At 45.5% G+C, this 115,343-nt stretch carries 84 protein-coding genes, 2 tRNA genes, 1 other RNA gene and 2 pseudogenes (2 of these 89 cut by a window edge); 61 read left to right on the plus strand and 28 right to left on the minus strand.

What is annotated here, in order from left to right:
• The 4 genes from folP to ACLWMH_RS01380 form a co-directional block, all read left to right on the plus strand.
• Positions 1 to 639, plus strand: the 3' portion of a protein-coding gene (gene folP / locus ACLWMH_RS01365; protein ID WP_411914966.1) for a dihydropteroate synthase. Its footprint begins 222 nt before the window's first position; only the last 639 of its 861 coding nucleotides appear in the window; its start codon lies beyond the left edge, outside the window; the stop codon is at positions 637 to 639.
• Positions 640 to 645: 6 nt separating this feature from the next.
• Complete coding sequence (cdaA, locus tag ACLWMH_RS01370; RefSeq protein WP_411914967.1) at positions 646 to 1,440, plus strand: diadenylate cyclase CdaA; 795 nt, start codon at positions 646 to 648, stop codon at positions 1,438 to 1,440.
• Positions 1,441 to 1,522: 82 nt separating this feature from the next.
• Positions 1,523 to 3,175, plus strand: a complete 1,653-nt coding sequence (locus ACLWMH_RS01375) for an alpha-amylase family glycosyl hydrolase (protein WP_411914968.1) — start codon at positions 1,523 to 1,525, stop codon at positions 3,173 to 3,175.
• Between the two features lie 106 nt (positions 3,176 to 3,281).
• On the plus strand, positions 3,282 to 4,226 hold the full coding sequence (locus tag ACLWMH_RS01380) for a ribose-phosphate pyrophosphokinase (protein WP_411914969.1): 945 nt from the start codon (positions 3,282 to 3,284) through the stop codon (positions 4,224 to 4,226).
• Positions 4,227 to 4,369: 143 nt separating this feature from the next.
• Here ACLWMH_RS01380 and ACLWMH_RS01385 read toward each other — a convergent pair whose 3' ends face one another.
• Genes ACLWMH_RS01385 through rsmH form a run of 7 tightly spaced genes read right to left on the minus strand, consistent with a single transcriptional unit; the run spans position 4,370 to position 14,525 of the window.
• Positions 4,370 to 5,299, minus strand: a complete 930-nt coding sequence (locus ACLWMH_RS01385) for a hotdog fold thioesterase (RefSeq protein ID WP_411914970.1) — start codon at positions 5,297 to 5,299, stop codon at positions 4,370 to 4,372.
• 19 nt (positions 5,300 to 5,318) lie between these two features.
• Positions 5,319 to 8,075 carry a DNA polymerase I gene (gene polA / locus ACLWMH_RS01390; RefSeq protein ID WP_411914971.1) on the minus strand — a complete coding sequence of 919 codons (2,757 nt, stop codon included), beginning with the start codon at positions 8,073 to 8,075 and terminating at the stop codon, positions 5,319 to 5,321.
• Positions 8,076 to 8,081: 6 nt separating this feature from the next.
• Positions 8,082 to 9,341, minus strand: a complete 1,260-nt coding sequence (mraY, locus tag ACLWMH_RS01395; protein WP_411914972.1) for a phospho-N-acetylmuramoyl-pentapeptide-transferase — start codon at positions 9,339 to 9,341, stop codon at positions 8,082 to 8,084.
• 11 nt (positions 9,342 to 9,352) lie between these two features.
• A complete protein-coding gene (locus ACLWMH_RS01400) occupies positions 9,353 to 10,873 on the minus strand; it encodes a UDP-N-acetylmuramoyl-L-alanyl-D-glutamate--2,6-diaminopimelate ligase (protein ID WP_411914973.1) in 1,521 nt (506 codons plus the stop codon).
• Complete coding sequence (locus ACLWMH_RS01405; RefSeq protein ID WP_411914974.1) at positions 10,863 to 13,031, minus strand: penicillin-binding protein; 2,169 nt, start codon at positions 13,029 to 13,031, stop codon at positions 10,863 to 10,865. The genes ACLWMH_RS01400 and ACLWMH_RS01405 overlap by 11 nt, the downstream gene beginning before the upstream one ends.
• Positions 13,009 to 13,575, minus strand: a complete 567-nt coding sequence (locus ACLWMH_RS01410; RefSeq protein WP_411914975.1) for an FtsL-like putative cell division protein — start codon at positions 13,573 to 13,575, stop codon at positions 13,009 to 13,011. The genes ACLWMH_RS01405 and ACLWMH_RS01410 overlap by 23 nt, the downstream gene beginning before the upstream one ends.
• 5 nt (positions 13,576 to 13,580) lie before the next feature.
• Positions 13,581 to 14,525 carry a 16S rRNA (cytosine(1402)-N(4))-methyltransferase RsmH gene (rsmH, locus tag ACLWMH_RS01415; protein ID WP_411914976.1) on the minus strand — a complete coding sequence of 315 codons (945 nt, stop codon included), beginning with the start codon at positions 14,523 to 14,525 and terminating at the stop codon, positions 13,581 to 13,583.
• A 427-nt stretch (positions 14,526 to 14,952) separates the two neighbouring features.
• Here rsmH and der point away from each other — a divergent pair, with 427 nt between their 5' ends.
• The 3 genes from der (at position 14,953) to recG (ending at position 19,225) form a co-directional block, all read left to right on the plus strand.
• On the plus strand, positions 14,953 to 16,263 hold the full coding sequence (der, locus tag ACLWMH_RS01420; RefSeq protein ID WP_411914977.1) for a ribosome biogenesis GTPase Der: 1,311 nt from the start codon (positions 14,953 to 14,955) through the stop codon (positions 16,261 to 16,263).
• A gap of 181 nt (positions 16,264 to 16,444) precedes the next feature.
• Entirely contained in the window at positions 16,445 to 17,116 is a 672-nt protein-coding gene (locus tag ACLWMH_RS01425) for an IspD/TarI family cytidylyltransferase (protein WP_411914978.1), read from the plus strand.
• Positions 17,117 to 17,119: 3 nt separating this feature from the next.
• Positions 17,120 to 19,225, plus strand: a complete 2,106-nt coding sequence (gene recG, locus ACLWMH_RS01430; RefSeq protein ID WP_411914979.1) for an ATP-dependent DNA helicase RecG — start codon at positions 17,120 to 17,122, stop codon at positions 19,223 to 19,225.
• A 104-nt stretch (positions 19,226 to 19,329) separates the two neighbouring features.
• On the opposite strand, the gene ACLWMH_RS01435 is transcribed toward recG, so the two are convergent.
• Complete coding sequence (locus tag ACLWMH_RS01435; RefSeq protein WP_411914980.1) at positions 19,330 to 21,093, minus strand: hypothetical protein; 1,764 nt, start codon at positions 21,091 to 21,093, stop codon at positions 19,330 to 19,332.
• A 474-nt stretch (positions 21,094 to 21,567) separates the two neighbouring features.
• Between ACLWMH_RS01435 and ACLWMH_RS01440 the strand changes: the two genes are divergently transcribed.
• The 16 genes from ACLWMH_RS01440 (at position 21,568) to ACLWMH_RS01515 (ending at position 42,134) form a co-directional block, all read left to right on the plus strand.
• Positions 21,568 to 22,614, plus strand: a complete 1,047-nt coding sequence (locus ACLWMH_RS01440) for a hypothetical protein (protein WP_411914981.1) — start codon at positions 21,568 to 21,570, stop codon at positions 22,612 to 22,614.
• On the plus strand, positions 22,611 to 23,171 hold the full coding sequence (locus ACLWMH_RS01445) for an RNA polymerase sigma factor (RefSeq protein WP_411914982.1): 561 nt from the start codon (positions 22,611 to 22,613) through the stop codon (positions 23,169 to 23,171). The genes ACLWMH_RS01440 and ACLWMH_RS01445 overlap by 4 nt, the downstream gene beginning before the upstream one ends.
• Entirely contained in the window at positions 23,161 to 24,447 is a 1,287-nt protein-coding gene (locus tag ACLWMH_RS01450; RefSeq protein ID WP_411914983.1) for a hypothetical protein, read from the plus strand. The genes ACLWMH_RS01445 and ACLWMH_RS01450 overlap by 11 nt, the downstream gene beginning before the upstream one ends.
• Positions 24,448 to 24,462: 15 nt before the next feature.
• The gene (locus ACLWMH_RS01455; protein WP_411914984.1) at positions 24,463 to 25,698 is read left to right on the plus strand and encodes a glycosyltransferase; all 1,236 of its coding nucleotides are present in this window, start codon (positions 24,463 to 24,465) and stop codon (positions 25,696 to 25,698) included.
• Positions 25,699 to 25,785: 87 nt separating this feature from the next.
• A complete protein-coding gene (locus ACLWMH_RS01460) occupies positions 25,786 to 26,316 on the plus strand; it encodes an FHA domain-containing protein (RefSeq protein ID WP_411914985.1) in 531 nt (176 codons plus the stop codon).
• Positions 26,317 to 26,320: 4 nt separating this feature from the next.
• Positions 26,321 to 27,481 carry a GDP-mannose 4,6-dehydratase gene (gene gmd, locus ACLWMH_RS01465; protein ID WP_411914986.1) on the plus strand — a complete coding sequence of 387 codons (1,161 nt, stop codon included), beginning with the start codon at positions 26,321 to 26,323 and terminating at the stop codon, positions 27,479 to 27,481.
• 5 nt (positions 27,482 to 27,486) lie between these two features.
• A complete protein-coding gene (locus ACLWMH_RS01470; RefSeq protein WP_411915594.1) occupies positions 27,487 to 28,593 on the plus strand; it encodes a GDP-L-fucose synthase family protein in 1,107 nt (368 codons plus the stop codon).
• On the plus strand, positions 28,590 to 29,894 hold the full coding sequence (locus ACLWMH_RS01475; protein WP_411914987.1) for an L-cysteine desulfidase family protein: 1,305 nt from the start codon (positions 28,590 to 28,592) through the stop codon (positions 29,892 to 29,894). Before ACLWMH_RS01470 ends, ACLWMH_RS01475 begins: the two co-directional genes overlap by 4 nt.
• Positions 29,895 to 29,951: 57 nt before the next feature.
• Positions 29,952 to 31,619, plus strand: a complete 1,668-nt coding sequence (locus ACLWMH_RS01480) for a hypothetical protein (protein ID WP_411914988.1) — start codon at positions 29,952 to 29,954, stop codon at positions 31,617 to 31,619.
• Positions 31,620 to 31,623: 4 nt separating this feature from the next.
• Positions 31,624 to 32,805, plus strand: coding sequence for a nicotinate phosphoribosyltransferase (gene pncB / locus ACLWMH_RS01485; RefSeq protein WP_411914989.1), 1,182 nt, complete (start codon positions 31,624 to 31,626; stop codon positions 32,803 to 32,805).
• Complete coding sequence (nadD, locus tag ACLWMH_RS01490; RefSeq protein WP_411914990.1) at positions 32,802 to 33,404, plus strand: nicotinate (nicotinamide) nucleotide adenylyltransferase; 603 nt, start codon at positions 32,802 to 32,804, stop codon at positions 33,402 to 33,404. Before pncB ends, nadD begins: the two co-directional genes overlap by 4 nt.
• On the plus strand, positions 33,382 to 33,786 hold the full coding sequence (locus ACLWMH_RS01495) for a putative signal transducing protein (protein ID WP_411914991.1): 405 nt from the start codon (positions 33,382 to 33,384) through the stop codon (positions 33,784 to 33,786). Before nadD ends, ACLWMH_RS01495 begins: the two co-directional genes overlap by 23 nt.
• Positions 33,787 to 34,864: 1,078 nt before the next feature.
• Positions 34,865 to 35,578, plus strand: a complete 714-nt coding sequence (locus tag ACLWMH_RS01500; RefSeq protein ID WP_411914992.1) for a leucine-rich repeat protein — start codon at positions 34,865 to 34,867, stop codon at positions 35,576 to 35,578.
• Positions 35,579 to 35,591: 13 nt separating this feature from the next.
• Positions 35,592 to 36,290, plus strand: a complete 699-nt coding sequence (locus ACLWMH_RS01505; RefSeq protein WP_411914993.1) for a type III secretion system chaperone family protein — start codon at positions 35,592 to 35,594, stop codon at positions 36,288 to 36,290.
• A 47-nt stretch (positions 36,291 to 36,337) separates the two neighbouring features.
• Positions 36,338 to 37,189: an Ig-like domain-containing protein gene (locus ACLWMH_RS01510; RefSeq protein ID WP_411914994.1), complete on the plus strand. Its 852-nt coding sequence runs from the start codon at positions 36,338 to 36,340 to the stop codon at positions 37,187 to 37,189.
• Between the two features lie 973 nt (positions 37,190 to 38,162).
• Complete coding sequence (locus ACLWMH_RS01515) at positions 38,163 to 42,134, plus strand: choice-of-anchor J domain-containing protein (RefSeq protein ID WP_411914995.1); 3,972 nt, start codon at positions 38,163 to 38,165, stop codon at positions 42,132 to 42,134.
• A 774-nt stretch (positions 42,135 to 42,908) separates the two neighbouring features.
• On the opposite strand, the gene ACLWMH_RS01520 is transcribed toward ACLWMH_RS01515, so the two are convergent.
• The 3 genes from ACLWMH_RS01520 to acpP all read right to left on the minus strand — a co-directional run bounded on the left by ACLWMH_RS01520 (position 42,909) and on the right by acpP (position 45,241).
• Positions 42,909 to 43,631, minus strand: coding sequence for a ribonuclease III family protein (locus tag ACLWMH_RS01520; protein WP_411914996.1), 723 nt, complete (start codon positions 43,629 to 43,631; stop codon positions 42,909 to 42,911).
• Between the two features lie 104 nt (positions 43,632 to 43,735).
• Positions 43,736 to 44,992: a beta-ketoacyl-ACP synthase II gene (gene fabF / locus ACLWMH_RS01525; RefSeq protein WP_411914997.1), complete on the minus strand. Its 1,257-nt coding sequence runs from the start codon at positions 44,990 to 44,992 to the stop codon at positions 43,736 to 43,738.
• A gap of 6 nt (positions 44,993 to 44,998) precedes the next feature.
• Entirely contained in the window at positions 44,999 to 45,241 is a 243-nt protein-coding gene (gene acpP, locus ACLWMH_RS01530) for an acyl carrier protein (protein WP_411914998.1), read from the minus strand.
• Positions 45,242 to 45,423: 182 nt separating this feature from the next.
• Here acpP and purN point away from each other — a divergent pair, with 182 nt between their 5' ends.
• The 7 genes from purN (at position 45,424) to ACLWMH_RS01565 (ending at position 55,904) form a co-directional block, all read left to right on the plus strand.
• The gene (purN, locus tag ACLWMH_RS01535) at positions 45,424 to 46,008 is read left to right on the plus strand and encodes a phosphoribosylglycinamide formyltransferase (protein ID WP_411914999.1); all 585 of its coding nucleotides are present in this window, start codon (positions 45,424 to 45,426) and stop codon (positions 46,006 to 46,008) included.
• Positions 46,001 to 46,771, plus strand: coding sequence for a CPBP family intramembrane glutamic endopeptidase (locus tag ACLWMH_RS01540; RefSeq protein ID WP_411915000.1), 771 nt, complete (start codon positions 46,001 to 46,003; stop codon positions 46,769 to 46,771). Before purN ends, ACLWMH_RS01540 begins: the two co-directional genes overlap by 8 nt.
• Positions 46,768 to 49,803 carry a PD-(D/E)XK nuclease family protein gene (locus ACLWMH_RS01545; RefSeq protein ID WP_411915001.1) on the plus strand — a complete coding sequence of 1,012 codons (3,036 nt, stop codon included), beginning with the start codon at positions 46,768 to 46,770 and terminating at the stop codon, positions 49,801 to 49,803. The genes ACLWMH_RS01540 and ACLWMH_RS01545 overlap by 4 nt, the downstream gene beginning before the upstream one ends.
• An 87-nt stretch (positions 49,804 to 49,890) precedes the next feature.
• The gene (locus tag ACLWMH_RS01550) at positions 49,891 to 50,313 is read left to right on the plus strand and encodes a DUF6769 family protein (RefSeq protein WP_411915002.1); all 423 of its coding nucleotides are present in this window, start codon (positions 49,891 to 49,893) and stop codon (positions 50,311 to 50,313) included.
• 97 nt (positions 50,314 to 50,410) lie between these two features.
• Positions 50,411 to 51,595 carry an efflux RND transporter periplasmic adaptor subunit gene (locus ACLWMH_RS01555; RefSeq protein WP_411915003.1) on the plus strand — a complete coding sequence of 395 codons (1,185 nt, stop codon included), beginning with the start codon at positions 50,411 to 50,413 and terminating at the stop codon, positions 51,593 to 51,595.
• Positions 51,596 to 51,597: 2 nt separating this feature from the next.
• The gene (locus tag ACLWMH_RS01560) at positions 51,598 to 54,714 is read left to right on the plus strand and encodes an efflux RND transporter permease subunit (RefSeq protein ID WP_411915004.1); all 3,117 of its coding nucleotides are present in this window, start codon (positions 51,598 to 51,600) and stop codon (positions 54,712 to 54,714) included.
• A gap of 8 nt (positions 54,715 to 54,722) precedes the next feature.
• Entirely contained in the window at positions 54,723 to 55,904 is a 1,182-nt protein-coding gene (locus ACLWMH_RS01565) for a TolC family protein (protein ID WP_411915005.1), read from the plus strand.
• Between the two features lie 577 nt (positions 55,905 to 56,481).
• Here ACLWMH_RS01565 and ACLWMH_RS01570 read toward each other — a convergent pair.
• The 8 genes from ACLWMH_RS01570 to dgt all read right to left on the minus strand — a co-directional run bounded on the left by ACLWMH_RS01570 (position 56,482) and on the right by dgt (position 68,506).
• A complete protein-coding gene (locus ACLWMH_RS01570; protein ID WP_411915006.1) occupies positions 56,482 to 58,530 on the minus strand; it encodes a transketolase family protein in 2,049 nt (682 codons plus the stop codon).
• Between the two features lie 18 nt (positions 58,531 to 58,548).
• Entirely contained in the window at positions 58,549 to 59,949 is a 1,401-nt protein-coding gene (locus ACLWMH_RS01575) for an MFS transporter (protein WP_411915007.1), read from the minus strand.
• 9 nt (positions 59,950 to 59,958) lie between these two features.
• A complete protein-coding gene (locus ACLWMH_RS01580; protein WP_411915008.1) occupies positions 59,959 to 61,269 on the minus strand; it encodes a bifunctional folylpolyglutamate synthase/dihydrofolate synthase in 1,311 nt (436 codons plus the stop codon).
• 21 nt (positions 61,270 to 61,290) lie between these two features.
• Entirely contained in the window at positions 61,291 to 62,559 is a 1,269-nt protein-coding gene (locus ACLWMH_RS01585) for an adenylosuccinate synthase (protein ID WP_411915009.1), read from the minus strand.
• 8 nt (positions 62,560 to 62,567) lie between these two features.
• On the minus strand, positions 62,568 to 63,068 hold the full coding sequence (locus ACLWMH_RS01590) for a Fur family transcriptional regulator (RefSeq protein WP_411915010.1): 501 nt from the start codon (positions 63,066 to 63,068) through the stop codon (positions 62,568 to 62,570).
• A gap of 89 nt (positions 63,069 to 63,157) precedes the next feature.
• Positions 63,158 to 63,724, minus strand: a complete 567-nt coding sequence (gene efp, locus ACLWMH_RS01595) for an elongation factor P (protein ID WP_411915011.1) — start codon at positions 63,722 to 63,724, stop codon at positions 63,158 to 63,160.
• A gap of 24 nt (positions 63,725 to 63,748) precedes the next feature.
• The gene (locus ACLWMH_RS01600) at positions 63,749 to 67,096 is read right to left on the minus strand and encodes a glycosyltransferase family 117 protein (RefSeq protein WP_459349882.1); all 3,348 of its coding nucleotides are present in this window, start codon (positions 67,094 to 67,096) and stop codon (positions 63,749 to 63,751) included.
• Between the two features lie 63 nt (positions 67,097 to 67,159).
• Complete coding sequence (gene dgt / locus ACLWMH_RS01605) at positions 67,160 to 68,506, minus strand: dGTP triphosphohydrolase (protein WP_411915012.1); 1,347 nt, start codon at positions 68,504 to 68,506, stop codon at positions 67,160 to 67,162.
• Between the two features lie 83 nt (positions 68,507 to 68,589).
• On the opposite strand from dgt, the pseudogene ACLWMH_RS01610 reads away from it, so the two are divergent.
• Together ACLWMH_RS01610 and ACLWMH_RS01615 are read left to right on the plus strand one after the other, a co-directional pair.
• Positions 68,590 to 69,045 (plus strand): annotated as a pseudogene (locus tag ACLWMH_RS01610) (PcfJ domain-containing protein); the annotation flags it as partial.
• 107 nt (positions 69,046 to 69,152) lie between these two features.
• Complete coding sequence (locus ACLWMH_RS01615) at positions 69,153 to 71,381, plus strand: leucine-rich repeat domain-containing protein (protein WP_411915013.1); 2,229 nt, start codon at positions 69,153 to 69,155, stop codon at positions 71,379 to 71,381.
• 233 nt (positions 71,382 to 71,614) lie between these two features.
• Here ACLWMH_RS01615 and ACLWMH_RS01620 read toward each other — a convergent pair.
• Positions 71,615 to 71,860, minus strand: a pseudogene (locus tag ACLWMH_RS01620) (DUF4372 domain-containing protein); the annotation flags it as partial.
• 351 nt (positions 71,861 to 72,211) lie between these two features.
• Here ACLWMH_RS01620 and ACLWMH_RS01625 point away from each other — a divergent pair.
• Entirely contained in the window at positions 72,212 to 73,939 is a 1,728-nt protein-coding gene (locus tag ACLWMH_RS01625; protein ID WP_411915014.1) for a leucine-rich repeat domain-containing protein, read from the plus strand.
• A gap of 315 nt (positions 73,940 to 74,254) precedes the next feature.
• Here the strand turns inward: ACLWMH_RS01625 and ACLWMH_RS01630 are convergent, their stop codons facing one another.
• The 3 genes from ACLWMH_RS01630 to ACLWMH_RS01640 are packed head-to-tail and all read right to left on the minus strand — an operon-like array spanning position 74,255 to position 77,327.
• Positions 74,255 to 75,463, minus strand: a complete 1,209-nt coding sequence (locus ACLWMH_RS01630) for an FprA family A-type flavoprotein (RefSeq protein ID WP_411915015.1) — start codon at positions 75,461 to 75,463, stop codon at positions 74,255 to 74,257.
• 31 nt (positions 75,464 to 75,494) lie between these two features.
• Positions 75,495 to 76,373: a prolipoprotein diacylglyceryl transferase gene (gene lgt, locus ACLWMH_RS01635; protein ID WP_411915016.1), complete on the minus strand. Its 879-nt coding sequence runs from the start codon at positions 76,371 to 76,373 to the stop codon at positions 75,495 to 75,497.
• A 48-nt stretch (positions 76,374 to 76,421) separates the two neighbouring features.
• Positions 76,422 to 77,327 carry a diaminopimelate dehydrogenase gene (locus tag ACLWMH_RS01640; protein WP_411915017.1) on the minus strand — a complete coding sequence of 302 codons (906 nt, stop codon included), beginning with the start codon at positions 77,325 to 77,327 and terminating at the stop codon, positions 76,422 to 76,424.
• A 436-nt stretch (positions 77,328 to 77,763) separates the two neighbouring features.
• Here ACLWMH_RS01640 and ACLWMH_RS01645 point away from each other — a divergent pair, with 436 nt between their 5' ends.
• Positions 77,764 to 79,041, plus strand: a complete 1,278-nt coding sequence (locus ACLWMH_RS01645) for an Ig-like domain-containing protein (protein WP_411915018.1) — start codon at positions 77,764 to 77,766, stop codon at positions 79,039 to 79,041.
• Between the two features lie 455 nt (positions 79,042 to 79,496).
• On the opposite strand, the gene ACLWMH_RS01650 is transcribed toward ACLWMH_RS01645, so the two are convergent.
• A complete protein-coding gene (locus ACLWMH_RS01650) occupies positions 79,497 to 81,065 on the minus strand; it encodes a leucine-rich repeat domain-containing protein (protein ID WP_411915019.1) in 1,569 nt (522 codons plus the stop codon).
• Positions 81,066 to 81,595: 530 nt separating this feature from the next.
• Here ACLWMH_RS01650 and ACLWMH_RS01655 point away from each other — a divergent pair.
• The 6 genes from ACLWMH_RS01655 to nqrF are packed head-to-tail and all read left to right on the plus strand — an operon-like array spanning position 81,596 to position 87,570.
• Entirely contained in the window at positions 81,596 to 82,951 is a 1,356-nt protein-coding gene (locus ACLWMH_RS01655) for a Na(+)-translocating NADH-quinone reductase subunit A (RefSeq protein WP_411915020.1), read from the plus strand.
• A gap of 34 nt (positions 82,952 to 82,985) precedes the next feature.
• Positions 82,986 to 84,191, plus strand: coding sequence for an NADH:ubiquinone reductase (Na(+)-transporting) subunit B (locus ACLWMH_RS01660; protein ID WP_411915021.1), 1,206 nt, complete (start codon positions 82,986 to 82,988; stop codon positions 84,189 to 84,191).
• A 40-nt stretch (positions 84,192 to 84,231) separates the two neighbouring features.
• Positions 84,232 to 85,008 (plus strand): NADH:ubiquinone reductase (Na(+)-transporting) subunit C, encoded by a 777-nt coding sequence (gene nqrC / locus ACLWMH_RS01665; RefSeq protein WP_411915022.1) that lies wholly within the window; start codon positions 84,232 to 84,234, stop codon positions 85,006 to 85,008.
• Between the two features lies 1 nt (position 85,009).
• Positions 85,010 to 85,630 carry an NADH:ubiquinone reductase (Na(+)-transporting) subunit D gene (locus ACLWMH_RS01670; protein ID WP_411915023.1) on the plus strand — a complete coding sequence of 207 codons (621 nt, stop codon included), beginning with the start codon at positions 85,010 to 85,012 and terminating at the stop codon, positions 85,628 to 85,630.
• Positions 85,631 to 85,671: 41 nt separating this feature from the next.
• Positions 85,672 to 86,286, plus strand: coding sequence for an NADH:ubiquinone reductase (Na(+)-transporting) subunit E (gene nqrE / locus ACLWMH_RS01675; protein ID WP_411915024.1), 615 nt, complete (start codon positions 85,672 to 85,674; stop codon positions 86,284 to 86,286).
• A gap of 18 nt (positions 86,287 to 86,304) precedes the next feature.
• Entirely contained in the window at positions 86,305 to 87,570 is a 1,266-nt protein-coding gene (gene nqrF, locus ACLWMH_RS01680; protein ID WP_411915025.1) for an NADH:ubiquinone reductase (Na(+)-transporting) subunit F, read from the plus strand.
• Between the two features lie 434 nt (positions 87,571 to 88,004).
• Here the strand turns inward: nqrF and ACLWMH_RS01685 are convergent, their stop codons facing one another.
• The 4 genes from ACLWMH_RS01685 to ACLWMH_RS01700 all read right to left on the minus strand — a co-directional run bounded on the left by ACLWMH_RS01685 (position 88,005) and on the right by ACLWMH_RS01700 (position 94,733).
• Positions 88,005 to 90,065, minus strand: coding sequence for a M3 family metallopeptidase (locus ACLWMH_RS01685; RefSeq protein ID WP_411915026.1), 2,061 nt, complete (start codon positions 90,063 to 90,065; stop codon positions 88,005 to 88,007).
• A 136-nt stretch (positions 90,066 to 90,201) separates the two neighbouring features.
• The gene (locus ACLWMH_RS01690) at positions 90,202 to 91,482 is read right to left on the minus strand and encodes a glycoside hydrolase family 57 protein (RefSeq protein ID WP_411915027.1); all 1,281 of its coding nucleotides are present in this window, start codon (positions 91,480 to 91,482) and stop codon (positions 90,202 to 90,204) included.
• The gene (locus ACLWMH_RS01695) at positions 91,479 to 92,747 is read right to left on the minus strand and encodes a glycosyltransferase family 4 protein (RefSeq protein ID WP_411915028.1); all 1,269 of its coding nucleotides are present in this window, start codon (positions 92,745 to 92,747) and stop codon (positions 91,479 to 91,481) included. The genes ACLWMH_RS01690 and ACLWMH_RS01695 overlap by 4 nt, the downstream gene beginning before the upstream one ends.
• A 6-nt stretch (positions 92,748 to 92,753) precedes the next feature.
• The gene (locus tag ACLWMH_RS01700) at positions 92,754 to 94,733 is read right to left on the minus strand and encodes a glycogen debranching enzyme N-terminal domain-containing protein (protein WP_411915029.1); all 1,980 of its coding nucleotides are present in this window, start codon (positions 94,731 to 94,733) and stop codon (positions 92,754 to 92,756) included.
• Positions 94,734 to 95,632: 899 nt separating this feature from the next.
• Here ACLWMH_RS01700 and ACLWMH_RS01705 point away from each other — a divergent pair.
• The 21 genes from ACLWMH_RS01705 to rplP form a co-directional block, all read left to right on the plus strand.
• Positions 95,633 to 97,258, plus strand: coding sequence for a CTP synthase (locus tag ACLWMH_RS01705; RefSeq protein WP_411915030.1), 1,626 nt, complete (start codon positions 95,633 to 95,635; stop codon positions 97,256 to 97,258).
• Between the two features lie 74 nt (positions 97,259 to 97,332).
• On the plus strand, positions 97,333 to 99,198 hold the full coding sequence (yidC, locus tag ACLWMH_RS01710; RefSeq protein ID WP_411915031.1) for a membrane protein insertase YidC: 1,866 nt from the start codon (positions 97,333 to 97,335) through the stop codon (positions 99,196 to 99,198).
• Positions 99,195 to 101,093, plus strand: a complete 1,899-nt coding sequence (locus tag ACLWMH_RS01715; RefSeq protein WP_411915032.1) for an amidophosphoribosyltransferase — start codon at positions 99,195 to 99,197, stop codon at positions 101,091 to 101,093. The genes yidC and ACLWMH_RS01715 overlap by 4 nt, the downstream gene beginning before the upstream one ends.
• 11 nt (positions 101,094 to 101,104) lie before the next feature.
• The gene (gene carA, locus ACLWMH_RS01720) at positions 101,105 to 102,181 is read left to right on the plus strand and encodes a glutamine-hydrolyzing carbamoyl-phosphate synthase small subunit (protein ID WP_411915033.1); all 1,077 of its coding nucleotides are present in this window, start codon (positions 101,105 to 101,107) and stop codon (positions 102,179 to 102,181) included.
• A 4-nt stretch (positions 102,182 to 102,185) separates the two neighbouring features.
• The gene (carB, locus tag ACLWMH_RS01725; protein ID WP_411915034.1) at positions 102,186 to 105,407 is read left to right on the plus strand and encodes a carbamoyl-phosphate synthase (glutamine-hydrolyzing) large subunit; all 3,222 of its coding nucleotides are present in this window, start codon (positions 102,186 to 102,188) and stop codon (positions 105,405 to 105,407) included.
• Positions 105,394 to 106,149 (plus strand): tRNA1(Val) (adenine(37)-N6)-methyltransferase, encoded by a 756-nt coding sequence (locus ACLWMH_RS01730; RefSeq protein ID WP_411915035.1) that lies wholly within the window; start codon positions 105,394 to 105,396, stop codon positions 106,147 to 106,149. The genes carB and ACLWMH_RS01730 overlap by 14 nt, the downstream gene beginning before the upstream one ends.
• A 540-nt stretch (positions 106,150 to 106,689) precedes the next feature.
• Positions 106,690 to 107,103, plus strand: a transfer-messenger RNA (tmRNA) gene (ssrA, locus tag ACLWMH_RS01735).
• A gap of 12 nt (positions 107,104 to 107,115) precedes the next feature.
• Positions 107,116 to 107,186, plus strand: a tRNA-Gln gene (locus ACLWMH_RS01740).
• 69 nt (positions 107,187 to 107,255) lie between these two features.
• Positions 107,256 to 107,326: transfer RNA gene (locus ACLWMH_RS01745), tRNA-Gln, on the plus strand.
• A gap of 278 nt (positions 107,327 to 107,604) precedes the next feature.
• Complete coding sequence (gene rpsL, locus ACLWMH_RS01750; RefSeq protein ID WP_411915036.1) at positions 107,605 to 107,991, plus strand: 30S ribosomal protein S12; 387 nt, start codon at positions 107,605 to 107,607, stop codon at positions 107,989 to 107,991.
• A 390-nt stretch (positions 107,992 to 108,381) separates the two neighbouring features.
• On the plus strand, positions 108,382 to 108,858 hold the full coding sequence (gene rpsG / locus ACLWMH_RS01755) for a 30S ribosomal protein S7 (RefSeq protein WP_411915037.1): 477 nt from the start codon (positions 108,382 to 108,384) through the stop codon (positions 108,856 to 108,858).
• 19 nt (positions 108,859 to 108,877) lie between these two features.
• Positions 108,878 to 111,001, plus strand: coding sequence for an elongation factor G (fusA, locus tag ACLWMH_RS01760; protein ID WP_411915038.1), 2,124 nt, complete (start codon positions 108,878 to 108,880; stop codon positions 110,999 to 111,001).
• 24 nt (positions 111,002 to 111,025) lie between these two features.
• A complete protein-coding gene (gene rpsJ, locus ACLWMH_RS01765) occupies positions 111,026 to 111,331 on the plus strand; it encodes a 30S ribosomal protein S10 (RefSeq protein ID WP_411915039.1) in 306 nt (101 codons plus the stop codon).
• A gap of 55 nt (positions 111,332 to 111,386) precedes the next feature.
• Positions 111,387 to 112,004: a 50S ribosomal protein L3 gene (gene rplC, locus ACLWMH_RS01770; protein WP_411915040.1), complete on the plus strand. Its 618-nt coding sequence runs from the start codon at positions 111,387 to 111,389 to the stop codon at positions 112,002 to 112,004.
• Position 112,005: 1 nt separating this feature from the next.
• Entirely contained in the window at positions 112,006 to 112,635 is a 630-nt protein-coding gene (rplD, locus tag ACLWMH_RS01775) for a 50S ribosomal protein L4 (RefSeq protein ID WP_411915041.1), read from the plus strand.
• A 25-nt stretch (positions 112,636 to 112,660) separates the two neighbouring features.
• Positions 112,661 to 112,963, plus strand: coding sequence for a 50S ribosomal protein L23 (rplW, locus tag ACLWMH_RS01780; RefSeq protein WP_411915042.1), 303 nt, complete (start codon positions 112,661 to 112,663; stop codon positions 112,961 to 112,963).
• An 11-nt stretch (positions 112,964 to 112,974) separates the two neighbouring features.
• Complete coding sequence (gene rplB, locus ACLWMH_RS01785) at positions 112,975 to 113,802, plus strand: 50S ribosomal protein L2 (RefSeq protein ID WP_411915043.1); 828 nt, start codon at positions 112,975 to 112,977, stop codon at positions 113,800 to 113,802.
• Positions 113,803 to 113,822: 20 nt separating this feature from the next.
• Positions 113,823 to 114,089, plus strand: a complete 267-nt coding sequence (rpsS, locus tag ACLWMH_RS01790) for a 30S ribosomal protein S19 (protein WP_411915044.1) — start codon at positions 113,823 to 113,825, stop codon at positions 114,087 to 114,089.
• A 40-nt stretch (positions 114,090 to 114,129) separates the two neighbouring features.
• A complete protein-coding gene (rplV, locus tag ACLWMH_RS01795; RefSeq protein WP_411915045.1) occupies positions 114,130 to 114,558 on the plus strand; it encodes a 50S ribosomal protein L22 in 429 nt (142 codons plus the stop codon).
• Positions 114,542 to 115,303, plus strand: a complete 762-nt coding sequence (gene rpsC / locus ACLWMH_RS01800; protein WP_411915046.1) for a 30S ribosomal protein S3 — start codon at positions 114,542 to 114,544, stop codon at positions 115,301 to 115,303. Before rplV ends, rpsC begins: the two co-directional genes overlap by 17 nt.
• Positions 115,304 to 115,319: 16 nt before the next feature.
• Positions 115,320 to 115,343, plus strand: partial view of a 50S ribosomal protein L16 gene (gene rplP / locus ACLWMH_RS01805; RefSeq protein WP_411915047.1) — the 5' end (the start) only. Its footprint extends 411 nt past the window's final position; 24 of the gene's 435 nt are visible here — the first part of the coding sequence; the start codon lies at positions 115,320 to 115,322; the stop codon falls past the right edge of the window.

A 115,343-nucleotide genomic window follows, 5' to 3' on the forward strand; every position in this document is an offset into this window, starting at 1 on the left:
GAAGCAGAAGAAATGGAGCGCCTCCGGCCTGCTTTGGAACTACTGAGCAAACACTACCCGCAAGTACCTATTTCCGTGGACACGTTTAGAAGTCGGGTAGCCCGAATGGCTGTTGAGGAGTATGGAGCAGCTATTGTAAATGATATATCCGGGGGTTTAGCCGATGAGCAGATGTTTCGCACTGTAGGAGGCTTAGGGGTGGCTTATATACTGATGCATATATCGGGCACCGTGGAGACAATGCACGAAGAGCCTCACTATGAGCCTAACGTAGAGAGCGCCGTGGCTGACTTTTTTATTCGCCAAGTAGCGGCTCTTCGTAAAGAGGGCGTAAATGATATTATCTTGGATGCGGGTTTTGGTTTTTCTAAGAGTCCGGAGGATAATTATCGTCTGATGGCACATTGTGCCGATGCCTTTCGCGACTTGGGTTTGCCACTGCTGGTAGGGGTATCGCGTAAAAGAATGATTTGGCGACTTTTGGACTCCTCCCCTGATGAGGCGCTTAATGGAACTACCGTACTGAATACGATTGCACTGATGTTAGATGGTGCCGATATACTTCGTGTGCATGATGTGCGCGAGGCTGTGGAGGCTGTTAAATTAGTTGCTCAGGTCAAAACTTATTTATCACGTTAAGGTGCTATGATGCTACTTTGGTTACAATTCTCCTTCAAGGATGCTGTAGATATTTTTCTTGTTGCCGTTTCCCTCTACTACATATACCATGTACTGAAGTCGAGTGGATCTAAGACGCTTTTTATGGGGATCATTACCTTTTTCCTTATTTGGGTTTTGGTCTCCAAGATTCTTCAGATGCAGCTGATGGGGAGCATACTCGATATGTTTATCAGCGTAGGCGCTATCTCATTGGTCATTATTTTCCAGGAGGAGATTCGCCGCTTCCTCTTCACTTTAGGCTCCACAAAGCGTTGGAGCTTCCTTTGGTCACTTTTCCACAACGATGCTACGGAAGAAAGTGAAGAGCAGAGTCGTATAGTAGCCTCTATTGTGCTTGCTTGCCTCAATATGTCGCGTAAGAAAACGGGGGCACTCATCGTAATTCAAGAGTCTATGGATTTGGCGGGCTACATACATACCGGCGAAATGTTTAATAGCGAAGTCAATGCTCGTCTGATAGAGAATATTTTTTTCAAAAATAGCCCTTTACATGATGGCGCAATGATTATTTCCGATGGGATGATTCGTGCCGCAGGTTGTATTTTGCCGGTAGCAACCGGTAGAGATCTAAATAAGGACTTGGGGCTACGGCATCGCTCGGCATTGGGTTTGGCACAGGAGACTGATGCAAAGGTGATTATTGTGAGTGAGGAGCGCGGAAAGGTCTCTTTCGCTCAGAATGGGGTTTTGCATGTGGATATAAGTCTTGAAGAATTGCGACAAGCACTTGAGAAAACATCCTTGATAGGCATAGAATAGTCAGGTTCGACTGAGTAGAAATCTTTTTCGGCTTTTCGTGTACACAAGGAAATAAGCGAAATCTTACACTATGGGTAAAACAATGATCTACTCTTATATGCCGCGACTTTTTAGAGGCGTAGCTGCACCTCTTGTGGCAGGGGGTAGCTATGAGCAAAATGGTAGCGGTAAGTTTGCCGATATGGATGAGAAAGCTTTGCAGCAGCTTCGGTCAATGGGCTTTACCCATATTTGGCCCATTGGAGTGATTCGGCATGCCTCTCGCTGTGCCTTTCCTGAGCAGGGAATAGAAGCCGATCCACAAGCCACTGTGAAAGGACAGGCAGGCTCTCCTTATGCTATTGCCGACTATTTTGATGTGGCTCCTTACTTAGCGCACGACCCTGCAAAGCGTATGGAGGAATTTGAAGCCCTTCTGGAGCGCTCGCATCGTATGGGGTTGAAATGTATCATTGACTTTGTACCCAACCATGTGGCACGTACTTACCACTCCCTCTCGCATAAGGACTTCGGAGTAGCCGATGACCGGACGAAGCGCTATGAGAGAGATAATAACTTTTACTGGTTGCCGGATGAGAAACTTATTTTGGAGGGCACTCCCAACTATACAGAGTGTCCTGCACGAGTGACCGGAAATGATCGTTTCACTACGCAAGTGGGTGCAAATGATTGGTATGATACGGTCAAGCTTAACTACGGAATAGATTATACCACCACTCCGCCACGAGAAGATTTTGAGCCCATACCGGCTACTTGGCATGATATGCTGGAGATACTACTCTATTGGGCAGAAAAAGGGGTGGATGGCTTTCGCTGTGATATGGCAGAGATGGTTCCCGAGGCATTTTGGCGTTGGGTTATCGCGATCGTGAAAGCCCGATATGCGGTGTGCTTTATAGCGGAAATATATCGCACGGAGCTGTATGAGGCTTTTAGGTTGGCAGGCTTTGACTATCTCTACGATAAGGTGGGACTCTACGACACTCTGATAGATGTAACCAAAGGATTTCGCCCGGCAGAGGCCATTCGTGGGGCATTGGAGGCTGAGGCCGGCTATAGGGAGTACATGCTCACCTTCTTAGAAAATCATGACGAGTATCGCCTCGCTTCAAAAGGCTGTTTGGGTAGTGCAAAGGCCGCCATTCCGGCCCTAGCTGTAGCTCTTTTTGCCGGCAAGGGTCCCTATATGCATTACTTTGGTCAAGCTCTGTGTGAGGAGGCAAGTCGACCAGCAGGCTTTTCAAAAGGAGCCGGACGCACCTCTATATATGATTTCGTAGAGGTGCCTTCTGTCTCAAGTTGGATACGGGGTGATTATACGGATTTTTATCTGGGCCATAAGGAAAAACGCCTGTCGGAGCGATATAAAGAGATGCTGTATTGGGCTTCTGCACTCAAGGTGGTAGAGGAAGGTAGCTATTACTATTTGCCTTCAGAGAGCTATAAAGTAGAGGGCGCAGATCCTTCAAAGCTATATCTGTTCTTACGTTATAATGAGGATGAGGTACTGCTATCGGCATCTAATTTTAGTACACAAGAAGCACATATTACTCTTCGTTGGCCCTCTCATCTATTGGATTTGATGAAAATAGGCGATGGTGAACGGGTAGCAAGATTAGTTGATTTGAATGGTACAAAGGTGCTGCCTTACTGTAGTATAGCATCTTTTGCTCCGTTATCTTTTGAGGTGAATAAGCAAGAAGTTACCTTATTGCACTTCATATTACAAGAATAAAGCGTATTTTTGCAGTACCGAAGCGCACAAGCGCTTTGTATCTGCTTGTAAAAGCATAAAAGTGGGAATAGAAAAAGCAATCATTAAAGGAGGAAGATAGGGGATTATGATACAAGATAATGCACCATTCTTGGTCTTTTCAGGATCTCAATCACAACATTTGACAGAGCAAATCTGTAAACATTTGGGCTGCTCGATGGGTAGGATGAATATACAGCACTTCGCCGATGGCGAGTTTGCTGTTTGTTATGAAGAAAGTATTCGCGGGGCAGACGTATTTCTTGTTCAGTCCACAAATCCGTCAAGCGACAACCTGATGGAGTTACTTCTCATGATCGATGCTGCCAAGCGTGCCAGCGCACACTATATTACAGCAGTGATCCCTTACTTTGGCTGGGCCCGTCAGGATCGTAAAGACCGTCCGCGTGTATCTATTGGAGCTAAGTTAATCGCCGACCTATTGGGGGTGGCAGGTATCACACGTTTGATTACGATGGATTTACATGCCGACCAGATACAAGGTTTCTTCAATTGCCCTGTGGATCACCTTTACGGGAGTAGTATCTTTATGGATTACATCGAAAAAGAGATCCCCTTACAAAACTTAGTGGTCGCAACTCCTGACGTGGGAGGTACGAAGCGCGTTAATAGCTATGCAAAGCATTTAGGCGTGCCTATGGTGATCTGCCACAAGAGCCGTATTCGTGCTAATGAAGTAGCTGAGATGCGTATTATCGGTGATGTAAAGGGTAAGGATGTATTATTGGTTGATGATATCGTCGATACAGCCGGTACCATTACTAAAGCTGCTGACCTGATGATTGAGAACGGAGCAAGAACCGTGCGCGCCATAGCAAGTCATGCGGTAATGAGTGACCCTGCTACCGAGCGAATAGAGGCAAGTAAGCTGACCGAAATGATCTTTACCGATAGTATTCCCTATTATAAGGATTGTAGCAAGGTGAAGGTGCTTTCAGTAGCTAAGCTAATCGCTGAATCAATCCGTAGGGTTTGCTCACACGAGTCTATTAGCTCACTGTACACATTCTGATTGCACAGAGCATAGAGCAGACGATTATAGAAAAGGGAGTAGCACTAATTCTGTGCTGCTCCCTTTCTGTTATTTATTGCGCGTAAGAAAGAGGACTCTAATGAAGCCTTCGCTGAAGGATTCGCTATTTCATAAAATCTCTATTAGCGAGCATTGATAATGCTATTGAGTACGCGTGCAGTATGAATCAGTTTACCGCTCTTGCAGGAATATATTTCTACGCTCCACACATGTGTAGAGCGCCCTTTGTGCAATATGCGGGCCTCCCCTCGCATGGTGTCGCCTTCCATGGCACCGGCTACATGATAGCCGCTCACTTGCGTCCCCACTTGTATCTGCCTATCCTTGAGTAATACCACGGAGCCGAAGCCTGCGAGCGTTTCAGCAAAAGCTAAGTTGGCTCCACCATGTACGATTCCCATGGGTTGGCGAGTATGCTCATTCACCGGCATAGTGCCCTCCACATACCCTTTAGCTATGTGTGTGCAAGTGATCCCCAAGGTGGCGATCAATGAGTTGACGGTCAGTTGATTAATAGCTTCCGGAGTGATGGGAAGAGTTTCTGTGTCCTCACGTATGTATTTATTAATGAGGTGCGCTATACCACTCTGTGAAGTGGGGAGCGTGATGTAGTCGGCACAAGCTTTTACTGCCTCCGGGGCATCTCCCATAGCAACTCCAAGACCGGCAGACTGCATGAAGCCGGTATCCTCGGGGCGGTAGCCTACACAGATAATCTCCTCTCGGAGTAGATCTAATTTTTCAATAAAAAAATGGAGTAGGTCGCAGGGACTAATCTCTCGCTCTTGCTTCGTATGGCAGTTGTAAATAGAGCTTCCTCCTTGCGGTAATAAATAGCCACTATAAGTATCTAACTGAAGAGGCCCTACTAAGGGAAGTAGGGAGTCGAGAGAGCTACTGCCAATGATAGCGATGCGTAGCCCATACACAGCTTGTGCGGCTACAAGTGCCTCAATTTCTATGTCGGAAAGGGTATGGTCCTGCCTATACAGGGATCCCTCTGCATGGAGAAAAAGGAGCTTATATTTTGATGTGCGATTCTTTTGACTCATAGCGTGATGTAGATTGGTGTCAGTGTGCTTCAAGCCAGTTTGCCCCCGTATCTATAGATACCTCTATAGGTACGTTCAATGTGCCTAATGCGTTCTTCATCTCTTCCTCAACGATATTTTTGAGGAGCCCGGTTTCATCTATGTGGGCATCGAAATTCAACTCGTCGTGCACTTGCATGATCATACGGCTTTTGAGATGCTCTTTGCGGAGACGCCGGTCAATACGCACCATGGCTATCTTGATCATATCGGCAGCAGAGCCTTGAATGGGGGCATTGACTGCATTGCGTTCTGCAAAATTACGTACTGTGGCATTACGGCTTGTTATATCCGGCAGGTAGCGGCGGCGACCCATAATAGTCTCTGCATAGCCCTTCTCTTTAGCTTTAGCAATACATCGCTCTACGAAGTTGGTAACGGCGGGGTAGTGGCTGTTGTAGCCATCAATAAGTTCTTTTGCCTGTCCCATGGGAATACGTAGTCGCTTGCTTAGTCCGAAGGGGGAGATCCCATAAATAATGCCGAAATTAGCTGTCTTGGCATGAGAACGCTGTTGTGCTGTCACTTGATCAAAAGGCACGCCATAGATACGTGCCGCAGTAGAGCGATGAATGTCTAATCCATCCTTAAAGGCCTGTATGAGTGCATCATCCTCGCTAAAGTGTGCGAGTAGACGTAATTCAATTTGTGAATAATCGGCACTCAGAAAGGTGTACTCCTCGTTAGTCGGAATGAATGCAGCACGTATCTCTTGTCCGATATCAGTGCGGACGGGTATGTTTTGTAGGTTGGGATTGGAAGAAGAGAGGCGACCGGTAGCAGCGATAGCCTGATTAAAGGAAGTGTGTAATTTGCCATCAGCATGAAGAAAGCCCGGTAGAGCTTCAATATAGGTACTCACCAGCTTACGAATGCCACGCCACTCAAGCAATTTATCTACAATAGGGTGGTCCACACGATACTTATCCAGTACCTCCTCGCTTGTTGCATAGAAGCCAGTTTTAGTTTTTGCCGGACGAGCGTCTATCTGTAAATCGTCAAAGAGCACCTCGCCTACTTGTGCGGGGCTGTTAAGATTAAAGCGTTTGCCGGCTATATCAATTATCTCTTTTTCTAATCTTTCTAATTGGTTTTTAAGCCCTTTCCCTGCTTCATTGAGTCGATCCACATCCAGTCTCACACCATACTCCTCCATATCTTTCAGAACAGCAACCAAAGGCATTTCTACCTCGTCAAAGAGTGTTTGCAGAGAGTCGTTGCAAAGTTCTTTCTTTAGTATGGGTTGAAGACGAAGAGTGACATCGGCATCCTCAGCGGAATAGTCGCTGAGCAGAGCTGCAGGTACATCTTGTCGCAAAGAGAAGTTTTTCTTATCAGAGAGAGCCTTATAAGGCACCATCTTCCATGAGAGATACTGAAGCGCTTGTGCATCTAAGTTGTGAGGTTTTTCAGGTGCTACCAAGTAATGCGCTATCATCGTATCAAAGAGAGGCGTTGGATAAGCGACTCCATAGCGGGCAAGTACCTCGGTATCAAACTTAGCGTTTTGCGCCACTTTTAGAATGTGCGTATCGGTCATGAAAGAGGAGAGCGGAGAGAGAATGTGACAAACCGCCTCCCGGTCTGTGGGGAGTAGTACGAAATAGGACTCACCGGGCGCAACTGCTACGGAAAGGCCTACTATATGGCACAATAAGGGATCTGTACCATCTGTCTCCGTATCAAAAGCAAAAGAGTCAGCTTCTGAGAGCCGTTTCCAGAGAATGGCGAGCTCCTGCTCAGTTTGCAAAAGGCGATAGTTGGTATCTCTCGTCTGATAGCTGTAGCCCTCCGGTTCAGGCTTCTGTATGTTCACTTCGGAAGAAGAGTGATCCCTGTTTGCTGTATCAAAGAGAGTGCCGAGAGACTGCTTAGGATAAAGTCGGTTGAGTAAAGACTTGAACTCCAATTGCTCCAAAAGAGCCGTTAAGGAGTCTCTGTCTGCCTCTTTTCGGGCAAAAGACTTAATGGACTCCTCTATAGGTACATCCAGTCTAATCTCTACCAACTCTTTAGAGATAAGTGTAGTCTCACGATTCTCCTCTAACTTCTTTTTGTGTGCCGGCTTTAGATCATTCAGGTGCTCATAAAGGCTTTCGATTGAGGGGTATTGCCGTAGCAGTGTAGAGGCTGTCTTAGGACCTATACCGGGGCAGCCGGGGACATTGTCGGAGGTATCTCCCACTAAGCCTAACCAGTCGATTAACTGCTTGGGGTTACTTATATCGTGCTTTGCACAAACATCTGCTATCCCCATTTCTTTGAAGCCTCCTGTGATAGGAACCAGCATAGTAGACAACTCAGTAACGAGCTGACCATAGTCCTTATCTGGTGTTACCATAAAGGTGCGATACCCTTCCTTTTCGGCACGCTGCGATAAGGTGCCGATCACATCATCCGCTTCAAATCCTTTTACACCAATAGCAGGGATATGAAGCGCATCCAGCAATTGGTGAATGATCGGTACGGAGCTAAGGATGTCTTCCGGGGTAGCACTTCGTTGTGCCTTATAGTCCTTGTACAGCTCGTTGCGAAAGGATCCTCCCTCTTTATCGAAAGCTACAGCTATGTAGTCCGGATTATACTTGGTTAATATATCAAAGAGGGTAAGGGCAAAGCCGTAAGTAGCACTCACATTTTCTCCTTTTGAGTTAATCCTTGGGGAGCGTATGAGGGCATAATAACCGCGGAAGATTAGTGCATAGGCATCTAATAGGAAAAGTCTTGGTTGTGCCATATTTATTTATCGCATCTTAAGTGTAGCAATAGATAAAGCTGCTAAAATAAGAGCAATTAGCCAAAAGCGTATGCTAATCTTGCTCTCGGGGATTACATTCATAGGTCGTTGTATGAGTGCATCTATTCCGCTATTGCCGGGCTTTTGAAAGTGATGATGCAATGGCGACATCTTAAAGATGCGCTTACCTGTACCGGTGCGCCGCTTCGTTATTTTGAAGTAAGCCGTTTGTGCCAAGGACGAGAGTCCTTCGACAAAGAATAAACCACAGAGGATAGGAAGCAGAAACTCTTTGCGTATCATAATGGCGAAGGCTGCAATAATTCCTCCCAGCATTAAACTTCCTGTATCGCCCATAAATACTTGTGCCGGATAGCCGTTGTACCATAGAAAGCCCAGTGTGGCTCCAACAAAGGCAGCTGCAAAGATTACTAATTCCTCGCTTGAGGGTATGAACATGATATTTAGGTATGAGGAGAGTTCTATATGGCTCGATACGTATGCCATGATGAGTAGCACCATCCCAACCGGAGCTGAACATCCGGCTGCCAACCCATCTAACCCGTCGGTTAAGTTAACGGAATTACTGATAAAGGTGACTATAAGGATGCTTACAATGATAAAGAGGATCCAGCCCGCTACTTGCTTAGCCTCTCCTTTGAAGGGCAGTATATCAGCGTAGTCAAAATTGTTGTTTTTTACAAAGGGGATAGTCGTTTTGGTGCTCTTCGTTTCCTTATCAGCAAAATTCACTTCTGTGACATGCCCATCCATGTAGGTCTCGCTATTCTCTCTAATAGCTGCTTGTGGACTAAGGAATAGCACCGTTGCTACAATAGTTCCAACTGCAATTTGCCCGATTATCTTGTAACGTCCATGCAATCCCTCCTTACGCTTCTTGAATACTTTTATATAGTCATCCAAAAAGCCCAGTGATCCCATCAGCAAAGTCGTAATCAGCATGAGGATGATGTACACATTATCCAGTCTGGCTAAGAGAAGTGTAGGAACAATAATGGCGATAATAATGATAATACCCCCCATCGTGGGTGTGCCTTTTTTACTTAGTTGCCCCTCCAAATCCAAGTCGCGAATTGTCTCTCCAATCTGATGCTTACGTAAACTACGTATAATGGCCCCTCCGACCCATGTTGTAATGAGCAACGATAGTACAAAGGCTATCATGGCACGGAAAGATACATAATGTAGCAAGCGTGCACCTGCTATATCCCATTTGTCTAGTAAGGAACCTAAATAGTAGAGCATGGTATAAATGTTTAGTTGTTAAGCAATGTACGAAGAATCTCGGCATCATCAAAATGATGGCGGACGCCCTTCACCTCTTGATAAGTTTCGTGTCCTTTTCCGGCAACGAGTACAACGTCTTTTGGCTTTGCCAATGCAACAGCAGTGCGTATGGCTTCTGCTCTGTCTGTGATACAAAGAGTGCGAAGTTGCTCTTCTGCCGTTAACCCCTTCTTCATGTCTTCAATGATAGCCTCCGGCTCTTCAAAGCGTGGGTTGTCTGTGGTGAGAATGAGTTGCGAAGAGCGGTCAAAGGCACAGCGAGCCATCATAGGTCGTTTGCCCTGATCTCGATTGCCTCCTGCTCCCACAACGGAGATCACGCCTCCCTCTTCTGCTAACAGTTCGCCAATGGTGTCGAGTACTTTCTCCAAGGCGTCCGGTGTGTGGGCATAGTCCACGATAGCTGTACAACGGTTGGAGGAAATAACTTCAAAGCGACCTCTGGCATGGTCTAAGCGGCTGAGAGCAATTAAAATATTTTTATGTGATTCCTCATCCTCTGCCTTTAGTAATAGTGAAGCGGTAGCCCATGCAGAGAGCACATTGTACACATTAAAATCTCCAACTAAGCGGGTCCATACCTCCTGCCCATCAATTTGTAGCAAGGTGCCTGATAGAGTGTGTTCCAATACTCGCGCTTGGAAGTCGGCAGGAGCGTGCAGCGCATAACTATAGTGGGAAGCCCGGCAGTTCTGAAGCATTACACTTGCATGTCGGTCGTCTTGATTGACTAATGCAAAGCTTTCTTGTGGTAAGCTGTCAAATAGCTTTTTCTTAGCGGCTATGTAGGCATCCATAGTCTTGTGATAGTCGATGTGGTCACGTGTCAGATTGGTAAAGAGAGCACCTGCAATGTGCAGCCCTGCGATACGATCCTGATCAATGGCATGTGAGGAAGCTTCCATAAAAACGTACTGACAGCCTGCTTCAGCCATCTCGTACAGAAGTCTATTTAGCGCAATGGGGTCAGGGGTAGTTAGTTTAGCGGGGGTAGCCTCTTGATTGATGCAATTCTCAATAGTGCCAATTAATCCGGCTTTGAATCCCATATCAAGGAATAGACGGTGCAGAAGGGTAGTAGTGGTTGTTTTGCCATTTGTGCCGGTCACTGCTACCAAGGCAAGCCGTTGGGATGGATTTCCATAAAATGCCGATGCTAAATAGGCTAAAGCAAGGCGAGAGGAAGTGATGCGGATGTGCGTTGCTCCGGCTTCATTTATCCGCGCCTGCTCCGCCTCGGCAGGAAAGTGCTCACTTACCACTACCGATGCCCCTTTGTCCAATGCTGTATCAAGGAACTCCCATCCATCGCGGACGGCTCCGTTAACCGCTATAAAAAGGCTTTTTTCAACAACCTGACGCGAGTCGGCCGTAATATGAGAATACGTTGCATCGAATAAGGCATGCCCCGATACTTCAGGATGCAATGTACTGAGTATGCTAAGGATCTCTTTAAGGGAGTATGAGCAAGGTGTGGCACTATCTGTCATTGGATGAGGTATTAGAAAGATGATTTGCGTTAGATTGTGACTTGATGCTTTCCAGAGAGAGACTTACAACGGTAGAGGCATCGATAGGACTTCCGGCAGCCGGTTGTTGGGCTACCACAAATCCATTTCCTTCAAGTTTTACCTTGAGTCCGATACGCATCAGGCTATAGGTGGCATCAGCAGCGGATAAGCCTATTACACCGGGCATCTTACCGGTTGCCTTAAATTGTTGTTTGCCGGGTCGTGATACTTTAGAGAGAGAGGGCTCCAATGGTTGGATAACCTCCTTGAGATGATTGGGATTATACCGGTGATTGTGCAGTGTGACCCCCTCGGCTATCTCTTTTACTACCGGTGCGGATATAGGTCCTCCGTAAATGGATATGCGTCGTGGTGCAATAATATCTACGAAGCAAACATACTCCGGGGCTTCCGAGGGGAAAATGCCGCAGAAAGAGGCTGAATAGATATATCCACGCCCTGTGGAGCCTACTTGCGCCGTACCACTCTTTCCACTGATATTGACTATATCGGATTGCGCCAATTTTCCGGTTCCCTCTGTTACCACCATGCGGAGCATCTTTTGAAGTGCTTGGGCAGTGGCCGGGCTGCATATGGAGTCGCGTAGAACCCTTCTCTCACCTCTATAGAGGATGTGACCATCTACAGAGACTACACTATCTACCAGATAGGGACGGAGATAGTGTCCGCCGTTGGCTATCGCTGCATAAAAGGTAGCCAGAGTAATCGGGGTAACCTGCGTTTCGTAACCATGAGCTATCCAAGGAAGACTAATGGCACTCCAAGTAGGGTCTGTAACGTCCTTGATGCGAGTGGTTGCATAACCCGGGATCTCCAATTGGAGATCATCGCATAGTCCAAAGCTTTTCACTTTGTCGATGAAGCGTTGGGGGTTGTCGCTGTACCCTTTGAGTGCTATTTTAGCCATTGCCACGTTGCTGGAGAGTGCGATACATTTCTCTACAGTAATAGATCCCTTCAGTTGGCTTCCGTGATCGGTAATGGTGCGCCGTCCTATTCTGTAATAGCCGGGACCGACATCTATGAGGCTGGTAGGTGTAACGACCCCATCCTCCAAAGCAGCCATTATAGTAGCAGCCTTAAAGACGCTGCCGGGGTGGAAAAAGTCGCTAAAAGCAATGCAATAAGCCGGCTCATAATGCGCACTATCTCTTCGGCTGAGGTTGCTCATGGCTATAATTCGTCCGGTAGATACCTCCATCAGAATTGCGGTTCCTCGGTTGCCTTGTGTTTCGATAAGTCGCTTTTCAAGTGCCCGGTCAGTAATTTTTTGCAGATCTACATTGATGGTCGTGTAGAGCGAGCCACCACTATGAGGCTCTTCCAAAGTAATCTCAGTCCACGAGCCCCCGATGCGCTGCTTAAGCGTTCTGCCGGGGCGACCCACGAGTAAAGAGTCGTAGCCGGCTTCTAATCCGGAAGCGCCTTTGGTAAGCAAATTACCATCTCCATCCCCTAATACGTTGCCTATAACGGTTCCTGCCAAATCGTCGTAGGGATGCATACGGCGCTGTCGCTCCTCCTTGCGAATGCACCGCAAAAGGCTAACTGTAGACTTTCCTCCCTTGCTGTTTACATATTGGTAATACAATGCAGGGTGCGACTTGAGCTGCTCAAACTCCATGTAGGAGATCTCTTTGCCTATCAGATTAAAGGCCCGAGAGCCTTTCTTATCCCCTTTCTGCCAGCGTGCAAGAAGCTCCTTTTTATTTAGAGGAGTGCTTTGTACAATGTTTACAAGCGCATCTGCCAGCTCTTCCATCTTCTGGGTGTAGGCGCCTTTTTTCTTTAGAATTTGTACCGATTCACTCTTGAAATCAAAAAACAATTTGTAGTAGGGAGCTGAAATAGAGAGCAACTCTCCCTCTGCTGCATAGATACTGCCTCTTAGGGGAGGAATTGAGTCCTCTTTGGGCGGACTGAGCGTTTCTCCTACTTCGAGCCACTTTGCCCCCTCCACAAACATAATCTTATATACAGTGCACCAAATCGCTATGACAAAGCCTACGAAAGCCGTACCAATGATGGTGCGGTATCGGCGAAGCATGTGTTTACGTTCCTTGCGTACGCGCTCCTGTACCTCCTGATTGGACTCAGTTTTTGTTGTCTCTGCCATAGTAGATCACAAAGGGTTGATCTTCTTTCTCTGTCACGGTGGAGTTTAGCTCTTCAAGTCGAGTGCGCATAGTTTCCTCTCGAGTCAGACGCGATATATCGGCTTTGATGAATAGCTGCTTATTACGGACGGTCTCTAACTCGTTTTCCAGTTTACTGATCTGCTTGGTTTGGGATATGGTTACATAGCCCAGAGCTACGTTGCAGAAAAATAAAAAGAATATCCATACAACCAACGGTGCCCACCTACTATTGATAAAGCGCACTATCAATCCACCACTCAGCCAATAGAGAGGACTGCGGTATTTCTTTGCCTTCTTCTTGGGCGGTGGTGTTTGTGATATGCGTTCCTCGGAAAAGTGTTGAGAAGCCTCTTGCGGCAAAGGCGCTGTGGTTTCAGACAGCTCCTCCTCTTCTTGCTCAAGATGGTCTTCGGAAGGTCCTTTCTCTTCCTGAAAAGGTGAGGTGAAGGGTTGCTCTTCCGCTGAAGCGGGGGCAGAAGCCTCGTTGACTATATCGTTATATTCTTCCTCTGTTAGTCTCATGACCTCTACTGACGCTCTGCAACTCTTAGCTTGGCACTTCGGGAGCGGCTATTGCGTGCCAGTTCATCAGCTCCTGCTGTAATGGGTTTGTTGTTGACTGCCTTAAACAGGCGTGGCGCAGCACCATAAAGCATAGCTTGCTGCTTTGTGATAGTCACCTCCTGCTTAAGCCATTGCTTCACAATTCGATCCTCTAAAGAGTGGTAAGTGAGTATGGCGATGCGTCCACCTACGGGGAGCAACTCCTCGGAAGCAGTCAACAGCGCCTTCAAGGCGCCTAATTCATCGTTTATTTCTATTCGAAAAGCCTGGAAAATACGGCTTAGCTTATTGCGACGTTGCTCGGAAGCATGGGGCAAATAGGGTTGTAGACAAGCCACTAACTTTTCCATGGACCGGATCGGCATGTCGGTACGGGCTTTTACAAGTGCAGCTGCGATCTGTCGAGCATCGTGTAGCTCTCCGTATTGATAGAGAATATCAGCCAATTCGCTTTCTGCAGCACTATTGATCAATTCGGCTGCCGAGATCCCTGCACGCGGGTTCATACGCATGTCGGGAAGTGCCTCCTCAAAGCGAAAGCTAAAGCCTCGCTCAGGTGTATCAAAGTGGTGCGACGAAACCCCCAAGTCGGCAAGAATTCCTTGCACCTGCGACACCCCATAGTACTCCATCCAATGGGCTGCATAACGAAAGTTGGACGCAATAAAAGTAAAACGCTCATCCTCTGGCGCATTGGCGGCTGCATCAGGATCTTGATCAAAGCCGTATAAGTGCCCTTGTGCGGAGAGTTGCTCTAAAATACAGCGCGTATGCCCACCTCCGCCAAATGTGGCATCTATATAGATACCATCAGGGTCAGTCACCAAGAGCTCTACGGAGCGCTCTCGAAGCACCGGTACGTGATAGCACCCGGCTTCCGTCTGGGGGGTGTGGAGTTCCTCTTTCATGCTTGTCTAATTCTCTTGCAAAGGTAATCAACGGCAAGGCTTTTTCAAACTAATAGACACTTTTCTATATTGTCCGGAAAAATATGCTTCCCCAACAAGTGAAAATGCGGATTGTTTGTTGAGTAGGCGCATAAGATAAGGACTTTACAAAGGATGTAGATCTCTCGTCTAAAAGATCAGAAAGTTTCAAACGAAAGGTACTGATCTTTTAATTAAAAGTTATAGATGTTTCATTTGAAAGTTATAGATGTTTCGGGGAGGGTGTGGGGGGAATGAATTTCCTCGGATAAAATACTTGCAAAATATTTTAAGGCTAACTTTTTGCATAAAGAAAGGTTGCCTTTTCGGTTGAGCCTTTTTTAGCTACGCCGGTTAATAGTGAACAAAATGAGGTAAAACTTGTTCTAAAAGCGAGTTTAGAGCGATTATGGGACATTTGGTAGCTATTGTGGGGCGCCCCAATGTGGGGAAGAGTACCCTTTTTAATCGGTTGGTTGGCACTCGCCAAGCAATTGTCAACGATGAAGCCGGCACGACGCGTGATCGGCAGTATGGGCATGCGGAGTGGACGGGAAAGACCTTCTCGGTGGTGGATACCGGTGGCTGGGTGGCCGGTAGCGATGACGTATTTGAGAGCGAAATCAACAAGCAAGCTATTATAGCAGTAGAGGAGGCGGATGTAATCCTTTTTGTGGTAGATGTACAAGATGGTATCAATGAATTAGACAAAGAGGTATCGAATGTCCTGCGTCGAAGCGATCGTCCTATATTAGTGGTGGCGAATAAAGCCGACAATTTTGAGATAGGAATGCAGAGTGCTGAGTTTTACGCACTTGGATTAGGCGATCCCTATCCTGTAAGTGCCATCAACGGCAGCGGAACAGGCGATCTGTTGGATAAAGTGGTGAGCCTCTTTAAGCCGAAGGAGCGGGAGACAACAGAAAAGGATTTGCCTCACTTTGCCGTGATAGGGCGTCCAAATGCAGGTAAGTCCTCTTTAATTAATGCTTTTCTCGGTGAGGATCGCAACATTGTAACCAACATAGCCGGCACAACGAGGGATGCTATCTATACAGAGTATAATAAGTTTGGAATGAACTTTTATCTTGTGGATACAGCCGGTATCCGCAAGAAGGGTAAGGTGCAGGAAGATCCCGAGTACTACTCAGTGATTAGGGCAATTCGTGCGATTGAATATTGTGATGTGGCTATCGCACTAATTGATGCTACACGCGGCATAGAGGCACAAGATGTGAATATTATTTCACTTGCCTTGCGCAATAGTAAAGGCTTGGTAGTGTGTGTCAATAAGTGGGATTTGGTGGAGGATAAGTCTCCGGCTGCTATTAGGCATTTTGAGGCTGCAATTCGCGAGCGATTGGCGCCTTTTACCGATTTTCCTATACTATTTGTATCGGCACTCACTAAGCAACGAATCTTTAAAATACTTGAGACAGCGCAGGGAGTATATAATCGGAGAAAAAGCCGTATACCTACACATAAGCTGAATGAGGTTATGTTGCCTATTATAGAGCAGACGCCTCCCCCTTCGTGGAAGGGTAAGTACATCAAAATAAAGTATGTAATGCAAATCCCGACCGCTGTGCCCTCCTTTGCTTTCTATACCAACTTAAGTAAATGGGTAAAGGAGCCTTATAAGCGTTTTTTGGAGAATAAGATTCGCGAGAACTGGGACTTCAACGGCGTACCAATTAATGTGTTTATTCGCGATAAGTAGCCGATAAAGTGGGGAGGGGCTTGTATAGGCTACTCCCCTAATGATGGATATTGAGTTTACTGAACGTCCCTTTTACATTGCAGGGGAAACTTTTATTTCCGGCTGTGCCATAGCGGTCTATGAGGAAATTCTCAAACAAACGAGCCGGTAAATCTGTTGTAGGAGAGATATGTCTGAGACTATGCGTGCAACCTTTATTATCCCGGCAGGGGGTAGCGGTGTACGCTTTGGTGCAACCTTGCCTAAGCAGTTCGTCTTGTTTCAGGGCGAGCCGCTTATCGGTTATACCCTTCGGAGAATAGCGCCTTTTGCTTCTGAGATCATACTTTCGCTTCCGGAGGAGTATATTTTCTATACGCAAGAGTTAGTTAAGCCGCTCTCTCTCAAGGTACCAATCCACTATGTGAAGGGTGGAGCAACTCGTTATGAGTCTGTGCGTAATGCCCTCGCTATATCTCCCCAAGAGGGTCTGGTAGCTGTGCATGATGCAGTGCGTCCGTTTGTGGCAGCTCAAGTGATAGAACAACTCCTTTTGGAAGCAGATCTGAAGGGAGCGGCAGTGCCTTTTCTCCCCTTACGCGATAGCCTTAGGCAAAAGAATGAAAACGGCTCTTGCGCAGTCGATCGAAGCAACTTCTTGGTAGTGCAGACCCCTCAAGTATTCCGCGCGGCTCTTCTATGTAGGGCATACCAAGAGCCATACCGCAACTCCTTTACCGATGATTGCTCCGTATATGAAACCGCTTTCCCCAGGGCTGAGATAGCTCTGGTAAAAGGGAACGAGGAGAATATAAAGATCACGACCCCCTTGGATGCCTTTCTATTCGATGCACTCCGACAAAGAATAGAGTAGTCTATGCCTCAACAACGTAATTACTTAGATACTCCTCTTCGTTATCTTCCCACGCTTGGGGAGAAGCGAGCGACTCTGTTAGAGAATGAGTTGGGGCTACGCACTTATCGTGATCTGATTTATTACTTCCCGTTCCGTTATGTAGATCGTACAGTGATTACACCCATTCGGGAGTTGCGCAATATTCACCGTGAAGTACAACTTAAAGGATATCTGACTGACTACCGACAAGAAGGAGTAGGCCGTAAGCAACGCCTTAAAGCAACATTTAAGGATGCAACCGGGCAAGTAGAGCTTGTTTGGTTTAAAGGAAGTGATTGGCTCAAGAAGCGTTATCCGGAAGGGAAGTGTTATGTACTTTTAGGGCAACCTCGTCTCTATAATGGTATTTATTCGGTCTCTCATCCTGAGTTAACGCCTGCCGAGAGCCCCGACTTGGCAGTGGGCGCTCTCTATGGGGTGTATAATACGACCGAAAAGATGAAGCGTGCACGTCTCACCCCAAGTGTATTAGGCAAGATCATCGCCTCCTTGTTGCACCTTATTCCTACCTATGTAGAGGAGACTCTTCCAAGTGAGATATGTGCGCAACAGCACCTTATCCCATTACCCGACGCACTGCAACAGATTCATGTGCCTCGAAGTACAAAAGAGCTGCAAGCGGCGATTCATCGTCTTAAGTTTGATGAGCTATTCTATTTGCAGCTCATGCTTCGCCAAACCAAGTTGGAGCGGCATAAGCGTTTTGAGGGGTATCGCTTTGAGCATGTGGGATTTACGTTCAACAGCCTTTATGACTCCCTCCCTTTTTCGCTTACACAAGCCCAAAAGCGTGTGATACGTGAGATTCGGTTAGACTGCAATGCCGGACACCAGATGAATCGCCTCCTGCAAGGAGATGTAGGCTCCGGAAAAACCTTAGTAGCGGCTTTCTCTATGCTGCTGGCCATTGACAATGGTTACCAAAGCTGCCTTATGGCTCCTACGGAGATTTTGGCGGCACAGCACTACGCTACACTCAGTCGTTTGCTGTCACCTATTGGCGTTGAGGTCGCATTGCTTACCGGCAGCTCAACACCCAAAGAGCGTCGCCCTATATTAGAAGGAAGTGCTGATGGTACACTACCTATATTGGTCGGTACGCATGCACTTATTGAGGAGGGCGTGTGCTTTGCCCATCTGGGGCTTGCCGTGATTGATGAACAGCACCGCTTTGGCGTGGCACAGCGTGCTAAGCTTTGGGGTAAAGCCACTGATGTGCTACCGCATATCCTTATAATGAGTGCTACACCGATACCGCGCACACTGGCCATGACACTTTATGGAGACTTGGATATCTCTACCATAGATGAACTTCCCCCCGGACGCAAGCCAATTGTAACAAAGCATCTGTATGAAGACGGTATATCTCTTGCCTATGATTTTATACGTGATCGAATAGCCGAAGGAAGGCAGGTGTATGTGGTTTTCCCTATGATAGAGGGTTCGGAGGCAAGTGATTATGCCAACTTGGAGACCGGTTACAAGCGATTTGTCTATATGTTCGGTGAGCGTAACGTAACTTGGGTGCATGGCAAACTCCCGCCAAAGGATAAACAAGAGAGAATGGATGCTTTTGCTCGTAATGAGGTACCTATTCTTCTCTCTACGACCGTGATTGAGGTAGGAGTAGATGTCCCTAATGCAACGGTGATGATGATTGAAAATGCTGATCGCTTTGGCTTGAGTCAGTTACATCAATTGCGTGGTCGGGTTGGCCGTGGAGACAATCAAAGCTACTGCATCTTAGTTACCCCGCGAGCGCTCTCATATACTGCTAAGCGACGAATGGAGGTGATGACAAGCACTACGGATGGTTTTGTAATTGCCGAGGAGGATATGAAGCTCCGGGGGGCAGGGGATATAGAGGGTACTCGGCAGAGCGGAGACTTGAGTAAGCTCTCCCTTGCCAAACCCACAGAGGATGTGCTCCTTATGCGTCTTGCAGGGGCTGTTGCAAGCGATGTACTCGCTGCCGACCCGGAGGCAAAGAATCCTCTCTATGCACCGATGTGGCTGGAGCTTGAACGGCTCTATCCGAGGGAAGAGCGTTGGGGAAATATCAGTTGAACCACGCGCTAAAGGTCACTCTATTCACGTACTAAAAGAAATCAGGTAATGCACCGAGAGCGTACATCACCTGATTTGTGTATTAAGCCCCTTGCTACGAAGGTTTATTTGGTCCTTGTTTCAAAAAGCCTGATAGAACGTCCGTAGAACTTATAGTATCCGTCAAAGCTGGTATAGGCAAACTGCATATTGAAGCCCATGAAGTAGTAGCCCTTATAATCGGATGTACCGGCCCAATAGTAACCATACTCTCCCACGGTGAGCATATCCCCCTTTTGTCCCGTTCCGGATGTATTGCTTCCACAGGCAGGGAAAACACGCAGCACGTCCTTATCCTTATCTTTGTCCCAGAAAGAGTTGGTCATAATATCCTTTATCGTAACCTCGGATCCCTCCTCAATGGGGCGGGCCAGTATGATCAAGATCTTACCCCCTCCATATTGATTGTCTGCATAGGAGTAGACCCAAGCCGAGTGGTACTTGGTGCCCTTGAAGCGAATGGCATAGCATACTTTGCCACCCTCACTGTAGTAGTCGTTGGTGGAGGTGATGGTTTCCCCATTAACCACAACCGTTTCGGATTTATCTTTGTATTCCTCTACTCCATTGGTATCAAACACTATATAGGGTCGCTTACCTACCCAATTCGGAGCAATCGCATACCACTCTTCACGGCTCGGCATGTGGTAAGATTTGCCGGCAATAGTAATATTTGAGAACTTAGCCACGGCATCGTCCCAAGTAAAGTAGCCGGAGGCATTATTAGCTTGACTTGTGGCAAAGGATATGCCGTCCTGTGCCACATTATACTCTGCTACATAATTGAGTGGTAGCATAATTTCGGGATTTGGGTTGGGTGTTTCTCCGGCTTTGCGGTGTATAGTGAGCTGTGTAGCAGTGGCACCGTCCATATGCGGCTTTGCTTCAAGTGTAAAGGCGGCAGCTTTCGTCCCCTTTGCTATGGTAAAGTTCTTTTTGTCGGTGTCAATGGTGATCTCCGAGGCATTACCCTCCTTGAGCGTTAGAGAAAAGTCTTTTGCAGCGAGTACCTTTTCTTCTACCACCTTGCCACTTCCATCGGTAGCGGCTTGCTTACCGAGGACTATTCCTTCGCCACCCTGTGCGGAGAAAGAGGCCGGCTTAGCCTCAAAGGAGAAGGTGAGCGTTCCTTCGCGTCGGATGCGGAGCTTTTGTGGCGCACTTCCTTCGGCTGCCACTTCCAATTCAAATTCTGCGGCATTTCCTTCCTCTACGACAAAGGTTTTGGCCGCTGCATCAATGCGGATTCCCTTTGCACTACTCGTTAAGGAAAGCGAGAAGTCTTTTGCCTCCAGAGCCTTCTCTTCAATAGTTTTGCCGTCGGCATCGGTAATGATACGTTTGCCGGTCACAGTACCCCGTCCGCCATTAGCAGCGAAGCAATCGGGCGTAGCATCAAATGTGTAGGTGATAGTACCTGCACGCATGATAGTGATCTTTTGCTTCTGGCCCTTGGCAACTCCGGATGTGACAAAGGCTTCCAACTCAAAGGTAGCGGCATCGCCTTGTACAATGGAGAAGGTCTTACCTATTTCGTCCAGGGTGATCTGCTCTTTATTGCCTGAGATAAGCTTAAGCGTGTATTCATTTGGCTTGAGTGGCTTCTCGCTCTCTATTTTCCCATCTTGGGAGAGTTCTTGCAGCGTGCCGATAATACGCCCATCTCCGCCGGCCGCAGAGACAGAGGAAGGCTCTGCTTGGAAGAGAGCCTTGTAGTTGTGAGCTTGCGGTTTGGGCTCCGGATTAGGGTTATTATCGTCCGGTTCGTTGTTACAACCTCCTACAACAAATAGTGCTAGCAGTGTGATAAATGGAATAATCCTCTTCATTATAATTATATGATAAGTTAGTTGAATTATCGTGTTACGGCTTTTCGTTACTTGGATTGAAATGGGTGGAAGTAAGTACTCTTTCACAGTGAAATGCTTGAATAGAACTCGATCTATTGCATCTTTTCCACACGGGATACATACATTCTTGCGAGACAAAAGTAGCAATAAAGTATTGAATTTATGTTTCTTCCGAAACAGGCTCTGAGGGCTTCAAAAAAGTATAGTCCCTCAAATGAAAAATACAGATGTTTTGAGTAGTGAGAGGGTGAATACTTTTTATATATAGGCTAATCGCTTGAATCATAGGGAAAAAAGGGGGATTTATTAGAAGCTAAGAAAAAAATGAAAGTTTTTTCTCCTCTTGATGCAGTATTTCCTGTAGGTCTGCATTATATAGGTGAAGACAGGAAATAGAGCGAAGTAAACAATAGACGACTCAACACGCCAACACAACACAATACACACCAACACATGAAAAAAACGACACAGTATTTGTTCTTACTCCTGTTTGTGGTTGCAATTAGTGGGTGTCTCCCTTTCAATGATGGAGGTAATGGTTTGATCATGGATTACGCCAATATATCCTTGAAAATTGACCTTACCGACAGCGAGGGGCACCCGCTAATTATACCGAAGACTAAAGAGGGCGAGGCTTATCTGAGTGAGGTTTATATCAAATGGAATGACAGAAAATTCTATTGTGAAGGAGAGCCTGCTCGAGATAAGATGCGTGCCAATAGAGAGCGGTTTCATGCGCTGACCGTGTCGCAAATGGATGAGGCGTATTATGTACTTGAATTTGGAGAATTTCAACCCAACTACTTTGAACCCCAGTTGTTTATCCTCCACTTGCCCGGAGGAGTTGAGCGCCAAATTGAAATGCGTCATTACACGTCTGAAGATCGTAGCTTTGTAACAAAAATAAAGGTGGATGGAAAGGAGGTCGTAATCTCAAAGAATCGACTCTTACGTATTGAGCTTAGTGAGGAGGAGATCGCACGCAGTGGCTACGACTTGAAAGATACAACGCCTGCTCCGGTTACGCTCTATTTCCGATTTGCTAATCCACTTCCTGAGAAGCTATGGCAGGGAGGAGGAGAAAATAAAGACAAAGAGCCTACCATGAATGAGGCTACAGAGCATGCTTTCTCGGCTTTGTGGCGAGGGCGAACTTTACCATTAGAGCACCGTGCTTATGGTACTCCGATTGACAAGAGTGTGACTGAGCCGAAGCCGAAGTTTTACTACGGAACCAGCTATTTTGTGGGCCTCTATCCTTCTGCACAGTTGAATTTCTTCTTGGCCTTAGGTCCACTTCCTGAAGAAAAACTAAAAGAGGAACCTTTAACAATACAGTATTCTGATAGCCAGTCTTTTACGTTCCTCATTGATTACAAGCAAGATAGTAACGGAGCGCCTCTTCTGACTGCAAAGCGTGTGGGTGAGGGAGAGGCTGAAAAGGGAAATATTAATTACTTTCGCAATGGTATTATAATAACGATTCCCATAGAGTGGTGACAGAGCAGGAGCTTAGCAAACGAATAAAAGAGGGTAATAGAGAGGCCTTCGGTGCATTATATCGTCTGTATGCTCCATACCTTTACAATCTGATTCTGCGTTACGTGCCGGATAGAGAAACTGCCAAGGATGTGCTCCATGATGCGTTTATCCACTCGTACGAGCAGATCGGGAAATATGAGTATAGAGGCGAGGGAAGTCTTAAATCTTGGCTCTCAAGGTTGTTTGTCAATGAAGCTTTGATGCACCTTAGGCAAGCAAAACGCATCTCTTTCGTACCGCTCAATGAGGATGTATGCAGCGAGGGGCCTGCATGGGATGAGATAGACGAAGAAGAAGTAGCTCGTATTCCCATAGAAGATCTACAAACAATGGTAGCAGCTTTACCCGAGGGCTACCGAATGGTGTTCAATTTGTTTGTGGTAGAGGGAATGAGTCATAAGCAGATCGCCTCCCTATTGGGAATCAATGAAAAGAGTAGCTCGGGACAACTGGCACGTGCTAAACAGCGCTTAGCCGCCGAGATTAAAAAATGGTATAAAACCCATGAGATATAATAAGGATATAAAGCAAGAGCAAAGCAAGGAGGAGCTGCTACGCAAGCGGCTAAACGCTTCCGGCAATGCAGCACCTCAAGAGGATTTGGATGAGGTGTGGATGCGTATATCTGCCACATTAGCGTCTGCTACGCCCAAGCCTAAGCAGCACAAAGTATACGCTCTGCCGATACTTCGTGTGGCGGCAGCTGTACTGGCTGTATTGGGAGTAGGCTTATCCATCTGGGTAGGCATGGACAAGACGCTTCAGCGACAATATAATAGCACCTCTGAGGTCGCTGCTGTAATAGAGGAGCCAAGCCGGCACTCTACAGAGCCAAAGCATGTGTATTCCGAGGAAGAGAATCAGGTCAACTCTGCAAAGCATGAGCGTAATGCACAAGCCCTGCGTGGTGATACGCATCCTCAGTCTTTACGAGAAGAGAGCCAGCAGATGAAGGAACTATCTAATTCTTCCATGACTGCCCCCGATAAACATGACGAAGAATCCTTAAGTAACGTTGAGGAACAGACAACTAACCGGGCAAACAGTGAGGAGACGATAGTACTACAGGGATCTAAGGAGGAGATACAACCGCAGCCATTACAAGCTGTTGCTACCATTCGGAGCGTAAAAGAGGAAGAAGAGAACAAAGATCTCTCTATAAGAGCCTCATTCCTTGCTTATGCGAGTGGAAGTCGCTCATTTGGAACAGCAGACATGTCTCCCGGGGGTATGTTTCTTATGAAAGGAACTAACGGCACGGCTTTTAATTCCGAGCGTGACGTTTCTGCACTTCTCTACGAGCAAGCTGAGTTTAGACATGATATTCCGATTAAGTTTGGGGTAAATGCACTTTTGCAAGTAGGAAGATATCTCGGTTTTGAATTCGGTGTCAACTATAGTTATCTGCATAGTAAGGTTTCCCTTGATCAGCATGGGATGCATTGGGAACAAAGCCAGAATGTACACTATTTGGGATTGCCTATAGGCTTCCGAATTACGGCTTATCAAAACGAATCAATCAGTCTCTATGTGGGAGCTGCTGGAGAGTTGGATAAGGTGATTTCTGCTACGCTAAATGGTACTACACTGGGAACACTCCCGTGGAGCTGGTCCTTGCATGGGCGGGCCGGAGCAACAGTACGACTATCGTCTCTTCTCTCCCTTTATGTAGAGCCGTCCCTCTCCTACTACTTTAAAGACGGTACTCCATTAAAAACCTATTATAATCAAAATCCACTTGCGCTAACTATTTCAGTTGGACTGCTCTTTACGCCCCCCATGCACTTCTGATCGGCATACATTATAATGAAGGTAATCCACTTATCCACTTTTGATGTACGCGGAGGAGCAGCCATAGCAGCAGAACGACTGGTGCGGGCACTCATAGACGATGGTGTGGATGCATCCTTGCTCGTTTTGCAACGAGAAGGCAAGTCTACATGTGTGCATGCTTTGGAACAAGCAACTCCCTTGAGGGCACAAGTCCAATTCTATAGAGAAATATGGGCTTCTTTTAGGAGAAACGGGCTGAAAAGGGATAGCACGCTCTTCGCTCGTTCCTATCCGATTGCAGGGTTCAATGTGACAAATTCTCCTCTTGTACAGGAAGCAGATATCATTCACTTGCACTGGATAAATCAAGGGTTTCTATCCATTCGTTCTTTGGAGGATTTGGTTGCACTTAGAAAACCTATCGTTTGGACAATGCACGATATGTGGCCTGTTACTGCTGTTACGCATCATTGTAAGGACGTGAACGCTTGGACCCAAAAAAGTCCGCAAAGCTTAGAGTACCGTATTGGACAACGCAAACAACGTCTCTACAGAGAACTAAAGCCCTGCTTCGTGGGGTGCAGTGAGTGGATTGCACGAGAAGCTGCAAATTCGATACTTGCAAAGGAGTGTCGGGTAACCCATATTGTGAATGCTGCTGATACGGAGCATTTTCGACTTGTTGATCAGAAACAGGCCCGACAGAAGCTTGGACTACCAGAAACAGACCCTATCATACTCTTTGGGGCTGCTAATGCACAAGATCCCCGAAAGGGATATGCGCAGCTTATCGAAACATTCCATTTCCTCCGTCATAGCGAGGAGCAACTACCTTATGCAGTTGTTTTTGGAAAGGCAGATGAGAGGGTGCTGCGCAATGACCTTGAGGGCTTTGATCTCAGGGTGGCCGGTTATGTCAAAGATCCGGTAGAGATGAATCTTTATTATGCAGCGGCCGATCTTTTCTTAACCCCCTCCTTGGAAGAAAACCTCCCCAATACAATTATAGAAGCGCAACTTGCCGGAACGCCTACAGTGGCCTTTGCAGTAGGAGGTATCCCGGAGATTATTGATCTCCCGGAAGCAGGAAAGACGGTTCCTCTTCTTGATTGCCGTGCTTTAGCTGATGCAGTAGCCGAGGTGCTGTCACAGCGAAATAATTTATGCAGGACCCAACTGCACAAGCATGCCTTAGAACGATATTCTGCGGGTGGAGTAGCTGACTCATATAGGAGACTCTACGACTCACTTCTTCATGCTAAAGCGTGAGGATGTGAATATAATTGGTTACTTTTGAAGGATAATGGCATGCAGGGGCAGATGGGTGCCCTTTGTATTGTTGCGGTACGAAAAGCTATGAAGTATATCATTTGTCCCTATTGCAAGCGACGCATAACCGAGGAGGAGCTTCGACGCTACGAGCGTAGCGGAGGACGTGTGGTGTTGAATTGTCCCAATTGTAAGCGGCGTTTGGCTTTCAGAATATTAGAGGAAGAACCGGAAGTTTGTAATTCTGAACCAGCTCAACAGGGAGTTGGCATGCCTGCTTTTGCCTATCTAAAAGTGATTGAGAATGTATTCGGCTATGCACAGCGTTTCCCATTGGTTGAGGGGTTGAACCGCGTGGGGAGATACAACGATCGCTTTTCCGAGTTAGAAGTGCCTATTCGTACCAACGACCCTAGTGTAGATCGTAACCATTGCATGATCAATGTACAACCCACCGAGAGCGGTGAAGTACAGGTTGAAATATGGGATAATGATAGTATGACCGGCACCTTTATCAATACCCGAGAGTTAATGCCGGACGAGCACCATCTTCTGCAAGAGGGCGAGGTGATTACACTTGGCGCAACCTCAATTATATTTACATTTAGTAAAGAGTGATCCTATGAAACAAACGGGTAAAGTGGCTTTAATAACCGGTGTAACCGGTCAAGATGGGGCTTACTTGAGCGAATACCTTTTATCGAAAGGATATCAGGTACATGGAGTCAAGCGTCGCTCTTCAATGTTCAACACTGAGCGTATAGATCACCTCTATCAGGATCCTCATGAGGCTGACCGACGCTTTTTTTTGCATTATGGAGACCTTACAGATGGTCAGAACATAACTCGTCTTATCGCCGAGGTACAGCCGGATGAAATATATAATTTAGCTGCTCAGAGCCATGTGAAGGTAAGCTATGAGTTGCCTGAATATACAGCTGATGTAGTTGCTTTGGGGGCACTGCGTATATTGGAAGCTGTACGTCTTTTGGGCATGGAGCAGAAAGTTCGTTATTATCAGGCCTCAACAAGTGAGTTATTCGGTAAAGTGCAGGAAACGCCACAGAAAGAGACTACGCCTTTTTATCCGCGTAGCCCCTATGCGTCGGCAAAGCTTTTTGCCTATTGGATTACCATCAATTACCGAGAAGCTTACGGAATACATGCAAGCAATGGGATTCTTTTTAATCACGAGTCTCCTTTGCGGGGCGAAACCTTCGTGACGAGGAAAATAACCCGTTCGGTGGCCCGAATAGTATTTGGTTTGCAAAACTGCCTATGGCTGGGTAATCTTTCAGCTCAAAGAGACTGGGGGCATGCGAAGGACTATGTGCGCTCTATGCATCTTATCTTACAGCAACCGCAGCCTGACGATTATGTGGTGGCTACGGGTGTTACGACTTCCGTAAGAGATTTTGCACGGATGGCTTTTGAATGGGTAGGACTCCACATAACGTTTCAGGGAGAGGCGGAGGAGGAGCAGGCTCTACTTACCTCTATAGATGAAGAGCGGTTTACAACCTGTGTGGGAGAAGCCTACTTATCCACAATAAAAAAGCGAGTGGGAAGTCGCTTACTCGCTGTTGATCCGGCATACTTTCGTCCTACAGAAGTGGATTCGCTTTTGGGAGATGCAGCAAAGGCCCGTGAGAAATTGCAGTGGTATCCTGAGTATTCCCTAAGTGATATTGTGCAGGATATGATGCTGCACGATGTGGCGCTAATGAAAAAAGAGGCGTACCTTGAGGAAGGTGGTTACAAGACGTGTAATTATTTCGAGTAATCATGATAGCTAAAGATGCACGTATTTATGTGGCGGGGCACAGAGGTTTGGTAGGCAGTGCCATACTGCGCAAGCTTCAAGAGGAGGGGTTCAGCCATTTAATTACAGCGAGTCATGCGGAGCTTGACCTTTTGGATGCAACGGCTGTACATGCTTTTTTTGAGGAGGAGAAGCCGGAGTACGTTTTTATAGCAGCGGCTTTCGTAGGCGGAATTCTGGCAAATAGCCGTATGGGGGCAGACTTTATATTCCGTAATTTAGCTATTCAGCAGCACTTAATGGGCGAGAGCTTTAGGTGTGGTGTGAAGAAGCTTCTTTTTCTGGGGAGCAGCTGTATCTATCCCCGATGTGCGCCTCAGCCTATTTGCGAGGAAAGTCTGCTTACTTCTCCATTAGAGGAGACAAACGAGCCTTATGCCATAGCTAAAATAGCCGGACTGAAGATGTGTGAGAGCTTTAATAGACAGTACGCAACCGATTGGCTCGCGCTTATGCCCACCAACTTGTATGGTCCAAATGATAATTTTAATTTAGAGACCGGTCATCTCCTCCCTGCTATACTAAGGAAAATGCATTTAGCTAAACTCCTGCGACAAGGACGATATGATTTGATCCGACAGGACTTAAAAAGGTATCCGGTGGCATGTTTTAATCAAGCCGATTCTACTGAAGAGCAGATTAAAGATATGCTGGGAAACTATGGTATTTCCGCTGATTGCCTTACCCTATGGGGTAGCGGTGCGCCACTGCGTGAACTGATGTGGAGCGATGATGTCGCCTCGGCTGCTTTATTTGTGATGGAACATGTTTCTCTGAAGGAAGATATTGCCCGCGGAGGTACGGTTAGAAACAGACACTTCAATGTAGGTACAGGACGAGAGCATACCATTGCACAAATAGCCCATTTGGTAAAAAAAGTAGTACAATTTGAAGGCACCATAGCCTTCGATGGCGTACACCCGGATGGCACTCCCAGAAAGCTTTTGGATGTAAGTCGATTGGCTCATTTAGGTTGGAAAGCAGAAACGCAACTTGAAGACGGACTTCCTCGTTATTATAAATGGTATTGTAACAACACTAAGGATTCGGACGAAGATAAGGGTAAGAAATGACGAAAGAATTAGAAGATATATGTATTGATCTCTTACGCAAGGAGGTCGTTCCTGCAACCGGATGTACCGAGCCTGTTGCTGTAGCGTTGGCAGCTGCCAAAGCCTCTTCTATACTTGGCGAAGAGGTGAAGAAAGCTACTATTTTACTTAGTAGTAATATGCTCAAGAATGCTATGGGAGTAGGCATACCCGGTACCGGTATGATTGGCTTGCCGATAGCTGTCGCATTGGGTATTGTTATTGCTGAGCCTGAGAAAGAGCTTTCTGTCCTATCCGGATTTTCCAGTGATAAGCTTGAGAAAGCTAAAGCAATAGTGGCACAGAAAATCATCCAGATCAAACACAAAGAGGGAGATGTGGATAAACTCTATATTGAGGTTTTATTAGAGGGAGATTCTGCACATGCTGAGGTAATTATTGAGGGTACCCATACGAATATCAGTTATGTGGCTCGCAATGGAGAGGTAATACTCAATAAGCGTTGTGTAAAGAATGAGGAGACCGCTACGTTGGCTAACGAAGAGGAAAGACAATTGGACTTTGATACGGTATATCGTTTTGCCACGGAGACGGATATAGAGCGTCTTTCTTTTATTGAAGAAGCGGTTAACCTGAATCGAAATGCGGCGGATTTTTCCTTGCAAGGTAATTTCGGTCATCAAGTGGGACGTATGATACGGAGTGATATGGGACGTAAGTACTTGGGACAATCTACATTTACCGAGATACTCTCCTATACAACGGCAGCTTGTGATGCCCGCATGGATGGTGCTCCGGTCTCTGTGATGAGTAATTCGGGGAGCGGCAATCAAGGAATAACGGCTACACTGCCTGTAGCGGTCTTTGCTCGTCAGGAGGGTAAGAGTCGGGAAGAGACTATTAGAGCCCTTATCCTGAGCAACCTGATGGTTATTTATATTAAGCAAAAACTCGGTCGTCTGTCGGCTTTGTGTGGTTGTGTGGTGGCAGCTACAGGCTCCAGTTGTGGTCTTACGTATTTATTGGGCGGCACACGTGAGCAGGTGGCTTTTGCCGTTAAAAATATGGTAGGCAATATAACCGGTATGCTATGTGATGGGGCAAAGCCAAGTTGCAGTATGAAGGTATCAAGTGGAGTCTCCTCGGCTCTTTTTTCTGCTCTTCTTGCTGTGCAGAATAGGGTAGTAACGAGCGAAGAGGGAATTGTGGATGATGATGTCGACCGTACCATCGAAAATCTTACCTCAATTGGACGTAACGCCATGAGTGAAACGGATCGGCTCGTATTAGATATCATGACAAGCAAGAAAGACCGTTCTTAACTTTTCTTTTTTATAATGAGTACTCTATCTCCTAATACCAATAAGCGACAACATAGCATGAGCTTCAGCATCTTCTTACGAATGATGCTGAAAGGTTGGCCACTTTTCTTACTCTCCTTTATCGCTGTTGCTGTAATGATGAAAGTATTGTCTCAGCGTACTTATATAGGTCAACCCAGTTACCGTATGACCGTGATGAGTCGCTATGCAGACAAGGTTACTAATGAGTATCTACTCAATGGAGACAATCTTGCTCCCACTCACTTATGGGATAAAAATGCCCCCTATCAGATAACTCAGATCTATGCTTACATCACCTCTGTGGATGTGATTTATAGAGCGGGAATGGATTGCGGCTTTGATATGTCCTATGCTCAAAAGAATAAGCTGAGATATGTAGATGTATATAATGACCTGCCCTATCGCCTTCGTTTTCTTGATATGAACGATATGGATCAGGTTAAGCTAATAGCCGATTGGACGCAAAAGGGAGTTCGCCTAACCTCTCCTTCAGGTACTTTTCAGTCTAATCCAATAGACGAAAAGAAGTTTGGTGAAGTCTCTATAGCCTTGGGTGATACAGCCCAGACAAGTATAGGACGTGTGGTTTGTCTACCACAAGCTGCCAATACATGCTATCCGAGGACCAAGCTGGATCTTACGCAGCCGGTTTATGTGAGTAAGCAGAGCGCCGTAGACGTAAAGACATTATTTGATAAGGAAATGAGTCTTGAAACGGAGTCTTTGGGCGAGGATATCCCCGCTTATACTTTCCATGTGCGTATTGGCGGCCCGGTTCGTTTAGTTACAGAGCTATTGGAAGGAATGGCAGCGCAGGGCGAGAAATACGTGCATGAAATGTTGCAAAGCGATCTAATGGAAGAGAGACAATTAATTGAGCAGTCTTTGCGCGCTCTCTCTCAAAAGAGTGCGGAAGGCGTGATCTCTTCTGAGGCAGCAGCCAAAGAGCGTAACCTGCTCAATATGAAGTTGACACGTAATATATCCAATAGTGAGGCTCTTTCTGTGGAGCACTTCCTTACGGTTGTCGATGCCCCATCTTCCCGTCATGCTAAGGATGGATTTAATTATCTTCTTTTTGTACTGCTGACACTCGGGATCATTGTCCCCATGCTGATCATCTATTATTGTTGGTTGAAGCGTGGCTGTATATATGAGATGAGTCAGCTTTCGGCCCTTTGGCACAAAAAGTTTGTGGGTAGCTTTAAAATGGGAAAAAGCGAGAAGTCTCTTTCCCTCTTGGATGAACAGTTGGATTTGCTGCGTACTTCTTTATCCGATGTGGATAGATTGGTAATAGCATCCCCATCTTACACTCAGGAAGTGCAGCTATTTGTTCAGCGGTTAGTAAAAAACACCCGAGAAAGTGGCAGAAGTGTTGTATGGCATGACCTATTACCCCAAGGGAGCACTGTCCACGATGGCGCAACGCCTTTTTACTATCGCCCCGGCTATTTAGGAAGTCAGGCCTTTGATAAAGATGTGCAAAAACTAATTGGGTCTATTCCTCAGAATGGACTACTCATACTCACTGTGGCGCCTGAAAAGGTTCCGTTCTTTTTGCCTAAGTATGCCACCGATTTACTTGTTCCTGTTACTGCATTCAGAAGCCGAAGGAAGCAAATACACCATATGGAGCGTGAAATGAGCAGAGTGGCTGACCTTGATAGCGTGCAAATACGAACCCTTTGGCTGCATAGATAGTATCATGCCTATCATTAATAGCATATTGGATACAGATCTATACAAGTTTACTACAGGGTATGCCTATAGCAAGCTATTCCCCTATGCCGAGGGTATATTCAGATTTATAGATCGAAGCGACCGGGTTTATCCGACCGGGTTTGATGAGAAACTTCGTGAAGAGATTAACCATCTTTCCACGGTAGCTTTAACGGTGAGTGAAGCCGCCTTTATAAAGAAGGCTATGCCGTATCTTCCCCCTACGTATGTCGACTTCCTAAAAGGTTTTCGATTTGATCCTAATGAGTTGGATATTCATTTGGATGAGGGCGGCAAGCTTCATATTGATGCCGTTGGTCCTCTTTATCGTGTTACCCTTTGGGAAACCCCCATTTTAGCTTTAGTTAGCGAGCTATACTATAGAATGATGCAGGCAGAGCCGGACCATGCTTATTTGGTGGAGGCTGCTATTCGTAAAGCGGAGTTGCTTAAAAAGGAGCAAATAACGTTTTCTCTTTTTGGAATGCGACGCCGTTTCAGCTACGAGGTGGAGGATAAAGTAACCGGTATCATGAAGGAACATGCGGGAAGTGCCCTTTATGGAACCAGCAACATGCACTTCGCTCATAAATACGATTTGAAAGTTTCCGGTACCCATCCGCATGAGTGGATTCAATTTCATGGGGCAATTTATGGCTATAAGATGGCGAACTATATGGCTATGGAGGATTGGATCAGCGTCTACGATGGTGATTTGGGTACTGTTCTTACTGATACATATACCACGGATGTATTCTTGCGTAATTTTTCCAAGAAGCACGCTCTGCTCTTTACCAGCTTACGTCAGGATAGCGGTGATCCTATTGCCTTTATCGATAAGGCAATAGCCCGTTATAATGAGCTGAGAGTGAATCCTTCACTGAAGTATATTATCTTCTCCGATAGCCTTGATACAGAGCGTGCCATTCAAATACGCAATGCCTGTAGAGGACGAATCGGCTGCACATTTGGTATTGGCACCAACCTCACTAATGATACGGGAAGTGGCTATAAGCCTTCTAATATAGTGATGAAACTGTGGCGTTGCCGTATGACTGAAAAAGAGCAGTGGAGCGACTGTGTAAAGCTCTCGGATACTGCAGGTAAGCATACTGGAGAAGAAGAGGAAATACGCTTGGCACAAGCTACTTTGGGTATTGATAGATGAGGCGAGTAGCTATCTTAGGCGGTACGTTTGATCCTATTCATATAGGTCATTTGGCTCTTGCCAACTGGTTTCTATTGAATACAGAGTTGCACCTTGATCAAGTATTGCTTGTGCCTACTGTACAGAATCCCTTAAAAAAGAAACAAAGCTTATTCTCTTTTGAAGAGAGAGTCGCTTTTATACAAGCGGCTATCCAAGGCGATACTCGATTTGAATGTTCGACAATAGAGGCCTCCTTGCCTTCGCCTCATTATACCTTTGATACCCTTGAAGCACTTCATTCGGAATGGCACGATGCCTCTCTCTGTTTTATAATGGGGAGTGATAGCTGGTGCAATATTAAGGATTGGTACCGTTATCAAGAGCTTATCGCCGGTACGGACTTTCTTATTTACCCCCGTCGCGGATCTGTAGTAGCGCCTGAGTCATTAACCCCTCGGTGCTATTTGGCTGCGGAAGCGCCACTAATAGAAATTTCCTCTACCTATCTTCGTGATGCATTGCGCAAAGGCGAGGATGTGCGTTTCTTTCTACCACAACCCAACTTGATTCATGAGATGCAATCTATTGTAAGAAATGGGACGACGACAACACTATGAAGAGGAGCTTGTGCTTCTGCAAACTTATAGGAGTGTAGTGGAAGCAGAAGAGGTGGTACAACTCCTTGAAAAGGAGGGAATTATGGCTACACTGGAGTCGCTTTATAGTCATATGATCCTCGGTGCAGCTGTCGATGTAGGTGGCATACGTCTCATGGTTCCTCGTGAAGATGCGCAGAGAGCTCTTGAAGTGCTTAAGAGTAATGGAAAAGAGATTCCTCACCCGGAGCAATCCAATGTGGCGCGTTTCAATGAGTGGCTCTCTACAGCGCCTATTTTACGGAAAATGTCGCTAAAGAATGCCTTGTTATTCCTCTTTGTAGCCGTTATTCTTGTCCTATTCCTGATTTTACTTATCGTACAGACGCTTAGCCCCTCTTAATGCTTATGAATCCGGGTAATAAGCAACCTCGACATTTCAGCAACTTACAGATCGGCTTCTTGTTCGCTCTGTGGATCTTTCTTATCGTGACCATTCTCCTGTACGCAGAAATTACGCTTTATACAATCTTTCTGATCGTGGCAAGTGGAATTATAATTTTTGTACCGATCTATAAAGCGCGTCGGCGCGAACGAAAGAATCTTAAAAAATAACTTTTAGCTCTTTCCCTTAACTTTCTACTTTTGCATCAAAAGATCTATATCTTTTGAATAAAAGATTAGAACCTTCCCAACGAGATATCTATACCTTTTGCGTGAAAAGTATAGATGTTTTATGGGAATGTCTGTGCCCGATAGTTAGTCAAGGTATTATCCACTCTCGCTGCTCTCCACTCAGAGATGGTTGGGAATATGCCAAATATGGACGAATAAGCAGGCAATCATTGGAAGAGGAACTTAAGAAAGACGGAAGAACAAACTAATCGAATATGATTAGTCACTCTTTGAAAACGAATTAAACCACCGTATGCCCAACGGCACGTACGATGGTGTGAGAGGGAAGGAAACGAAAGTAGGTCAGAAAACTTCGTTTCCCGACCTACTTGATTTTTTTCTTATTTGACCATTCCTCACCAAGCTCTTTTCTTTAGGAGCTTGTCTTGCTTTCGTATTTAGGATTCCCTTCCTTTTATCTCGCCTCGTGTCGTACATAGAACAATTTGTTTGAAGGAAAATATTGCTTTAAGTATTTAAAATCTGTACTAAGATGAAAATTTGATGAGTCATTTTGAAAAAAATGACCGGATTTCTTTTGTGAAGTGAACAAAATCTGAGATATATTATTATCTTTGTGTATAAGGAAAGCATTTTTTTGTAATGAGTAATTTCGGAATTATAAAAAGAGACTTATTTTCTACCTCAGTAAGGAATGCTTACTTTCATCAGGGTAAAGAGTCAATGGTTAATACTTTTTTGGGGGGCATTCCAAATGAGATCTTTACTTTTTAAAGCAATAGTTCCTAATTTGATATGTTTTCATTGCTAACATAGTTAAAAGCAAACTTTAATAATAACCCATTATGAAAAAAACAACTACATTGTTTGTTCTTCTCCTCTTGTCGTGTGGAGCTCCACTATTGGGACAAAGCAGGCAAGAGATGACTCACGTAAACAATCTCGTATCTCCACAGGTAAAGTCTGCGGTGGCAACAAACCCTTCTATTTTGAAAAAGCAAGCGAGGTCTACCCGAGCTGCTGAAACTGTTGACCCTTCTAAGTTTAATACACTCTTTGAAGGTCTTTACGAAAATGCTTTTCTCAAGGCAGTGAATCTGGAAGAGATAATCCTCCCTAAAAATACCAAGCAAATAAGAGATTTTGCCTTTACGGGTTGTAGTGCTCTTAAATCTGTCACGTTGCCAGAAACTGTGGAAGAGAGTGCCCCAACTTCTTTTCCTGACCAGGAAGGACTTGTGATTTACGTTCCTACAGAGGCCCTCAAAAGCAAGCTTGATGCAATCTATTCTTTTGAAAAAACTAAAATTGTATACCGCAAGCCCAACGCTTCACAAGAGATTTCCTCTGCAGACCTTCAAATAGCCTGTTCGGGCAATCTATTAAAGCTAAAAACGGAGAATCCTTCGATAAGTGCATTTGCTCTTTACTCTATTGAGGGAAGAATCATAGCTCAAGGAGAGTTGTCTCCTACTCATGAAGCTATACTCTCTTTGCCTTCCCGAGGCACATTCATTCTCTACACCAACAACGCTGTAGCACAAACAATCATCCTTTAATACAATTACTTCTATGGTACGTACATATATATATAGCCTACTACTTATTTTTGTGGCATATACTTTTTCCTATGCACAAAGCGGGACAACCACAAAGGAGATCAATCTTGAAAAAGCGGGAACTCTTGAGTCTGTTCTTACAGAATCAGAGCGGGCATCTATAGAATCAATCAAGATCACGGGAGTCGTTAATGAAGCCGATATCGCTGTCTTGCAAAAGATGGCTACAGAAAATAAACTTAAGAAAATTGACCTTGGGAAGGCCTCTTTTGGTGAAACAATAAGTGAATTGCTTGCAGATGCATCTCAGTACTTTTTGCCAATGATTGAGGCTTTGGGTACCGACAATATAGCTGGTGTGGAAGCCTTTGAGGCCGCTCAAGGACATGAAAAAGATTCACGCTCACTACCTGGTTTTTGGATTTTCTCTACAGGAAAAGAGCTCTTTTTTATGACTGGCTATATGAATGGATGGGATGGAAAGATGAATGAAGTCGTACTAAAATCTAAAAGCGATAAACTACTAAGAAGTCCGCAGATACGTGCGTGGATCGACTCAATGGGGTATAAGTATGTAAGGTGTCGTACAGATGGAGATGTTATCTTCCACAACGAAAAGACAAATATTTGGTGTCTTCTTCACTTCACTCCGTATAGCAAGAGCGACTACCCAGGTGTACAATTCTCGTCTGAAGAGTATGCGCATTGGTGATGTCTCGTATCCACGTATAATGACTTTAGTACAAATAGGTTTTAGCTATGCTTAAACGACAATATATCCTCATGAGCACTATATTGCTGCTTTTTGTAGTGGGTATGGTGGCGTGTAAAAAAACTCCTAATGAGCCTCAGCAAAAAGCTGAGATTATGGTTACCCCCTCTTCAATATCGCTTGCTGTAGGAGAAGAGAGCAAGCCTTTGGAGGTAGTTGTTTCTCCTAAAGAGCGAACAAAAGAAATTCTATGGACCTCTAGTAACAAGGCTGTTGCGGAAATAAACCCCGCTACGCTAAAGATAACAGCACATCGTGTTGGCTCAACGACTATTGTGGCAAGACTACTGAATAAGTCTGGAAAAGAAGAGGCTACTTGCGGAATAGAAGTGACTGTTCATAAAGAAAAGGATGACCGCTATGTGGTTGATCTCTATTTCCCGGAGTTTTCTAGAATTAAGGAGTATGAAACGAAGATTAATGATGCAATGTCTCTCTTTTATGAGCCTTATAAGACAGGAAAACCTCATCTAGACGACTCTTCGTGGCTGTACAGAAAAAAGGAAGGAAGTAAGGCTTTCTTTGAAGATGTGCACTATCTTCATACACCCCCTATGGGTCCTCCGCTTGTTACCTGTGTAGCTAAAGTGGAGTCTGTATACACCACAGAAATGGCTAAAGAGAAGATTGCAGTTTATGGGTTTACAAAAGGAGTAAAAGAGGGCGTTCTCGGAGCAAAAGATGCGCACGATAGGGATATTCCTACAATAGAGGCCTATAATACGCAGCTCGGACTAAAAGGATTTGTATTCTTAGAAAAGATATATGAGAAGGAATCTGAAACTGTAGACCATGTAATGATGGTGCTAATGGTAGAAGATGGTGCTCCAAAGCAATAAATTCTAGGCAGACTTCCCTCCAACTTGCTTTCTGATGATCCAAGGAGCGAACCTATAGAACGGGAAGTTTTGATACTTAGGGAGTGAATTAAAAGCTGGGAAAGTTTTCAATTCACTCCTTTTGTATGACATGCCCGTCATAATGAAAAGGGCTGGTATATCCGTAAGGAAACACCAGCCCTATTTCATACTAACACAGAGTTTTATCGGACACCAAAGGAATAAAACGCCAAAGACCTGTGCACAACGAGTCTAAAGGTGGCACAACTAACTAGAATAAGATGCACCACCTACACTTTATACGTGCCATACTTTGACAAGTACGCATGCAAAGGACTTCGCACGTGAAAAGAAATCAACGCCCTGCAATCAGAGCAAATGTGGTGACCATATAAAAGACCCACATTATAAAGCAGAATTAGTACTGCCACTTTCCATATAATAGGTTCAGAAGCCCCCTAAGCAACCTAATCCATAATTTATCGTTATTCACCAGGAATAAATTGTCCGCGACAGTTCTTTTTCTTTTCCCTGTAATTAGGTCCTTGGTCCACTTACCATCAAATTTAGCGCTTGGCATAATTTATCGTTAGTTACACTTCAGAGATACTGAAACAAGTTAAACGCACATTCTAGTATCAAGTGCAACACGGTTACAAATGTGGAAAAAACTTCATAGGCAATAGCGTCCTAAACGTTTTTGGCGGGGAATGGGCTAATTCCTATTTTGAGGTGCTGGGGGAGAAGCCGCACTCAATGTCATCCCTACTAAAATCGAGTAGGTCAGAAAACCTCGTTTCTCGACCTACTTGATTTGAAGACAATTGGAAGAATCAACCTAATCAGCTGATAAGTCATCTATTGTCGAGGGTATTGATGAGTCGCCTTAGATAGTACTCGTGTGGCTTTGTTGACAAAAGTATTACCTTTGCGCTACAAATCTATATATGTAATTGACAACAAGCAAAAGCTTATGAAACATCACACTACGATGATTATGAAGCTCCTACTTGCTGTGACACTCTTGGTGTCGCTCTCGTGGTCGAGCTTAGCACAGAGCGGTACACCTCCGGAGGGTATCGACTTTTCCGTTCTTACGGAGGATAGTCCGCAGTCGGCTCTCTCCCTGAAGAATGGCTACAAGGCTGCACTAGAGACGACCTGGCATTCGCTGTATAGCAACAGTGCCGTCAAGTGGGCGGGGGTATATAGTGACCAGTGGTTTGCCTGCTCGGCATCAAGCATTTCGGTCAAGGCACCTTACTGCAGTTACCTTGTGACCTGTCCGCTAGCCCTAGACGCTATCGGGGGTAAGAGCTTGACCTTTGATCTAAAGGTGGCTTTAGTCAAGGGAAGCTCGCCTTTTCGCATTCTGCTCATCAACAAGAGTGGTAAGACCCTTCAGACGCTCTATGAGCATCAGTATGCTAAGCAGGACTTTACACCAACCTCTGTGTCAATTCCTACAGGGCTAACGGGCGTGGGCTTCATAGCCTTTGTCAATGAAGGCTCGCAGGGTAACTTCGCAGGTTACAACTTGAAAAATATTGAGCTAAAGGCTCCCTCGACAGAGGTGGCAATCAGCTACAACCCAGCTGAGGGACTGACCTTCTCCGAGGTGGCTGCTGGTGAGGTAGGTGCTACCAAGGAGCTAGAGATCTTTATTCAGAACTTCTCAGGAACACCCGAGGCGACCCTCACGGGGATCAACAAGGAGGACTTCCTCTTGAAGCCTCTCTCTGGTGGACTTACCGCTACGGGTGGTAGACTGAGCATTACGTTTGTTCCTAAGAATGGTAACCCCAATATTACCGCCTCTGTCACCGTGGTGGCTGGCAAAACAAAGGTTGACATACCGCTCAAGGCTTCTGCCTCAGGTGCTAGAGCTAAGATCAAAGTATCGGCCATGCCTGAGAGCATAGACTTCGGCTCTGTAGCTGTCGGGGAGACTTCGGTAGAAAAAGCGACCAGCATCACCGTACAGAATGCGATAGAGACTCCTACGGTCACCCTAACGGGTACGCACAAGGGGGACTTTGCTATCAAGACAGGAAACTCCTTTGACAATTATGGAGGTGGTATCTCCGTGACCTTCACTCCTACAGCTGAGGGTGTGCGTACAGCCTCTATCGAAGTGAATGCCTCGGGGACTATCCTACAGATACCGCTCCAAGGTACAGCAACGAATGGTGGCGGTGGCGTGACACCTCCTCCTAGTAAGCCAGAGCCCAAAGAGGATCAAGAGCTACTGGTAGATCAGTTCTTCTATGAGTTTGATGAGGCTGGTCGTCCTACCTCTTGGAGCTACAAGGGGAATGTGATGAAGGAGACTAAGGGGTACAACGGCAGTACTGGCTTTGCTGTCCGACTTGACCAAACATCCTCCACTGAGACCGCTCAGCTCTACCAGGAGATAGACATAGATGCTAAGGAGTTTTCTATGGCTCCAGGGAGTGTCCTCGAGGGTATGATACATTACTCGGTGCAGGAGCCTTTTGCAGATAATCATGGTATGCGTCTAGCCTGCCAATGGTTGGACGCAGAGCGCAAGCCTATTGCGACACCTGATGACGCTTTTATCGCAAGTGATAGATACGTCGAGTGGCGCAAGGCATGGGATGAGATCCGCTTTAGGACGGTTATTCCCGAGGGCGCTCGCTACTTCCGCTTTGGGGTAGAGGTTTCAGCTGGTAGTCTCGTCAAGGTGGATGACTGCTCTCTGCTACGTCTGACCAAGCTACACGCACAGGATCTCTTTCTCTCCGTATTGCCACACGCCATCTATCGCGAGGGTAAGACGACAGAGCCGATCGAGGGTACCATGCTGGTACAGTCTATGAGCAGTGGTAAGGTACAGCCTAACGTGACAACGCCTTCAGGCACCTTCACCCTTACGCCTACCGAACTTCCTGCGGGCAATAAGGTCACGGAGGTCGCCTACGCTATCCAAGCGAGCGAGCCTGGTGCTTACATCAGCGGTACTTATGGTACGAAGCCCTACTCGGTTCAGTACGATGGCATGAATGGGTGGGCTACAATCCGTATCAATAGCTATATCATCGACCCTGCTACGCCTCCTATGGTCAAGCTCTCAGACAAGACTCCTAACAAGCGCCTCGTCTGCACGGTAGGTGAGACGGATGAGATGGAGCTAGAGTTCGACGTGACCGGCGTAATCCAAGATGTCAAGGTACAGACCGCCTCTGAGAGTGGTTACTTCAAAAGTAGTACCAGTAGCTTCTACTATTCTCTATCTCAGAAGAAGGTCCTCACCCATAAGGTAAAAGTGACCTTCGCTCCACGAGAGGTTGGTACTTACAAGGCTACCCTAACCCTGACGACAGCTTGCATGGAGCCGGTCCTCGTAGAGATCGTTGGAGAGGCTAAGGCTGAGACGGCTGAGTGGATGGAGACTTTTGCTGAGGATAAGCCTTTAGACAACCGCTTCAAGGGAGACAACTGGAAGGGGTATCACCGCTTTGACAAGGGGTACTACTACCTCAGTGGCTCATGGGTAGAGGCTGGCAAGGTCTCTATCAGTAAGAATGGCCGACTGGAGAGTGATGAGCTACTAGTCAATGGTATCGATCAGATAAAGCTCCTCCCCGCTACGGACGCTCTAGAGCTATACTACACGATAGATGGTGGCGGTCACTGGACCAAGGCAACCCTGGAGGGTGGTGCCTACAAGGTCGGGACGCATCGTCCTACACGCTTTAAGGTGGTCAACGGCTCCTCTGCTGAGGCTACGCTAAACAAGATCCTGCTCACGCAGTCTGCTCCTGAGGATCGTAAGAGCATCAAGCAGATTGCTCAGGCAATGATGCTTGTGGATACTAAGGAGGCTCAGAGTAGCCTAGAGGAATACTTCGATGGTCAGCGTCACACACGTGGCATTAACCTCGAGGGGTGGCAGAGCTTTGCATCGCTGGCTGATCGTCCCTTCAAGGGCTGGGAGCAGAAGAATAAGAGTACTCAAGCTGTCGAGGAGACTTGCGCTCAGATTAGCTTCTTCAACTCTCTAGACAAGGATGATGCTCGTGAGCAGGAGGCGTGGCTAATCTCTCCGCTGCTCTCTAAGGCTAAGGCTCAGAGTACGTATCTGACCTTCCGTCTGCGCTATGAGTTGCCGACGCAAGATGGTCAGGAGCAGTTTGGCATTTACATCCTTACACCTGATGGTGCGGGTAGTGTAGAGCCCCAGTTCCTAGACATTACGAAGCTCCTGCTGGTGCCTCAGATGGAGCCTGAGCGGTGGTATGACTACTGTGTGGACCTCACTAAGGTGAAGGGGCTACAGATTGACGACTACTTCTACGTAGCCTTTACGATGTATAGTCCTAAGGGTGGTACGAGCACTTCGCTCTCCTTTATGGTAGATGATGTTACCTTTGGTCGTACAGATCTGCCGGTGGTCCAGGCTAATCCCGAGATGATTAACTTCATCTTTAAGCCCAATGTCCCCTGCCCACCACAGACGATACAGGTCTCTGTAGATAATCCTGACAAGGAGGTGACAGTGTCTCTAGAGCCGAGCAAGCTGATGGAGGAGTTCAAACTCTCTACTATGAAGCTCCCCGCTAAGGGTGGCGACCTCGCTGTCGGCTTTAGTACCAAGCAAGAGCGTGACCGTGCTGCTGCACTCCTCATCCAGACCAGAGGGGGGGTATCTAAGCTGGTTCGCCTGCTAGCACAAAAGACCACTGCAGTAGAGAGCCTAGAGCCCCTGCGCCCTGTCTATCTTTATCCGACAGTCGCTACGACCGAGCTACACCTCTCACTCCCATGTCAGAGCTATTGGATCTACACGACAGAGGGGCTCCTCGTCATGAGCGGTGAGGCTTGCAGTACGATTGATGTATCGGCACTGGCATCGTCTCGCTACTATGTCCGCCTACAGATGGCCGACGGAGGAGTGGCTACGCTACCCTTTGACAAGCAGTAAGACATACTAGCCTAGAGCGTCTGGCATATGAGCCTCACGCTATAAATAAAAACACGCCCCAGCTTTAAGATTAAAGCTGGGGCGTGTTTCTTTGGTATGACAGGCATGTCATACATCTGCGGTGAAAGTTTACCTGGGGCGTAGTTGCCAACGAACCCCATAGCGGCTTGCAAGTTTCAAGGGGTGACCCTTGGGAGAGAAGAAGCAATAGCGAATTCGCGACCTAACGCCTAGAAACCTTATACTAAGGCTTATCAAACGGACAAGCTGGCCAAAGGCAGTGAAGTTCCTAAAGGCTACCGTAACCTTGATGCGTAAATTAGTCAGGTAAATGATGAATGATGTATGGCTTATCCCGTGAGGCCTCGACAGTCCACGAGGATAGTAACAACGAATGCCGATGAGTCCGCAGAGGTCGAAGTAGCCCTTCTCGTGCAGGACAAGGCGAAGTATCAAATAATTCGCAACGACAATCAAGAATGTATGTTCCGATGTCTTTTTTGCTGACGAGTGGCAACGGTCAAAACGTCAATGCGATAGACTACATAGAGCTAAGCATGCGAGCAGCGGAAGCGGAAGTTCAGAAAGAGGAAAGATGAAACTAATCGAACATGATTATCCACTCTTTGAGCACGAATTAAACTGCCGTATGCCGAACGGCACGTACGGTGGTGTGAGAGGGAAGGAAACGAAAGTAGGTCAGAAAACTTCGTTTCCCGACCTACTCGATTATAGCCGATACAGTGGCAAGATGAGCCTTAAACTATTGTTTTTTTATTTAGTGAGGACTCCCTTTAGTTGCCCGGCAGCAAGCCGTGCGGCATCTTGCTCTGCGTCTTTCTTTGTGCGTCCGAAGCCTTTTGCAATGGCTTTAGACTCAATGTAAAGGACACTGGTAAAGCCCTTATGCGCTTTTTCTGTAGTGTAGTGAAGCGTTAAGTTGCGTCGATCTGCCCAGATCTGTACTTCTCCCTTGTAGTTTACCACAATGGCACTATTTTCATTTGCTATGCGGTTGTAGATAGGGAGAACCTTTTTCAGTATGAATCGCTCTACATAGCTACCGCCTCGATCTAAATAAATGGCACCGATAAGTGCCTCCAAGGCGTTACCGGCACTATCCTTATTGAGGGGCGAATTGGGTTTACAAAGCAACAGCGAGTCGATACCTAATTCCTTTGCTACAATATTGCTGACCGTACGCGACACGATAGAGGACTTTTCGGCGGCAAGTTTGCCTACGCTGAGGTTAGGGTATTGATGATAGAGCCAATTGGCTACAACCGTGCCGAGTAGGCTGTCGCCCAGAAACTCTAGGCGATCGTTGGTATGGATACGCTCCGGGTCATTGGCATCATGTAAAGCTGGGTCAATGAATGCCAAGCAATAGATCCCTACATTCCTTGGAGCAAAGCCTAAAATACGCGTGAGCTGCTTTCTGTCAGGAACAACCGTACGAGGAGGAGTATCCTTTTTCTTGAAGGTGAACAGTTTCATGGATAATTACCAAAAAAGAGCGATGAAAAGCGGACAAGTCGCACTAATCATCGCACTAAATTTGTTACTAATAAACACCCTTAGGTTGCTTATGCTACTTAGCTCTACTCAACGTATTTCTTGAATAGTACACTGGCATTATGTCCTCCGAAGCCAAACGTATTGGATATAGCCACGCGAACAGGTCGCTTTTGTGCAGTGCCAAACGTAAAGTTCAGACGAGGATCTATCTCGGGATCTTCATCTCCCTCCTCATGATTGATGGTAGGGGGTACAATATCCTCTTCCACAGCCTTCACGGCAACCAATGCCTCTAAAGCACCGGTAGCACCGAGTAGGTGTCCGGTCATAGACTTCGTAGAGCTTATATTTAGCTTATAGGCATGTTCACCAAATACAGCCTTAATAGCTTTAGCTTCACTAGCATCACCTACAGGCGTACTCGTACCATGTACATTGATATAATCCACATCCTCCGGCTTCATTTCAGCATCTTCTAGTACTCGTTTCATGACCAGATTAGCTCCTAAGCCTTCGGGGTGGCTGGCTGTGAGGTGATAGGCATCGGCAGAAAGTCCAAATCCACCAAACTCTGCATAGATACGAGCACCTCTTGCTTTGGCGTGCTCAAGATCTTCCAAGATGAGGATAGCCGATCCTTCTGCTAGTACAAAACCATCGCGGCTTTTACTGAAAGGACGACTGGCTTTCTCAGGCTCTTCATTGCGTGTGGAGAGAGCCCTCATAGCATTAAAGCCACCGATACCGGCAGCTGTGACGGCCGCTTCGCTCCCACCGGCTACCATCATAGAGGCTTTGCCCAAGCGAATCATCAGCGCAGCATCTATTATAGCATTGCTAGACGAAGCACACGCTGAAGCCGTTGAGTAGTTAGGACCGTGGAACCCATACGTAATGGATACGAGACCGGCTGCTATATCACTAATCATCTTGGGGATGAAGAAGGGATTGAAGCGAGGTCCACGCTCCGGATTGTATAGCATTACTTCCTCTTCGAATGTATTCAACCCGCCTATACCGGCAGAGATGATCACACCCACATTCTCTTTGTCCAACTTGTCAAGATCCACCTTGGCATCTTCTAAGGCCTCTTTTGCTGCAACCAATGCAAATTGGGTATAGCGGTCATAACGCCGTGCCTCTTTGCGGTCAAAGTGGTCACCCGGATTAAAGCCCTTTACCTCACATGCAAAACGAGTGGGAAACTTTGAGGCATCAAAGAGGGTAATGGGAGCAGCTCCACTCTTGCCTTGCAAAAGATTTTGCCACGTCTCGGGAGCTGTATTGCCTATAGGCGTAAGAGCTCCCAAGCCGGTTACTACTACTCGCTTGAGCTCCATAGTGTTTTATTTCTGGTTCTTCTGAATGTATGCGACAGCGTCTCCTACTGTCTTGATATTACGTGCTTCTTCATCAGGAATAGTCATATCGAACTGCTTTTCAAAAGCCATCATCAGCTCTACCGTGTCCAGTGAATCAGCACCTAAATCAGTGGTGAAGTTTGCTTCCATGGTTACTTCGCTCTCAGCTACATTAAGCTTATCAGCTACAAGTTCGACAACTTTGCTTTGAATTTCTTGCTCTGTCATGGTTTTATTCGTTTATGGTTTTTATTATTTCCCTTTAAAGAAGTGCCATAATAATGAACATCTTCATAGGGTATTTTCCTCTATCTTTGTACAAAGGTAATGAATAATTTCTTGGCAGAGTACTCTTTTCATCCACTTTATGCGGAAAAACTGCACAAGAATATTTGAGATGTGCGTATAAGATGAGTGTAAAAGTAAAAAGAATTGCAGTCTTTGTCTCCGGACATGGTACCAACATGGTTAATATAGTGCACTACTTTGACTCCACTGAGGTAGAAGTAGCTGTTGTGGTGTCTGATAACGCCCAATGTGGAGCTATAAGCAAAGCCAATGAACTGGGCATAGAGAGCCATGTGTTTACTAAGCGAGAGATAAAGGAGGAAACCAATGTAGTAACCTTTTTGCAGAATAAGCAGATAGACTTCATTGTACTGGCCGGCTTTTTGGGACAAATCGGATCACCTTTGATTGCCGCTTATCCCGAGCGCATTGTAAATATACACCCTGCTTTACTACCTAAGTACGGTGGAAAGGGTATGTATGGCGATTATGTTCACGAAGCGGTGCTTGCTGCAAAAGAGAGGCGAAGTGGAATTACCATTCATCTTGTGGATGAAGCGTATGACCATGGTACGATCATTTGCCAAACTCAGTGTGCTGTGCTACCTACCGATACGCCCGAGAGTTTGGCGCAGCGTATTCATCGACTGGAATATCTCTACTATCCTCTTGTGATAAAAGATCTACTGGGTCGAATAGATGAATAGTCAAGCGACTGATAAAGTAGATAAAACATTATTGCCACAGGGGGAGGCATTGCGGAGACTGGTTAGACTGCTGCTATGCGCCCTTACCGGCTATGCGATAGCACTTATACTCTCGCGCTTTTTCTTGCCATCACTACATGGTGAGGCAATCCATGCGCTACTATTTTCAACAATCTTTACGCTGCTGGTCTTCGGTTCGGCAATGGTGTACGGGTATTGGATAGCCCCTAATGAACCCATTCAATTCTTGGGCCTCTCCGCCCCCTCTTTTCCTAAAAAAATATGTGGCATACCCATTGGGTATGTGCTACTTATAGGTCTTGGCTTTTTGTGCCTTTTATTATGGGCTACCGCAGCGCTCAATACTTATCTTATAGAGCAGATGGGAGGTGCTTTGGAAGATAGACTCCGCAACATGAGTGAAGAGGCACGCAAAGAACAGCAACTTATTTTTTCTGATCAAAGCTTAGCTGCCGTACTGCTCCGTTTTTTTGCTTTGGTACTATTAGCAGCCCTGTGCGAGGAGCTCTTTATGCGGGGAGCACTACAGCCTATCCTGATTGGAATGGTTGGGAATAAGCATATCGGTATTCTGCTCACTGCCTTACTCTTTGCGATTCTTCACATGTTTCCGGAGCACTTACTGCCTATTTTTGTATGGGCAGTGGCATTTGGCTATTTAAGAGAATATTCCGGCAGTATATGGCCCGGCATTATACTGCACTTTTGTAATAATCTACTCACCGTAATGATGTACCAATGATTCAATCTATGCATGGTTCAGAACAAGGTTTTTTAGACTTGCTGGCAGATAAGGCCTGCACAAAGTCACAGGAAGAGTTTGTAAAGACTTGCTATGTATTTGCCTCTAAACGAGCCGGTACATTCTTTCGCTATGCACTGGCCAAGCGACTGAAGCAGACCTGTTTTTCGCCTACAGTTATTACGATAGAAGATTTTGCTCAGGTACAGAGCGGCCTCATTAAAGCGGATAACATGACGCTTCTCGGCATATTATACGCTCAGAAGCGCAAATATTCCTTAGAGCATAATTTGCCTTTTGATGAGCAAGAAGCTCCTCTTTACTTAGACCAGTGCGAGAAAATGCTCTCTGACTTTAATGATATTGATAGTGCCATGGCTCCGGAAGGGCAACTATTCCATAATATAAAAGGTATTGAGGAACTGACCGGCCTTGACTATCTTACAGAAGAGCAATGTCAGGCAATAGTGAACTTTTGGGGAGGATTTGTACGTGAAAACAACGGCCGCCCTACACGCGATTATTTAGCACTATTGGAACAGATGGAGGCGCTTTTCCCTCTCTTCAAGAAGACGCTTTTAGAAAAGAAAATAGGCTATGATGGCATGGTCTGTAGATGTGCTGCTGAGTCCTCACCGCATGACATCAGGAGTCGATTTGCCACTCGCTTTCCACACATAAATACTTACATTTTTGCCGGGTTATATGCAATGCCCCGTGCGCAACAAAAAATGCTTCTACGCTTTAGAGAAGCGCTACCTAAAGATCAAACAGTTAGCTTTTATTGGGAGCAGGCCCCTGATCCCTTTCCGGAGCAGCAAAAGTCTACACTTCTCTCTTTTGTGGGGAGTGAAATAAAGCAGGTGTTAGAAGAGAATAAGGCACTCTTTGGCGGAGAGGTATTGACGAGTAAATCATCTTCAATGCCACGTGTAGAGGTACGAGCCATTAGCTCATCTACTGCCCGATACGTGCACATTTCCTCCCTCTTGGAGCGAATTGCAGAAAGTGATGCTGATGCTTTTAACCAACTAAAAACGGCTGTCATCTGCACCGATGAGAATGAGCTACTACCCATGCTGAGTGCTCTTGCTAAGCCGGGACGTAGACTAAACGTAACGATGGGGATCCCCCTCTCTGAATCAAATATATCCTCTTGGATTTATTGCTATTTAGTCTTATTGGTGTATAGTCGAAAGAAGGACAAAAACACTATTTACTTGGCGGAGCAGCTTCGTAGCCTACTTCTTCATCCACTTTCCCGCATCCTTTTGGGGGAAACAGCATGCCAACATTTGCTGAAGCGCTATCAATATCCCTATGAGCTTATCACTCCATCCTCAATCTTAGAAAATATAGGAGGCAATGTCACTGTAGAAAAACCCCTTGAGTTGCTTACCTCCGTGCCGAGTAGTGCAGCGGCTCTTTTAGATGCCTTGACCGGTGTAGTTGAATGGTATAGCAAAACCTTGCGCGAAGAGCCTCATTCGGCAGCCGACGAAGCACCTCAAGAAGAAGCAAAAGAGGATGCCCAGAGTCATCAAATTGAGCAGGAGTTTGCCTATCAGTATAGGAAGGTACTTCAGCAACTTACAGGGGTACTTGATATGCTGGGAGAGGACCTTCCCCTCTCTACTGCTGCTAAACTAATTCTTAAACTGGTAGACTCGGTAAAACTTAGTTTTGAGGGCGAACCATTAGAGGGGTTGCAGGTGATGGGGCCACTGGAAGCAAGACTACTGCGTTTCCCCTATTTGATCATTGCCAATGCCAATGAGGGCGTTTTATCGTCGCGAGCCAAACGCAATAATAGCTACATCCCTTATACACTCCGGCAAGCATATGGACTGGCAACCTACCGAACACGAGAAATCATCGAAGCCCATCGATTTTATTCCTTACTAATGGGCGCACAACGTTGCTACTTATTAGTGAATGACAATCCCGATTCGGAGCCTTCACGATATATCAAGCAGTTAAAGTATCTAACCGATATACAGCTTGAAGAAAAGTTGGTTGCACTACCCATAATAGGTGTCCCCAATAAATCTATCGTGATAGAGCGAACCCCGGAAATAAAAGAGAAGCTGAGTGCTTACTTGAACCATGGAGAAAACCATAAAAAGCTTTCGGCAAGTGCCCTCAATACGTGGGTGAGCTGCCCGATGCGATTTTATTTGCGCTATTTAGAGGGTATTGCAGAGGATTATCGCAGTGACGACATTGTCAAGCCCACAGACTTCGGACAGGTTGTGCACGCGACCATGTGTGAGCTGTATGTCAAGTCTGAGATAGTAGATTTTGCTAATTTGAAGGAGGCAAATGACCCTAAAGCTCTTCGCAAAAAAGTAGATAAAACATATCGTCAGCTAGTCCTTCCTTTTAGTAATGAGAGCAAAGACTTAAAGGGCATACACCGCATTTATGCCGATGTGGCCTGTAAATATGTACAAGCTATCTTAGATCACGATCAAACATACCGTGGGGGTATATACATAGAGGTATTAGAAAAGGAATTTACCTGCAATTATACATTTGGCGAGAGCAAGACAAACGTTAGCTTTAAGTTAATTATTGACCGTGTAGATCGTCTGGGAGGAAAGGATGGGCTGCTTCGAATCGTTGATTATAAAACGGGCTCCGATAAAAGCTCCTTTACCGATTGGGCCCAGATTTTTTCAGATCCAAAGTTAAAAGGCGTGTCCCAGCTATTCCTTTATAGTCTTCTCATTTCCCAAAGCAAACAATACGGCAATAAGGAAAAAATCCAACCGGCACTCTATGTACTTCCTGAGATAATGAAAAATCGGGGAGAATATTCTCCTCTCATTACAATAGGTCGCAGAGGAAGTAAGAGTGAGAAGACTGTAGAAGACTTCACCATCGCTGAAAATATGAAGCCATATACTGAACGATTAGATGCAGTCTTAAAAGAAATATTCCTTTCCGAAGAACCTATTGTACAGACTGACGACCAAATGATGACGTGCAGTTACTGCTCATTTGCAGCTTACTGTGGTAGGAATATATAAAATCGGCTCTTCTGTAGTATCAATATTTCTTTGTAGGAAGTAGTTCTGCAACCTTGTTGCAAAAGAAAGGGTTAATTTCGCAACAAGATGAAAGATCCTATTTCTGCAATAACTCGGTATGTGGGTGCGTCTATCGTGCTCGTTGCTATACTCTGCAGTATAGGGCTACCTCATCATCATCACGAGAGCACAATATGTCTTCTTATTCAAGAGCAGCTTGCGAATGAGCCGGATGCTCGTAGTGCTTCGCATAGCCGTGAGCACGATAAAGAGAGTGATCAGGATAGCTGTATTAGCAAAAAAGCGTTCTTCCAAACGAGCTCCCGCTCGAAGCAAAGTCATGGACGAACCATTTCGCTTTTGCACGATGCCGAGCTCTGTGCTCCTCTTATTCTTTTATCTCCTTTCCAACAGGAAAAAATCCTATTGGAGCAAGTTCTTTGCGCCAAGGGCTTAACAGCACCCTCCTCCCTACGAGGACGACGTGCTCCTCCCTTTTCTTTTCTCTGATTTTTTATTTTGAGACGCATCAACTAATAAGGATGCGCTCCACTTACTCTGCTCAGATTGTGCAGGCTTTAAAGTAGACTTATTAAAGAAAAAACTTATGAAACATTGCTACGCAGCTATCATTTTATGCTGCCCACTAATATATTTCACCGCTTGTCATAATCATAACGACAATCATTCCCATCCAGATGAGGATTACCACGATTCCTACATATTGGACGATGAGATGCCATGCGACACAGCTGTCCATCGCAAAGCTGTTGAGCTACGCGAGTTGACTCAAAAACAATTTGCTCATAGTACAATCAAGACGGAGCGAGTCGCTTTACGTCCTTTCGCTTCAGTAATCAAGACCTCCGGGCAACTATCCATACCTGCCGGTGGCTCCTATATAGTGGCTGCTACGGCAAGTGGAGTTGTTCACTATGACACACAGCTGCCCCGTGAAGGCTCTTACTTTGCCGCCGGGGCACACGTAGCCTCCCTCTCTACACAAGGGTTACCCGAGGGGGATCCACAGAGCAAAGCAAAGCATGAGTACTCTGCAGCAAAGAGTAACTTTGAGCGTGCAGAAGCCCTTTTAGCCGATCAGCTTATCTCACATCAGGAGTATGAAGAGGCTCGACTACGCTATGAGAATAGCAAAACTGCCTATCTCTCACAAGCGAAAAGCGCAACCGGTAGCGGTATTGCGCTTAACGCATCTAAAGGCGGCTACGTTAAGCAATGCCTTGCAGCCGAAGGAAGCTATGTGAACATAGGAGACCCCATTATTGAACTTACCCAAAGTAACCGTTTAGAGCTGCGGGCTGAACTGAGCGAACGCCATTACCATGCCTTACCGCGTATTCAATCTGCACGCTTCCGCACTATAGCCGATGGGCAGTTGTTCGACTTAGAGGAGCTTTCGGGAAAACTTGTTTCCTATGGTAGAAGTGCCGGTGAAGGGGATTTTTTTATTCCCATCATCTTTGAGTTTGATAATCGGGGAAACTTTATGCCGGGCGCTTATGCAGAAGTCTACCTTATCAGTAGTGAGAAGCGCCAAACCATCAGTCTACCTATTTCTGCTCTTACGGAGAATCAGGGACATTACTTTGTATTCATTCGCTTGGATGATCGCCACTACGATCGTAGGGAAGTAAAAGTTGGAGATAGTGACGGATACCGCGTTGAGATTCTCTCCGGACTTCAGATTGGAGAAGAGGTGGTCACAGAGGGGACCTATCGCATTAAGTCAGCAAATGCCACACAATCCATACCGCACGGACACAGCCATTAATTATGTTAGATCGTATAATACACTTTTCATTGACAAACCGTCTTGCGGTGGTGCTTATCGCTGCTCTACTAATGGTATCGGGATGGCTCACCACCAAACACATGGAGGTAGATGTATTCCCGGATTTGAATGCCCCCACGGTTGCGGTAATGACCGAAGCGCAAGGCATGGCTGCGGAGGAAGTAGAGAAGTTGGTTACTTTTCCTATAGAGACCGCACTCAACGGAGCAGTCGGAGTTAGGCGTGTTCGCTCCTCTTCAACTACGGGCTTTTCTGTAGTATGGATAGAATTTGAGTGGGGTACAGACATCTACAAAGCGAGGCAGATAGTAAATGAACGCCTTGCCGTAGTAGCAACCGAACTACCCGAAGGCGTCTCTGCTCCTACACCCGGTCCCATCTCCTCTATTTTAGGTGAAATGCTTATTGTTGGACTCACGGCAGATAGTACCTCTTTAGAAGAATTACGCACCATAGCCGATTGGGTTATACGTCCGCGTCTTATCAGCGAAAAAGGTGTGGCACAAGTAGCCGTAATCGGGGGAGATGAAAAAGAGTATGTAGTTGCTCTTGATGCAGCCCGCATGAAGCATTATGGTATCTCTATTAGCGAGGTAGAGGCAGCTTGTAGTGGTATGACTGCAAATCAAGCAGCCGGCCAAATATACCAATATGGGAATGAATATATAGTACGTACGATGCTCTCTTCCAACGATCCGGAAGAGCTCGCTTCCATTACAGTGAAAGAGGTAAGTGGCAATCCGGTGCGACTTGCTGACATTGCAGACGTACATATAGGAGCTAAAGAGCCTAAGATTGGGGTAGCGAGTGTAAAAGCACACCCTGCCGTATTACTCACTATCAGCAAGCAGCCCGGAGCTGCTACGATTGATCTGACGAAAGAAATAGATAAGGTACTCGCAGATATTCAATCCGAGCTTCCGGAGGATCTTACAGTTCATACGGATATATTCCGTCAAGAGCAATTTATTAATAGTGCTATCAATAATGTAAAGAAGTCCATTCTTGAGGGCGGTATATTTGTGGTGATCATTCTATTCCTATTTCTCATGAATGGGCGTACCACCCTTATTTCGCTCGTTTCCATTCCCCTCTCATTTGTAGTTTCCTTACTGGTTCTCAATGCGCTGGGCTTGAACATCAATACTATGAGCTTAGGCGGCTTTGCTATTGCGATAGGCTCTTTGGTGGATGATGCTATTGTGGATGTAGAAAATGTACACAAGCGTCTACGAGAGAACCGCGCCCTACCGGAGGGAGAGCGCAAAAGTACACTACAAGTAACGTATGAGGCTTCTCGTGAAGTGCGAATGCCCATCATTAATTCAACGCTTATTATTATCGTTACATTTATTCCACTCTTCTTCCTCTCCGGAGTAGAGGGACGTATGCTCATTCCCTTAGGGATAGCATTTATTTCATCTTTGGTGGCTTCTACTATAGTAGCACTCACGGTCACTCCAGCTCTCTCCAGCTACCTCTTAGGCGGTAAACATCATGGTAAGCGTGCAGACAAAGAGACTGCCTTTGTACAAGGATTGAAGCGCTTTTACACGCGATCACTACGCTCTGTCATAAATCACAGAAAAGTACTAATTGGCATTACATTAGCTCTATTCGTCCTTTCCGTCTGCTTAATCTTCACGTTTAAAAGGAGCTTCTTACCCCCTTTCAACGAAGGGTCGTTTACCATCAATATAGCATCTATGCCGGGTATCTCATTGGAGGAATCGGACGCCATAGGCCGTGAAGCGGAATTGCAGCTGCTGCAAATCCCTGAGATCATTACTACCGGGCGAAAAACAGGTAGAGCCGAGCTGGACGAGCACGCATTAGGAATCAATATGAGCGAAATAGAGGCTCCCTACCAACTGAAAGGCCGCTCCAAAGAGGCAATTGAAGAAGATGTTCGAGAGCGACTCTCTGCTATAGCCGGAATCAACGTAGAGGTAGGACAACCCATCTCTCACCGAATTGATGCCATTCTATCCGGTACACGAGCCAATATAGCCATCAAACTCTTTGGTAATGACATAGAAAAACTCTATTCCTATGCCAATCAAATCAAAGAGGTCATCGAGACTGTACCCAACGTAGTGGACCTAAATGTGGAGCAGTTGGTTTCTCGTCCTGAAATACGAATAATACCCAATAATACTTTGCTCGCTGAGTTTGGTATTACTCCGGCTGAGTTTGCCAAACAAGTAAGGATACTTCTCTCCGGAGAGGTTGTCTCGCACATCTACGAGGGAAATAGGGTATTTAATCTTGTGGTGCGCGCTTCCGGAGCTGCCACACGCACTATGGATGAAATTAGGGAACTGCTCATTGATGCAGGTGCGGGAAAAATACCGCTTTACTATGTGGCAGACGTTCGATCCGAAGTAGGGCCCGGCACAATTCAGAGAGAGAATGCTGCGCGGCGTATCGTGATTAGTACCAATGTAAAGGGGGGAGACCTTACCGGTACAGTTGAACAGATTAGAAAAAGAATTAACGAGAATATTCACCTACCCGAGGGATACTACATCACTTATGGAGGACAATTTGAAAGTGCTACTCGTGCTTCTCAAGTGCTATTGGTAGCCTCCTTGGTGGCTCTACTCATTGTTTTTCTGCTTCTTTTCGGGCAATTCAAAAGTTTTACCCAAGCAGCTATTATACTGCTCAATCTACCTTTAGCCCTCATTGGAGGTATCCTTATCATATTCTTCACGGATAGAACCATAAGCATACCTTCGGTAATTGGCTTCATCTCGCTCTTTGGCATTGCTACGCGTAACGGCATGCTACTGGTGTCACATTACAATACGCTTCGTAGCAAAGGGCATACAGCATTAGAGTGTGTGATGATAGGTTCTGCCGAACGTATCAATCCTATTCTCATGACTGCGCTAACCTCTGCACTGGCCCTTATCCCCTTAGTTATCGCAGGAGCTATGCCCGGGAATGAGATACAGAGTCCCATGGCGCGTGTTATTCTCGGTGGGCTTATTACCAGCACACTACTCAATGCCTACTTAGTACCCATCGTCTATTTACTCTCAGAACGACGTGTATATAAAGAACAAACAAGAAAACACTCCCTAACTGAATAGTATTATCCATGAAAATAAAATATATTTTTCCCCTCTTTCTATGCCTCTCGTGCAGTGTACTCAATGCGCAAGTGTCCATAAGCGAGGCCCTCTCCTTAGTAGAAGCACATAATCCTCAGCTTCTTTTGCTACAAAGCGAGATGCATGCCACGCATCTGGAAGAGGCCAATGCCTATGCCCTCCCCGATATGGATTTCGAAATGGAGCAATCTTGGGGAACGCAGAAGGAGAGTGGCCAGCGTACGGAGCTACGCATTGCTCAGGAATTTGATGCTACTACGCTATTAGGTGGTGCACGCAGGGCAATCCGAAGCAATCAAAAAGCCTTGGAAGCTGAATACCGCCAAATACGTATGGAAGTACTCTGCAATACCAAAGCCCTCTGCATGGATATCATATATTACCGACAGCTTCTTCAGCTACGAAGTGAAAGGGCAGAAAATGCCCGTCAGCTTGTCTCCGCATTAGAAAAGAAATTGACACTGGGCAGTGCCGATCTACTGCAAGTAAACCGAGCGAAACTACGCTATGCGCAAGCAATTGCAGACTCCTCATCCGCAGTGGTCGATTTACAGAGAGCAAAGGGTACTTTGTTGCAACTCAGCAGTGGTAAGGTCAACGATATTATCGAAAGAGATTTTGCACCTATCCTCCTCCCCAAAGACTTTGAGTCGTGGTTTGCAAGCGAAGAAGGTGCTTTTCCTACACTTCAAGCCCTCGATGCTCAGGTAGAAGAAAAGAAGCAATTACTGAGTGCGGAGCGCCTTGCTCTTCTTCCCTCCTTTAGTGTAGGCTATCTTTTTGAGAAGTCCCCGGGAGAAAAAATGAACGGATTCACCATAGGACTCTCCATCCCCTTTTGGAGAAGCGGAGGAAAGGTTAGAGCCGCCAAAGCAAAACTACAGAATGCCGAACTAAGTCATGCCAAAGGAAAAGAATCGCTTCGAATCACTTTGCGCAACCTTTTCTACGAGGCATCATCGGAAGCGCTACATGCAGCTACGCTCCAAAGAGCACTCAGTGAAGCGGGGGATAAGAGACTGCCGGATAAAGCCTTTGCCTTGGGAAAACTTTCTTTGGAGAATTACTTGAATGAGATAGCCGAACGCTACGAACTCGAAGACAAAGCGCTTGAAGCTACCTACAAAGCGGCTCGCCTTTATGTAGCACTTACAGGGCATCGTCTCTAATTCTTCCCAAAAAATACACTTAAAAAGTACCCCATAGGCGTAGCATACTGAAGCCGCGTCTATGGGGCATAACGACATATTGGAGCCGTATGGAGCAACGAAAGTGCTGCTCGGAAGCCTATTCCCAATACATCTCTAAAAAGCTCCGATACGGTTGGAGCACTTATGCGTGTAGCCGGATTTATCATGCCGTTCAACCAAATTAATCATGCCGTACAACCGGATTAATTATGCCGTACAATTCGGGAAAAGGCTATAGGGTATTTACAAAAATCCTATAGGGTATTTGTAAAAAGGCTATAGGGTTTCTTAGAATACGCTATAGGGTATTTTCTAAATGTATGCAACGAAATATTTGTTACCTCACGATCTTTCTTCCAATTGCACGCTTGTGTCGTCCCAATAGCTTACGTCCTCTCATTCGTTAGCACTCATGCTCCACTCTGCCCTTGCCTATGTAGGGTTGTGCGAGTCGCGGGCGGGAGAAGGAATGGAGAGAGGATATGAAAAAAGGCACCTCCCGTGCGGGGAGATGCCTTTAGATTAGGATGCTTCCGAAATGGAAGATCGGTTACTGCTAAGCGAGGAGCGCGCGGATTTTATCGGCAACTGCCTGCGCGGTGAATCCGAGCTTTTCGTCCAATACCGTATAGGGCGCTGAGTAGCCGAAGCTTTCCAAGCCGGCAATGCGCTGTTCGCAACCCACTAATCCGAGCAGGTTTACGGGCAATCCGGCAGTAAGTCCAAAGCGCGGCATAGCTGCGGGGAGCACCGATTCGCGATATTTGTCGTCCTGATCGGCAAACCGTCCTTCGGAAGGAACGGAAACCACGCGTATGCGGAAGCCTTCTTTGCGGAGCAAGGTAGCGGCTTCTTCCAAAGTGGATACCTCACTACCGGATGCTACCAGAGCGATTTGTGCGTCCTTATCGCTGCTCACTACATAGCCGCCCTTGAGCGCGCCTAATGCACGGTGGTAAGGGGTAACGTCACCGGAGGGAAGATCGTTGATGTTCTGACGGGACAAAATGAGCCCCGTAGGCGTATCGCGATTCTCCAAAGCCATCTGCCAAGCCACGGTAGTTTCGTGCACATCGGCGGGGCGGAGTACCAACATACTTCTAGCACCGGAGTGGTTGTGCAGCTTTTCCATCAGTCGGATTTGCGCTTCGTGCTCTACCGGCTGGTGCGTAGGTCCGTCCTCACCCACCCGGAAGGCGTCGTGCGTCCAGATGAAAATGAGCGGAATTTGCATCAAAGCAGCCAAACGGATCACCGGTTTTTGATAATCGGAGAAAACGAAGAAGGTACCGCAAGCGGCGTGAATTCCTCCGTGGAGCATCATTCCGAGGCATACTGCTGCCATGGTGAGTTCGGAAACGCCGGCATTGAGGAAGCGACCGCTAAAGTCGCCCTTTGCGAGCGGATGCGTGCCCTTGAGGAATGCGTCCGTTTTATCGGAGTTGGATAGGTCCGCACTTGCTACCACCATATTGGGGATTTGCTTTACTAAAGCGGAAAGCACGGTGGCACCGGCGGCGCGTGTAGCACTATTGGGCTTCTGCTCGATGGCGCTCATATCTATTTGTGGGAGTTTGCCTTCGAACCAGTCCCGTAGCGTATCGGCTTCGTGTTGATTGCTCTTTTCCCAAGCGGCAAAGCTACGATCGTAGTCTGCCCAGTAATCTTTCAGCTCTTCGGCACGAGCTTGGTACAATTGGCTTACTTCGGGCAATATTTGGAATGGCTCATCGGAAGGCATATTCATTCCACTCAAAGTTTGGGCTATGGAGGCACCCGCTTTGCTCATCGGTTGCCCGTGCGTAGCAATGCGGTTGGTAATCTCGCTTCCCTCTTCGTTCAGCGCTTTGTATGCCATTGTGGTTTTGCCGATGATCAGCGTCGGCTTGCCTTTGGTGGCGAGCGCCGTGTCCAATGCTTTGCGCAGTTCGGTTACACAGTTGCCGTTTACGGTGAGCACTTCCCATCCCCAAGCACGATATTTGGCAGCAACATCTTCGCTGGTCACATCGCTAACGAGCGTGGAGAGCTGCACATCGTTGGCATCGTAGAACATGGTCAGATTGTCCAATCCGAGGTGCCCGGCTATTCGTCCTGCACCTTGAGCGATTTCTTCTTGAATACCACCGTCGGATATGTAGGCATAAATGTGCTGCGGCATACGTTCCGCCCCGAAGCGTTGTGCCATTATCTTAGCGGCAATGGCGGCACCTACCGCAAAAGTGTGTCCCTGACCAAGTGGGCCACTGGTGTTTTCGATGCCGCGCGCTACGTCACGCTCGGGATGACCGGGCGTAGGGCTTCCCCACTGGCGGAATTGCTTCAATTCGTCGAGGGTAAAGCGCCCCTGTAGTGCAAGCGCTGAGTAGAGCATGGGGGACATATGCCCCGGATCGAGGAAGAATCGGTCACGCGCATAGCGGCAAGGCTGCTCGGGGTCGTAGCGCAGATATTCGGTAAAGAGCAGATTGATGAAATCGGCTCCGCCCATAGCACCGCCCGGGTGACCGCTCTTGGCGCGTTCTACCATAGCTACGGAGAGGGCGCGGATATTATCAGCAGCACGCTCCAATAGTTGTGTATCGAATGGTTTGTTCTGTAACATTATGAATTCCTCCGTACCTTAATCTTTCTTGATGTTAGGAAGTTCGAGTCCGTATCCACGCTTCTTATCAATAGATTTGAGATAGAGACTGAGCAAGAGAGCCGCCACACCAAACGAAGCGAAGATTAGCATCGGTACGGTGTAAACGGATTCTTCGGCAGCCGTTGCAGGCAAATTCTTGCGAATGACATCGAGTACCGTTCCAATGAGGATAGGTACGGACATAAGTCCCACGTTCTGTACCCAGAAAGTAGCGGAATAGGCGCTACCGAGTACCTTATTATCAATTAGCTTAGGCATAGAGGGCCAAAGTGCGGCTGGTACTAATGAGAACGAAATACCTAACAGAACGATAGCCGCAAAAGCAATGATTGCTGCAAATGTGTGCCCAACGGCACCAAAGGGGAAGAGCGCAAATACCGTATGGCATACAATCATAAGGATAGATCCCCAAATAAGCATCGTGGCTCCCTTTCCTTTATGGTCCAAAAAGGCGCCAAGGAACGGCGTGATAGCCATAGCACCAATGGGGAAGAAGCTAAAGATCCGGCTAGCGAAGTCGGGTTCCCATCCGAGTTTGCTCTGAAGCATTTCGGTAGCAAAACGCTGGAACGGGAAAATTGCAGAGTAGTAAAGCACGCATAACAAGGCTACCACCCAAAAGATTCCGCTGCCAAATACTTTACCGAGGTCTCTGAAATGGAAGGGTTCTTCATCCTCTACAACTAAATCCTTCTGCTGATGTTCCAATTTATTGTCAAACACTCCGTAGATGAGATAGAAGAGCAATCCTACGCAGAGGAGGAAGAATACAAAAATTACAGGGGCTTGCACCGAGTTATAGCGGTCTGCCAAATAGGGAGAAATCCAAAAAACGGCAAATACGCCCAAACGAGCTATCCCCATCTCAATCCCCATAGCGAGCGCCATTTCCTTTCCTTGGAACCATTTTACGATAGCGCGTGAAACGGTTACACCACCCATTTCGGTACCACAGCCAAAGATCATAAAGCCGATTGAGGCAAGTTTGGCAGTAGCGGGGAAAGCGGTCCACCAGCTATTGAGCCAGGTATAAAGAGAAGTAGTCAAAAAGGATTCGCTAAGAGCATATACTTTGATGCCGGCCCCTATTACCATAAGGCTACCGGAGAGGATTGCCGTGAAGCGAACGCCCATCTTGTCTAAGATAATACCTGCAAAGATGAGGAAAAATACAAAGACGTTGAGGAAGAATTCGCTACCGGCGTAAAGTCCAAAGGTTTTACTGCTCCATTGAACCTGCTCTTCGAGCATAGTTTTAAGCGGTGAGAGTACGTCTACAAACATGTAGGCGAAGAACATCGTTGAGGCGATGAGCGCAAGCACAAGCCATCTTGCCCAGGCTTTGTCGCGCAATGTTTTCTGTAACTGTTCAGTCATTGTGATACGTTATTTTGTTGTTTTATTTTCTTCTATGAGCTCCGGAAAGAATCCGGAGAGTATTTCTGCCACTACGTAGTTGCTCCCACCGGCATAGATCAGATCCGTAGGCTTAGCCGCTGTGCGAGCGGCACGGAAAGCTTCCGTAAGCGTTGGATAGGTTTCGCCCCGTAGACCGGCCTTGAGTGCTTCTTGGCGAAGCATTTCGCCGGAAAGAGCACGAGGCGTTTTGGGGGTAGAAAAGTAGTAGGTCGCATTTTGGGGAAGCAACCGGAGCACTTTGGCAAAATCCTTGTCGTGCATCATTCCAAAAACGATGTGGAGTGCCTCGTATGGCTCCTGTTTGAGCTGTTGTGCCACCTCAGTGATGGCACCTTCGTTATGTCCGGTATCGAGGATAACGGTAGGACGAGAGGCCACCCGCTGCCAGCGACCCAGAAGATGCGTAAGCGATACCACCTGAGCAAAGCCTTTTGCTACTGCATCCCGAGGAATTTGGAGTAAATGCTTATCGGTAAGCAGATCAACAGCGGCAAGCGTTGTACGCGCATTTAGATGCTGTACGGCACCGGTCAGTACACCTTTTAATGTTCCCCAGCGCTTTGTTTCTATAAGTAATCCATCCGGAGCATCCGTAATGGATTCAATTTCATCGGACTGCTCGGCGTAATGCTTCTCGATCTGTGTATAGGATTCGTATAAAGGACGAAGCCTTTCGGGCGCCTCGCCGATCAGTGCGGGCACACCCTGTTTAAAGATACCGGCTTTTTCGCGTGCAATTGCCTCAAGTGTATTGCCGAGGAACTGCATGTGATCCATGCTCACATTGGTGATTATGGAGAGCAACGGCGTAATAATATTGGTGCAATCCAAGCGTCCGCCCATACCCACTTCCATAACCACTACATCGCACTTCATGCGCGCGAAGTAGTCTAACGCCATTAGCGTGGTAAGTTCGAAGAAGCTCGGTTGGTAACGCTCAATGAGCGGTTTGATGCGTTCCACAAAACGAACTACCTCCTCTTCACTGATGGGTACTCCGTTGATGCGGATTCGCTCGCGGAAATCGATTAGGTGCGGAGAGGTGAATAAGCCGGTCCGATAGCCCGAGGCGGTCAGTATGGCTGCCAAAGTGGACGAAACGGACCCCTTGCCATTAGTGCCGGCTATATGGAGGTAGCGCTGTCCGACGTGAGGGTTGCCAATCTCCTCCGCCATCGACTGCATTCGCTCTAATCCAGGCTTGTAGGCTCCTGCGTCTCCCTTTTCGAATACGGGTGTTACGTTGAAAAGGAAGTCAATTGTTTCGCGGTAGGTCATACCAAGGGTATGCGGTACTTGCTAACGCACAATGGTTTGCTTTCGATCGGGTCCCACGGAAACAATCTTGATGGGACAGCCTAAAGCATTTTCCAAATACGCTATGTAGTTGCGGAACGCAGCGGGGAAATCAGCCTCGCGAGTAACAGCAGTAAGATCACATTGCCACCCGGGGATGGTATCGTAAATAGGCTCTATTGAATCATCGTCCGTAAAGTGGAAGGGAACGCGCTGCGTTTCCTTGCCATTAACGCGATAAGCGCGGCACGCCTTTATTTCCTTAAAGGTGTCCAGCACATCGCTTTTCATCATGATGAGATCGGTAACACCACTCAGCATGATGGTATATTTCAGAGCGACCAGATCAATCCACCCGCAGCGACGCGGTCTGCCGGTAACGGCACCGAACTCCGCGCCCCGTACTGCCATTTCGTGTCCCACTTCGTCCTGCAATTCGGTTGGGAAAGGTCCTGCCCCTACTCGGGTGCAATAAGCTTTGAAAATACCGAATACGTGACCGATCTGTTGAGGGGCTATGCCTAATCCTGTGCAGCAGCCGGAAGCAATGGTATTACTGGAGGTAACGAACGGATAGGTTCCGTAATCCACGTCCAGCATAGAGCCTTGGGCACCCTCCGCCAGTACTTTCTTACCATCGTGCAAGGCAGCATTGATCTCATATTCGCAATCGATCAGCTTGAATGTTTTCAGCTGCTCAATGGCATCGAAATATTCCTTTTCTAAATCGGTTAGATCAGGCATTTCGCCCATAGCGGCGAGGCGTGCCAAATGACGCTCCTTAGCGGTATTGTATGCCTTATCAAAGTCTCCCTCAATTTCACCCACACGCACTCCGTAACGAGCCGTTTTATCCGTATAGGTAGGACCGATACCTCTTCCGGTGGTACCGATCTTGCTTCCTTTCAGAGCCTTTTCGTTGGCGGCATCCAAGAGGCGATGCGTAGGTAGAATGAGATGCGCCTTGCGTGCGATGCGTAGTTTATCCTTTACAGAGCAGCCGCTTTTTTGCAATTCTTTGGCTTCCTCAATGAAGCGTACCGGATCGAGTACAACGCCATTGCCCACTACGTTGATGGTATCTTTCTGGAAGATGCCGCTCGGAATGGAACGCAGTACGTACTTTTTCCCGTCAAAATGAAGCGTATGACCGGCATTCGGGCCGCCTTGGAAGCGCGCCACCATATCATAATTGGGGGTCAGTACGTCTACTATTTTACCCTTTCCTTCGTCTCCCCATTGAAGACCCAACAATACATCTACCTTAGCCATAATAGTGCCTATTCCAAAGTTTTATTGTTTCGTTTTTTCGCTGCCTGCCTAAGGGCAAATCTGCAATCCTTGCAGTAGCCGTAATAGAGTAACAGCGGTCTACTCTTACTAAAGTGAGGCGTAATCAGCTTTGCCAGCATATCGTACACCTTAACGCGTCGCAAATAGACTGTTTTGCCACACTCACTGCACACCACAACCGCACGATTGTAGGAGCAAAAGTAAGGGAGATAGTATGTTTCCCTTCGTTGTATTTCAAAGGGAATTACTACACCGGCTTTTACAAACAGCTCTAGCGCATTGTATACAGTGGCGAGTGTTACCGGGCAAGATGCCTCCTTGGCCTTTTCGTACAATTCTGAAGCCGAAAAGGTGCGCTCATATGCCAAGACCGTATCAAATAGAGCTTCGCGCTCCACAGAGAGACGCTGCCCTTTGATCTGCAGATACGCTGCCAAGCGCGCTTGCTCAGCAGCTTTCAAGTCCTCGTTCTGATGCGTTCTCGGCACGTTTGTATCACTCCTTCCTTTATTGCTTTGCGGTAAGGCATGCACATTGCAAAGAGTCTTCCGCAGAGTTTAGTAAAGTTGTACGTTACTTACTCTTTTACGCGACCTACGTAACTACCGTCGCGTGTATCGATTTCAATCAATTCGCCTTCCGAAATGAACAGGGGCACGCGTACTTCTGCACCTGTTTCCACCGTAGCAGGCTTGAGGGCATTAGTAGCTGTGTCTCCCTTTAGGCCGGGCTCTGTGTAAGTTACACGCAAAACCACGTGTGCAGGCATTTCGCAAGTAAGCACGGTATCAGTTTCGGCATGTACCATTGCTTCAACGGTATCGCCTTCCTTTAGGAACTGGACGCCTTCAATGCTTTCGCCGGGGATACTGATCTGCTCAAAAGTTTCCTGATGCATAAAGTTGTATCCCATTTCATCCTTATAGAGGTACTGATAGGGTCGTCTTTCAATGCGAACCTCTTCTACTTTTACACCGCTGTTCCAAGTTTTATCGAGGATGCGTCCCGTAGCCACATTCTTTAGCTTCGTACGAACGAAAGCGGGACCCTTTCCTGGTTTTACGTGTAGAAATTCAACGATGAAATAGTATTGCCCGTCAATATCAAGGCACATTCCGTTTCTAAAATCAGCTGTTGTAGCCATATTACATTATTTATTATATGTAGATTATTCTAATATTTCTTGTTCTATGTCTGTGGAAGGCAGATTATTCTGCATGGGTTCTTGATAAGTATCTTGAGGCGCTAATAAGCGATCCACAGAGGGAGCATTGCTGCCCCAGATTACATTAAGAGCATTTTGTAATTCTTCCTTTAGATCGCTCACTTGATCAGCTCGGTTATAATGAAGCGCTATACGGAGGGACTCTGAAGCATCGCGCAAAGCTTCTTGTAGCAGTCCCTCGCCGGTAGCTCGCTGGAGTTGTCGCATGTTAAGGTGTTTAAGCCAATTCAACTTGCGCAAGCCACTTTGTGCAATCTCCTTTACGATCATATCTCCCTTTTGCTCCATGCCCACTTCATACGTAGCCATAGCCAAATAGAGGTCATTGAATTGATAGGGGAGTGCTTTTGCACTAATCTCTTTGAAACACTTATCCAATACTTTGCGCGCTTTATCTGTTTCCCCTTCATTCTGCAAGCGCAATGCTAATTCGGGGAATAGAGCGGCACGGTAATACATGATAATGTTGTTGCGGATGTTTTCATCATAATAGATATTATCATCCGAAGCTCCAAACCAAAGGAACTTGTTCATTACCATATCATATTCTGCTTCCGTGTTTGCATAAGAAGGATTGTGTGCAACCTCTTGTGGAAGTAGCCGGAAGGCCATACCCGAAGAGGATAGGTAGTTATTAAGATTGCCGAAGAGATTAGTGGGCGTGGACTTGAGCCAATAAATGGGGCGTTCCCAATTATTGTTTGCAATGACGTCCAAAGCAACCATTCCGTCACGAACAAGTGCACCGCCATCCTGCAACGTAAGCAACATATTATCGCTTTCGCAGGCAAGCCCGGGGAACGCTTTTCCCACGGCAGCTTTATCCAAGGGAATCAGTACGTGATCCGTGGGGAAAATACTCGGATTGCCTTTGTCTTCAAGCATCATGCGGTAAGCCTGTTCCACCGTCATTTCACCCCTCGATTCTATACGGGCATAGGCTTTTGGATAGTAGAAGGAGGGTTTTAACCAGCGGATGGGCAATGCCTTTGACTCATAGGCATCGCACCGCATCTGGTCTACGTACCACTCCGCCTGCAGATAACTTAAGTTACAAGCGCGTACATCTGTGCGGATGCCCTCTATCTCTTGTGCATACCAAACGGGGAAAGTGTCGTTATCACCAAAACAGAATAGAATAGCCTGATCTCCACAACTATTCAGGTAGTTAGCACCTAAGTCGCGTGCTACCGTACGGCCGCTACGATCGTGGTCGTCCCAGTTTTGGATCGCCATTTGAACAGGTACCAAAACGGCAAGGTGAATAGCGGTTACTCCGCCCAAAAGATTTAGTACCGAGGCGGGTACTTTCTTTACCTTCAGCCGCATAATGAAGTCGCCTACAGCTGCGGCACCTAATCCCACCCAAATAGCAAATGCGTAGAAGGAGCCGGCATAAGCATAGTCTCGTTCGCGAGGTTGCAGGGGTGTTTGATTGATATAGAGTATGATTGCAAGTCCGGTCATAAAGAACAGGAAGAAGACAATCAAAAAGCTCTGTATGCCCCTCTTTTTCTTGGCAAATTGAAATGCTATACCCAGTAGACCCAGTATGAGAGGCATAAAGTAGTATACATTATGTCCCTTATTTTGGGTCATTTCATCAGGATAGTACTCTTTATCTCCCCACTGGGAGCGATCTGTAAAATTGAATCCGGTTGCTACGCCTCCTTTAAGCATTGAGCCTGAGCTGTACAGGTCATTCTGACGACCAATGAAGTTCCAGCCAAAATAGCGCCAATACATAAAGTTTATTTGGTACGAGAAGAAGAAACGCAAATTCTCTCCAAACGTGGGCTCGCTCATATCTTCCGGATGTCGCCCTACCCAAGTATTGTAAATGCGAATGTGCTCTGCCCTTGGGGAGTACATCCTCGGGAAGAATGTTTTATGTGAATATTCGTACTCTGCAGGCTTGGCAACTTTTATGTACCGATCTTTTGCTGTTATTTCATCTTTGGGAGCCGGCTTCCACTCGTGTCGTGCCTCCTTGATGGCAACAGGTTGGCTTGCGAAGCTCGGTCCTGAGATGAGTGGCACGGAGCCGTATTGTTCACGGTTGAGGTATCCCTTCAGCGTAATGGGAGTTGAAGGGTCATTTTCGTTCATTGGGGGTTGAGCAGCGCTTCGAATGAGAATAACACCATAGCACGAGAAGCCTATTGCCATAGCCACTAAAGCAGACTGAAGCGTACTCAAGAAGCCCATGCTGACCAAATTCTTTTTGCTAAAGAAAAGCCAGCTAAGCACAGCGAGAATAACGAACCACAGTAACCAAGAGGAGGAGATAAAGGGTATCCCCATTAAGCAGGCTGTGAGTAGCACGCCAAGCCGTGCAAAGGTTTCATTTTTGCCACTGTAAAGAAGCCATAAGGTAAGCCCCATTACAATACCCATCAGTACGAGGTATATGATCATTCCCGAATTGAAGGAGAGCCCCAATACATTTACTGCGAATACATCGAAGCGGGTAGCTACTTTCATAGAACCCTGTATTACTCCGAACATGATGAGTATGATTACCACAAAGGATACCAGCAGGGCCAATATAGTCCCCCATGTTGTAGGCTTGCTGTATTTTCTGTAGTAGAAAATAAGTGCCATGGCAGGTATGCAAAGCAGATTGAGCAGATGGACCCCGATACCCAGCCCCATCAAGTAGGCAATAAGAATGAGCCATCGAGCAGAGATCGGGCTATCCGCCTTTTCTTCCCACTTTAGCATCAGCCAAAAGACCACAGCGGTAAAGAGGCTACTCAAAGCATACACCTCTGCTTCTACAGCACTAAACCAAAAGGTATCGCTAAACGTATAAACCAACGCTCCGCACGTACCTGCAGCAAGGATGCAAACGGCTTGGTGACGGCTTACCTGTAAAGCCCCCTCCTCTACGAGCAGCTTGCGCGCAATATGCGTAATGGAGCGGAACAGAAAATAGATCGTACCGGCACTTACTAACCCGCTCACCGCATTGCACAAATAGGCAATCTTTTGCGGATCACTAGTCATGTGGCTAAAGAAGTTGTACAGGAGCATAAAGAAGGGAGCTCCTGGCGGGTGCCCTACTTCCAACTTATGTATGCAAACTACGAACTCTCCGCAGTCCCAAAGACTTGCGCTCGGTCCTATCGTCAGCAGATAGACTACAGCCGATATGGCGAACACAATCCACCCGGCTATCGCATCTAAGCTCTTCAGTCGTCTTATTTCCATCTTATAGTCACCTATACTGAACAAGGAGATTTGCGTATAGAAGCCTTTGGCAACGATCGCATACGCTCCGCTCTGCACTTTTTACTTCGCAAAGGTAGCAAAAAAACACCTCCTACCGAAAATAGATTTTGGATGGGGTACTTATACATGGGGTAGGCTCATACCTGTTATTTTTCGGTATAGCTCTAAGGCATATAAATCGGTCATTCCACTGATGTAGTCCAATGTGGTTAGGATCTTTCCATAGGTGCCTTCTACGTGTTGATCATACTGACTGCTTACCCGAGTGAGATAGGTGCGGCTGTAGGCATTGTCGGGATGCTCCAAGGCATACATTGTACGCTCTATTATTTCGGAAAAGATGCGATGTCCGGCCAGCTCTACATCTACTACGTCCCGAGCAGAATATATGCGGCTTCTTGCTATTTTTTCTGCTCCGCGGTAGGCGTTTAGGGTTCGGGAAGGACAATGGTCAATTAAAGAACCTTCAAATACCCCTTTTAGGATCTCTTCCTCATGCTCTACGAAGGAGGCTGCACAGTGGGCTATCAGTACATTGATCACTTTACTGCGCAAATAAGCTACTTGTTCGTTGGCATCGGTTATGTCGCGAGCACGCTGTGATAAACGATCTACCTCCTTACTGTCAAAGAATGCCAAGAGAAGCTCTTTCACTTCTTGTAACGAGAGTATTCGCAGCTTATAGGCATCTTCCAAATCCATTATTTCGTAGCAAATGTCATCGGCCGCTTCCACTAAGTAAACGAGCGGATGACGTACATAGATCTTCTTTTTTGCATCAATACAGGTTAGACCCAATTGAGTCGCCAGCTCAATATAGGTTTCCTCTTCGGCAGCGAAAAACCCAAATTTCCCCTGCTTTAATTGAACGGTGGAGGGGTAGGGATACTTGACAATAGCGGCTAATGTGCTGTAAGAGAGTCCAAAGCCTCCGGGCTTTCTTCCCACAAAGCGGTGAGTGAGGAGGCGAAAGGTATTTGCATTGCCATCAAATACAGTGAAGTCTTCCCATCGGCTTTTTTCCTTGCGTACCTGCTGCTCCCATTTTTGTCCCTCTCCCTCTCGGAAATAGGCAGAGATGGCTCTTTCGCCACTATGTCCAAAAGGTGGATTACCCAAGTCGTGTGCCAAGCATGCGGCCGATACAATAGCCGCTAAGTCACCCGAGGAAAAGGGGAGCGACTTATATTTCTTGCACAGAGCATCACCTACCAGATTCCCTAAGCTACGCCCTACACAGCTTACTTCTAAAGTGTGCGTGAGGCGGTTATGTACAAATACATTGCCGGGCAAAGGAAATATTTGTGCCTTATTTTGAAGTCTGCGAAAAGGTGCACTAAATACCAAGCGGTCGTAGTCTCGCTCAAACTCACTACGGCGTCCAAAGCCGCGTGGCGTATCCTGTGGTGTTCTCTCCTGCTCTGTTTTACCCAAGCGTTTGTCACATATTAATTGTTGCCATTCCATCTCCTACCTCATGCATCTATTGTTTGCTAATTCCTTTTTATGGAATCATATATTCTCATCAAGTACAAAGATACACTTTCTGCTATCTTTGTCCTACCGACCTCAGAGCCGAACACGACCGCAGACATACGGAACTGTTCACACAAAGAGAAAAGGAGGGACTTGCCAAGAAACAGCAAAAGGCGATGGAAAATGAAAAGCGTTTCCAAGAACTTAAATCCAAGTTCTTCGGCATCCGTTTTACGGACGGCACAATCCAAGTGCACGTGTTAGAGAGCGTGTAGGAGTATATAGAGGAAGGAGCTGAATAGCACCACTGCCTATTTTCAAATGAGTACTACCTCAAAGAGAACTCGCTTATTTTGTCCGCTACCATTGAGGGCAAGCGGATAGAGACCATAGAGGTCTCTATGGACACTCTCCAAGTGATCCAGAGCCGTGGCGTATGCAACCAAAACAGCTCATACCACGACCAAATTGTTAGCCTTGTAAATGCCAACCGAAGGCTAATCAGCCAACGAATGAAGGCAACAACCTAGTATGAATAAAAAAAGTCGGAAATAAGTTTGTTTAAAAAAATATATATTACTTTGCAGTAATATGTGTTTAGTAACGATTTAAGACAACATCTTTAATAACAACAAGTATGAAAAAACTTGCCATTTACATTGTCGGATTTGTGATAACGATGCTATTCTATAGTTGCAAAAACGATATTCCAGAACCCTCGAACCCGGCACAGCCCTCGAATCCGGCACAGCCCCAAGGGAACGCCAAGATAGAATTACCTAAAGGGGCAGACATTTCGTTAGATGCTATTCAAATCTTTGAAAATGGAGGGCAGCAAATCAAAGTTGATCCTGACGGGAATTTTAATACGACAGCCAATGTCCTACTCGTCTTAGGTAAAGAGGATCGTATATTGTATGTGAGTTATCTATCCTCTGATACTATACCTTCAAACAAGAAGGTTACTCTTAATTCTTTAGAGACAGCAAGTTCTTTGCTCCTGCAAATATTCCCGAATGTTTTTATACCCACTTCTACAGCCTCTTTTGAGTCCTTAAAAAACTTGATAGCTCAGCTACAAGAGACCAAACAGTTGGCTACAGCAATCGATAGGAGCATCGTTCACAATGGATATCTGAACTTAGATGATGTGGAGAGGGAATATTCTATTGCAAAAGAAAAGATAATCCAGTTAACAGGCTTAAAAGAAAACTTTTTAAGTACAAGAGCCGTTCAAAAAAACGCACCTACTACAAGATCGTCAACCACACCCATTTCTCCTCAAATTATTAATAACAGATATAAGGGGGTTAGATTGGACATAAAAAGTAGTAACTTTATAACAGAATCGAAAACATGGCATTGTAATATGACCGGGTATAACGAAAGGTTTGGTTATGTTGCCATGGTTCATGCCTATAAAGGAAATGACGGTGTAATTTATCCCTATTCAAATGATTTTTGGGAGCAGATGAAATTTATAATTCCACCGATGAACGTAAGCAAATTTATGGGAACTACTTCTTCTTGGGATGGTATTACAGCTTATTTTTCAGAGACATGGAGATTATTTACAGAAGAAGGCTTTGGATTTGACGATATGACTTGGGATATGTCTAAATTGAGTGGAATTTATATGGATTTCCAGAAGCCCAATGATGTCGTTTTAGTATTATCACCTCAAGAAAACGATAATCTTCTTGTCTTTAATGCTACAATGGCTTTTTTAGCTCCTACCCTATCTCTGTTAGGCGGAGAGGTAAAAGACGAGAAATCTTTTATTAAAGATTTTACATACCGATTTGTTTACAAATTAGCTACAGATCCTATTTTTATAAATAAAATAAGAGCTATTGCAAGCAATAAATCATTGTCTTCCATAGATAAATCATATAAAATATACCAAAAGCTACAAGGAAAGCTTGTTGATTTTATTAAAGGTGATGCAATTAAATGGTATCCCAAATTAGCCAAAAAAAAATTAGCCAATAAAGCCTTCAAAAAAGCACTTACGGATGTCGACTTTTACGGGAAAGTTGTAAATATGACAGGAGACTTGGTTATGGCCTTTTTAGGGCTTGCAGAACATGGATTCTACTTTGACATGAAACTCGATTTTGGGCAGGAAGATGTGCCTGATGGGGTTATTATTGAGAACGGAGTGCTCGTAAGATGGCCTAACGAGGCTATTCCAGAGAATGGACATGTGACTATCCCTAATTCGGTAACATGTATTGGAGACGAGGCTTTTACTTTTTGTCATAGCCTGACGAGCATTACCATCCCCAATTCGGTAACATCTATTAGAGAAAAGGCTTTTTCTGGCTGCATTTGCCTGAGGAGCATTATCATACCCAATTCGGTAACAAGTATTGGAGAAAGGGCTTTTGAGGGATGCATTAGGCTGAAGAGCATTATCATACCCAATTCGGTAACAAGTATTGAAAATGAAACTTTTTGGAATTGCACTAGCCTGAAGAGCGTTACCATCCCCAATTCGGTAACAAGTATTGGAAATTCGGCTTTTGAGAAATGCAATAGTCTGACGAGCATTATCATACCCAATTCGGTAACAAGTATTGGAAATTCGGCTTTTGAGAAATGCAATAGTCTGACGAGCATTATCATACCCAATTCGGTAACAAGTATTGGAGAAGGGGCTTTTGTGGATTGCAATAGTCTAACGAGCATTGTATGTAAGGCCTTGGTTCCTCCTATTTTTAGTGGAGACCATAGAGGAAACGAACAACATCGCATTGATTTGGGTTACTATAAAAAGTTAATTGTTCCAATTGGCACTAAGCATCTATATGAACAAGCAGAGGGATGGAAAAAATGTTCTCCTATCGTAGAGGAAGATTTATAAGATTAAAATACTTATAAATACGATCAAAAGATATTATGGCAGAGAGCATTTTCTGCCATAATATCCTCTTCAAAAATATACACAATGTAATCACAACACCCCGCAATGAGTTGAAAGAATAAGCCCAAAGGTAAACCAAAACCATTTGATCAACCTTTATCCCCGTACAATTACTATCCTCCTACTCCGGGATCACAACCGGTACATCAAGTAAATCCACTTTCGCTTAAAGGTGATGCCTTGGAGGGGGCTCGTGAGAGTCCTAAGTGATTGAGATTACCCGTAGCTGATTGTAGCCCTTCTGAGATTTGACGTAGGGACACGCTACCCGAGAACTGGCTGAAGATCATAGTCACCAAATGGCTCCACGAGTTAAAGCCCTTTGCATACTTGTCTGTGTCATGCTTCTTGACTAATCGTTGGATGAATTCTCGAGGTATGAGTCGGATTGCTTGTGCGAATAGTGTTATATTTGCCATTGAAAAGGGTGGTTTGTGACAGCTTTCACTAGCTGTGCTTTCTTTTCAATTACAAACCTACCCTTATCTCTTTATCCTGCAAAACGTTTAGGACACTATTGCCTTTCTGCTTATTTCACAAGAGAAATGCTTTCAGGAGTGTTGCACTTACTTTATAAGTTGTATTTCAATTAATCCGTAAAGAAAAGCTAAATGTAAGCTCCTAAAAGATAAACTGTCAATTTTAATTGCACTCTATGAGAAATCTTATGTACCTTTGGACGCTAAAGTGTAAGGGAGTCTATTTATTCTCACTAATAGGTGTCAATTAATAGATTCAAAGATAAGTATAACAAACAATATTGTAGTATAATGAAACGTAGTATTACACAGCGTCTGCTTTTGATAGCCGTATGGGGTCTATCAGTATGTGCATTAGGCACCCGCATCACGGTAAAAGCAGCATCTCAAAGTGCAGGGACAGATTATGCAACCCTTGTCACCGCTAAGCCGGTGGGACAAAAAATAACCATTGCAATAACTGCCGATGGAGCTGTTACCGCAACCGGTTTAGTGGGTAAAGTTGAGGCGGACGGATTATATCGAACTTATGAGCTTTCTGCTCAGACGGTTACTTTATCCGGTGTTATCACTTATCTCGATTGTCATGCAAATGAGTTGACCTCTGTGGATGTATCACATTGTCCCGCTCTGACACAGCTCTATTGCTCTGAGAACTTGCTCACCGCATTGGATCTAACAAAGAACGTAAATTTGGAAAAGTTGCAGATCTTCAAAAATAAAATGCAGTCGGTGGACCTTTCCAAGAATAGTAAGCTGACGGATTTTTCTGCTTCCGAGAATAAGTTGACTTCGATAGATCTATCGGGTAATCCGGCGCTTGTCGATATAAAGGTTTGGAGGAACCAACTGGTCTCTTTGGATGTCTCTTCCTGTCCAAATCTCAAAACGCTTGCTTGCCACGGAAATAATCTCAAAACGCTCACATTGACCAATACGCATCAGATGACCTATTTGAATTGTGATGAAAATAAATTGACCTCCTTGGATCTTTCCGATAGCGAGCGTTTAGAGCAACTCAAGTGTGCAAGCAATCAGTTGACTTCGCTCAATGTTACTAAATGTGCAGCGTTGACCCATGTATGGGCGAATAATAATCAACTAACTGCCTTGGATGTGTCGTCGTGCGAAAAATTGGTACGCATTGAGTGTGCACAGAATAAGCTCACTTCTTTAGATCTGACGCATGCCGCTAAGTTGGCGTATCTTGTTTGCTATTCCAATGAATTAGCTGCCTTAGATGTATCCAAATGTACACAGCTAAAGAAGATTTCTTGCGAAGATAACCGAATAAGCTGTGGAAATATGGAGTTGCTTGCCGGTGGACTACCCCAAAAGAGTGGTCTCAAAGGTACGCTTTATGTGGTTACCAACAAGGAAAAGGAAGCTTGCTCCGGGGAGGGAAATATCATAACAAAGATTGTGGTTGCCTTGATTAAAGATAGGAATTGGAAGGTCTGTTCTGTGACAGAGCCCGGGTCGTCTGAGTCTGCTGCCTATGCCGGTCGCGATGGCAATTGTACAGATAATGTATTGACCTATGTAGTGACCCTGCAAGAGACCGTTAATGGAAGCGTAAAACTTGTGGGTGCTGACCATCTTGATGCTGTGCCATGTGGTACAGAAATAAAGGTAGAGGTTACCCCGGATGCAGGTTATGAGTTAGCAAGAATGGCAGCAAATGACGAAGATATTACCCAAAGCAAGCGTTTTGTGGTAAAGAGTAAGGTGCTGTTAAAGGTTTTTTTTGCTAAAAAGACTCAAGCCGAGGAAATAGCTGCTGAAGCTACTCATTTGTACCCCAACCCGGCAAAGGAACAGACACAACTTACCGGAGCAGCACCGCATACGGAGGTGCTCCTCTTCAGTATAGAAGGCACTTTGTTGCAGCGTGTATTGACGGATTCGGATGGTTGCGTTCAACTAAAAGTAATCGAACTTGCTGAGGGAAACTATCCCCTGCTATTTACCGATGCAACGGGACAGAAATGTATTTCTTTGCTAACCATTAGGCATTGATGTACGCCTGAGTTACTCAGAGGAGTTCTCGCTTAAGAAGGGGGGTAGCTGTCCACGGCAGCTCCCCCTTTCTCAGTTTATGCCCTTTCCGGTTTCATATTAAATGACGTATTGTGTAAGGGCATTCAAAAGGTATAGATCTTTCGTTTGAAAGGTTCTGATGTTTTATTCGAAAGTTATAGATGTTTTCAGCAAAAGATTCAGATAAAAAATGTGTCCCCTATCTAATTGCCTTACAAATAGATAAACAAAAGCCCCCAAACGCTTCTGTCATTGCGTTTGAGGGCTCGCTACAGTTGAAGAGCTAATTCGGAGTTAACGATACAGCTCGTTTAATCGATCGCCAATCTGCATGCCGAGGGCATAGGCACGCTCTAAGTCAGCATCGTCGGGAGAGCCTTTCTGCTCAAGAGGTTCGCCCACCAATTCCCATTTCATTTCCTCTGCAAAGGGAGTCATTTTCTTAACTGCTTGCCCTGCCCATGAGCAACTTCCAAATACGCTAAATAACCTATCAGGGATCTCTCTCACCCGTAATAGCTCAAGTACATTGGCCATCGGCTGGAATACCCCATTACTATAAGTGGGACTACCTACTACCACTGCCCTATACTTAAATACATCACGAATAATAAGAGAAGGATTGCCACGAGACACATCGTAAGTAACCACATGCTTGATGCCCTTGCTTCCAATACCTCTGGCGATAGTATCAGCCAAAGCAGCCGTATTTCCATACATAGAGCCATAGAGTACCACAGCACCCTTCTCAGCCTCATAGCGACTCAGTTTATCGTATATAGCTATTGCACGTGCAGCTTCGTCCGTCCATACAGGTCCATGTAAAGGACAGATTGCCTTTATTTCAAGATTCATGCTCTTTACCTTCTCAAGGGTCTTCTGCACAAACTTGCCATATTTACCGACAATGCAGGAGTAATAACGCTCCATTTCCTCGAAGTAGTGCTTTGTATCCAACTTGGTATCCAGCACATTTCCATCTAATGTACCAAAAGTGCCAAAGGCATCTGCCGAGAAAAGCACCTTATCAGTCTTGTCGTAAGTAAACATTACCTCAGGCCAATGCACCATAGGAGCCATAACGAAGGTCAGTTCATGCCTACCCAATGAGAGTGTGTCCCCCTCACTTACCTCAATGAGGTTATCATCTATGGTGGAGTAATAAGAGCTCATCATAGCAAAGGTCTTCTTATTCCCCACAATTCGGATATTGGGATACCTACGCTTAAGCATTCCTATAGAACCACTATGATCAGGCTCCATGTGATCCACAATGAGATAATCCACCGGACGGCCCTGCAGAATACCATCTATTTGTCTCAGAAAACGCTCTGAATAGCACAAGTCGACAGAATCCATTAAAGCGACCTTTTCATCTACGATCAGGTACGAATTATAGCTTACCCCATAAGGAAGCGTCCAAAGACTTTCAAAAAGATCCTTGATACGATCATTTACTCCTACATAGTAAATTGAATCGGTTATCTGTATCTGCTGTAACATATTATTAATGCTTATAAATTCTCTTGTTTCTTTAAAGACTGCGCTTTTGTGTCAATGAAGGCACTTCTTTGGCAGGCTTGCGGAGAGACCAGATTATGAGTACAATTCCAACGATCATAAATGGGATACTAAGCACTTGTCCCTGGTTCAATCCTATTTTGGCTACCATGTTGAGTTCCCACGGCTCCTGTACTAACTTTAGCATCTCGACAAAGAAGCGTGACAAAAAAGTTCCAGTCAAAAAGACACCCAAAATGAGTCCCGGTCTTCTCCGTGCCGCATCACGTTTCCAATAGAGCCACATACAAATACCGAAAACAAGCAAATAGCAAAGAGCCTCATAGATTGCTGTAGGATGACAAGCCACTTCATATCCTTCCTGCCGGCAAAGCTGTACCCACTCATGACTTCTATAAAACTTAAACCCCCAAGGCAAAGTAGTTGGTCCTCCAAATATCTCACTATTCATTAGGTTCCCCATGCGAATCATAGCTGCAGCAAGCCCAGTCGGCACGGCCACCCTGTCTAAAGTCCACACAATGGGCTTTTTAGAGACCTTTCGAGAGAACCACCAGACACCCAAGATTATCCCTATTGTTCCTCCATGAGAAGCAAATCCACCTTCCCACACTTTTAGTATCTCCACTGGATCCGATAGATAATAAGCAGGATCGTAGAATAAGCAGTGCCCTAAGCGAGCACCTACAATAGCAGAAATCACGACTGTCCAATAAAGTGTATCGAACCATTTTTCATTCAATCCCTCATGCTTCCACATGCGCCATGCTATCCATGGAGCAAAAACAAGTAAGCCGGTACCGAAAAGTAATCCGTACCAACGCACTCCGCGACCAAAAAGGTTGAAGATCTCAGGATTGACATTCCAATCTATATAATTTAGTATCATCATGGGTTTGTACTGTTTTCCTACAATTGAGTATACAGAGGTAGAACACTATCAACACAAACGTGCTATCCATTGCTCCCTTTCTCCCGGCAGAAGATCAATAGGAGCCACTTCAGGCAGTGTATAGGCTCCGTGAGGCATGCGCAAAGCGGCTCGGGCAGCAGCTACCATTACCTGACCCGTAAGGGCGGGATTATTGATATGCATCTCAAAAGAGGCGAGTTGATTATGCGTAGTACCCGATACCCCCTTGCGACTCATCTGCACTGCATGACCTTGATCCATAAGCCGCTCTACATTCTCCACAAAGGTTACATGCGTTTCGTCATGAACGAAGTAAGGATCTTTCAGGATAGCATTACGCACCTCCTCTTCTTTTGCATTATCCTCCAAGACGACATAGACCATTCTCCTATGAAGCCCCGTTCCTATCGGTATAGTTACCGAAAGAGCATCTTTAACTCCATCCAGCATTTTTACCGCAACGCTGTGCCCCATACTCATACCGGGGCCAAAATCTGTATAGGTCAACCCTTTCGGCATCATGGCTTCCATCAATGTACGAACCATAGAATCACTACCGGGATCCCATCCGGCTGATAGAATAGCAGTAGCACCATGCTGCTTTGCTACTGCATCCAATTGTTGCCTTAAGGCGGGTATATCGGTATGTATATCAAAAGAATCCACCGTTGAGATACCCTTTTCAAGCCATTGAGGAGCTGTTGCAGGCACCAAGCGAGAGGGAACTGTTAGAAGTGCTACTTCGGGAGTGCTGCTAAGTTCTTTTATATCCGATACTATGGGAGTGCCATAGATACTCTTTTTTCCACTTTCTTCCACATGACGACGAACGATACCAAGAAGTTCAAAGTCATCTGCTACACGTAGCGCGTCTTCCGCACTATGCCCTATGTGGCCATAACCGACCACTACTGCCGTTATTCGTCTCTGCATATATTCATTCTATACCGCCACAAAGATAATGTATTTCAATGCACCACACATGCAATTAGTTCCTTTCTTTTTACTTGTTGCACACTTCGCAAATAGCCGACGATTACTCCCTGCTATGGCTTTAACTCTCCCCAAAGAGAATAAAATAGTGCTCCACTCCGGCTAATTTGTTCATTTACCTATCAACTCATATCATAAAAAAGAGGACTTCATATCCATACAAACCTTACATTTTGCTCTTTTTTGAGTTGCTTTTCTTGTTTCGTGACAACAAAATTGATAAGTGAAACTACGCATATATAAATTTTACAATGCTTTATACGCATATATTCAAAATGATTTTATATCTTTGCCCTTGATGCTGCCTGAAATGTTTTTAGGAAGCAGTTAGCACACGAGAAATAAACAAGAACAAGAAATAGAGTTTCAAAAAAGTATGAAGAAATTGTTATTTGCCTGTGCCTCTTTGGCACTCGTTAGTTTTTTCGCAGTCTCTTGTGGATCTGATGAACCGGATTCGCCTAAAGACAAAGTATCCATTGCATTGGCTCCTAATGAGGTTTCGATAGCTGTAGGGCAAGAGAGTGCTCCTATCTCTGTAGCAGTCACTCCCGAAGCGCGCAAGGGTGATATTGTATGGGAAGTAGCGGACAAAACGATTGCAACCTTTGACGCTGCCTCACTAAAAGTCACCGGAGTAAAAGAGGGTGCGACCATGCTCACTGCAAAGATCATGGACAAAAAGGGTAACGAAGAGGCAAAAGCTCAAGTCAATATCAAAGTAACCGCCAAAGGCAAAGAGCCCGAAAAGATCACTTTGAGCATCACTCCTGCCTCTTTGACTCTTGCTCCGGAGGAGACGACCACAATCACGGTTAACGTACAGCCCGAGAATGCTGAATACACGGAGATTAAGGTCTTAACCTCTAATCCGGAAGTGGCTACCATCACTGCCAAAGCAGGTCAGAAGAATGTATTCGATGTAAAGGGTATAGCTACCGGAGAGGCAACGCTTACAGCCTCTATTGGGGATGCATCTGCAACTTGCGCTGTTAAGGTACATGTAGCGCTCAAAGGAAAGGTCATCAATGGCTTCTACTTTACGGATCAACTCCAACCGTTTGATCTCACCGATATAACGGCTGCAGAAGACAGCATGGGTAGAAAGATATGCAACACAGAGAAAAACGTATACACTTTCTGGCCTGAGCCAATGCCCAGTACCAAAGATCCTATTTTTGCTCTCATGTACTATACAGACAATAGTGCCACCTATGGAACAAGCAACTTTATAGGACATGTAACAGAAGGGGTAATGGCATACTTTGACAAAGATTGGGGTAATGGAATTGACCTGTCAAAACCATTAGTTATTAATCCCAATGACATGGCACAATTCTCAGAGAATGAGGCTGCCTACATGATTTTCGTAATGGACCTCTTCGGATTAGATCATAAAAAGCAAAAGTTCTACAGGACCACAATGGGTGACGGCACTCGCTGTATAGCTATTACAGTAGAACCTTTAATGCCCAAGCACTTCCTTTTATTCAACCAGTTTGATCTGAATGGAGAGAATGCTCTTGATATCGTACTGATGAGTCAAAAGAGCTTCTTTTCGGAGAGCGCAAGTTACAATGGGGCGGGTGCTATTAAGATGAAGGCTGCCTATGAGCAATGCATTCTCTCATCTTTTGATATGAGACTACGATAAGCCGAAATAAAGCTTTTAATTCCTAATAACAATGGGGTGGAACAAGTTTGTTCTACCCCATTCTTTTTTGCAATAGACGAGTACACTCTTACTGAAAAGGCTTTGCATAGTGCGAACTATGAGCACGAGGAAGAATAAAGAGCACCAACAAATACTACAGTTATGCTTTCCTCTTAGTTCAGGATGCACTAGGAGTATTGAGTGTCCCCTATAAAGCATCAGTAGCTATTGAGATACCTTATGTCTGTGGACATAAGCGTTGCTCACAACAGCTACACCTGTAGAAACCACGAAGGTACTTAGGCTCTATCGGTAAGGTGGATAGAGATCGTGCAGAAGAGATAAAGAAGCCTTGTCTTATCCAAAGCTGAAGACAATAGTATGGCTCAATAATAAAGAGAGCCCCCATCCCAAAAGGACAGAGGCTCTTGTTTTGCTAATCTCAGCTGTAGCTATTATCGCTTCACGGAAAGACGTCTTGTATTCAACTTATATACACCATCTTGTAGTACAACCAGATAGGTACCCTCAGGAACATCTGATACATCCAATACAGCAGCTCCCGAAGCATCAGTCATTATGCTGAGCAGACGGACTCCGTCCATACTGTATAGCTTCACTTCAGAAAGAGCAGGCGCTCCCTGTATATTCACCTCTGTAGCAGCAGGATTGGGATATACCTTCAGTTTAGCTTCCGTAATCTCCCGGAGCGGAGAGACAAAGAGAGCTGTGACTGTTACATTCCTCGACACAAAGAACTTCTTGGTATTGGTGATATCTTTCTCATTGGCCATCAGACGCTGCAAGCTGTATCCTTCTTCAGGTGCCACATCTACGGTAAGTTCTGTACCAAAAGGAACCGCATTCAGATCTTCTGCTCCCTTAATGGATATACTCCCATTGGTGGTTTTTGCAACGGTAACCTTGAACGTTTCGTGGTCATAATCAGCACAAGTGCCGGGGCGTCCCGGATAATCCTTCAGCTTCGTAGTATCGTCCTTTGGAATGTAATAAACCTTCCAAGCCTTAGCCAAAGCGGCAGCCACTTCGTTCTCTGTCATGATATTTCCGACTATAGGATCAGCTTTCATTTCCTTCTCGGTAATCACCACAAGAGTTCCGTTAACCCTTTCTTCTTTTCTATTCGGTATTTGATTTACAATAGACTCCATCGCAGAGCAGGTAAGCAAGTTTTGCTCACAGGAAATCCAATTGAGGATAGGGCACTTCGATACATCTATGGAAGCGAGCCAGTTGCTATTACACTCCAATGCTTTTAGATTGGGGCAATGAGACAGATCCAACGAAGTAAGCTGGTTCCCATAACAATAAAGCATCTCAAGCTTCTCGCTGTTTTGTAGATTGAGGGAGGTTATCTTATTGTATTGGCAATCCAACCGCTCTAAGGCAGCACACTGAGATATATCCACCGTAGTCAACTCATTCTTGTGCACAAGGAGAGATTGCAAGTCGTTACACCCAGCTACGTTTACGCTCGTCAACTGATTTTTGAATGCCCACATATCGCGCAACTTCGGACAGGTCGTTACATCCAAAGTAGTCAACTCATTCTCTTGACTCCATAATTTGGTAAGCTCTACGCATTTTGTCAGATTGAGCGAGGTTAATTTATTTTTGAAGCACCACAAGTGTGTTAACCCCTTGCAATTGGTGAGATCCAACGTAGTGAGTTGGTTATTGTGACACCATAGTTCTTTCAGATTATCACATGCCTCAAACTCAAAGGAGGTTATTTGATTATCCTGACAGTGCAACTCGGTAATATCACCTTCGAGTGTAACAGTCTGACCGGTAAGCGTATAAATATAGTTTCCTCCTGTCTTAATCTGTCCACCCTTAATACCATCTGCCTTTACCTCTCCATTAGATATCACGTAGAGCTTTACCGTGGTACCTGCCTTTCTTGCTGTTTGGAAGGTAATCTTTGCAGCAGCGAATACCGGAAGGGAAAGGGTTGCTAATAACGCAAACAGCAATGCCTTCCTCGTAGCTTTTGACTTCATTGTGTAACTTTTCTTTTCTTGTGGAATAATGGATTTCTGTGAGAGCTTTTCTCTTTACAAAGCACATTTCAGACATTTCAAGAAATCACAACATCCCCATATATTCCTAGTACTATTGCTCCCTATGTCCTTTTAACAAGCACAAATATAGTCAGATTTCCTCTATCAACAAAGTTTTACTCTATGTTTTATCAGTTAATGGGGTTCTTTATTTGGCATAGAAACGCTTAATTACTACAAAGAGTGAACATTTCGACAGATTATAACTTTTATTTCTCGCTAATCATCTAATGAAATAGGTTGTTTCTATAGGTCTGTAGCTACTGAATGAAAGAAAAAACATCAGGACCTTTCAAGTAAAACATCTATAACTTTCGAATAAAACATCAGAACCTTTCAAACGAAAGATCTATACCTTTTGAAATGAAATATCAGTGTACTAATACTTCATATGAGGATTGTGCTATATTGATGATAAAAGAGTTACCTTTGCAAACGGAAATTGCTTCGGATAAATAGCGAATGTATTTATGACCAAAACGATAAAAATCAAGAAGGGGCTCTCCCTCAATTTGAAAGGAGAGGCCTCTCGTGATGTTTTACCTGCAGCAGGCAATAGTAAAGTATATGCTTTAGTGCCGGACTTTTATGCAGGCATTCTGCCCAAACCCTCTGTCAAAGTGGGTGATGTGGTAAAGAAAGGAGAGGAGGTCTTTTATGACAAACAATATCCCGAGATAAAGTTTGTAGCTCCCATGGGAGGGACCATAAAAGCAATTAATAGAGGTGCCAAACGGCATATCCTTAACATTGAAATAGCTTGTGATAGCGATTCACAGGAAGAGCGTCAATTTGAGCAAATAGATGTAGACAAGTCTTCACCGGAAGAGATTAAAAAATATCTCTTGGAAAGTGGCTTGTGGGGATTTATTATGCAGCGTCCCTACGATATAGTGGCACGACCCAATATAACCCCTCGAGACATCTTTGTGACAGCTAACTTTACGGCTCCGCTTGCACCAGACGTGCCTTATCTATTAGAAGGTCGTATGGATCATCTTCGTTTGGCACTTAAAGCACTTCGCAAGCTCACTCCGGGTATGGTACACGTAAGCGTATCCAGACCATTGAATCTTAATGTTGAGGGAGTGGAAGAGTACTTAGTAGAGGGACCTCACCCGGCAGGAACGAACGGCGTACTGATCAATAAAACCGAACCGGTCAATAAGGGGGAAGTCGTGTGGACACTAAAGGTTACAGACCTATTGGTGATCGGACGCTTCTTGGCAACAGCAAAGGTGGATTTCTCTCGTCAAGTTGCCATTGTCGGGAGTGAAGTGAAGAAAACCGGTTATATGAAAGTGTTACCCGGATGCCCTGTTGCTGATCTTTTGGATGGTATTTTGCTTGATACGGAGCGGAAGTTACGTATTATTGGCGGAGATGTATTGGTAGGTACAAAGCTTGATGAGTCATCAGCTTACACCCCTCTTAATCTGGATCAGATTACAGTAATTCCTGAAGGAGATGATGTGTCAGAGCTGTTTGGTTGGATCGCTCCCCGCTTCAATCAGTTTAGTATGAATCATAGCTACTTTAGTTGGTTGACTCCGCGTAAGGAGTACCGGTTAGATGCTCGAATCAAGGGAGGTGAGCGTGCTATGATAATGAGTAATGAATATACCAAAGTGTTCCCTTTCGATATTTATCCCGAACAGTTAATTAAGGCAATCCTTGCATTTGATATAGACAAAATGGAGGCTTTAGGTATCTACGAAGTAGCACCTGAGGACTTTGCACTCTGTGAGTTCGTGGATTCTTCCAAGAAACCTCTGCAGCAAATTGTCCGTCAAGCATTGGACTTACTGTATAAAGAGATGAATTAGTGGGTTTGGTCTTCGTAAGCAACTTACACACATTATGAAAAATTTCTTTGATAAACATAGAGCTACTTTCCGCAAAGGGGGCAAGTTGGCTTTCTTGCACTCTGTGTTTGAGGGACTCGAGACGTTCTTCTTCGTGCCCAATGAGACATCACACCATGGGGTGCATGTACATGATGCCATTGACTCAAAGCGTATTATGACAATGGTGATCATTGCCTTAATGCCGGCACTGCTCTTTGGTATGTACAATTTGGGCTATCAACACTATTTAGCTACCGGTCAGTTGGCTGAGGTCAGTTGGTTTATTTGTTTCATTTATGGACTGCTTGCTATTCTTCCCAAGCTCATTGTATCTTACTTGGTGGGATTGGGTATAGAGTTCGCAGTGGCACAGATGAAAGGCGAAGAAATCAATGAGGGTTACCTTGTAACCGGTATTTTGATACCGATGGTTTTGCCTATTGAAACGCCGCTTTGGATGATGGCTATTGCTACGGCTTTCTCGGTGATTTTTGCCAAAGAGGTATTTGGAGGAACCGGTTACAACGTGTTCAATGTCGCTTTAGTGGCACGTGCCATTCTCTTCTTTGCCTATCCTTCGCATATGACAGGAGACGATGTGTTTGTACGCCTGGGACATAGCTGGGGAATGAGTGGCGCTGTAACGCCCGTAGATGCTTTCTCGGGAGCAACTCCATTAGGACAGATAGCAACAGCGGGAAGTGAGTATCCTTCTGTGATCCAAAATGTTGTGGGCGACCCCATTTCCTATTGGGATGCCTTTTGGGGCTTTATCCCCGGATCTATGGGAGAGGTTTCTACGTTCTGTATCTTGTTGGGAGCTATTTTCCTTATTTGGACAGGAATCGCAAGTTGGAAGATCATTTTCTCCGGTGTTGTCGGGGCTGTACTAATGTCTCTTGTATTTAATGCCATCGGTACGACGGCCTCTATGCAAATGCCTCCTTTGGCTCACTTGCTTTTTGGCGGTTTTGCATTTGGATTGGTATTTATGGCTACAGATCCGGTTACCTCGGCAAGAACAGAAAAAGGAAAGTGGATATATGGGTTATTAGTTGGGGTAATGTGTGTGTTCATTCGCGTATTGAATCCCGGTTATCCTGAAGGTATGATGCTCGCAATCCTACTTATGAATGTGTTCGCTCCTTTAATTGACTACTTTGTAGTGGATGCCAATATACGCATGCGTAAGCAACGTGCGCTGCAAGCTAATAAATGATGTATTACGTGTGTAGAATCAACAAGCTATTATGGGTAAGATGAATAAAGATAGTAACAGTTATACGCTTATCTACACAGCAGTGATGATTATCATTGTAGCGGTAGCTTTAGCGTTTACTTCGCAGGTACTCAGAAAGCCCCAGCAAGCCAATGAGAGAATTGATAAAATGCAGCAGGTGCTCCGTAGCCTCAAGCAAAATCCTGATGATAAGGCTCAGGTAATCAATGTCTATCAATCAACTATTAAGCGCGAGTTGCTTATCAATGATAAGGGTGACATTGTAAAAGAGTTTACCGGAAGCGAGTTGGGTAGCAGTGAGGTGTTTTATATGAACACAAAGAACCAGTATAAATATTATAGAAAAGATGCTACTACTCCGCTACCACTCTATGAAGCTGAAGTGGATGGATCTACCAAATATGTGATTCCGCTTAACGGAATGGGACTATGGGGTGATATATGGGGTTATATAGCTCTCAACGACGATGGATATACAGTGTATGGGATAGACTTTAGTCACGCTTCAGAGACGCCCGGGTTGGGTGGCGAAATTGTGCATGAAGCCTTCTCCTCCCAATTTGATGGAAAGCATATAGGTACTTTAGAAACCGGAGTAGTGGGTATAGCTGTAGTGAAGAAAGGTCGTAAGGTGCAGAATATGGATCAGGTAGATGGTATTTCCGGAGGAACGCTTACCAGCAACGGAGTGAACGATATGTTGCACGACTGCTTGATACCTTACAACGCTTTCCTCGGTAAGTTGGCAAAGGGAACTCCCGTAAGTAACGATATAACAACAGAAGGAATAAACTAATATGGATAAAAAAACAAAAGAGGTACTCTTAGGGCCTCTCAATAATAATAACCCCGTATTGGTACAGGTGCTTGGGATATGTAGTGCGCTTGCCGTTACTTCTCAGCTGAAGCCCGCTATGGTAATGGGGCTTAGTGTGATAGTGGTAGTAGCTTTTGCCAATTTGATTATATCCCTATTACGTAAGGGAATTCCCACTCGGATACGAATTATTGTGCAGTTAGTTGTATGTGCCGCACTGGTTTCTATTGTGAACGAAGTATTGAAGGCCTTTGCTTATGACGTAAGTAAGCAACTTTCTGTGTATGTCGGATTGATCATTACCAATTGTATCCTAATGGGACGTTTGGAGGCATTTGCATTGAACAATAAGCCTTGGGCTTCCTTCTTGGATGGAATTGGCAACGGGGTAGGTTATGCCATAGTGCTTATTATCATAGCCTTTGTAAGAGAGCTATTCGGTTTCGGATCGCTTTTTGGTATTCAGATAATTCCGAGCAGCTGGTATGATGCCGGCTATGAAAACTTTGGTTTGATGAATATGGCTCCTATGGCATTAGTGTTGTTGGCTTGTATAGTATGGGTACAACGCTCTCGTGTGAAGGAACTTCAGGAGATATAAATAAGAGCAGAAGACCTATTTGTTGAGATAGAGTATTAATTATGGATTATTTGAGTCTATTCTTCCGGAGTATCTTCATTGATAATATGATCTTTGCATATTATCTTGGGATGTGCTCCTTCTTGGCTGTTTCGAAGAATGTAAAGACCTCTTTCGGCTTGGGAATGGCAGTGACGTTTATTCTAACGTGTACTTTGCCAATTAACTGGCTGCTGGAGAACTATATCTTCAAAGAAGGGGCTCTCTCTTGGTTAGGTCCCAACTTTGCGAATATGGATCTGAGCTTCCTCTCTTTCATCATCTTCATTGCTGTTATTGCGGCTTTTACGCAGTTGGTAGAGATGATCGTAGAGCGTTATTCTCCTTCGTTGTATAACTCCCTGGGTATTTTCCTCCCTTTGATTGCAGTGAACTGCTCTATCTTAGGCGGATCTCTCTTTATGCAGCAACGTGAGTTTGCCGACTTAGGCGAAGCTACTATCTATGGTTTTGGCTCGGGACTTGGTTGGCTATTAGCCATTGTCGGTGTGGCTGCAATACGTGAAAAGTTGAAATTCTCTAATGTGCCTAAGCCACTTCGTGGATATGGTATTGTATTGATAATTACCGGATTGATGGGAATCGCTTTCCTAAGCTTCTCCGGTGTAAAACTCTAATTCTCAAAACGTAAACCTATGGATGTCAATTATCTATTGATCGTAACTGGTGTGGTTGTCTTTTTGATTATCATACTGATTTTGGTCATCCTTTTGTTATTTGCTAAAAAGAAGCTGATACCGAGTGGCAATGTAAAGCTTACCATAAATGGAGACCGTGAATTAGAGGTGCCTTTGGGGGGAACTTTGCTCAACACGCTTCAAAATGAAGGTATTTTTCTCTCTTCTGCTTGTGGTGGAGGAGGTACATGTGGTCAATGCCGCGTGCAAGTGCTCGAGGGGGGTGGTCAGATCCTCCCGACTGAAACACCGCATTTTACTCGTAAGGAGCAAATGAATCATTGGCGCTTGGGATGCCAAACAAAGGTTAAGGAGCCGCTCTCCATTCTAGTGGACGAATCTATATTCGGCATTAAGGAATGGGAATGTGAGGTGCTGTCTAATCGTAACGTATCTACGTTTATCAAGGAGTTTGTGGTTAAGCTACCTGAAGGCGAGCACATGGAGTTCAAGAGTGGTAGCTATGCACAGATTAAGATACCGGCTTATGAAGTAGATTATAGTTCATTCGACATAACCAATAAGGCGGGAGAGGATCCGTTCCGTGCCGATTGGGATAAGTTTGGTATGTGGGGTATTAAGTCTCGCAATACTGAACCTACTGTGCGAGCTTACTCTATGGCTAATTACCCTGAAGAGGGGAATATTATTACCTTAAATGTGCGTATTGCTACACCGCCTATAGATCGCAATACGCATACATGGATGGCAGGGGTGCCGACCGGAGTTGCATCTAGCTATATTTTCTCTTTGAAACCCGGTGATAAAGTCACTATGAGTGGTCCTTATGGGGACTTCCATATCAATGAGAATAGCGATGCAGAAATGCTTTATATCGGAGGTGGAGCAGGTATGGCTCCCTTACGTGCTCAGCTATTACATTTATTCCGTACGGAAAAAACTACTCGTAAGGTTACATTCTGGTACGGAGCCCGTTCAAAGAGTGAAATATTCTATGAGGAAGATTTTCGCGCTATTGAAAAAGAATTTCCTAACTTTAAGTTTGTAATTGCTTTGAGTGCTGCACGGCCGGAAGATAATTGGGATGGACCTACGGGCTTTATCCACCAAGTGATATACGACAATTATCTCAAGGATCACGATGCACCTGAGGATATAGAGTACTACATGTGTGGACCCGGTCCGATGTCAGCTTCTGCACTTAAGATGCTGGATGACTTGGGGGTAGATCCGGGGCAAATACACTTCGATAATTTCGGATAAATCTATAAAGAGTAATAATTTTCGTTTCGTGATGACCCTGAGAGGATTTAAGGCCTCTCGGGGTCTTTTTTATGTGCATTTCTTAGTTTGTGCTTAAAATAGCAAGCCTTTACAATTGTGCCGAGGCAGCAAACAAGGATAAGGCGAGCATGATTACATAGGTGCTGATTGCAAACGCTGCTTTTAGCTACTAGCTTCCAATGCTGGACAATGACCTTATTGTACGTTCGGAATAGTGCTTTTGCATAGGGTGACAGATCCCTTTTCAGCAGAGCCGGTAGATAAGTTAGTCCGAGTACTTTCTCCTTCTTATATCTACTTGCTCATTAAGCGAAAAAACATCTATACCTTTCACGCAAAAGGTATAGATGTTTCAATTGAAAGTTATAGATAAATGAATGGTGCGAAAGATCTAAATCTTTTTGTCCGCCCTTTTACTCTCTCAATCCATCTTGGTGAATAAGTGCACTTACAAGGGGTCTGCGGCCTCGGAATCGTTCATAGAGTTCCATGGCCTCCTCCGTATCTCCTTTCTCCAGTATTTCTCGTCTGAAGCAGTCCGCCACGAGTGTATTGTAGATTCCCTTTTCTTGGAATAGGGAAAAAGCGTCCGCTGCCAGTACTTCGCTCCATTTATACCCGTAGTAGCCTGCTGCATAGCCTCCTGCAAAGAGGTGTCCGAACGCACTGCTCATTAGGCATCCCTCGGCTGGAAGCGGGAAGCAGGTGGCTTGCTTCATAGCATTTTTCTCGAATGCCTCTATATCCATAGGAATATCCTCCTTAGAGGTGATGGAGTGATAAGCCATATCAAGGAATCCGAAAGAGAGCTGCCTTTGTGTAGCATATCCACTTTGGAAGCAACGAGTCGCCAGAATCTTGTCTATTAAGTGCTGAGGAAGTGGGGCGTTTGTCTGGTAGTGCTTTGCAAAGCTTTGGAGAAACTCCGGCTCATAAAGCCAATTCTCCATGATTTGACTGGGTAGCTCTACGAAATCTCGCGTTACATTAGTCCCACTGAGCGATTTATAGCGCACTTGGGAGAGCATGCCATGCATGGCATGTCCAAATTCATGTAGCAGTGTATGTACATCTTCTAAATAGAGTAATGCGGGGCGATCTGCTTCAGGTGGGGTAAAATTCATTACAATAAGAATATGGGGTCGCTGCTTTTCATCTTGATCTTTCAAGTTATTCATCCAAGCCCCACTTCTTTTGCCGGAACGAGCGAAGAGATCCAAATAGAGCAGCCCCAAATGCCGGTCCGTTTGATTATCCCATACTTCAAAGGTCTTTACACAAGGGTCGTAAACGGGTATATCGCTACGCTCTATAAAGTGAATCCGATAGAGCTGTTCTGCCAGTCTGAGTACTCCGCTAACTGCTTGGTCAGCAGGGAAATAAGCACGCACTTCCTCTCTATTGTAATCCAATTGCTTACGACGGATTTGCTCAAAAAGATATGGTATATTCCATGGTGTAACACTGAGTGTCGGGTCTTGCGCTGCCAGCATACGCAGTTCTGCTTGGCATTTATTACGCGAGGCCGTTTCTAATTCATTCAGTAGCTTGATTACCTCTTCCGGATCAGAGAGCATGCGGTCTTTGAGTGCATAGGCTGCATAGGATGAATAGCCAAGTATTTGGGCTATCTCTAAGCGAGCCGCTATGATTGTGCGTATGAGGTGCGTTGTATTGTAGCAGTTAGGATGATTGCCTCGTTGCATCCATGCGTAATAGAAGGTCTTACGAAGTGCCTCATCCGGTGAGTAGCTCATTACGGCTTGGTATTCGGGAGCTGTAAGGGCGAATAGGTAGCCGCTTTCTTGTCTCTCTTCCGTACAGCGACTTTTTGCTCTATTGAGTATGCTTTGGGGGAGGGGCTCTACTGCTGCACTCCCTAAGGGTAAGAAGTATCTAAATAACTCCTGATCCTTCAGTGCCTGATTGCCAAAAGCTGTCGTTGACTTGCTGAGGCGTAAGAATACTTTTCCCAGATTTTCCTGTTGTGCTTCGTTGACCGCTGCTCCACTATCAACAAACGATTCATAAGCGCGGTACATGAGGCGTTTTTCTTCTTTCGACAATGCAAGGAACTCCCGCTGCTCATAGAGCGTGTGAATGCGTTTGAAGAGTATGGGGGAGTGTAACTTGCGTAGTCGTAGAGCAGTAAGCTTAGGCGCAAACTCCTCCGAAAGGGCCATGAGTTTTTCAGAGGAATGTGCATGAAGAAGATTGTAAAAAGCCCCTAAAAGCGCTTCGAGGGCTTTGCCACTCTCCTCGAGTGCCAAAATAGTATTCTCAAAAGAGGGGGAGTCTGCGTTGCGCTCAATGGTAAGGATATCTTCCTCCTCTTGTGCGATAGCCTCATCAATAAGATGAGCAAAGTCATCCTCTTTCAGTACATCAAAGGGATATGCCCCGAGCGGGGTGTCGGGGTGTATAAAGAGGCTCTCGAGTTGTTCTTTAGGATTGTTATTTTGCTGTGTGGACATGTTCTTTGTTATAGGCATGCAGTTAGTTGATTATCTATGGCAAAGATAAGATTTTGATAAGCATGTTTATATATACAACTGCCCCTTCTGCATTATACGTTTGCAGGAGGGGCAGTTGTTGTGCGTAAAGAAGCGTTTAATGCTTCTCTTTAAGCATGTCTAGCTCCCTTTGGAGTTGTGTTATCTTTTCATTTTGGTTGTCTATCGTAGATAGGAGGGCATGCAGTTCTTCATTTTCTATGGAAGAGGGGTATTCAGTTTCAATTCGTAAAATAAAGTCACTGAGTACATTCATATAGTTTGTGAAGGCTGCAAAGGGGGTATCGAAAGGGGAGAAGGTGCCGACAAGCTCTTTGCGGGTGTTCATATAGTAAAAATGGTCGGCACTTTGTAAGTAAAGCCAGTCCTGTAAGAGATTGTTGTCTCGCGTAATACGCACTCTTTCGCCCCATTTGAGGAGAAGCTCCTTGGCTCCCTCTTGTAGCTCGTTGCCCAGCCAGGGAGAGCTATCTTTGGCCTCCCCGATAATACTGATAGGGTACCGTACTTCCAGTGCACCACCGAGGGCTTTTCTCTCAATGGATTCCTTTGCTGTGGAGAAGCCTATCCCGGCTTCTTGAGCCATATGCGGTAGTGCCTTAAAGAAGTCGAATATGCCGGTTGCAGCACTCCATAGGGTCCCCATTACTTCATAGTCCATATAGAGTACGACTTCCTCTTCGTCGGTGGGTAATGATTGGATGGCGCGTAGGAGCTTGTCTACTGTGTAGGGGTAATCACCTGAGTCGTAGCGTCCAAATAGTACCTGTATTTTGTCACTAATAGCAGCGTTACGGACTAAGAGCTTTATGGGGTGTGCGTTGTTGGTTTGGTAGAGGTAGTTAGGACTTTTCCAGCCGAGAATATGCTTTGCCCCTTCGGTGAGGATTCCTTTATAGCCAAGCGCATAGACCGATTCAGCTATTTCATCATTATAGAGCAACTCCGTATTGCATACCACGGAGGGCGTAATGCCAAAAAGGGAAGTTACATTGCGAGAATGCAGACGCATTTGGTACTCAAACTCTTTCTTGTCGAAAAGCGATGCAATAGAGTGTGCATAAGGAGTGGCCAAGAAGTCGGTCCGCCCGGTTTCGGCGAGCAACTTGAAAGTATGGATAGTTTCGGGAGCAAAGGTTTCCAATTGCTCAATCATCGTGCCGCTAATCACAAAAGAGACCTTGAAGTCGGGGTTCTGCTCCATGAGTTGGAGCAAAGCTTCATTAGCGGGTGCATAGGTTTGCTCATTGTTTCGTCGGATGATTTCTTCGTTCTCGAAGTCATCGTAGTAATAATGATCATTTCCGATGTCAAAGAAGCGGTATCGTTTTAGTCGGAATGGCTGATGAAGATTAAATATGAGCGTGATCTTTTTCATCTGTTAGAGAGTAGTTTAGAATAAATATCCGATAGTTTGCGGCCCGCATCGTACCATTTAATGTTGTTTACCTCCTCCAGGCCTTTTTCCTTGAGGAATTGGTGTAGCGACGGATAGGCAATCACCGAGTGAATGGCATTAGCCAGAGCATCTACATCCCAATAGTCTACCTTTAGTGCGTAGCGGAGTATCTCAGCGCAACCCGATTGTACAGAGATGATGGAGGGCACCCCACACTGCATTGCTTCCAAGGGCGAGATGCCAAAGGGCTCGCTTACCGAAGGCATTACATACACATCACTTGCTTTGTATATCTCATATACCTCTCTCCCTTTCATAAATCCGGTGAAATGAAAGCGGTCTGCTATGCGACGTTGTGCTACAAGTCGGATCATGCTGTCCATCATATCCCCATTGCCGGCCATTACAAAGCGCACTCCTTGGGTATTGCGAAGTACTTTCGCTGCGGCCTCTACAAAGTATTCCGGTCCCTTCTGCATGGTTATTCGCCCGAGGAAGGTGACCACTTTGTCCTTTACGCCCCGTTTGTTCGGAAGCTCTAATATTTGTTTACTGAGCGGAGTTACTGCATTGTGTACGGTTGTTACCTTGTCGGGTGGCTGATGGTATTTGTCGATAACGGTGCGTCGTGTCAGATCACTTACGGTAACTATGTGATCGGCATGATTCATCCCATCCAATTCAATGCGGAAAACCTCGGGATTTACATTACCACGGCTTCTGTCAAAGTCGGTAGCATGTACGTGTATGACTAAAGGTTTCCCACTTATTGCTTTGGCATGGATGCCGGCAGGGTAGCATACCCAGTCATGTGCATGGATGATGTCGAAGTCCGTAGCTCGGGCAATCACGCCTGCAACAATGGAGTAGTTATTGATCTCCTCTAAGAGGTTGTTGGGGTATCCGCCCGCAAATGGAATGCAACCCAAGGAATCCGTGTAGCGGTAACGAAAGTCGGCATAGAGGTGTTTGCGTAACCGGTAGTATTCGTTGGGCGTGGTCCGTGAGCCGAAGTGTGCTTGTATCTGATCCGGAGTTACGTCTTTGTACACAATAGGAGTGGTGTCAGCACCAATGATCTTGACAAAAGTAGCCTCTTCATCTCCGTAGGGGTGAGGAACGACAAAGGAGATCTCATCAACTCCGGGCTGCTCGGCAAGCCCTTCGGTTAGTCCGTAGCTCGCTGTGCCTAATCCGCCGAATATATGGGGAGGAAACTCCCAACCAAACATTAATACTTTCACCGCTTATCAGTCGTCCAAAAGGTAATTAAAAGAGAGTTGTTCTTTCTGTGCGGCATGCTCAATAATGTATTGCCCTCTTAATATTTCTCCTACACTCATGGCAAAAGAGATCGCCCCGTGCCATTCATAGGGAGGGGTGCCATCGTACAGCTCCGAATAGGTAGCCACGCCATGTCGCTTAATTTCATCCGTAAGAGCGATAAAAATACGTTTCAGAAAGCTTATCCCCTTACTGCCATAGATCCGAAGGTAGGCATCCGTGTATGCACCCATGAGCCAAGGCCAGGCGGAGCCATTGTAGTAGGCTATATTCCGCTCTGATTGTAACCCATCGCAGTGGGGTTTATAGCCGTCGCTTCGGGGACTGAGCGTGCGAATCCCCTTAGGTGTGAGTAACTCTTTTGTAATGATATCCAATACATCACGCTGCTTGCGTCTCTCCATGGGTGAGTAGGGCAGAGAAATCGCAAAAAGCATATTAGGTCGCACCCCCAACTCTTTATATCCGTTTTCTAATACATAGTCGTATAGGTAGCCATATGGATTGATGAAGGTGCTGCAGAAGTTCTGCTGAATCTTTTGTAAAAGGGCCTCAATACTGTGATCTTTCTCTCTTCCGGGTAGGGAGTTGTAGAACGAGAGTGCATTGAACCAAAGTGCATTTAGCTCTACTAAGTATCCACGCCTCGGAATAACCGCTTTGCCATCCACCTCCGCATCCATCCAGGTTAAGGCACGTCCATCCCCCTCTAAATAAAGCAATCCACTCTCGGTGAGGCGACAGTTGGGGTGTCGGTTACTCAAATAGTAGCGAATAATCTCATCCAAAAGGTGACCATACTTGGCCGATGCAGCCTCTATACCTACAAAGTCGGCATACTGCATAATACAGCGAACAGCCCAAACTCCCACATCGGGATCTTTGAGCCCTTCTATGCGGCTTTCCCGGTAGTTGGCTTCTTGGTGGATGAAGTTTAGTAACTCCGGAATGGTAGTTTGCAAGATACGCTCAAAGGTCTCTTGTCGGTTTGCGTAGAGGGTACAGCCCGGGAGTGCAATGAAGGTGTCGCGGGCGCGTATGCCAAACCATGGGAAGCCTGCCAACAGATACTCTTTCTCGCCTTCTCTGACGTAGAATTGCTCGGCTGCATGGCGCAGGCACTCCGTAAATGAGGTGCGGGGAGGACGGCTTTGGGCTTCCTTTGCATAGAGCGTGTCGATGCTCGCAATGTCAAGCGAGGAGAGTCCTGCTGCAAAATAGATTGATTCACCCGGCTTAATTGCGCACTCAAAGTACCCCGGAGAATAGAGATCTTCCACTGACTCATATCCCCGAATCTTTTCCTTAAGGTATTGGAAGTGTTTGTACCAAAGTCCCTCTTCGTGGAAGGTTGCTTCGCCTGTGCATTGCATGTATAGCGTGGGATACTTAGGATAAAGACACATGGCGATACCATTTTCAACGGCGAGGCAGCGAGTGTCGGCTTGATCATTCTCGTGTGTGAGTAGTGTGACGTCTCGGAAAGCAACTAACGGACGCAACTGTAGCTTGGTGTCGCTATGTGCTTCCAGCAGTGTGTATTTGATGATTACCCGAGGTTGGTATCTCTCAAGAAGTATCTCTCGCTGAAGGAGCACTCCGCCTACTTGGTAGATGGTTTTGGGAACGCTATCTATGCTGCATGAGCGAATGTATTTGTGTCCACCGGGGGCTATATGCCCTCCTTCGTAGTAGTGAACAGCAGTGTGGAAAGGGGTGTTGTGCTGTATGACAGTAGCATCCAAAGAACTGAGCAATACATGATTGCGATCACTCAGCTCGGGGAGAGGTACTACCAGTAGACCATGGTACTTACGCGTATTGCAGCCTATTAAGGTGCTGCTACCGAAAGCCCCCATGCGATTGCTTCGTATGTATTCATAGCGGAGCGACTCATCAAGGTTAGCGAGTAGTGTGCGGTCAAATTTGAGATAGCTTTCGCCCATTGTCGTGTAAGTTTTATATTCTACATACGTACATATACAATATTGTAGCAGCTTTATTTTCTGTGCAGTGTATAAATTGTTTTACATGCTCACAGAGGCACTTTCGTTCGTTTGGTACGTGCTGCCTGGTTGCATTTGTAGGTTATGTCCTTTTATTTTTCTGACTCATGGCAAATATAATAATTACAAATTACTAATGACTTAATTTTCTGCACTACGCACTCACTCAGTATCGTTATCTACAGTTGGTTGTATCTTCGCCATATGTCATTGTTTGTTAGGTTTCTATTACTGTTCGTGAGAATCGTGATGTTGACTTTTTTCTAACTTATTTTACTTATTTGCAGTTACTTGTTTGCAGTGTTGAGGGGAAGTTTCAAGCTCCCCCTTTCCTTTGTGTTTATTTTTTGCGTTAGCCACTCTGTGAGCTTGTTGCTTCTGTGGTGCAATTCATAATCGTTTGCTTGTTTGCTTTTTTATTTGTTTCTTTGCGCTATTAATTATTTGTTTGTTTGTATCTGTTGGGCTGGGAGGGGGTTCTAGCCCAACGCTTCTTTAATTAATTCAACTAACGGACCTTTCTCGTATATCTGTGCGTAGGAACGCAATCATCGAATAGGTGAAAGTGGGTGCTTTCTGTACACCATTTCTTAAGTGCAGTATCTTGTGCTTTGTTAATGAATTTTTTGAGTGCCGCGATACTTACTTATCAATGGGGGTAGTAATAGCACCTTTCTTTTGCATGGATTTTATTTGTTTGTGTGTATAACCTCAATGTAATGTGTTTGTCTTCTTTGAATGCGTTATCTTTGCAAGGCGAAGATAAGGTGTGTATTTGAGGCAAGTGTCCTTCTTACGTATCTTGTGTGTGGGAGGAAAGAGAAAAGAACGATAATCGAATGAAACAGGACGATACGAGGTATATATTTGTTACAGGAGGGGTTGTCTCCTCTTTGGGGAAAGGGATTATAGCCGCATCTTTGGGCAAGCTGTTGCAGGCGCGAGGCTATAAGGTGACGATACAGAAGTTTGACCCCTACATCAATATTGATCCCGGAACACTCAATCCCTACGAGCACGGAGAGTGCTATGTAACGGATGATGGTTGTGAAACCGATTTGGATTTGGGCCACTATGAGCGCTTTCTCAATGTACAGACATCGCGCAATAATAATGTAACGACCGGTCGTATATATCAAACTGTAATTCGTAAAGAGCGTCGTGGCGATTATCTTGGAAAAACGGTGCAAGTGATTCCCCATATCACAGATGAGATCAAGCGCTGTGTGAAGTCCCTTGGGGAAAAAGAACACTATGACTTTGTGATTACAGAAATAGGCGGAGTTGTAGGCGATATAGAGGCACTTCCATTTATAGAAGCAGTACGTCAGCTCAAATGGGAAATGGGGCGGCGCTGTGCGGTAGTTCATCTTACTTATGTGCCTTTTATCAAAGCTGCAAAGGAGTATAAAACGAAACCCACACAGCACTCGGTAAAGCAATTACAGGAGAGTGGTATTCAACCCGATATATTGGTACTTCGTACAGAGCATCATTTGGAAGAGGATATGCTGCAAAAAGTCGCCCTCTTCTGTAATGTGGCTCCTGATGCAGTGATCCAGAGTATTGACATGCCTACCATATACGAGATTCCTCCCCTTTTGCTTAGTCAAGGCATGGATAGTACGCTTTTGAAGAAAATGGGAGTTGAACCCGGTCCGGATCCTGAATTAAAACCGTGGCGCTCTTTCGTCGATCGTATGAAGCGTGCTACGGAGGAGGTGCACATAGCCTTGGTGGGTAAGTATGTATCGTTGCAAGATGCCTATAAGAGTATCGACGAAGCGTTGCTCCAGTCTGCTATTTACAATGATCGGAAACTTAAATTGCTACTGGTGCAAAGTGAGAATCTTAAGGAAAAGGATTTGGAGAAAAAACTTGGGCATTGCGATGGTATAGTCGTTGCTCCCGGATTTGGTTCTCGAGGAGTAGAGGGCAAGCTATTGGCACTTCGATATGCACGCGAAAAGGGTATTCCTACTTTGGGTATATGCTTAGGAATGCAGTGTATGGCTATTGAATATGCCCGCAATGTATTGGGCTATAAAGATGCCAATACAGCTGAAATAGATGCCAATACGGCGCATAAGGTAATTGACCTGATGGATAACCAAAAGAATGTGACTGACCTAGGTGGGTCTATGCGTTTGGGAGGATATCCTTGTCGTTTGAAGAAAAACTCTAAGCTGGAGCAGGCATATGGCAAAGAGCTTATTAGGGAGCGCCATCGTCATCGTTACGAATTTAATAGTGCTTTTCTGGATGAGTTCGAACAACATGGTTTTCATGCAGTAGGAATAAATCCGGATAATGGGCTGATTGAAGCCTTAGAGCTGGATGGTCACCCTTGGTACATAGGTGTACAGTACCATCCGGAGTATAAGAGCACTGTACTGAACCCCAGCCCACTCTTTATGAGCTTTATTCAAGCTGCTATAGCTCATCAGGCAAAAACAAACAAGTAAGTAGAACTATATATTGTATAGCATGGCGAAATAATGTAGCAATTAGATGCATTGTTCGTTGTCAAATAGTGTAAATGGATAAGAATACCATCATTGGGATGATACTGATAGCCGTTGTGATCTTCGGCTTTTCTATATTGAATCGTCCCAAGCCCCATCAAGAAAAAATAGATACTCCGAAAACGGAGCTGGCAACTACAACTGAGAGCGAAAAAGTAGAATCGGGGGATTCTACCAAGCAGTCAGTATCCGTTGGAGGACTCTTTTCAACTAATGAATCTACAGTATCAAAGCAGATTGTATTAGAAAACGACCGTCTTGCAGTTACTCTTGATACAAAGGGGGGAATGCCGGTACGTGCTGAGCTAAAGGAGTATAAAACGTGGAATGAAAAGCCGCTGTATCTCTTTGATGGGGCAGCGCTTCTCAATATATATATTCGCACCATAGAGGGACGAATTGTAGAGTCAAAGGATCTTTCCTTTCAACCTGTCGCAAAGAGTGATTCTACCCTTACGATGCGTTTAGTAGCGGATAGCGTTGCTTATTTGGACCTCAACTATACTTTGCGCAGCGATGACTATATGTTGGACATGACGCTGACAAGTAATCAACCGGAGCGTATTTTCCCGGGCAATCTTAGCTTCCTCGACTTTGAGATGTCGCAGCAGATGCCCCGACAAGAAAAGTCATGGCAAAATGAAAATAACTATACCGGTATCTACTACAAGTTCTCAGACTCCGACGTAGAACGCCTCAAGGAGACTAAGCAGCAAAGTGAAAAGTCTGTAAGCGATCGTTTGCATTGGGTGGCTTTTAAGGACAAGTTCTTTGCAACGGTGTTTATTGCCGGAGACGAAGCGCATTATTTTGAGCATAACTCTATCGGACATACCACACTTCCTAAGGACGGAGCTTATACAAAGTCTGTATCGTTGGCCAGCTCTTTCCCCTTCACCTCCAGGTCCGGAGAAAGTGCAAAGTTCACCCTCTATATGGGTCCTTTGGAGCATCACCTGCTAAAGGCTTATGACAAGGGTGTAAATGGGCATGAACAGTTGCATTTAGAGCGATTGGTTTATGTGGGTGGAAGTCTTTTCCGTAGTATCAATCTATATTTGATCATTCCGGTGGTAGACTTTTTGAAAGGATTTATTGATAATTGGGGTATCATCATACTTTTGTTGACTCTGATTATCAAGTTGGCACTCTCTCCGCTTACCTTCAAGAGCTACATGTCACAGGCTAAGATGCGTGTTCTAAAGCCCCAAGTAGAGGCAATTAACGCCAAATATCCCGGCAACGAACAGAGCATGATGATGAAGCGCAGCCAAGAGACTATGGCACTCTATAAGGCCGCTGGAGCAAATCCGATGAGTGGCTGCCTGCCGATGCTCTTTCAAATGCCCTTCTTAATTGCACTTTATATGTTCTTCCCTACGGCAATAGACTTACGTGGTGAGCCATTCTTATGGGTTAAGGACCTTTCCTCGTATGATGCTATTCTTACTTGGAACTTTAATATTCCTATCCTCACAGGGTTGATGGGCAATCATATTAGTCTCTTTTGTTTACTTTGGGCTGTGACAAATATTCTCTACTCGCGTTATACAATGAGTCAGAATGCCACAGGTCAGAACAACCAACAAATGAAGATGATGAAGTGGATGCCCTACATGATGTCTATCATGTTCTTCTTTTTCTTCAATAACAACGCATCCGGACTTTGTTATTACTATTTTATCTCGACCTTAATCACGATCTTGCAGTTCGTGGCAAGCCGTTTGATGATAAATGAGGAAAAGGTATTGGCTCGTATAGAGGAGAATAAGAAAAAGCCCAAAAAGAAGAGTGGATTTGCCGCACGCTTAGAAGAGGCACAGCGTAAGCAAATGCAGATGATGCGCGAACAACAAAAGAAACAGGGAGGAAAAAGATGACCGATATCATAAAGCATGAGTGTGGTATTGCGATAGTGAGGCTTCGCAAGCCGTTGCAATATTACCAGGAGCAGTATGGCACTTGGATGTATGGGCTTAATAAGCTCTATCTCCTCATGGAAAAGCAGCACAATAGAGGACAAGATGGTGCCGGTCTTGCGGTAGTTAAGATGAGTGCCCCTCCCGGGGAGGAATACCTATTCAGAGAGCGTGCAGAAGGAAGCGGTGCTATCAGTGAGATCTTTAGTAGGATTCATCATCAGTTTGCCGATTACTCCTCAGAAGAGCTCTATAATCTTCAATTCGCAGAACAGAGTATCCCCTTTGCGGGTGAGTGCTATATGGGGCATTTGCGTTATAGCACCACAGGGAAAAGCGGACTTACCTATATCCACCCCATGGTGCGTAGAAGCAATTGGCGCGCTAAAAGCTTGGCACTATGTGGTAATTTCAATCTTACCAATGTAGATGCTATCTTTAAGGCAATAACCGACAAAGGACAGCACCCTCGCATTACGAGTGATACACACATTATGCTGGAGCAGATCGGTCACGCTTTGGATCGTGAGGTCGAACGCCTTTACCGTATCGGAAAGAATGAGCATAGTTTGGAGGGGATGGATATCACGCACTTCATAGAAGAGCGAATCAGCATCGGCAATGTGCTGAAGCGTTGTGCTCCCCTTTGGGATGGTGGCTACGTGATGTGCGGAGAAACGGGCAACGGAGAAGTGTTTGCTTTTAGAGATGCGCATGGGATACGTCCTGCTTTCTACTATATCGATGATGAGATCGTAGTCGTTGCAAGTGAACGGGCAGTTATACAAACTGTTATGTCAGTCTCTTTCGAAGAGGTAAAGGAATTGCAGCCGGGCGAGGCGCTGATAGTGAATCAAGCCGGAGACTGCAATTTTGAGCGTATCTTGGAAGAAGGTAAAAATGAGGCCTGCTCGTTTGAGCGCATCTATTTTTCTCGTGCTAGCGACAAGGAAATTTATCATGAGCGCAAAGCCTTAGGGCGTCAGCTTGTACCAGACATATTAGAAGCAGTAGATCACGATTTGGATCATACTGTCTTCTCTTTCATTCCCAATACAGCAGAAGTAGCCTATTATGGTATGATGGAGGGGCTTCGTGATCACCTCAATGGAGTAAAGGCAAAAGAAATAAGCCAATTACAGAATCCCACCGAGGAGCAGATCAAATCTATTCTGTCAAAAGCGGTACGAAGTGAGAAAGTGGCGATTAAAGATATAAAGTTGCGCACTTTTATTGCCGAGGGAAATAGCCGTAACGATCTGGCTGCCCATGTGTACGATGTGACCTATGGCAGTATTGTCAAGAATGTGGATCGCCTTGTTATAATTGATGATAGTATTGTACGCGGCACTACATTAAAGCAAAGTATCCTGCGAATGCTTACTCGTTTGGGACCCACCAAGATCGTGATAGCTTCAAGTGCCCCACAGATTCGTTATCCCGATTGTTATGGGATTGACATGCGCCATATGGAAGAGTTCATAGCTTTCCGTGCGGCTGTGGCACTGCATCATAGGTTAGGTACGGCATCCGTGATTATGGATCAGTATCGTAAGGCTCTCGCTTATGTGCAGCGTCCTAAGACACAAATAGTACCCAACGTAGTAAAAGCTATTTACAAGCCCTTTACGGCTGAGGAGATCACACGTCAGATAGCCGAAATGGTTCGTCCTGAAGAGTGCTCTTGTCCTGTTTCTATTGTTTTCCAATCTATTGAGGGGCTTAGGGCAGCGATCCCGGAGCATCCCGGAGCATGGTATTTTACCGGAGACTACCCAACCCCCGGTGGGTATCATTTGGTGAACGAATCGTTTATTCGTTACGTGGAGGATATATATATGAAGCATCCTAATTGAGGAGAAGCGTTATGACAAAAGGAGTTTTAGTATTGGAAGATAGCTCACGCTTTGAAGGTGTCTCCTTTGGAGCTGCGCGCAATAGCATTGGGGAGGTAGTCTTTAATACCGCCATGAATGGTTATCCGGAAGGGCTTTCCGATCCGAGTTTTATGGGCCAAATCCTATTGGAGACCTATCCCATGATAGGAAATTACGGAATGCCGAAGGAGACGCGCGATGCCAATCAAATATCAGAAGAATACGAAAGTGATCGTATTTGGGTACAAGGCTTGATCTGTGCAGATTACTCCACCCATTACAGTCATTGGGATGCCTCCTCTTCACTTGCTGATAAGTTGATAGAAAATGGTACTCCGGCATTAAGTGGAATTGATACACGAGCATTGACTAAGCATTTGCGTGAAAAAGGCTCCATGAAAGGTACTATTCTTATAGAAGGAGTGACAGAAGAGCCTGTGGATGAGCTATTTGAAACCCGAAACCTCGTGGCATGTGCTTCTATCAATGAGCCTATTATTTATGGGAGCGGCGCAACGCGCATTGCCATGATTGACTGCGGGGTCAAAAATAATATGCTCCGCCAGCTTATTAGACCGGAGGTAACCTTAATTCGACTTCCTTGGGATTATGATCTTTCCTCTGTGGAATATGATGCGCTCTTTATATCAAATGGACCGGGAGATCCTACGAAGTGCGGTAAGACGATATCCATGATACGCGACTGTTACAATGACAGTAAACCGATCATGGGCATTTGTATGGGTAATCAATTGATGGCTCTTGCTGCCGGAGCAAATATATACAAACTTAAATATGGGCATCGCAGTCATAATCAGCCGGTAATGGAGTGTGATACGAAGCGTTGCTTTATTACCAGCCAGAACCATAGCTTTGCGGTGGATAATAGTACTATACCGAGTGATTGGCAGTGCAGCTATATTAACCTGAATGACCATACCAATGAGGGCTTGCAGCACAAAACAAAGCCTTTCTTCAGTGTACAGTTCCACCCGGAAGCTTGTGGCGGACCTACCGATACGCTTTTTCTCTTTGATCAATTCATTCACACAGCAGTAAATCGTTAGACCTATGAAAGAAGCGGGAATCAATAAAATATTGCTTTTGGGAAGTGGCGCACTCAAGATAGGTGAAGCCGGTGAGTTTGACTACTCCGGTAGCCAGGCTCTAAAAGCTGTGCGTGAAGAGGGAATCCGCACAATCCTCATCAACCCAAATATTGCTACGGTGCAGACAGGAAGCGAAGTGGCCGATGAAGTCTACTTCTTGCCTGTTACGCCATATTTTGTAGAGCGTGTTATTGAGAAGGAGCGTCCCGACGCCATCCTTCTTTCTTTTGGTGGACAAACGGCTCTTAATTGTGGGGTGGCTCTATACAAAAGTGGTGTATTGGAAAAGTACAATGTTAAAGTATTGGGTACTCCGGTAGATACCATTATTGCCACGGAAGACAGAGAGCTTTTTGTCGAAAAGCTGAACGAAATATCTGTAAAAACAATCAGCAGCCGAGCTTGTGAAAGCATCAACGAGGCTGCTCATGCCGCTGAGACTCTTGGGTATCCGGTGATTATACGCGCTGCATATGCTTTGGGTGGCTTGGGAAGCGGATTCTGCGATAATAAAGAAGAGTTAGTTAAGCTGTGTGAAAAGGCCTTTTCGTTCTCCCCACAAGTACTGGTAGAAAAGAGTCTTAAGGGGTGGAAGGAGATTGAATACGAAGTGGTGCGCGACCGATATGATAATTGCATCACGGTCTGCAATATGGAGAACTTTGACCCTTTAGGCATCCATACGGGCGAAAGTATTGTGGTAGCTCCCTCTCAAACGCTTTCCAATGACGACTATCACATGCTGCGTGAACTTTCTATCCGTATAATTCGTCATCTTGGAATAGTAGGGGAATGCAATGTACAATATGCTCTTGATCCTGAGAGTCGCGATTATCGTGTGATAGAGGTAAATGCTAGATTGTCGCGCTCTTCTGCATTAGCTTCAAAAGCAACGGGTTATCCCTTAGCTTTTGTAGCAGCCAAATTGGGGTTGGGTTACGCATTACACGAAGTAGCTAATAACGTGACCGGTACTACCTGTGCGTTCTTTGAACCGGCTCTTGATTACTGTGTGTGCAAAATACCACGCTGGGACTTAGGAAAGTTCCATGGCGTTTCACGTTTGCTGGGCAGTAGCATGAAGAGTGTAGGCGAAGTGATGGCGATTGGTCGTACTTTTGAGGAGGCTATCCAGAAAGGACTCCGTATGATTGGCCAAGGTATGCATGGTTTCTGTGAAAATAAAGAACTGGTGATACCTGACATTGACTCTGCACTCCGTGAGCCTACGGATCGTAGAATATTCGTAATAAGTAAAGCTCTTCGCCAAGGTTATACGGTGGATGCCATCCACGAACTTACCAAAATCGACAAATGGTTCCTCTATCGTCTAAAAGGAATAATTGATACGAGCGAACAGCTTGCCGCCTACAATTCAATTGAACAGGTGCCGGATGATCTGCTTTTATTAGCTAAACGACAGGGCTTTAGTGACTTCCAAGTGACACGTGCCATCAAAGGCATGAATGTAGAGATGGATGAAGCCATGATGGAGACGCGTAAGTATCGTCTTTCCCGAGGCATACGCCCTTATGTAAAACAGATTGATACACTGGCTGCTGAATTCCCCGCCAAAACGAATTACCTATACCTTACTTATCATGGTTCAGAGGATGATATCGTTTTTCCCGAGCAGAATAAATCTGTGATTGTACTGGGAAGCGGTGCTTATCGTATAGGAAGCAGTGTGGAGTTTGACTGGTGCGGAGTTAACGCTTTGCGAACGATCCGTCAGGCCGGTTATCCTTCAGTGATGATTAATTATAATCCGGAGACGGTTAGTACCGATTACGATATGAGTGATCGACTCTATTTCGATGAACTTACTTTTGAGCGAGTGCTGGATATCATTGAAATGGAAAAGCCGTTTGGTGTGATTGTGTCAACCGGTGGACAGATCCCAAATAATCTTGCTGTCCGTTTGGATGAGGTGGGTGTCCCCTTATTGGGTACCTCGGCCAAGAGTATTGATAATGCAGAAGATAGGCACAAATTCTCTGCCACAATGGACGGAATAGGTGTTGATCAACCTGCATGGCGCGAATTGACCTCTTTAGAAGATATAGAGCAATTTGTAGAAGAGGTAGGCTATCCGGTGTTGGTGCGTCCTAGTTATGTGCTGTCGGGTGCGGCTATGAATGTATGCTCTAATCAAGGGGAGCTTGTACGCTTCTTGAAACTTGCAGCTAATGTGTCGCAGAAACATCCCGTGGTGGTGAGTCAGTTTATTGAGCATGCCAAGGAGATAGAGATGGATGCTGTCGCTGACAAAGGCGAAATAGTGGCTTATGCCATTAGTGAGCATATAGAATTTGCAGGTGTGCATTCCGGAGACGCAACTATTCAGTTCCCTGCACAAAAGCTTTATGTCGAAACAGTGCGTAGAATTAAGCGGATTAGCCGAAAGATTGCTCAAGCGCTATGTATCAGTGGCCCCTTTAATATTCAGTTCCTTGCAAGGGAGAATGATATTAAGGTAATAGAGTGCAATCTAAGAGCCTCTCGTAGCTTCCCCTTTGTCAGCAAGGTGCTCAATATTAATTTTATTGACTTAGCAACCCGTATTATGTTGGGTCTTCCGTATGAGAAGCCCCAGAAGAGCGCATTTGACCTCGATTATATAGGAATTAAAGCTTCTCAGTTCTCTTTTAACCGTCTTCAGCAGGCTGACCCCGTACTCGGTGTGGATATGACTAGTACAGGCGAAGTTGGTTGTCTCGGAGATGATACGGATGAAGCAATTCTAAAGGCTATGCTATCCGTTGGCTATACTATCCCAAAGCGCAGTGTACTCATTTCGAGTGGGGGATATAAGCAAAAAGCTGACTTGCTTGAGCCTTGTCGTAAGCTTGCAGAGCGTGGATTTACTATTTATGCTACAGAGGGCACTCATAAGTTCTTACAGGATAATGGTGTGCCATCGGTACATGTGTATTGGCCTGACGAGGAGGGTAAGCCTCAAGCGCTCAATATGTTGCATGAGCGTAAAATTGATATGGTGGTCAATATCAATAAGAACCTCTCTCAAGGGGAGCTTACTAATGGGTATAGGTTGAGGAGAACGGCTATAGATCTCAATATACCTCTGATTACGAATGCCCGATTGGCAGCTGCTTTCATCAATGCCTTTACCCACTTAACGTTGGACGACATTGAAATAAAGCCGCGTAGTGCCTATAAATAACCATTTCTCGTTCAAGCAATTCTCCTTATCACAGGAGAATTGCGCACAACGTATCACCACGGATAGCGTCTTGTTAGGCGCATGGGCTTCTTTACCTTGCAATGAGAACGCTAAAACGGTCATAGATGTGGGATGTGGGTGTGGTGTGTTGACTCTAATGTTGGCGCAGCATAGCCCTGAAGCCCTCTACTATGCAGTGGAAATGGATCCTTCGGCCGCAGCTACTGCAGCCAATAATGCCTCTTCTTTTATAGCTTCTTGCCGACCCCACTGTCAAATAAAAGTGGTCAGAGCAGATTTTAATGAATGGTGGCGGGTGACGCCCCAAGCTTCCTCGATAGATCTAATCATTTCTAATCCACCCTATTTTAAGTGCGGACTAAAAACATCTTCTCCTGCCAAGGCGTTAGCACGTTATAATGACGCATTGTCTCTTGAAACGCTTATGGAGGCTTCTGCTCATCTGCTTAAGCCCGAAGGAAAAATAGCCTTAGTCACTCCCTGTGATAGCTACCGGTCGCTCTGTATGTCGGCAGCTTATCACCGCTTATCGCTGCTCCGTATGGCAGAGGTTGTAACCGTACGAGGCGCGCATCCTAAGCTCCTATTAAGTGAATGGGGTATCTGTAGCAAGGGAGGTTTCCCGGAAAAGGAGCAAATCGTGGTCCGAGAGCCTGATGGTACTTATTCAAACGAGTATCGTAAGCTTACCGCAGAATATCTCTTAGATTCTGCTCGATAATTAGATCTGAACATTTCAGTCAAAAGATCTATACCTATCATTTCATAGATCTATACTTTTTATTTCATAGATCTGTACTTATTGCTGTTCCCTGCATTAGCTTAAAAATCATGCCCTAATACATCATTGACCATTGATTTTGTTTTGGGGATTTATATGCTGTGGATTGTAAATAAGGGGATGCGAATTCGGTTATAGGAAAAACCTAATAAAAATACAGCTTCAGACTTTGTCGCGCATAGTAGATTACTCCGGATGATGCACTTTCTTATGTGAGCTGCTGTGCCTTTGTTGAACTTTCCGTGGAATAGCCCTTGTTGCTTACTTGAAAATAGGAGAGCGATAGGGTAGGGCTGTACAATTAGAATAAGGGGTGAAATAGCCATATAGATGATAAGATGTTTGTGGATATATGAAAATAATTATCTACCTTTGCACCACTCTATGGGGGAGATGAGCGATCAAGCCCGGTGAGTCGCCTGATAGAGGTAACAAGGAGGCGTGTTTAATCCCCTAATTGTTACTAATATCCTGCGCTGAGGGGTCGACTTGGCTTTGACAGCGTGACGAAGGGACAGGTAAGCATGCCGTGCGTGGATATTGCTAGCACGTTAATCTCAGTGTATCATAAAGATTTTAGTTGGCGAAAATAATTACGCTCTCGCTGCCTAACCGAAGTACAGTAAGTTACGGCTTTATCCGCTTACGATAGAAGTGGACGAGACGTCACCCGAAACTCTTATTCCGAAGTGAATCGAATTAGGTGGCGCACTAATATCGGAGTCTCCCATGTGAGATGCTCCCGTAGCATTATGGAGTATTACCGGAGATAAGCCATGCCTATATAGAGGCTTGAACTATGTGCATGGCCGACAAAGTAAAGATAAGATAAGCATGTAGAAAGCTTGCTCATTCCGCGTTTGGACGAGGGTTCAATTCCCTCCGGCTCCACCTCTCTGATGTTATTGTCTCGTGGTGTAATGGTAGCACAACAGATTCTGGTCCTGTTTGTCAAGGTTCGAATCCTTGCGAGACAACTCTTGCCGCTAAGCACAATTGCAATATTAATCTTTGCCGTGCTGTGTTTAGGGAAAGTAAAGTACGATTGTCCCGTGGTGTAATGGTAGCACAACAGGTTTTGGTTCTGTTTGACAAGGTTCGAGTCCTTGCGGGACAACTGATATTTGCGATAATTCCGTGCCCTTTATATTCTTTCTTCTAAGAGCCCAAGTCGGGTTCTTTTTTTGTCAGTACGATTTGTATTTCTACAAGTAGACTGACGTAGTTTGAACTTTATTTACTCATAGTAGAGTCTATTTCGGAATTTATTTGTACCTTTGCCGTGCTGCATTGAATTCAATGATGCTTTTATCGCGATTGAGAGTGTGCAGCAGAGTGTTAGAAGGTTGAATAAAGACAGAAGAAAATTTTTAAAGAAGTAAGGTAAGAAATATAATGCCTACAATACAGCAGTTAGTAAGAAAGGGAAGAGAATCCTTTACTGAAAAAGGTAAGAGTCCGGCACTGAATAGCTGTCCGCAGCGTCGCGGTGTGTGCGTGCGTGTATATACCACAACCCCGAAGAAGCCTAATTCGGCTCTCCGTAAGGTTGCTCGTGTACGTTTGACCAATGGTAAAGAAGTGAATGCTTATATACCGGGAGAAGGTCATAATTTACAAGAGCACAGTATTGTCTTAGTACGTGGAGGACGTGTGAAGGATTTACCGGGAGTACGTTATCATATAGTTCGTGGCACGTTGGATACAGCCGGTGTAAGTGGTCGTTTGCAACGTCGCAGTAAATACGGAGCTAAGCGTCCTAAGGAAGCTGCTAAGAAGTAATACAAAGTTTCCTTTTGTACTAAATTATTCCTTCTAATCGCAAACGAATATAGAAAAAGTATCAGTAACAGGAGTTTGGGTTGCGCATCAGATGCCGCTGGAGATGGTAGAAGCAATAAACCCAAATGAGTGAGATAAGAAAAAATAAACCGGTTTCGGTTTCGAATTGGATAGACTCACCAAAATAAAAGAGTTGAGTAAATGTTCCAGAGGGAGCGTTGAAGCGAGTAGCAACAAAGTCGGTATAAAAATAGGGTGGAATCCCCTAGAGATTTGAGAGATCCTCTCGCCGATAGATGTTTAGGTCTCTTTCTGATGAAGAGAGGGCCGGTTTCCGAAAGGAAAAGCTACAGCAGCCAATTAGAATTCGAACGCAAATAAAAAGCAGTAATGAGAAAATCCACACCTAAGAAGCGTCAGATTCTTCCTGACCCGATATATGGAGATCGTCAGGTGACAAAGTTTGTCAATCACTTGATGTATGATGGTAAGAAAAACATCGCTTTCTCCATCTTCTATAATGCTTTGGAGATTGTAAAGACAAAGATGGGCGAGGCTGAAAAGACCCCATTGGAAATCTGGAAAGCCGCATTAGATAATATTACCCCACAAGTGGAAGTTAAGTCACGTCGAATCGGTGGTGCTACATTCCAGGTGCCGACTGAGATACGTCCGGAACGTAAAGAGTCGGTTTCTATGAAGAACCTTATCTTGTTTGCCCGCAAGCGTGGCGGAAAGACAATGGCAGATAAATTAGCTGCCGAAATAGTTGATGCTTATAATAACCAAGGCGGTGCTTTTAAAAGAAAGGAAGACATGCATCGTATGGCTGAAGCTAACCGAGCCTTTGCCCACTTCCGTTTTTAACCAAAGAACCTAAACTATAATGTCTGAAAACTCAAATCTTAGTTTGACGAGAAATATCGGTATCATGGCGCACATCGATGCCGGTAAGACGACCACGAGTGAACGTATCCTCTTTTATACGGGATTAACCCATAAAATAGGTGAGGTCCATGACGGAGCCGCTACTATGGACTGGATGGCTCAGGAGCAAGAACGTGGTATTACAATTACCAGTGCAGCTACTACTGCATTTTGGAAGTATAACGATAAGAAGTACAAAATAAACCTGATTGACACTCCGGGGCACGTAGACTTTACCGTAGAAGTAGAGCGTTCGTTGCGTATTCTTGACGGTGCTGTTGCAGCTTTCTGTGCTGTCGGTGGAGTAGAGCCGCAGAGCGAGACTGTGTGGCGTCAGGCTGACAAATATCATGTACCCCGCCTTGCTTACGTCAATAAAATGGACCGTAGCGGGGCTAACTTCTTTGAAGTCTATCGCCAGATGAAAGAGGTGCTGGGCGCTAATCCATGCCCTATTCAGATACCTATCGGTGCTGAAGAAAATTTCAAGGGGGTGGTTGACCTGGTTACCATGAAGGCTATTTTGTGGCACACAGAGGACATGGGAGCTCACTATGAGGTAGAAGAAATCCCGAGTGACCTGCGTGCTGAAGCTGAAGAATGGCGTGATAAAATGTTGGAAGCTGTGGCAGAGTGCGATGATGAAGTAATGGAAAAGTACTTCGATGATCCCTCTTCACTCACAGAAGAAGAAATACGTAGAGCTATCCGTAAGGGAACGCTTTCTATGCATATTTTCCCGATGACTTGTGGTTCTTCTTTCAAGAATAAGGGAGTCCAGACTTTGCTAGATGCTGTATGTGCATATTTGCCAAGTCCGGTAGATACAGATGAGATTGTAGGTTCGCTTCCCGGTGATGAGTCAAATAAGCAAGTACGTAAGGTTTCTCCCGATGAGCCCCTTTGTGCACTTGCCTTTAAAATCGCTACTGACCCTTATGTGGGACGACTCTGCTTTTTCCGCGTCTATTCAGGAAAGCTTGAAGCCGGTAGCTATATTTTGAATACACGTACCGGTAAGAAGGAACGTATTAGCCGACTCTTCCAAATGCACTCTAATCACCAGAATCCTATGGAGGTGATTGGCTGTGGCGATATAGGTGCCGGCGTAGGCTTCAAAGATATTCGCACCGGTGATACCATCTGTGACGAAAATGCACCTATTACGTTGGAATCTATCGACTTCCCCGATCCCGTGATCGGTATTGCGGTAGAACCCAAAACGCAAAAGGACTTGGATAAATTGGATGTCGGATTGTCCAAACTTGCTGAAGAAGACCCCACATTCCGCGTGGCAACCAATGAAGAAACCGGTCAAACCGTAATCAGCGGTATGGGCGAACTTCACTTGGAAATCATTATTGACCGTCTGAAGCGTGAGTTTAAGGTAGAATGTAATCAAGGTCGTCCTCAGGTTTCTTACAAGGAGGCCATTACCAAGCCGGTTGAGCTTCGTGAAGTATACAAGAAGCAGACGGGTGGTCGTGGTAAATTCGCTGATATCATTGTGCGTATTGAACCGGCAGACGAAGATTTTGATGGCACTATGCAGTTTATCGATCAGGTAAAGGGAGGTAATGTGCCTAAGGAATATATTCCCTCTGTGCAGAAGGGTTTTGAAAAAGCCATGAAGAATGGGGTATTGGCAGGTTATCCCCTTGATAAACTCAAGGTGACCCTCCTTGATGGTAGCTACCATCCTGTGGACTCTGACCAGTTATCCTTCGAGGTGGCTGCTATGCAGGCATTTAAAAATGCATCCGCACAGGCTGGTCCCGTGCTGTTGGAGCCGATCATGAAAATCGAAGTTGTAACACCCGAAGAAAGTATGGGTGATGTGATTGGTGACTTGAATAAGCGTAGAGGTCAGATTCAAGGAATGGAGACAAGCCGTACCGGTGCACGTATCGTGAAGGCTGAAGCTCCTCTTAGCGAGATGTTTGGTTATGTGACGGCTTTGCGTACTATTACGAGTGGTCGTGCCACAAGCACCATGAGTTTCTCGCATTATGCAGAGGTATCCTCATCGATTGCCAAGCAGGTACTTGAAGAGGTTAACGGACGCGTAGATTTGGTAAAGTAGTAAATAAGTGCAAGACAAATAGCAATGAGTCAGAAAATTAGAATCAAGCTGAAAAGCTACGATCACACGCTCTTGGACAATTCTGCAGAAAAGATTGTGAAGGCTGTAAAGGCTACCGGTGCATTAGTATGTGGGCCGATACCTCTACCTACGCAAAAGCGTATCTTTACAGTTAATAGAAGTACGTTCGTTAATAAAAAGTCGCGTGAGCAGTTCGAGCTTTCATCTTATAAGCGTTTGATTGACATCCATAACGCATCGCGTCAGACGATTGATGCTTTAACTAAGTTAGAGCTCTCTAGCGGTGTTGATGTCAACATTAAGCTGTAGTAAGCGACAAACTACGGTAGAATAGAAAACCAAGTAATAAGTATAATACAAGGAAATGCCGGGATTATTAGGAAAGAAAATCGGAATGACTTCCGTATTCAGTGCCGAGGGAATTAGTCTTCCATGCACTGTTATCGAATTAGGCCCTTGTGTGGTTACTCAGGTGAAAACAAGTGATAAGGATGGGTACGATGCCCTCCAATTAGGCTTTGAAGATGCTAAAGAAAAGCATGTGGCAAAGCCTCAGTTAGGTCACTTTAGTAAAGCCGGGGTTTCACCCAAGCGGCACTTGGCCGAGTTCAAAGGATTCGAAGGTTCCTATAACGCAGGGGATACGATCTCTGTAGATATCTTCGAAAATGCACATTACGTAGATGTAATAGGTACTTCTAAGGGTAAAGGATACCAAGGAGTAGTAAAACGTCACGGATTTGGCGGAGTAGGTCAGACTACTCACGGTCAGCATAACCGTAAGCGTGCTCCGGGTGCTATCGGTGCATGTTCATACCCTGCCAAGGTTTTTAAGGGAATGCGTATGGCCGGTCAAACCGGTAACGAACGGGTAACGGTTCAAAACCTAGAGGTTATTAAGGTAATGCCTGAACATAACCTTTTGGTAGTGAAGGGCAGCGTACCCGGTGCTAAAGGTTCAATTATAGCTGTTGAGATGTAATATGGAATTATCAGTATACAACATAAAGGGTGAGGATACCGGACGTAAAGTTACGCTTGACGATGCTGTTTTCGGTATAGAGCCTAATGATCATGCTATTTATTTAGCAGTACGTCTCTACAGAGCTAATCAGCATCGTGGTACTCACAAGACAAAAGAGCGTAGTGAACTGAGCGGTTCTACGCGCAAATTATTCCGTCAAAAAGGAACGGGAGGTGCACGTCGCGGTGATATTAACTCACCACTTTTACGTGGCGGTGCGCGTGTCTTTGGGCCTCGTCCTCGCAGTTATAGTTTCAAGTTAAATAAGAAGACCCTTGATTTGGCTCGTCGCTCTGCTTTGACCTACAAGGCGCGTCAAGAAGCTATTAAGGTTATTGAAAAGTTTGACTTTGAAGCTCCTAAAACAAAGGAATTCGTGGCTCTCAATAACCAGCTCGGATTAGATGGAGTTAAGTCTCTTTATGTAATGCCTTCAATTCCTGAGAATGTACTTCTCTCTGCTCGCAACTTACAGAATACATCTCTTATAGAGGCACGTAAGATCAATACTTATAGGCTTTTGGATGCAAAGCAGTTAGTTCTTACTGAAGAGGCTGTAGAAGAGATAAACCAGCTTTGCAGAAAGTAATCTTTAGGAGAATGACGCTATAGCAATGAAAGAAAAGGATATTATACTGAGCCCGATCATCTCTGAAAAGATGACGGCAATCACAGAGCAGACTCCTGAGCGTTATGCTTTTCGGGTTTCTCCCAGAGCTAACAAGATTGAGATCAAGCGTGCAGTTGAAGCACTTTATAATGTAAAAGTAGTAGACGTCAATACACTTAATGTAACCCCCACTGTAAAAAGCCGTTACACACGGCATGGAATGGTTAGTGGTCGTGCTGCAGCCTACAAGAAAGCTGTCGTAACCTTGCAAAAAGGCCAAGTGATTGACTTCTTCAGTAGCATATAATAATTAGTAAAATGGGAATTAGAAAACTCAAGCCCACATCACCTGGGCAGAGACACAAGATTATCGGCGCTTTCGACAAGATTACAGCGAGCGTTCCGGAAAAATCCCTTGTTGTAGGAAGAAAAAAGTCTGGTGGCCGTAATAACACCGGAAAGATGACCATGCGCTATATTGGTGGCGGGCACAAGCAAAAGTACCGCTTCATCGATTTTAAGCGCACACGTGATGGTATCCCTGCAACTGTAAAAAGCATTGAATACGACCCCAATCGCTCAAGCCGTATTGCACTCCTCTATTATGCTGATGGAGTGAAGTCGTATATCGTTGCTCCTGATGGTCTAGAAGTAGGCCAAACGGTGCTTTCCGGTGCAGAAGCAGCTCCCGAAATAGGAAATTCGCTTCCTTTGTCAGCAATACCTGTAGGTACGGTGATACACAATATTGAGCTTCGCCCCGGTCAGGGAGCTAAGTTCGCTCGTAGTGCAGGTACATTTGCTCAATTGGTTGCTCGTGAGGATAAGTATGTCGTACTGCGCATGCCAAGTGGTGAAACACGTCGTATATTGGCAGCTTGTAAAGCTACGGTAGGTAGTGTGGGTAATAGTGACCATGCTTTGGAGCGCAGCGGTAAGGCAGGACGCTCTCGCTGGTTGGGACGTCGTCCGCATAACCGTGGTGTTGTAATGAATCCTGTAGATCACCCAATGGGTGGTGGTGAAGGACGTGCTTCAGGAGGACATCCTCGTTCGCGTAAGGGACTTTATGCAAAGGGCCTTAAGACACGTAGACCTAAGAAGCATTCTTCTAAGTACATTATCGAGAGAAGAAACGAGAAGTAACCGATTAGCCGAAGATAAACATGAGTCGTTCGTTAAAGAAAGGTCCCTATATCAGTGTGAAGTTGGAGAAAAAAATACTCCAAATGAACGAGAGCGGTAAGAAAAGCGTTGTAAAAACGTGGTCGCGCGCTTCTATGATTTCACCCGATTTTGTGGGACATACAATAGCTGTACACAATGGTAATAAGTTTATCCCTGTGTACGTTACCGAAAACATGGTGGGGCATAAGTTAGGGGAATTTGCTATGACCCGTACTTTCCGCGGCCATTCGGGAAATAGAAAATAACCGTGGAAGGCTTACAAACCCATAGAAGTATTGAAATACAATGAGTGAAAAGATAAATGATAAGTCCACAGAGGCACAGCCGAGTACGATAGAGTGCTATGCTGTACTGCGCAACGTGCCCACACCACCGCGTAAAATGCGCTTAGTGGTGGATAATATACGCGGCATGGAGGTGACGCGGGCGCTCGGGATACTGCGTTTTTCTTCACGCAAGGCTGCAGCCGTTCGTTTAGAGAGATTGCTGCGTTCAGCAATAGCTAACTGGGAGGCTGCTAATAGCCGTCGTATTGAAGAGGGAGAGCTCTTTATTACGCGTGCTTTTGTAGATGAAGGAAGTACGCTTAAGAGACTGAGACCGGCTCCCCAAGGTAGAGGATACCGTATCCGTAAAAGAAGTAATCACGTTACACTCTACGTCAATTCAAAGCCAAACATCCAAAAGGAAGTAAATAATGGGACAGAAAACTAATCCAATCAGTAATCGCCTCGGCTACATAAGAGGTTGGGACTCCAATTGGTTTGGAGGTAAGAACTATGGTCCCACTCTTTTGGAAGATAGCCGTATTCGTGAATATCTTATGGCACGTCATGCCAAGGCAGGTATCTCACGTATTGTAATTGAGAGAGCGCTTAAGCTTGTTACAGCTACTATCTGTGCTGCTCGACCCGGTATGATTATCGGTAAAGGAGGTACGGAAGTTGATAAGCTGAAAGAGGAACTTAAGAGATTGACAGGCAAAGAAGTACAAGTGTATATACATGAAGTACGCCGCCCGGATCTTGAAGCTACTTTGGTCGCTGCTAATGTTGCTCGTCAGCTTGAGGGCAATATGGCATACCGTCGTGCAGTTAAGATGGCTGTCGGTAATGTAATGCGTGCAGGTGCCGAAGGAGTTAAGATACATGTTTCCGGTCGTCTTAATGGTGCTGAAATGGCGCGTAGCGAGATGTTCAAGGAAGGACGTACTCCGTTACATACCCTTCGTGCTGACATCGATTATGCACATGAAGGCGCCCTTACTAAGGTCGGTATGATCGGTGTAAAAACATGGATCATGCGTGGCGAAGTATACGAAAAGCGTGACTTGGCTCCTAATTTCCAACAATATCGTCAGGCTGCAGGTCAGCGCCGTGAAGGTGGTCGTGGAGATCGTCGTGGTCGTGGAGATCGTCGCGGTAGAGGAGGTGATCGTCAGCGTAGAAATAACCGATAATTGTAGAGATTGATATATGTTACAACCTAAAAAAACGAAG

The organism is Porphyromonas miyakawae (genome assembly GCF_045865415.1).
Lineage (GTDB): Bacteria > Bacteroidota > Bacteroidia > Bacteroidales > Porphyromonadaceae > Porphyromonas > Porphyromonas miyakawae.

Coding starts and splice junctions, on each gene's coding strand:
- cdaA (WP_411914967.1), top strand. CDS start 646: ATGATGCTACTTTGGTTACAATTCTCCTTCAAGGATGCTGTAGATATT.
- ACLWMH_RS01375 (WP_411914968.1), top strand. CDS start 1,523: ATGATCTACTCTTATATGCCGCGACTTTTTAGAGGCGTAGCTGCACCT.
- ACLWMH_RS01380 (WP_411914969.1), top strand. CDS start 3,282: ATGATACAAGATAATGCACCATTCTTGGTCTTTTCAGGATCTCAATCA.
- ACLWMH_RS01385 (WP_411914970.1), bottom strand. CDS start 5,299: ATGAGTCAAAAGAATCGCACATCAAAATATAAGCTCCTTTTTCTCCAT.
- polA (WP_411914971.1), bottom strand. CDS start 8,075: ATGGCACAACCAAGACTTTTCCTATTAGATGCCTATGCACTAATCTTC.
- mraY (WP_411914972.1), bottom strand. CDS start 9,341: ATGCTCTACTATTTAGGTTCCTTACTAGACAAATGGGATATAGCAGGT.
- ACLWMH_RS01400 (WP_411914973.1), bottom strand. CDS start 10,873: ATGACAGATAGTGCCACACCTTGCTCATACTCCCTTAAAGAGATCCTT.
- ACLWMH_RS01405 (WP_411914974.1), bottom strand. CDS start 13,031: ATGGCAGAGACAACAAAAACTGAGTCCAATCAGGAGGTACAGGAGCGC.
- ACLWMH_RS01410 (WP_411914975.1), bottom strand. CDS start 13,575: ATGAGACTAACAGAGGAAGAATATAACGATATAGTCAACGAGGCTTCT.
- rsmH (WP_411914976.1), bottom strand. CDS start 14,525: ATGAAAGAGGAACTCCACACCCCCCAGACGGAAGCCGGGTGCTATCAC.
- der (WP_411914977.1), top strand. CDS start 14,953: ATGGGACATTTGGTAGCTATTGTGGGGCGCCCCAATGTGGGGAAGAGT.
- ACLWMH_RS01425 (WP_411914978.1), top strand. CDS start 16,445: ATGCGTGCAACCTTTATTATCCCGGCAGGGGGTAGCGGTGTACGCTTT.
- recG (WP_411914979.1), top strand. CDS start 17,120: ATGCCTCAACAACGTAATTACTTAGATACTCCTCTTCGTTATCTTCCC.
- ACLWMH_RS01435 (WP_411914980.1), bottom strand. CDS start 21,093: ATGAAGAGGATTATTCCATTTATCACACTGCTAGCACTATTTGTTGTA.
- ACLWMH_RS01440 (WP_411914981.1), top strand. CDS start 21,568: ATGAAAAAAACGACACAGTATTTGTTCTTACTCCTGTTTGTGGTTGCA.
- ACLWMH_RS01450 (WP_411914983.1), top strand. CDS start 23,161: ATGAGATATAATAAGGATATAAAGCAAGAGCAAAGCAAGGAGGAGCTG.
- ACLWMH_RS01455 (WP_411914984.1), top strand. CDS start 24,463: ATGAAGGTAATCCACTTATCCACTTTTGATGTACGCGGAGGAGCAGCC.
- ACLWMH_RS01460 (WP_411914985.1), top strand. CDS start 25,786: ATGAAGTATATCATTTGTCCCTATTGCAAGCGACGCATAACCGAGGAG.
- gmd (WP_411914986.1), top strand. CDS start 26,321: ATGAAACAAACGGGTAAAGTGGCTTTAATAACCGGTGTAACCGGTCAA.
- ACLWMH_RS01475 (WP_411914987.1), top strand. CDS start 28,590: ATGACGAAAGAATTAGAAGATATATGTATTGATCTCTTACGCAAGGAG.
- ACLWMH_RS01480 (WP_411914988.1), top strand. CDS start 29,952: ATGAGCTTCAGCATCTTCTTACGAATGATGCTGAAAGGTTGGCCACTT.
- pncB (WP_411914989.1), top strand. CDS start 31,624: ATGCCTATCATTAATAGCATATTGGATACAGATCTATACAAGTTTACT.
- nadD (WP_411914990.1), top strand. CDS start 32,802: ATGAGGCGAGTAGCTATCTTAGGCGGTACGTTTGATCCTATTCATATA.
- ACLWMH_RS01495 (WP_411914991.1), top strand. CDS start 33,382: ATGGGACGACGACAACACTATGAAGAGGAGCTTGTGCTTCTGCAAACT.
- ACLWMH_RS01500 (WP_411914992.1), top strand. CDS start 34,865: ATGAAAAAAACAACTACATTGTTTGTTCTTCTCCTCTTGTCGTGTGGA.
- ACLWMH_RS01505 (WP_411914993.1), top strand. CDS start 35,592: ATGGTACGTACATATATATATAGCCTACTACTTATTTTTGTGGCATAT.
- ACLWMH_RS01510 (WP_411914994.1), top strand. CDS start 36,338: ATGCTTAAACGACAATATATCCTCATGAGCACTATATTGCTGCTTTTT.
- ACLWMH_RS01515 (WP_411914995.1), top strand. CDS start 38,163: ATGAAACATCACACTACGATGATTATGAAGCTCCTACTTGCTGTGACA.
- ACLWMH_RS01520 (WP_411914996.1), bottom strand. CDS start 43,631: ATGAAACTGTTCACCTTCAAGAAAAAGGATACTCCTCCTCGTACGGTT.
- fabF (WP_411914997.1), bottom strand. CDS start 44,992: ATGGAGCTCAAGCGAGTAGTAGTAACCGGCTTGGGAGCTCTTACGCCT.
- acpP (WP_411914998.1), bottom strand. CDS start 45,241: ATGACAGAGCAAGAAATTCAAAGCAAAGTTGTCGAACTTGTAGCTGAT.
- purN (WP_411914999.1), top strand. CDS start 45,424: ATGAGTGTAAAAGTAAAAAGAATTGCAGTCTTTGTCTCCGGACATGGT.
- ACLWMH_RS01540 (WP_411915000.1), top strand. CDS start 46,001: ATGAATAGTCAAGCGACTGATAAAGTAGATAAAACATTATTGCCACAG.
- ACLWMH_RS01545 (WP_411915001.1), top strand. CDS start 46,768: ATGATTCAATCTATGCATGGTTCAGAACAAGGTTTTTTAGACTTGCTG.
- ACLWMH_RS01550 (WP_411915002.1), top strand. CDS start 49,891: ATGAAAGATCCTATTTCTGCAATAACTCGGTATGTGGGTGCGTCTATC.
- ACLWMH_RS01555 (WP_411915003.1), top strand. CDS start 50,411: ATGAAACATTGCTACGCAGCTATCATTTTATGCTGCCCACTAATATAT.
- ACLWMH_RS01560 (WP_411915004.1), top strand. CDS start 51,598: ATGTTAGATCGTATAATACACTTTTCATTGACAAACCGTCTTGCGGTG.
- ACLWMH_RS01565 (WP_411915005.1), top strand. CDS start 54,723: ATGAAAATAAAATATATTTTTCCCCTCTTTCTATGCCTCTCGTGCAGT.
- ACLWMH_RS01570 (WP_411915006.1), bottom strand. CDS start 58,530: ATGTTACAGAACAAACCATTCGATACACAACTATTGGAGCGTGCTGCT.
- ACLWMH_RS01575 (WP_411915007.1), bottom strand. CDS start 59,949: ATGACTGAACAGTTACAGAAAACATTGCGCGACAAAGCCTGGGCAAGA.
- ACLWMH_RS01580 (WP_411915008.1), bottom strand. CDS start 61,269: ATGACCTACCGCGAAACAATTGACTTCCTTTTCAACGTAACACCCGTA.
- ACLWMH_RS01585 (WP_411915009.1), bottom strand. CDS start 62,559: ATGGCTAAGGTAGATGTATTGTTGGGTCTTCAATGGGGAGACGAAGGA.
- efp (WP_411915011.1), bottom strand. CDS start 63,724: ATGGCTACAACAGCTGATTTTAGAAACGGAATGTGCCTTGATATTGAC.
- dgt (WP_411915012.1), bottom strand. CDS start 68,506: ATGGAATGGCAACAATTAATATGTGACAAACGCTTGGGTAAAACAGAG.
- ACLWMH_RS01615 (WP_411915013.1), top strand. CDS start 69,153: ATGAAAAAACTTGCCATTTACATTGTCGGATTTGTGATAACGATGCTA.
- ACLWMH_RS01625 (WP_411915014.1), top strand. CDS start 72,212: ATGAAACGTAGTATTACACAGCGTCTGCTTTTGATAGCCGTATGGGGT.
- ACLWMH_RS01630 (WP_411915015.1), bottom strand. CDS start 75,463: ATGTTACAGCAGATACAGATAACCGATTCAATTTACTATGTAGGAGTA.
- lgt (WP_411915016.1), bottom strand. CDS start 76,373: ATGATGATACTAAATTATATAGATTGGAATGTCAATCCTGAGATCTTC.
- ACLWMH_RS01640 (WP_411915017.1), bottom strand. CDS start 77,327: ATGCAGAGACGAATAACGGCAGTAGTGGTCGGTTATGGCCACATAGGG.
- ACLWMH_RS01645 (WP_411915018.1), top strand. CDS start 77,764: ATGAAGAAATTGTTATTTGCCTGTGCCTCTTTGGCACTCGTTAGTTTT.
- ACLWMH_RS01650 (WP_411915019.1), bottom strand. CDS start 81,065: ATGAAGTCAAAAGCTACGAGGAAGGCATTGCTGTTTGCGTTATTAGCA.
- ACLWMH_RS01655 (WP_411915020.1), top strand. CDS start 81,596: ATGACCAAAACGATAAAAATCAAGAAGGGGCTCTCCCTCAATTTGAAA.
- ACLWMH_RS01660 (WP_411915021.1), top strand. CDS start 82,986: ATGAAAAATTTCTTTGATAAACATAGAGCTACTTTCCGCAAAGGGGGC.
- nqrC (WP_411915022.1), top strand. CDS start 84,232: ATGAATAAAGATAGTAACAGTTATACGCTTATCTACACAGCAGTGATG.
- ACLWMH_RS01670 (WP_411915023.1), top strand. CDS start 85,010: ATGGATAAAAAAACAAAAGAGGTACTCTTAGGGCCTCTCAATAATAAT.
- nqrE (WP_411915024.1), top strand. CDS start 85,672: ATGGATTATTTGAGTCTATTCTTCCGGAGTATCTTCATTGATAATATG.
- nqrF (WP_411915025.1), top strand. CDS start 86,305: ATGGATGTCAATTATCTATTGATCGTAACTGGTGTGGTTGTCTTTTTG.
- ACLWMH_RS01685 (WP_411915026.1), bottom strand. CDS start 90,065: ATGTCCACACAGCAAAATAACAATCCTAAAGAACAACTCGAGAGCCTC.
- ACLWMH_RS01690 (WP_411915027.1), bottom strand. CDS start 91,482: ATGAAAAAGATCACGCTCATATTTAATCTTCATCAGCCATTCCGACTA.
- ACLWMH_RS01700 (WP_411915029.1), bottom strand. CDS start 94,733: ATGGGCGAAAGCTATCTCAAATTTGACCGCACACTACTCGCTAACCTT.
- ACLWMH_RS01705 (WP_411915030.1), top strand. CDS start 95,633: ATGAAACAGGACGATACGAGGTATATATTTGTTACAGGAGGGGTTGTC.
- yidC (WP_411915031.1), top strand. CDS start 97,333: ATGGATAAGAATACCATCATTGGGATGATACTGATAGCCGTTGTGATC.
- ACLWMH_RS01715 (WP_411915032.1), top strand. CDS start 99,195: ATGACCGATATCATAAAGCATGAGTGTGGTATTGCGATAGTGAGGCTT.
- carA (WP_411915033.1), top strand. CDS start 101,105: ATGACAAAAGGAGTTTTAGTATTGGAAGATAGCTCACGCTTTGAAGGT.
- carB (WP_411915034.1), top strand. CDS start 102,186: ATGAAAGAAGCGGGAATCAATAAAATATTGCTTTTGGGAAGTGGCGCA.
- rpsL (WP_411915036.1), top strand. CDS start 107,605: ATGCCTACAATACAGCAGTTAGTAAGAAAGGGAAGAGAATCCTTTACT.
- rpsG (WP_411915037.1), top strand. CDS start 108,382: ATGAGAAAATCCACACCTAAGAAGCGTCAGATTCTTCCTGACCCGATA.
- fusA (WP_411915038.1), top strand. CDS start 108,878: ATGTCTGAAAACTCAAATCTTAGTTTGACGAGAAATATCGGTATCATG.
- rpsJ (WP_411915039.1), top strand. CDS start 111,026: ATGAGTCAGAAAATTAGAATCAAGCTGAAAAGCTACGATCACACGCTC.
- rplC (WP_411915040.1), top strand. CDS start 111,387: ATGCCGGGATTATTAGGAAAGAAAATCGGAATGACTTCCGTATTCAGT.
- rplD (WP_411915041.1), top strand. CDS start 112,006: ATGGAATTATCAGTATACAACATAAAGGGTGAGGATACCGGACGTAAA.
- rplW (WP_411915042.1), top strand. CDS start 112,661: ATGAAAGAAAAGGATATTATACTGAGCCCGATCATCTCTGAAAAGATG.
- rplB (WP_411915043.1), top strand. CDS start 112,975: ATGGGAATTAGAAAACTCAAGCCCACATCACCTGGGCAGAGACACAAG.
- rpsS (WP_411915044.1), top strand. CDS start 113,823: ATGAGTCGTTCGTTAAAGAAAGGTCCCTATATCAGTGTGAAGTTGGAG.
- rplV (WP_411915045.1), top strand. CDS start 114,130: ATGAGTGAAAAGATAAATGATAAGTCCACAGAGGCACAGCCGAGTACG.
- rpsC (WP_411915046.1), top strand. CDS start 114,542: ATGGGACAGAAAACTAATCCAATCAGTAATCGCCTCGGCTACATAAGA.